Here is an 82,411-nt window from a genome sequence, read left to right as displayed (position 1 = left end):
TTTTCTCAGGTTCGGTCTATTTTTGCTAAATTAGTTGCTTAAACCACGCAACTAAACCATACACGCTCACGTTGTGCCTAATTTAAAAAAACGCCCGAACTAACTATGATGTCTAATATTTCGAAAGCGGAATTAAAGGAAATAAAGCGGAATCTTCCAGATTATAAAAAGATAATTGAACAAGAAGACTCATTCATTGAAAACGGAAAATATAAAAGGATTTTTATTAGTGTTTTTGACCATTGGCTAACAAATGAAGAGGCGAGTGAAATGATTTTTGTCGACGAAAATTTAGACGAATTAAAAGCACGCAGAAATAAATTCAAGATGGTTGCAGAGGAATTGTATAAAACAACTGATATTTATTTTTGGAAATATAAACGGAATTATCGAATGGTTTTGAAAAAACCACTGAATTATGATGACGTTTTAAGGAAATGTGATTTTGATAATTTATGGTCACAAAGCGGAAAAAGATACAGCTTGATTTTACCAGAGTTTTCCGCGATTTATAGCGAAGAATGGGATTGGACTAACATTATTTGGTATACTGACGAGAAAAAAATAGTTCCGATTTTGAAAATTGCCGAAAATGCTGGATTGAATATTCTGAAATAAAAAACTAGGCACAACAACGTGTATAATTAATTGCTTGGGAGCTGTTAAAGTTAACTCGAGGATTTCTGCTGAAATCCCTTTGCTTATCCCCTTTTTATTATCTTAGTCCGTCAAGCAACTAATCATACACGAAACCGTTGTGTGTAATTTGAGAAAACCGAATGCAAAGAACAGAAATCATAAATAAAGAGAAACTTTTTGAGCTGATTGAATTTATTCTATCGGATTCAAAAACTGAACTTTATGAATCATATTCTGAAATGGAAAACGAATTAGTTCGGATAAGTAATTTCTCAGAATTTAAAGACTATTTCGAACATTCGACTACTGAAAAGAAAAGGCAATTAGGATTTGGGATTTATAATCCTGAAAGTAAAGGCAAGTTCACTATAACAAAATTAAAACTCGACCCGAAATACTGCAACGGAAAAACCTACCGAAACCGAATTGATGGTTGGGGAATAATATACGTTCATCTGAATTTACTAAATACCGAAAACGAAATTGAATGCCGAATTTCTGTGAACTCAAGAAAAAGAGCTGAAAATTGGAAAAGCACTAATCCTGAATTTGGAAATCCTGAATTGTGGGATTGGAAAATAATAGAAAGTAACGCAAAGAAAATAATAAAACAATTAAAAAAATACACACAACACAGTATATAAAAAATTGCTGGTGTTGTGCTTAATCAAAGGTCGTTGCTTGTTTTGTTACGTCTGATTTTCCTTCGGAAAATCCTCGCACACAAAACCGCAACTTCTCATATACTAACACGTTAGCCACAATATGACGAAAACCCAAATCAGAAATATAATAACAAAGATTCATTTCTACCTTTTGGGATTTGCTTTACTGAATTTCACGCTGAAAAGCACGATTGAAATAAGTCTGAATTATAGACTTGCTTATATTATAAACCTATTAGTTTATGGAAGTGGAATTATTCTCTTTTTCTGGAATTTAAAGCCATTTAAGAAAATTGGATTTTACTTTAGTTTTTATGCAATTACGCCAATTCTGACTTTATTATTCTGGTTATTTGGTGGAATATTTTTCGGAATTATAACCTCAATAGTTCTTTATCCTATTCAACCGAATGATATCGAATATAAGAAAGATAATTTTGTGATTTATCAAGAAAATCAAGGCTTTCTTGGAATGTGTTGTCCTTATAAAATTACGGAAAAGCAATTTCTAATACTTGAAAGGAAAATTAAAGAAATAGATTTAAACAATGAAATCGAATTTTATGATAATTCAATATATACAAAAAACGGAAAAACGGAATTGAAAATTAAATTTGAGGGATATCAATTTTTAGAAAGAAATTTGCCCGAAAAAGACACAATAATTTTAATCAAAAAAGAATAAAATACTGTGGCTAACACCGTATATAATTTATTGCTAGTTCTAGCCTACTTACGAAAATCCTCGCGGATTTTCTATTCGGTTTTTATTTGCTAAATTAGGTGCTTAAACCACGCAACAAACCATATACAACAACGTTGGCAATAATTAAATCGAGGAACAGATAATATGAATCCTGCAGTAATTTTAGCAATAGTTTTAAACGGACTGATTTTTATAATCTATCTGATTTTAAAAAATAATGGAGAAAAAGGAAATCTGTTTAACGGAGCAATTTTTAATAATCCGATTAAACTTTTCCAACTTGCAAACCGAACTGAAAACAAAGGAATAAAATTCACTTATTTTTTATTAGTTTTTGCTGTTCCAGTTTTGACAATTCTGTTCGGATTTACAGCATTTAATCAAATCTCTGAATTTGGAAAACGAGATGAATGTAAATATGAAGAATACTTTGCGAATCGTGAATGGAACGGAAAAATAATTGAAAAATATCTCGACAAAGAAAATCACGCATATCCAACTTTAAAAATAAAAAATGAAAACGGAATTTATATAATTCAAGATGGAATTTTATCCGAATTTAATAATTTTGAATTAATTAAAACCGGAGATTCTATTTCGAAAATGAAAGGAGAATTAATAATTCATTTATATAAAGCAAGTGGGAAAAGTGAATTGAAAACTAAAATTAATTGTGAAAAATAAAAAACTATTGCCAACACCGTATATAATTTATTGCTGGCTTCGTGCTTACTTGCGAAAGTCCTCTCGGACTTTCTTTGTCCGTAATTATTTACTAAATTAGTTGCTTGAAACACGCAACAAACCATATACAAACACGTTAGCAATAATTACCACTCATACTATAAACAGAAATTAAAATGCCTGCATACGCAATACTAGACTTAAAAATATTTGACAAAGAGAAGTTACAAGAATATAAAAACGTAGCGCCTGAAATCATAAAAAAATATAAAGGAAAAATAATCGTTCGCGGTGGTGAAACTAATACGGTAGAAGGAAATTGGAATCCAAAAAGAGTTGTGATAATTGAATTCCCGACTTTTGAAATAGCAAATGACTGGTGGAATTCGGAAGAATATAAAAAAGCGACTGAATTGAGGAAAAAAGGAGCGGAAACAAATGTTATAATTATAGACGGAATTTAAAAAAACTATTGCTAACACAGTATATAAAAAATTGCTATTTTGTGCTTAACCAATGTGAGTTGCTTTGTTTGCTAGCTTCTGATTTTCCTTCGGAAAATCCTCGCACACAAACACGCAACATTTCATATACATAACCGTTACCCAACATTTGAAAACGTCATACGAACTAACATATAAACCATTGATTAAAATTCTTATTTGGTTAGGAATTTTTCTTGTTGTGATAATATTTTTCGGAGACTTTTTATATGAATTAAAGTATGGAAGAAGTTTGAAAAATTCAAATAGTTTATATGTTACTGGAATTCCTTTTACAATTCTTTTATTACTTCCGAGTTTTTTAATAACGACATTCTACTTAAAGGAAAACTATAAGACTAACTTCACTGTTGACAAAAAGAAAAACATTATAGAAATTAAATCTGGAAAAGATTTAAAAACTTATAGTTTAGACCAAATTGAAAGTTCTATTTATAACAGACAATCTTATCAAAAAGATTTCTTTTGGGACACTTTTTCCTGTTACGCAGATTTAGGTTATTTAGACTTGACTTTTAAAAATAACGACAGATACTTCTTAAGTTGTTTCTTAATTGATATTACGAAAGAGCCGATTTTTGAAAATAGCAAAATAAAATACTCTTTTTTGCCTTTTATAGACAGAACAGACCCAAAACTGATAAAGGAAAAAGCCGAAAAACAAACAACAAAACGAATTGAAAAACTGAAAATAAATTATAGTGCTAAAACAGCAACTGAATTGAATGAAATGCTAAATAATGAATCAAAATATCAAAAAGAAGCGATAATAGCAATTAAAGAAATTCTGAAAAATAAAAACGTCGGGTAACACCGTGTATATTTAATTGCTTTATTCTTCTCTACTTGCGAATATTCCTGCGGAATATTCACGGGTTCGTAAAAGTTTACTAATTTAGTTGCTTAACCACGCAACTAACCATACACAACAACGTTGCCAAAAACTGTTCTCACTCAATTGCTGAAAAAAGGAATTTGTGATTTAAAGTTCTAAAATTTAAGGAAAAAATAAAGAAATGCTAGAATGTGGAACACTCTCTCGCTCGTGAAAATTTGTAAAATTGGGAAAATTTAGAAATTTAAAAAAGAAAATTTTATTACTCAAACTCTAAAAACAAAAATGCGGAATTCTTACTCGAAATCTGAATTTAGCAAGTTTGCGGAATTGAGCAAAATATGAAAAATCAGAATTGCGGAATTTACTCAAACTCTGAATTAAAAATTAGCGAAAAAATCACTCAAATGGTGAATTCAGAAAAATGGAAAAATGAATAACAAGAAATTATAAAAAATAAAAAACAGCTATTTGGCAACACCGTATAAAATTAATTGCTGGTTTTAGCCTATTTACGAAAGTCCTCGCGGACTTTCTATCTGTGATTTATTTGCTAACTTTAGTGCTTAAATCACGCAACTAATCTTATACAAATACGTTACCTGCAATTTGAAGAAACCGATACACAAATCGAAATATAAGAATATTAAAAGTACACTTTTGACTTCACTTTTTTGTGTCTTAATAGTCTTTTTTGCAATATATATAATTACAAATCTGAATAAAATTACAATCGGAACTTTAAGTATAGCAATCGGAATTTTAAGTTTTGTGCTCATTGGAAGAAAAATAATTGTACGACATATAATAAGAGAGGATTTTAATATAACAGTGGAATACCTTTTACGTCCGAATTATAAACAGAACTATACAAAAACTGATATAAAAAATGTTATTTTTAAAACGATTGACTACGGACGATATGGCCTGTATGAAAAAGGAATAATAATATTCAAAAATCAAAAAAATCACCATATAGATTATTTGACTTATGATATTGAAGATGTGCCTAAATGGTTTTGGTCAAATTTTAATTATCCTAATGAATTGAATAAAAACAGCAGGTAACACCGTGTATATTTAATTGCTTCATTGAGCTTACTTGCGAAAATTCCTGCGGAATTTTCTCGGGTTCGTAAATGTTTGTTAACTTAGTTGCTTAACCACGCAACTAACCATACACAAACACGTTGTGCATAATATAAACCTACTGCTATGAAGAAAAATTTGATTTACATTTTGACCTTTTTTTCGCTTCTAATTATGAGCTGTGAAGAAGACCCAATTCCTGCTGATATTGAAACTCTAATATTTGGAAAAATTTATGATTCAACTAATGATATTCCAATAGTAAATGAGAAAGTAAAATTAGCGGAATATAGCACGCAAGGAACATTTGCTGGAACGAATTACATATTTAAAGGATTTATAGATTCAACTACGACCGACATAAATGGAGATTATAATTTACCATTTAGTACGACTGGAAATGGAAATAAATATCAAATTCAACTTGACTTTAATGAACAAGTACATATACCTAACTTGGTCGAATTTATTCAAGACGAAAGTATTGGAAACCAAGAAGAACTGAATTTTGAGGGTTTGAAACTTTATCCTGTAGACTTGAAAGTAATAATTACAGACGAAATAACTCAAGAAATAGATGTCTACAAACAATTTCCAGAAAGATTAATTGACCCAATACCACCTTCGACACAAAATTCATTAAGACGAATTTGGATTGACAAAAATGTGGTTAACGAAATTACTTTTCAAATTGGAACTTCAAGTCCTTTTTTAAGTCATATCATTGAAATTCCAATTAATGATACGACGGAACTTTATGAATATGAAATAGAGATAAATTCTGCTGACTTCCAATAAATACTATGCACAACACCGTATATAATTTATTGCTGGCTTCTTGCTTACTTGCGAAAGTCCTCACGGACTTTCTTGGTCAATAATTATTTACTAAATTAGTTGCTTGAAACACGCAACAAACCATATACAACAACGTTGTGCGTAATTTGTCCAAATCCCGAAATTCAATGTATAAACACCTAACTTTAGTCTTGTTTGCTTTAATATTATTCAGCTGTCAGAATAATTCTTTTGACTATAAAGTAATACAATATAAAGGAACTGACAGCTTAAATGCCAATGAAACGAAAGAAGTTAAATTTAACGAAATTGGATTAGTGAAATCAGAAATATATAGAGGTTATAAAACTGACGTTGCAAATGGTACTTCTGATGTTAACACAACTTACTTGTACAATGACACTCTTTTAATTGAAACTCTAAATCATTATCCAAATAACCCAAAAGGAATTTGTTGTGATAGTTCAAAAACAGAATTTTTTTACAACTCAATTAAACAATTAGAAAAAAGAAAACATTACAACTATCAAAAAAGACTTAAAAAAAATATTGAATTCAAAGATGTAATTACATCTGAGGATTATGAACCCGAACCGACTTGGAAATTAAGTGCTGAATTAGAATTTAAATACAATGACAAAGGTCAAAAAACTGAACGTCATTCACCAATAATCCATTGGGATTCACAAAATAGATTCTTGTGGGAATACTATGATGACGGAAAGATTAAACAAGAAAAATCTTTAGACCATAATAGGATTATTTGGATTAAGGATTATGAGTATAACGATAATGGGTATCATTATACATTGACATGGTATGACTATCATGGTAAACCAAAAAAAACAATGTCTGAATATTTTGGTAGATTATACGAGTTTTTAGTTGATTCAAACGGAAATGAAATAGAGGAAAAAGTCACGAATGGAAATGGAAATGTTATTTCAAGAAAAATAACAGAATATAACAAGAATGGAAAAATCAAAAAAACCGTTGTTTTAGATAAAAATAATATTCCGAGTATGACTCACATTTATCAATATAAATAAAAACTACGCACAACACCGTGTATAATTAATTGCTTTTTAAGTGCTTACTTGCGAAAATTCCTGCGGAATTTTCTCGGGTTCCTAAAAGTTTGCTAACTTAGTTACTTAATCACGCAACTAACCATACACAAACACGTTGTGCGTCATTTGAGAAAAACTGTGAGATACAAGAAAATCAGAGGTTTAAAAAGAAAGGTTTCTAATATTCAGAATTGGATAAATGGATATTCGGAATTGAATATTCAACATCTGACTGAACACAAATATGAATACGCAAAAGTATATGTTGACCCTTGGGACAATTTGACTTTGACAGACAGCCAGATTCCTGAACCAAAAGGAAAAGCGAAAAAAGATATTCTAAATGGGCTTGAAAAAATCTATGACAGTTGGAAAACTGAATTAGAAAAACGAAACAAACCGTATTATTTAAAAATATGGCTTTACGAGCCAAGGATTTCAAAATCTCAAGTGGTCTGTGCAATTGACGACAAAATTGAGTATTATGAAAACATATTTGAAAAAGCAGATTTTAAGCAAAATAGCTCATCATTTACTAATCAATTGAGTTCTGATTTTAATTGGCAACCCAAAGCTGACGAAGAGCCTTATTGGAAAAGTGATTTGCTTTGGCCAATTGACCAATACGAACGAATTGAAGACAGTTATTCGGACAGAAGACTTTTGACCAAATTGGAAAAAGGGAATTATAAAAATAAGGAAATTGACAGCCCAAACGGAAATAAAGACACGATTTATTTCTTGCCAAAAGGTAAAATTTGGGTTGGAGAAAAATAAAAACGAACGCACAACAATGTATAAAAATAATTGCGGTTTAGTGCTTAATCAAAGGTCGTTGCGTATTTGCTACGTCTGAATTTCCTTCGGAAATTCCTCGCACGCAAACCCGCAACTATTCTTATACGAGACCGTTGTAACACATTTTGAGAAACCTGTTAACTTACATATTGACTTTTGCGATTTGTTTCGGATGTTCTGAAAAAAATACAGAATGGAACTCTGAAAAAAACGCAACAATATTCTTTGGCTCAGAACCGAAAAATGAAAAATTCACTCTGACTTTTAATAAAACTGATAAATCTCTGAATTATAAGTACGTTAATCAAATTGACACATCAAAAACGATATCAATAAGAAAAAGCACAGATTCAGATTCTTTTCTTTTCGGATTTGAAAAATTTAAAAAGACTAATAAAGAACCTTTTAGAAATAAAAAATTTAACGGTTTAGAATTTGACTATTACGATTTGGAAAATCCTGTAACTGACGGAACTGGACCAATATTATTTAATTCAAAATATGGAATTCTTGCAATAAATAATGTTTTTGGACCAACTATTATATTTCTTGATAAAAAAGATAATATTCTAACGGAACAAATAATTGACAAACTGAATGAGTAATTCATAATTAAAGAAGATGACAGAATTTATAATTATATTGATTTTAATATTACTCTTTGGAGCGTTTTTGTATTGGGCATACTTACCTGATTATAAAAGAAATCCGAAAGAATTTTGGCGAACATTAATCGGAATGCCAATTGGAATGTTAATTGGCGGAATTGGATTTACAGATTTGAATGAAAAAATAAAAAATTGGGCTTTAAAAAAAAACAAAAAAAATGATACCGGAAAATAAAAACGTGTTACAACAACGTGTATAATTCATTGCTGGTTATAGCCTACTTACGAAAGTCCTCACGGACTTTCTATCTGTGATTTATTTGCTAACTTTAATGCTTAAACCACGCAACGAAATCATACACAAGACCGTTGTAAAACATTTGAGGAAAAAATGGAAAGTCTATTTAAAAAATTAAAGTTAATTGATTCCTTGGTGTTTGAATATGATATTGAACCAAAAGAATTTCAGAAAAGAATCAAACTGATTGTTGATGAAGAAACACCTATTTTATTAGACGAATTATATCGTTCAAAAAAAATATTTTGCGGAAAAGTAGGAGATAATAAATTCACTTTGAGAAAAAAAAGAAAGTTTATGAATCTGAATATTCAATCGTCTAATGCTGTTGGAATAATAAGTGTGGAAAATCAGAAAACCAAACTAAACGTGAAAATTTTCGGATATGATGAAATCTCAACACTTGCGATAATAATTGGACCAATATTCTTTTTGATATTATTTTCTGTAATCATAATAAAAGAAGCTTATCCTGCATTAATATTGTTTGTTCCAATAGCAACATTGATATTGATTTTCCCATATTACACTATGAAAAAAAATATGAAAATATTCCGAAATGAGTTAAATGAGAATTTGAAATTTAAATAAAAAACGTTTTACAACACCGTGTATATTTAATTGCTAGGTCTAGCCTACTTACGAATATTCCTGCGGAATATTCTATTCGGTTTTTATTTGCTAAATTAGTTGCTTAAACACGCAACTAAGCATACACAAACACGTTGTGCAACATAACTCAAACTCACGGAAACTGAATGAAATCTGAATTTGAAAAAGACATTTTGGGAGAATATGACAAGTTTTCTCTTTCGGAAAATCTAATTGAAAAAGAATCATTGAGAAAAAGTATTCGTGAGAAAATAATCGCTAAAACCGAATTGAATTCTTTAGATTATCAATTGCTTGGATTAATTGATACAGGAAGTGACGATTGGAGAAATAATTCGAAAAAAATAATTGAGAATTTAAAAAAAGCAGTTGAAAAAGACAAATCGAATTTTATGGCTCAATTATATTTAGCACATATTTATCACGATATCGGAAATTTAGAACTTGCACTTAAAAATTATTTAAAGGTTGACACTAAAGCTCTGAAAAAATTTCAACTTTGGAGATATGTAAAATTGATTGAACAAATTGGATTTTGTACTTATAAATTAGGAAATGAAACTGCAGGAATAGTATTCTTTGAAAAAGTATTGAATTGGTATATGAAAACACCTGAAAATGGACTAGCAAGACCTTCTGAATTACTTGAATGTCTGCCAGAAAATCATAGAATTGTAATTGAAATTAAGAAAATTGAAGATTATTTAGAATAAAAATTACGTTGCACAACACCGTGTATAATTAATTGCTTCATTCTTCCCTACTTGCGAATATTCCTGCGGAATATTCACGGGTTCGTAAAAGTTTACTAAATTAGTTTCTTACACACGCAACTAACCATACACAACAACGTTAGCTACAATATAATGACGATATCGACCTTCAACAAACTTGAGAATACAACTTCGGACTTTGAGCTATTAAAACGTGAAAGCGAAAAAAAGTGGAAAAACCTCAATCTTTATACAAAAGTTTATGGATATCAAATTCAAGAAAACTCAAAATGGAATAAAGGTTTGAATGAAAAAGAGTTATTTGATTTTCAGTCGGAACTCGGATTTGAATTTCCAGAGTGTTTAAAAGATTTTTATAGAACAATGAATGGATTGAACAAACAAGGCATCAACTTTCGAGGTGGAGAAAATATTGAGCCAAATTTTGGTTCAACATTTTATTCTTATCCGAAAGATATAGCTAAGATAAAAGAGCAAATAGACTGGGTTAGAAAAGATAACAAAATAAATCAAGAACAAAAAGCACCAAATATTTTTCCGTTTTTAGGGCATAGATTCTTAATAATAGACAATTATGAACAAGTTTTATCAATGGTTGGAAGAGATATCATATGTTGGTCTGAAAAGTTAATTAAAGGAATAGCTCTCGATATATTTGAATTTGACCATTCCAAATTACCAGAAAAAAAATATGAAACTGATGGATTTTGGAATGAAAAAATACTGTAGCTAACAATGCGTATAGTTAATCGCTGCTAAAAGCTTACTCGCGAAAATTCCGCTGGAATTTTCTCAGGTTCGGTCAATTTTTGCTAAATTAGTTGCTTAAACCACGCAACTAAACCATACACGCTCACGTTGTGCGTCATTTGAGGGAAATCGTGCTATAGTTAAAAATTATTGAGTTTTAATGAAGAAATGGATACTAATAATTGTTGGAATTATATTGATTGGAATAATCGGAATTGGAATTAAAATCAACTCGGATTTAGATGAGATTGTTGAAGCGTTAAACTCGGAGCACTCTTTAAAAGAACCGAATTTGATAATTCTTTCAGACTCAATTTCACCAAATCAAAAGCATAAATATTATGAATATCAATTTGACAAAGGCGGATTAGGATATTCGAGAATTTTTTGGTCAGTTATTAAAAACCGTAAAAACGAAAATGACCTTGGAAAAGGATTAATTCCAGAAGGATATAAAATAATTGGTTGGAATGAAAAAAACGAATTGATTTTAAGAGAGTGGAATCCAACAGCGGAATTAAAAACTGTGTCAAAATTGAAAAACGGAACAATAATTAACGGAATAAAAATAAATAAAGCGGAATAAAAACGAACGCACAACACCGTATAAAAATAATTGCGGTTTAGTGCTTAACCAAAGTTAGTTGCACGTTTGCTACGTCTGATTTTCCTTCGGAAAATCCTCGCATACAAACCCGCAACTATTCTTATACATAAACGTTGCCATTAATACCCAAAAACCCTAAAACGAATGCAGAAATTTTGGAAAATAAGTGATTCTAAATCTAATAAATTGATTTTCATAAAAGATAAAACTATTTACAAAGGAAATCCGATACAAGAAGAACTTAATAGACTAAATTCAGAATCAACCAATCTATCTTTTTTAGAAAATATTTTTAGCATTCCATATTCTTATATAAAAGAAATTCAAAATCAAAGCGGAAAAAATGAAATTAAAATATTTTTCGGAAATGATTCTGAAGAAGAATTAATAATAAAAGATAAGAATACTAAAAACGAAATATTTGAATTTATAAAACAAGATAATCCGAATTTTAAATATAGTTCCGAATTACCAAGTGTTCTAAAATATGCGAAACCACAATTTTTTGCCTTATTATTTATGACAGGGATTTTTTTATGGTCTCTTTATTTAGCAATTCAAATGGAAAGTGGAGTTGAATACTCAATTATAGGAAGTGGTCGCAGTATAACGGGTATTGTTTTGTTTTTGGCAAACTTTGGTATCGTCAAAAATATTATTGGTTATGTTATAATTCTATTAATTATAATTTTCTCTTTGACTAAAAGATTGAAATCAAGGAGTGAAATGGAAATATTAAAAAGATAAAGTACTAATGGCAACACCGTGTATAATTAATTGCTTTGTTTTTGCCTACTTGCGAAAATTCCTGCGGAATTTTCTCGGGTTAGTAAAAGTTTGCTAATTTAGTTGCTTAACCACGCAACTAACCATACACAAACACGTTGTGCACTATTTGAAAAATGACCGAACTAACCGAGAAAATATATTACGCAGACCAAAATATTCTGAAGAGAATAGAATCGGATTTTGAATTAATTGACCGAAAAGGATGGTACATACTATATCGGAATAAAACGGACAATTCTTATTGGAGACTTGACGAATGGGATAAATTGCAGGAACAGTTTTTTATTCGACTTGAATCATCAGAAAATTGGACTGAACTTATTTATGAAAAATTAAAAATGGAATTGCTTAAATCTAATCGCGGAACATCTAACCAAAAATGCTCTTGGAAAGATTGCGAAAGAAATGCTCTGACCGAAATGGCTATTTGTGAATTTCACGCCTATACGGAAATGGGAATTAGAAAATAAAAAAACAGTGCACAACACCGTATAAAAATAATTGCGGTTTAGTGCTAAAACAAAGGTAGTTGCGTGTTTGCTACATCTGATTTTCCTTCGGAAAATCCTCGCACGCAAACCCGCAACTATTCTTATACATAAACGTTAGCAACAAGATAAACCAACAATGAACAAAGAGTGGAGCCAAATATCTGAATTGATTAAAAAAACTGATTCTAAACTGACTCAAGACGGAAAATCGAAATTTGCAATTGAGTTGTTTTTAGGAAAACCGTGGATAAAAAACACGGTTGATTATATAATCCAACTCAAACCTGAATGGAATTTAGCTGTAAACTGTTTGCGGATTTTAGAATCGGAATATGCAACGGATTATGCATATCAAATCTATAAGAATTCAATCAACAAGGAAGATTGCCGATTTGCAGTGCTCATCATTAAAGATATAGCTCACCCAAAATCGATTGACTGGGTTGCGGAATTTTTGAATGACGAAAATGTTGCGGATTTTGGACTTGGAGTTCTTGACCAACTTCTTTGGACAGAAAAAATTGAGCCAAATGAATTGACTGAATCCCTTCTGAATTTAGCTACTGAAAAACGGAATGGCGGATTAGTGGAAAAAGTAGAATTTATACGAGAATATTTAATTGAAAAATCCAGTTGCTAACACCGTGTATAATTCATTGCTAGTACTCGCCTACTTACGAAAACCCTCGCGGATTTTCTATTCGGTTTGTATTTGCTAAATTAGTTGCTGTAACACGCAACGAAATCATACACAAACACGTTGTGCACAATTTGACAAAACCTACATTTAGTATATGAATAAAAACTTAATATTTTTACTTGCAATAATTTATATAATAAATCCAAATAAGATTTTTGGGCAGAATTTAACAGCAAAAGATTGCAATCTTAATGGAAATGTTAAGACTGTAACTTATGATTCTTACCAAGCAGATAAAGGCTATGTAAAAATTAAAAAAGGATGGGAAGAAACTGAAAAATTAGACAAGACAGTCGAATTTAATGAAGTTGGAAAAATAACGAAAATCTTATATAAAGATTTAAATAATAAAGTTATTAGAACCGATAAATTTGATTATTCAAAACAAGTTCTAATCAAATCTATAACCAAGTATGAGATTATTAAATACTCTTATAACAATCAAAAAAAATTAGAAACAAAAAAAATATTTGACCGAACCCCAGAAAGTATTAGTGCTTCTAATATTGATGAAATTGATAATAAAGAAAAACTTTTGGTACAGTTTGAATATGACTTAAAAGGGAGGTTAAAAAAGAAGATTGAAACTAATAAAAAGAAAAACACCAATTTTATAACATCCTATTTTTACAATGATAAGGACTTAATTCTTAAAGAGGAGACTGTTTATAATGATGGATTCAAAGAATGGTATGATTATCAATATGACTCAAATGGAAAAATGATAAATAAAAAATGGTATGACAATGAAGAAGGTTTATTAGAGAACTTGACCAATCATTATGAAAATAATAATCTTTTAACTTCTACATGGGAAAATTATGCAGATGGCGAACTTGAAGGGAAAATAATCTATCGATATGAATACGGAAATGAAATTGAGATTAGTGAATTTGATTTACTAGAAAACACTCAAATTAAATGGGTTTATAATTACGAATATGATTCTATGAAAAATTGGATAAGAAAAACAGTCCATACATATAAAAATGAGTATTTTTTAGTTGAAAGAAATATAGAATATTATTAAAAAACTGTGCACAACACCGTGTATAATTAATTGCTTGGTCACTGCCGACTTACGAACATTCCTTCGGAATATTCTATCTGTGATTTATTTGCTAAATTAGTTGCTTAACCACGCAACTAACCATACACAAACACGTTGTACAACATTTGACCAAACAATGAAAATTCGAGTTTTAACGATATTATTTTTAGCTTTATTAAGTTGCAAAAATGCGACTGAAAATAAAACTGAGCAAGCCCAAATTGTTGTTGATTCGACGGAATTGAAAGTTAAAACTACCAAGAAAGAAATCGCAAATATTAAACCTGAATTAGAATTTCGGAAAATTTCGGAAACAATAAAAATGAATTTCGGAATTGAAAATCCTGAATTTAAAGAAGTATATAAACCATTAGAAATGGAATATTACACACTTATAGATTCAAACAAAGTAAAAAGTTTTAAAAAATATTCTGAATTTCTAATCATCGAATTTGAAAACCAAAACGACTCTGACATAGAATTCAAAAAAATAAAAACTATAGCAGAAAAATCACTGAAAGACAAAAAAGAACTATTCGATTATTATGGAGTTTTCAGCAAAGGTGGAATTAGTTTTAATAAAGTTGACAAGTGGATTGTAGGACATTTTCTTCGTTGCAATATGTATCCTAAAGATTATGAAATTGACAAAAAATTTACGTCTGAATTAGAAAAATTGGATTCTGATATAGATTGGATTAGGACATATTGTGGCTGGGGAAAAATGGAAATAAAATAAAAAAACGTTGTACAACATTGTATATAAAAAATTGCTATTTTAGGCTTAACCAAAGTTTGTTGCTTTGTTTGCTAGCTTCTGATTTTCCTTCGGAAAATCCTCGCGTACAAACACGCAACTTTTCATATACGTAACCGTTACCCAACATTTGACAAACCAACAATGAGAAGGAAAAGACTTCAACATCATACAGATATTTTTTGCGATATGTTCGCAGGTTGGAAAATAGTGAACGATATGAAGTCTTTGGTTGAATTGGAAAGTGGAATTATTGAATTTGATTTCCTGAATAGAACTCAAAAACTCAACAATGCGGAATCGAAAACTGACTTTAATATGTTTTATGAAATTTCGGAATGGTTTGCGGACGATTTAAAAAAGCACAATATTGAAACGGAATTAATTAAAGAAGCAAAAGTAAAGGCTGAATTTAAAGTTGACTTTACTGCTGGGAAAAGCAAGTCTCGGACGAAAGGAATTACTGAATTATATCTGAATTTAAACTCTTGGATTTTAACAGACGAAAAAGAATATAAATCCGAAAAGGAACAAACTCAAGAATTTCACCATATTGAACGGAAAGAAAAAAACGTTGGGTAACAACGTATAAAAATAATGCTTAGTTTAGTGCTAAATCAACGAATAGTCCACTTTTGCTACTTCTGAATTTCCTGCGGAAATTCCTCGCACGCAAAACCGCACTATTCTTATACAGAAACGTTAGCACAAATTAAAAACGAACTATGGGAATATTTGATATCTTTAAGAAAAAACCAAAGTTTATTGATGATTTATTTGGAGAATTAGAATATACAACCTTCAAAGATTCCTCTAAAAATTCTTACGATGGAGAAACTAAATTCCAAGGAGAGGAAATTGGAATAAATCTTAATGCGGACGAAAACGGACCAACGATTGAGCAAAAAGATTTTTTTAAAAAGTTAGATAATGAATACTCTGAAATTAAAGAAAATATAATTCTTCCGTTTTTAAGAAAAGAATTGGAAGAAAACGTAATCAACTCTGGAATTGAAAATTTTGACGTGGAATTTGAATTTGACGGAATATCAATCGGAAAAATCAAAAATGGAAAAACTGAATGGTCGATAACATATTATTCAAATCCAATGAGACATTCTGTTTCGATAGACTTTATTGGAATGGAACCTGAATATATGACAATTGATGGATAAAAACTTGTGCTAACACCGTGTATATTTAATTGCTTCATTTCTGCCTACTTGCGAATATTCCTTCGGAATATTCACAGGTTCGTGAAAGTTTACTAATTTAGTTGCTGAACCACGCAACTAACCATACACAACAACGTTACCCAACATTAACCACTCAAACCAAAAACTGAATTAAATGCAAGAAAAAATTGAAATACCATTAAGCAAAAACAAATTACTTTTAGGAATTGGAGGTTCTATATTATTTGTAATATTGGGAGTTTGGCTATTTACAAATGCGGAGAGTTTTCAAGAACATTCATTTAGAATATTGAGAAATCCAATGGTATCAAAAGGAGTTGGAATTTTAAGTATTTTGTTTTTTGGTGCGACAGGGATTTTCGGATTTAAAAAACTGTTTGATAAAAAAGTTGGACTGACAATTGACTCAAACGGAATAACTGACAACTCAAACGCATCGAGTGTCGGACTAATTGAATGGAATGATATAACTGATATCATAACAAAGCAAGTAATGTCGACAAAATTTCTGCTGATTAACGTAACGAATCCTGAAAAATATATCGAAAAAGCAAAAAGCGGAATGAAAGCCAAACTTATGCGTTCGAATATGAAAATGTACGGAACACCACTTTCGATTACATCCAATACTCTAAAATATGATTTTGGAAAACTGGAACAATTAATACAAACTGAATTTGAACGAAATAAAAACGTTGGGTAACACCGTGTATAATTAATTGCTTGTTTTAAGCCTACTTACGAACATTCCTGCGGAATATTCTATCTGTGATTTATTTGCTAACTTAGTTCCTTAAATCACGCAACTAATCATAGACAATCACGTTGTAGGTAATTTGACCAACGAGAATGGAAAACAAGAATGAATTGAAAAAACAGGAAAGAACAATCCGAAAAAGTCTTGCATTGGTGTTTATTCCAATTTTTATTGTAATTATTTCTATCTCATTAATTCAGAACAATTCGGAGAGTTTTCTTGAAAAAGAATATAAAGATATACGAAATGACTCATACTCTGGAAAAATAACAAACTTATTATCTGACAAAGATAACGGACGAACAAGACCGATTTTAATTGACAATAAATGGGAAAAACAAATTCCTTTTTTTATACACGAAAAACTGAATATTGGAGATTCCTTGTTTAAGAAAACTGACTCTGATTTTGAATATTATGTTCGAAAATCAAAAACGGACACTATAAAAAGAGATGTGAATAAATTTTATCGGAAAAAATATTTTGACAAACTGAATGAAAAATAAAAAACTACCTACAACAACGTGTATAAAAAATTGCTACATTAGTGCTTAAACAAAGGCAGTTGCATTTTTGTTACGTCTGATTTTCCTGCGGAAAATCCTCGCACACAAAACCGCACTATTCTTATACAGAACCGTTACCTGCAAGCTAAAAAAACCTATGAACTTCGAATTAGAAGATAAACTTAACGAATATGTCAAGAGGAATGATTTAGATTCTGCAATAAAAATTGCTGAATCGGAATTAAGCAAGATTTCCCAAACGGAATTTCATCAACTAATTGGAATGAATCTTCTGCATTTAAAATCGGAATTGAGCGAATTTATTTCCAAATTCTACTCAAGTGCAAAACTAAAATACACTTTTAATTTCACGAAAAAATTGAAAGCCTTTTATTGCGAAATGAATGGATTTACCATAAATTATGACAGATGGTTTATAGATTTGTTTTCGTTTAGCGAAATCGGAGAAGAAGATTATGATTGGTTAGCAGATTTTGAATATAATACTAAAAAAGACTTGACAATAACTGGATTTGAAAACCTTCAAAACGTTTACGAAGATGTTTATAAAAATAAAAAAGACGAAATTCCCGAAATAGAACAAGCTTATGAAATTGCGGAATTATTAATCATTTTACGATTGCAAGAGCTTTTTAGGGAAACATATAAAAAAGCTAAAGAAAACGGAAAAAAATGGGGCGATTTCCCAATGTTCGTAACTGCACACGATTATGAAATGATTTATAAAATAAACTGAATTGAATAAAAGCCTGCAGGTAACACCGTGTATAATTAATTGCTTGGTTTTGCCAATTTACGAAAGTCCTCGCGGACTTTCTATCTGTGTTTTATTTGCTAACTTTAGTGCTTAAAACACGCAACTAATCATACACAACAACGTTGGCAACAAGCTGAAAAATGAACGACATTAAGAAAGTTAAAATATTTACAATACTAATCCATTCGTTCATAATAATCGGAGCTGGACACGGAATTGGAATTATGGGAATGATTGATATTGCGAGTATTCCGAATTTAATTGACAATTACGGATTTACATTAAATGGAAATTTTGATGATAATATTATGTCAATCGGACTTATATCTTTGATTGGAAAAATATTACTGATTTTGAGCCTGTTTATGAAAACAAATCGGACTAAAAACCTGACTGGATTAATCGGGCTTTTACTTTTATGGATTTCGGTTTATTTTCTAACTTCAGGAAATTGGAATTATGACTCACTTTATGAATTAGCTTTTTGGACAAGTATTCCATTTCTGATTTCATCTATAGTCCTGACTTATTTAATATTTAAGAATATCAATCAAAATAAAGAACTGAATATAAAACAAAATGTATAACGGAATAAAAAGCCAATTGCCAACACAGTATATAAAAAATTGCTAGTTTTACCTAAACCAAAGTTAGTTGCTCGTTTGCTAGCTTCTGATTTTCCTTCGGAAAATCCTCGCACACAAACACGCAACTTTCCATATACAAACACGTTGTGGTTAATTTGACAGACCAATGAAAATAAAGCTAATTTTAATATTTCTACTTACAATTATCCAAAATTCTTGGGCTCAAAATTGTGATTTTGAAATACGAAATTTGTCGGATATTCTAAATGGAAAATCGGAACTTATTGACAAATCGGAATACGAAAAAGTTGATGAAACCACAGAAAGCTTTATTGAATTTACGCCAAAGTCTGAATTGGAACTGACCGAAAAATATCCAAAAATTTTCAAACTTAAAGATTCTTGTTATACATTTTCAGCAAACCCAAATATTGGAATTGGAATAAAAATACCTGAATTAAAAGCGTGTAAATATTTATTAAAAGAAAAAGGATATTCCAATTTCGAATTTAAAGGAACTTATTGCGGAAATGCGTTAATTGAAATTACTGAATTTGAAGGTTGGGGATTTTTAACAGTTGACTTGGAAAACGGGCTGACTTGTTTTACAATGGGAAAACCTTTGACTTCTAATGGAAAAACTGCTATTTCTTATTCAAACTATTATGGAGAAGAGGAAATCGCATTAACGAATTTAAAAACTAAAGAACAGTACGTTATCGGAATTGAAGGTTGGAGTACAATAGAATCTAAAGTAAACAAGAATGTTTATTATTTAAAACTTGAATCTGAATTTCAAACAGGTTGTGAAAAGGAAATAAAATATTTGAAAGTGGAAATAAAAAACTAACCACAACACTGTATATAATTTATTGCTTGGTTCTAGCCTACTTACGAAAATATAAAGTGTGAGAATTTTAAAGACCCAGAAACAGGTCGAATTAGAGTTAGACCTTTAGATGGACAAAATTTACCTACGAATATAGTAATCGAATGTAGTAAAAGCGAAAGAGAATCACATCCAACTGGAACAAAATTTATAACGGAAAATGTAAAAGTCTGTAAAAAATCAGATGGACGAATTTACTTACGAGCGAAAGACCAATTCATTAAAAAGTTAGATTAAAGAAATGGAATATTTAAAAATCATTTCAAAAACTTTTGAGGAACATAATATTTATAAAATTCCTGAATTGAAATATGAGAAATTTACTAAATCTTTAAATTATCCATCGAGCGAAGGAATTACATTTGAAACGAATAATTTTGCTGGAGAAATATTTTATTACTCAAATGGAGAAATGGAATATTTGGAAATAGAGTTTCTTATTTTTAAATCAGAGAAATCTGAATTTAAGATTATTGAAAAAATAAAAAAATCGGAATTGAATAAAATAATTTCGGAATTTTTAACGGAAAGATTAACCAAATTAAAAAACGTTGCCTAACACCGTGTATAATTAATTGACTTTTCTTATTATTTTCTAGCTTGTTTTTTTCTCTTTGTAGTTATTCTAGAGCTGAAACTTATGAATATAATATCCCTAAAAAAACTTATAAAAATAATAAACGAGATGAAAACTGAGAATAAAGAACTTGATTCATAATCTTATTATGAAGAAGGGAAAAGATAACATTGGCATTCTTTCCATCTTTATTATAATGACAAAAATCAAAGACAAAATAAAAAAACACCAAAATTAGAAAACCCGATTCAACTGAATCGGGTTTTTTAATTTTTTAAACAAGTTACTTTCTGTAATTAGTACAAAAATCAACTCTACTGCTTTAAGAAAGAAAAACAGTAATTAAGATCAAAATCAATACAGCAACTAATAGTTTTACAAAGATTTTCATAATAGCATAGTTTAATGTAATGAAGTTATTTCACAAAAAACTTATGTGCAATGATATTGATCAGAAATGATGAAATAGTTCTAGCTTTTTTTAATAGCTAATATTCCTATCTTTTACTGTTATTACGTATACTATTCTGTTAGTGTATGGCTTAACCGCATCCTACCGGTAATATCATCAACCTTTATCTGAAATACAATAGGCATTTTATCGGTTTCGATTTTACTTGAAAACTCACTAATAAAATCTAATTTTCTAAATTCTTTATTAATTATTAAATCTTTTACACCAAGAGAAAACTGATGTAATTTGGCTTTTGCTGCACTACCTATTACTTCTTGATATGTACCATGTGCTAATACGGATTTCCAATCGTTTACAGAGTCTATATCTGTTACACTCAATGAAACATTGGTGTTTTTTCGCATTGCATTAATTTTATGACCTTCTGCAGAATAGCCAATTATAACACTATTCTCCATATCATAAAAATAAGTGATTGGCACAACAAAAGGTTTATCTCTATAAATATATGATAAATTGCCTACATAATTTAACATTAGCAGCGCAATAGATTCTCTTTCATTTAATGCTCTAAACATGGCTTTATAATTTTACGTTTACACCAAGTTACTTATTATTAGATAAATAAATAATGATATTAGTCAGTTACAGGTGAAATATAAATTTGAACAAACTATAATAGCAGACAAGTATTATAAATTACTCCCAGTGACTTTTTTGTTGAAATAAAGATAGAATTATTTAATCTATTTTATATCTCAATAATCTTAATGCATTTAAAACCACAACTATAGTAGACCCTTCGTGAAAAGCAACTGCTAAGCCAATATTGGTAAGTCCCAAAATAGTTACTGGTACTAACACAGCTACAACTCCCAAACTGATAAAAATGTTCTGTTTTATAATCCTTTTAGATTGTCTGCTCAAACCTATGAGGTATGGTAAATTTTCAATTTTATCAGACATTAAGGCAACATCTGCTGTTTCTAGTGCAACATCACTTCCTGCTGCTCCCATTGCAATACTCACTGTACTTAGTGCCATTGCAGGTGCGTCATTAACACCATCACCAACCATGGCCATTTTACCGTAATCATTAATTAATTTTTTTACTTCAGACACTTTATCTTCTGGTAACAAATTTCCTTTAGCTTCTGTTAATCCTATTTGTTTGGCAATAGCATCACCTACATTTTGATGATCGCCTGTAAGCATTACCATATGTTTTATACCAATATCTTTTAACTGCTGTAAGGTTTTTGCAGCTGTCTCTCTCGGTAAATCCATAACACTAATTAGACCAATAATTTCATTTCTGTAAGCTACAATCATTACTGTTTGGCCAACATCTAAAAGATTTTTCATCTTATTGGTAATATCTTGAACCACCTTAATTCCTTTGTCTTCCATCAGTTTTACATTACCAATAAAAACAGAATCACCATTGTATTGTGCTTGTATGCCTTTCCCTTGTATAGCATTTACATTGACTGCTTTATTTTGAGCTTCAACCTTATATTTTGTTTCAATGTCTTTGGCTATAGCCTTAGCTAGTGGATGATTACTTAAACTTTCGACTTCTAATACTATTCTTATTAATTCTTTTTCATCGAAATTATTAATCGGAATTACATTAGTCAGTTTAGGTTTACCTTCTGTTAATGTCCCTGTTTTATCAAATGCCATAGTTGTTATTTCTCCTAAGTCTTCTAAAGCTTTTCCTCCTTTTATAAGTACTCCTTTTTGTGCAGCTCTTGCAATACCACTTAATACTGCACTTGGTGTAGAAATTGCCAAAGCACATGGACTTGCAGCAACTAAAACCGTTATGGCTCTATAAAGGCTATTATTAAAACTTTCATCAATTACTAAATAAGCAAAGCATAATAAAAAAACAACTATGATGACTATTGGCACATACCATTTTTCGAACTTTTTGGTTAAACGTTGTGTTGGTGATTTCTGAGTTTCTACTTCACTAACCATTTTTATCAAACGAGATACTGAAGAATCTTTACTTAGTTTTAATACCAGAACTTCAAGATTACTATCACCATTAATAGTCCCAGTAAATACGATATGTTTTTTATCAATTTGTGTAAACTCAGGTAAATTAATAGTGCTTGTGATAAAGGTTTTGTCTACTGGTATACTTTCGCCTGTTATTGGTGCTTGATTAATACTACTGCTACCACTAATTATTACACCATCTGCAGCAATTTTTGTGTTTGGTTTAACAACTATAACATCTCCTATTTTTAATTCATTTATAGCTATTTCTTTTAGCCTTCCTTCTTTTTTAACTAATGCGATTTTAGGCGATAAATCATTTAGAGCTTCAATTGACTTTTTGGCTTTATTCATTGCGAAGTGCTCTAATGCATGTCCTAAACTAAATAGAAAAAGCAATAATGAGCCTTCTGCCCAACTACCAATATATGCAGCACCTGCAGCAGCAGCAATCATTAAAAAATCGATATCAAAACCACCTTTTATAATCTTCTTAGAAGCTTCAATAGTAATAAAATAACCACCAAAAAAATAGGACACGCAATAACCAGTTAATGAAACCCAATTGGGTAATGCACTGAATTTTTCGATTAAAAAAGCAGCGACGAGAAAAACACCACAGAGCATCGCAAAATACAGTCCTGTTTTGTTTCCTAAAATACGCTTGTGCTGATGCACATTTTCTTTCGCCTTTTCCATTAATTTAGTTTTATAGTCTAAACCTTATTATTGCTATCTAAATTAACATTTATGTCCGGAATTTTAATAAGTTCTACGGTTGCAGATGCTAAAATTATTTTACCGTTGGTTTTTTCAATTTCTACTCTTATTTTATCATTTAGAAGATGCTTTATATAACGTCGTTTTTTAAAATCGACAATGTATCTAAGATTAAACTGAATCCAATTATCGGTAAGTGATATGGCTAAAGTTGGGTCTATTTGTGCATCTTCAATGTAATACTTGTTGACGACTTTTTCCCAGTCGTGTTTTGATTCCGTTGTATATTCTGAAAGCATTTCTGAAGCTATTTTTATAATAATTGATTTGGCTAAATCGATGTCAGATCCATAACGTATAGGTAAATTAAATTCGTCCCAGATAAATGGAAAATCTTGTGAGTAATTATAAATAGGCCCTTTAAATACAAAGGCATTACTCAGCTTTACAATTCTACCAGTATAATTATCGCTACTTACCCACTCTCCTATTTCCATCATAGTTGTATAGATACTATCTACATCGATAACATCGCCTTTAATTCCGTTAATTTCTATACGATCACCAGGCTGATAAACTTTTACTAGAAATATATAAACCGAACCTGCAATACTTAGAATTAGTTCTTGCAGTGTAAACGCCATTCCTGCAGTAAAGAGACCTATAATAATGGTGAAATCTTTTATTGAGCCAGAAAAATAAATGATTGCCAAAATAACTAACAAAGTGTAACCTAGAATCTCTATTCCTTTTTGAGCTTTATAACGAATTACGGTATTAGCTATCTTCTTTTTTAAATAGCGTCTTATCAATTGAATTGCAAATAAAACAACCAACAGCACAATTACAAACTTAATAACACTCATTGCTAAAGGATTAGCACTAACCCACTCCTTTAGTAGCTCTATTTCTGTCATTATAATGGCTTTATAGCTTTTCGTAAAAATTTAATTTATTTTTAAGTGTTGTAATTTCAGCCTGAAGACTTTCAACTTGTTTTAATAAATTATAAATCGCGTCAATACCTTCAAAATTAATATCTAAATCATAATGAAGACGCATCATTTTTTCAACATCATTAAGCTGATTTGTTTGTAAATAATTATCGCTTTCTGAAATTGTTATTTCAACCAATTCATACTCTTGCAATGCATTAATAAAACTAACAGGAACATTATAATTTGTACAAAATTGAGTGATTGATATAAGTTGTGTCGTTTCCATGTTATCTTAATTTTGATAATTCTGAAAAGAGTTCTTTTTCTTTTTCCGTAAGATTTGTTGGTGTTTTTAGATTATAAGTCACATATAAATCTCCAAACTGTCCCTCTTTTTTATACTTAGGAAATCCTTTACCTTTTAATTTAACTTTTGTGCCATTTTGGGTTTCAGGTTTCACCGTTAATTTCACTTTACCATCAAAAGTATTGACGGTTATTTCACCTCCTAAAAGTGCTTTATACAAATCTAAATCTACAGAAACATAAAGGTTATCTCCATCCCTTTTAAAAGCTGTATTATTCCGTATTGAAAACTCAATATACAAGTCACCATTTGGACCATTATTAACACCTTTACCACCATGACCTTTAATTTTAATAACCTGACCATTCTCTATTCCTGCCGGAATTGTAATTCGGATATTCTTATTATTAACAGTTAGTGTACGTTTATGCGATGTGTAAACATCTTTAAGGTCTAGCTCTAATTTTGCGTTAAAATCTTGGCCTTTAAACTTTACATGCCGACCACGAGATTGCGATGATTGTCTACCACCAAACATTGACCCAAAGAAATCTGAATAATCCTCCTCTGAATAACCACCATACTGATTGCTTGTACTTCGCTGATATTGCTCTTGCTGTTTTGCTTTTTCATACTCTTCAGCATGTTTCCAATTCTCACCATATTCATCGTATTTTTTACGATTTTCTGGGTCACTCAATACCTCATTAGCTTCATTAGCTTCTTTAAACTTATGCTCAGCTTCCTTATCATTTGGATTAAGGTCTGGATGGTATTTACGTGCCAGCTTTCGATATGCTTTTTTTATATCGTTTGCTGTAGCTGACTTTGAGATACCTAATACTTTATAATAATCTATAAATGCCATTATTGTTTATTATGAGTTTTAGTGTATTGCTTTAATATTTGTTTAAGGCTTTCTAGATAATCTTCCATAATACTAACCGTCATATCTGGATGAGCATTTGTCGGAATGGTCATAGGATTTTCATCTAAGGTTGCATAAAGTTCTGGATAATTCACTTCTATGCTTGTGGTAAGCCTTATAATTTGATTTTCTATATCTTGAAGTGTTTTCATAACGTCAGTATTAATATTATTAATTACTAAAGTTAGTCATTAATAGAATCATTTAAAATGATTAATATCATCATTACTAAAAGCTTAAATTATAATCCTACCATCTTCCATTTGTATAATTCTATCTGTTTTATTGGCAAAATCCTCGTCGTGCGTTACAATCAGTAGAGATAGGTCTTCCTCAACACTTAATTGTTTAAAAATATTAAAAACATTCTCTGCATTATGGCTATCTAAATTCCCTGTAGGTTCATCACCCATTATTATGGATGGATTATTTATTAATGCTCTAGCAATGGCAACACGCTGTTTTTCACCACCCGAAACTTGAGATGCTCGTTTATGTGCCAAATGCTCTATGTTCAGAATTTTTAATTTCTCTAAAGCATCTTGTTCAATTTCTTGAAACGTTTTTTTAGCTAATTTCTTAGCAGGAAGCATTACGTTTTCTAATACTGTAAATTCTGCTAACAAATAATGAAATTGAAATACAAAACCAATGTTCTCATTCCGTAAGCGTGACAAATGATTACTATTCTTATCTGTAATGAGTTGATTATTTAGATACAACTCACCTTCATAATCGGTATCCATTGTAGATAAAATATAGAGTAAGGTCGATTTTCCACAACCCGATTTTCCCATAATCGAAACAAATTCACCTTTTTTAATTTCAAAATTGATATCCTTTAACACATGAAATAACACAGGCTTTCTAAAATACTTATTAATATGTTTTGCTTCTAATACGTTACTCATCTTATTGACCTCTTATAATTTTAACTGGATCTATTTTTTTTGCTTTTTTAGATGGTAAATAACCTGCTAAAAATGTTGAAACCATAGCAAATGAAAAACCAATAACAAAAAACATAGGGTCTATATTTATTGGATAGGTTTCAACTGTTGGCAAGGCTTCTGTTTCAAAAGGAATTGTAGAAATTAAACTCGCCAACCCATAACCTACTATTAAGCCCAAAACACCACCAACAAAACCAATAATCATGGCTTGACTCATAAAAATGAGCTGAACATCTGTACCCGAAAACCCAATAGCTTTTAATATGGCGATATCATTCATTTTTTCATAAATGAGCATATTTAATATGTTATAAATACCGAAACCTGCTACAATTAAAAGTGCTACAGAAACAGCATAGGTAATTAAGTTTCTAACAGATGTACCTGTATCAAATTGCGCATTGGCGGTTTTAATATCAACCGCTTTAAGATTAAATTGCTGCTCAATCTTTTTAGACAATGGCACAGCCAGTTCTATATCATACAACTTTACATTAATATCGGTAATATAATTATTCGCTTCACCCAAAATACGCTGCACGGTTTTTATGGTTGTAAAACTTTGCATAGCATCTACATCTGAAATACCACTTTGATAAAAACCCACAATTTTTAATGGAAATATGCCACCATTTATAGGGCTTATCTGCACACGGTCTCCGATTTTTAAAGCCATTTTCTTTGCAATACCAATCCCTAAAAGAATACTATTATCCGTATTTTGTAATGCTTCTGCAGAACCTTCAACAATATAATCACTCATATTAAAAAGCTTTGCCTCATCAATTGGGCTAATACCAGTAAGATTACCTCCCAGTTCTATAGAACCTGCTAGATAAAATATTTGTGTTTCAATCCTTGGAAGTGCGCCTCGTACATTTTCATTACGCTCTAAATAAGTTATAATTGGTAAGGCATTATGAATCTTTTTTTGACTCATTTTTGGTTTAATAGAGTGCACAATATTGAAGCTTTCACTAAACTTATCGTAAAGCGAAATGGGTTGCTCTTTTGAAGGTTCAATTTCATTATAAACATGAATATGAGGTGTTTGATTTAACATAAGGTCATCTAACATAGTGTTTAAACCTGTCATAAAACTTACCAAAGTAATGTAAGACCCAATACCAAAAGTTACACCTAAAGCAGCAATTGAAGTTGACTTTAGTTTAGTAAGCAAATGTGTTTTTGCTATATTTAGTATAACGGTCCAGTTTGCCATTATTCTGGTTTATAGATGTAAGTCTCTTTAGTAATACCAGATAGTATTTCTACATAGTCCATATTTTGTAATCCTGTTTTTACGGATACGAGTCCATCATCTGTTTTTACTTTATTATCACTAGTTAAATAAGCTATTGGTATTGTTAATACATTGGCCTTGTTAGAAATAACAATGTTGGCTTCGCCAGATAAACCTGGATACAATATTTCTGGTGGTTTATTAAATAGTGCTTCTACTAAAAATGTCTGGTTCCGTTCGTCTTTTTTAGGATATATCTTAGACACTTTCGCTTTAAAAACCACGTCTTTATAAGCATCCAAATTAATTAATACCTCTTGAGATTTTTTAATTTTTACAATATCTACTTCATTTACTAATAGCTCAATAACAAAATGTTTTTCACTACCTATAGTTGCTAAAGGTTCCATGCTAGACACCACCTCTCCTGGTTCTTTAAAAATAGCATACACCTTTCCATTAATCTTACTATTTACTGTAAAATCTTTTGTTGTAATTGCAGTAGTCTGGTAATAATTTTGTGCTTGCTGAACCGCTGTTTTAAGTTCGTTCTTTGTTCTATCTAATTTGTTTTGAAGTACCTCTAATTGATTAGAAGCTAACTCATAATTTAATTTTTGAGTATCATATTGCGCTTTAGAACCTATATTTTGGTCCCAAAGCCTTTTTTGTCTATAATAATTTATAGAATCATTTTTAAACTTCAATTTTGCCGCAGAAATCTCGCTTTCTATACTACTTAAAACTGTAGCATTACCTTTATAATTATCCTGAGCTAAATTTAATGCCAATTTTGCATTTTGAGTATTAAGTCTTGGTGTATTATTAATAATTTGAAACAAATGATCGTCCTTAGCAACCAAATCACCTTCCTCTACTAAATTAGCATCTATAAGTCCTGAAACTATAGCATAAACTTGGTATAAGCTATCTGGCTGTATCGTTGCAGAAGCATATACAGATTCCGTTAACGCACGCTCTGTTGGTAATATTTTATCTTCTTTATTTGCACAAGAAAATATTATAAACCCAACGCATATACAACACCATAATTTTAAATCTAATGTACTAACCGCATTTTTTAAAAATACCATTTAAATTCACTTTTAGAATATATTAATTTCCAGACTTACATTTTCACTTTTACAAGTGTCCATGTATTGTCTTTTTGTTTAACGGCATACAGGTCTTTTGCAATATATTTAGACATTATGTGAGGTACACCAGTTAAAAAGTCCTTATCTAAAACAACATTAACACCATCTAGAGTGAGATAATACAAGGCTTCACCTTCTGTATTTATAAGCACTTCAAAGTATCTATAATTAACCATTTCCTTGCCCAAAGCGGTATTCTCACCTATTACCTTTTTATCTACTTTTAGGGCAATAGCAATACCTTCTTTAAAATTTGTAGTATTTAAAAACTGTGGTTCTATGATGGCTTCACCAGATTTGTTTATAAATCCAAAATATGATATTCCGGCTTTAACCTCAACAATTTTACATCTGTCATTGTAAAAAATAGGGTAAGCACCATCTTCATTTTGCTCAACGACTAAATCTGTTCTATAGTCGATAATTAAATCCCCACTCTTATTCATAAAAGCCCATTTTCCATCCTTTTTAATCGCCGAAACATCATTATGAATCGGTGAAATAAAGTCAACATTTTCAATGCTTTGTGCTAATCCTAAAAGAGGAAACACAATAAAAATCAATAATAAAATGACTGTCTTTTTCATGATATTTATATTTTTTAAATTAATATAACGAAGTTAGTATGGCAATCGTTAATACAAAATGACCTTGATCAGACCACTAAAAGATAGGATAAATCAATGCTCTTTTTTGCCTTTATTTAAATCAATACTCAGTTTTGCAAGTAATATGATTTCAGATTTATTCTGACCAGAAAAACTAGCAGTAATCTCACCTACCGTTTTTAAAATAAGTGAATTTATAGCGTCTGTAAAAAATGGTTCGTTCTGTTTTTTAAAGTTGATAAAACTTTTATAACAAGCTTCTGCATTGTAGTCATTATCTTTACAAAGCCAATTAAATGTATTTAAAACGGCACCTTCAGCATCACTTTTTAATATTGGTTTTATAAACTCTTCATTTAACCAATACCGCCTTACTAATTGCCTTACTGCCTCTACCTCTTCTTCTCTCACGTTATTATCTACAGAAGCAAAAGCAAAAAACAATTTACCTAGGTTCTGAAAAAATCGATATGTGGTATGATCTTCTAAATTCAAAATGTTAAGTTTTTGAATATAAATTTATAATTATTAGGCTGTTAGGACTATGATATAAATCAGTTTTATAACATTCTAAAAACCAAAATCTATTGCACTATTAATATAGAAAAGATTAATTATCTTTAACTTCTATTAAAATCCAACATTTTTACATGTTTAAACAGAACCAAGATATTTTTAATACGCTAGCTGAAGCCTTAGCAGAGGGCGTTATATTGGTTGATAAGAGTCAAACTATTATCGCAACCAATTCATCTACCGACAATATTTTCGGTTATGAAAATGGTGAGTTAGAAGGACAAACGCTCGAAATTTTAATTCCAAAAGATTATCATGGTACACATGAAGGTCATTTTAAGGGTTATGTAAAAAATACTACTAAACGACAAATGGCTGTAGGACGTGATTTGTATGGACTTAAAAAAAGTGGTGAAACGTTTCCCGTAGAAGTAGGATTAAATCCTCTAACAATTTATGGAAACACTTATGTACTTGCTTTAGTAAAAGATATTACAGAACGTAAAAAAGCAGAACAAGAGCTATCGCATTGGGCTAATATCTTTAACGAATCTTTAAATGAGATTTATATATTTGATTGTGAAACGTATAATTTCGTCAACGTAAATCAAGGTGCGCAAAAAAATATTGGTTATGATTTAACTGAATTAAAATCACTCACACCTCTAGACATTAAGCCACACTACAACAAAGAACAATTTGTAGAAAAAGTTAAACCACTAGTTGAAGGGCTTGAAGAGAAACTAATTTTTGAAACGGTACACCAACGTAAAGATGGTACAACTTACCCAGTAGAAATCCATTTACAATTATCTATACTTGGTAACAAAAAAGTTTTTGTAGCCGTAATTTTAGATATTACAGAAAGAAAAAATTACACCGAAAAACTAGAAAGCACTGTAGAGAAACGTACAATAGAATTAAAAAAAGCACTCGCTAAAGAACAAGAGCTTAACGAATTAAAAACCAAGTTTTTATCACTAGTATCTCACGAATTTAAGACACCTCTAAGTGGTATTTTAACCTCTACAATGTTGCTTGAAAAATACAAATTAACAGAGCAACAAGATAAACGAGATAAGCACATTAAAACCATCTCTGACAAAGTTCATTATTTAAACAACATCTTAAATGATTTCCTTTCTGTTGAACGATTAGAAGAAGGAAGAATAAAATATTCACCTAGTTCTTTTAAGATAAGTAAAGTTGTAAACGAAGTTATTTATAACGCCAATATGTTATTAAAAGATGGTCAGCAAATTAATTACCCAGAGGATATTGATGGGTTTATGTTATACCAAGACGAAAAAATTATAGAATTGGCACTCTCAAATATTGTACACAATGCTATAAAGTATTCATCTGAGAATACTATAATAGATATTGATATCACACAAGACGAAACAAAAACCTTTTTTAAGGTAAAAGATAATGGAATTGGTATTCCTTTAAAAGACCAGAAAAACATTTTTAACCGTTACTTTAGAGCCGAAAATGCACTACTTACTCAAGGTACAGGTATTGGTTTAAATATTGTAAAAGACCATTTAGAAAATTTAAAAGGAAACGTTTATTTTGAAAGTAAACCAGGAGAAGGAACCCTTTTTACTATTGAATTACCAAATAAAGCTGAATAATGAAACACGTATTATTAATTGAAGACGACGTAATTTTAAGAGAAAACACTGCTGAATTATTAGAGTTGTCAGGTTATGAAGTTGAAACTGCTGCAAACGGAAAAATTGGCGTTGAGAAAGCAAAAGAAACACTACCAGATATTATAATCTGTGATATTATGATGCCAGAATTAGATGGCTATGGTGTTTTAGAAGCCATATCTAAAGACAGTGTAACAAAGTATATACCATTTATCTTTTTATCTGCAAAAACAGAAAGACAAGATGTACGTAAAGGCATGGATTTGGGAGCTGATGATTACATCACTAAACCTTTTGGAGAAGATGAATTAACTAGTGCAATAGAAAGTCGTATTGCAAAAGCAGCTATTTTAAAGGAAGAACGTGAACAAAATAACAAAGCTACTACCAATGAAAACGAAATAAGAACTTTAAACGGCTTAAAGAACTATTTTGATGATAACGGTAATATTTTTTCGTACCCAAAAAATACGATTATCTATAGAGAACAAGATCACGCAAACTATATCTATCTTATAAATAAAGGTACTGTAAAATGCCATCAAATTGATGAGCAAGGCAAAGAATTAGTAACTACAATTTATAAAGAAGATGACCTGTTTGGTTATAGCACATTTACAAGTAATAAGCCACATAAAGAAACAGCAACCTCTATTCACGATGTAGAATTGACAGGTATTTCTGCAAAACAGTTTAGTGAAATCATAAACGATAATCATAAAATAGCTATAGAGTTAATACAGCTATTATCTGATAACATTTCTACAATGAAAAATCAGTTATTAGAAATGGCCTATAGTTCTGTATCTAAGAAAACCGCAACTACTATTTTAAAATTTGCTGAAAAAATAAACCGCAAACCAGAAGATCCAATAAAAATATCTAGGAGTGATTTAGCTAGTGTTGCAGGTATTGCTACAGAAACATTAATTAGAACTCTTACGAGTTTTAAAAGGCAAGGTATTATTAAAATTGAAGGAAGAAATATTCAAATTTTAGACATCGAAGAATTAAAAAGAATAGGCTAATCACTATAGGATTAGCCTAAAGATGATATATATCATTTTCGGTGCGGCATCTAACCTATAAATTTGTGTTAGTAAAGATGTTGCTTAATGAAAAATATACTACTACCAACGGATTTTTCCGAAAACTCATGGAATGCCATAAAATACGCTATCCTTTTTTTCGAAAAAACAGAATGCAATTTTTATTTATTGCATGTTAACAGATTAGATAGTTTGGCTATTTCTGATGCTTCATTAACACTAAATGAAACTCTAATAACAGAAGTTTACACTAAAACTACTAAGCAGAAGCTGCGCAACGTTTTAAAGCAAATTTTAAAATTAACACCAAACGATAACATTCATAAATTCTTTACACTTACAGATAATGGTTCTTTTATAGAATCCATCCGAAAAAATGTAAATGAAAAACAAATAGATTGTATTGTAATGGGTACTAAAGGTGCCTCAGAACTAGAAAAAATAATTTTAGGTTCTAATACAGCAGATGTTATTACTAAAGTTAAATGTAATGTGTTGGCAATTCCTGAAAATGCAGCGTATGTAACACCAAAAGAAATTGCTTTCCCAACAGACTACTTATTATCAAACAATTTACAGGTTCTAAAACCAATGGTTGATATCATTGAGCGATTTAATTCACATTTACGAATACTTCATATCAGCAAAAGCAAAGCCGATTTAAATGATGACCAAAAGGAGAATAAAGAATTATTGGAAGATTATCTTAATCCAAATCAATTTACGTTTCATCATTTAAATAATAAAAAAGTAGAAGATGCTGTAGAATGTTTTGTAGAAAGTAGAGCGGTTAATTTGATTTGTATGATTGCAAAAAATCTTAATTATTTTCAACAAATATTATTTCACTCAAAAGTGGAAAACATAAGTTATCATGTAGATATTCCATTTTTAGTATTGCACGAAAAAAACTAACACATTATGGATAATTCAATATTCTTTGCGAAATTTTGGGGCTGGTATTTATTAATATTCTTTTTTATACTAAGTGTTAACCCTAAAAGAATCAAACAGATTTTTGACGATTTAAATGATCAAAAATTCTTGATTCTTACAGCTTTTATAGCCATTGTCATTGGGTTACTTAATATTATATTTCATAACATTTGGGAGCCTAGTTATAAACTAATCATTACACTAATAGGTTGGACATCCCTTTTTATTGGAATTGCTTTATTTGCTTTACCAAAACAAACGGTTTCATTTTTAGTTTTAACCAACATTAAATTGGTACAAGTTATTTACACATTACTATTTTTAGTCGGCATATATTTACTTAATATAGCATATAGCATCGTTTTATTTTAAACCTGACAAAAGTCATAGTTTTAATTTATTTATAGACGTATTATTATAGTACCATTTTACAATGGTTTGCTATTAATCTAAGAGAGACAGTTTTAAACGATTTAACTCTAGGTTTTTAGAGTTAGATTTATTTAACTAATGGAATTTTTTGGTTGGTTCATGGTCTAAGTCTTTTAGACTTTATTCCTAAGTTATTTAATCTTTGTTCTAAAAAACTTTTAGTTCATTTATCGTTAAAAAATTGTCTCTTTTTTTTATTTCAAAATTTTTAAAAAAAATCACCAACTATTTAGCTATCTGACTTATATCATAGTTTTTAAAAGTTTTAGTCTCTATTTTTATAATCCACACTAAAACCAGATGATTATGTTATCTATCCTTTTACCTACCGATTTTTCTGAGAATTCTAAGAATGCTATTAATTATGCATTAGAATTTTTTAAGTATCAAAAAGTGCAATTCTATTTTATGCACGCATATCGAAATGAGTTTTATGACCATGACGAATTAGTGTCTCGTGATGTTTTTGATGATGTATTAGAAAAGGTGAAAACCGATTCTAAAAACAACTTAGAAAAACTTTTTAAAGAAGTCAATGAAATAGCACCAAACCCAAGATATACGTATCACAGTATTTCGGCTAACAATTCTCTCGTAGAAGAAGCAAATGAAATAGCGGACAAACACAACATAGATTTAATTGTGATGGGTACAAAAGGAAAATCTAACGAGCGTCATATTATTTTTGGTAGTCAAACATTTCAGGTTTTAAAGTATGTTGATTGTCCCGTTTTGGCAATTCCTTCAAACTATAAAAATACACAGCCCAAACATATATTATTCCCTACAGATTACCTTATACCTTATAAACGTAGAGAATTAAAACTACTATCTGTTTTGGCAAAATCGTACAGAAGCAAAATAGATGTTATGTATGTCTCAACGAGCAATAAATTATCTATAAGACAAGAAGACAATAAAGATTTTATTAAAGATGCCTTAATAGTAAACAAAGTAGACTTTAATATTAAAAACGATAAAAATGTTGCGGATGCTATCATCTCTCATATCGAAGAAAGTGATATTGACATGATAACCATGGTAAATACCCAACACTCCTTTTTAGAAGATATGCTTTTTCCGTCTACAATAGACAAAGTGAGTTTTGGTTTAGAGATTCCGCTTTTAGCGATGCAAAACACAAATCGTGATTAGATTAATCAATGACGTTTTAAATAAAAAATATTAATACCAACTAATTACAATAGCATGTGACCATTAATAAATAAAACTACAAAATCATGAAAAATATACTTTTACCTACCGATTTTTCCGACAATTCTTGGAATGCCATAAAGTATGCTATTCAACTTTTTAAAGATGAAACTTGTACTTTTCATTTACTAAATACCTATACACCTATAATTTATAATGTAGAATATGTTTTGGGCTATCCTGCTCAATTTGGTTTAGGTGATGCCATTAGAGATACAGCAATAAAAAACCTGGATGAATTAAAATCTAGAATTGCTGAAACATTTAAGGATAACCCTAAACATACCTTTACAACACTACCTCGTTTTAATACTCTAGTTTCTGGTATTAGAGAGTTTATCTCAGAAAACAAAACACATCTTATTGTTATGGGAACTAAAGGTGCTACAGGTGCTCAAGAGGTGTTATTTGGTTCTAACACTGTACATGTATTTAAGGAAATTAAATGTCCGGTTTTGGCAATTCCTTCAGATTTTGAATACGAGAAACCTCTAGAGATTCTATTCCCTACAGATTTAGAGATAGATTATGACGCCTTTCATATAGACCTACTAAAACAAATTGCTATTGACCATAACTCTAGAGTAAATGCGCTACATGTTTCTACAGGTAAAGACCTCACTTTTAAACAAATTAATAACCAATTAAAACTAGAAACTGTATTTAAAGACACACCTTTTATATATCATGAATTTGAAAGCATGAATGTCACAGACGCTATAGACAAGTTTCAAATTAAAGCAAAAATCAATTTATTGGCCATGATAAATAATAAGCATTCATTTTTTGAAAACTTATTCTTTAGATCCGCACTTAATCAAATAGGTTTTCATTTAAAAATTCCTTTTTTAGTATTACCTGCTAAACACTAACTATATAACTATTAGCTAAAACCATGTGACCATTACACAATACTAAATATTAACACATGAAAACAAATATTCTATTACCCACAGATTTTTCAGATAACGCTTGGAGTGCTGTTGTATATACTTTAAAGCTATATAAAGATGAAGTTTGTACGTTTTACTTTTTACATTCCACAAAAATGAAAATTTCAGCCATGTCTAATTTATCAAATAAATTGATTCATTTTATGACTGAAAATGCAACAAAAGAACTTTTAGAATTAAAAGAATTAGCGGAAAATGCAGATGCAAATGCTAATCATGAATTTGAAATCATTGTAAGTACAAATGATCTATTTCACACTATGGAAACTGTTATAGAAAAAAACAACATAGACATAGTGGTTATGGGAACAAAAGGAGCAACTAAAGCAACAGAAATTGTTTTTGGAAGCAATACCGTAAATGCTATAAAAAAGGTTAAAAACTGTCCTATTCTGGCTGTTCCGGACGAATTTGATTTTGATGACCCAAAACAAATTGCTTTTCCTACAGACTTTAACCGACTTTACGGCGAAGAATTACACGCCTTAAAGCGAATAGCAGATTTATATGATTCTAAAATAAGAATAGTCCATATTAATAAAGAAACTGAGCTATCTGAAGCACAAGAATATAATTTAGATCAGTTAAAAATAGCTTTAAAAAATTATGATTACAGCTTTCATTGGATGCCAGATTATGGAAAAAAGCATGAAGCGATTAAAGATTTTATAGACGAACTAAATATTAATATACTGGTTATGATAAACTATAAGCACAGTTTTATACATAGTATTATTAAGGAACCCGTTATTAAAAAGTTAGGATTTCAACCTACCATTCCTTTTTTAGTTATTCCATCTATTAACTGACAGAAGTCATTTTATTAAAAGTTAATATGAACTAATTTTATACTATTAGTTAAATTCAATACATACCATGAAACATCATATTATACTTCCAACAGATTTTTCAGATAATGCTTTTAGTGCAGCTCTCTATGCCTTAAAACTTTACAACAACGAGCAGTGTACATTTTATCTTCTAAATACTTGGATGTTTACTAATTCTGGATCCAGAACCTATATCACTTCAACCTATTTAGATAGACTTCAAGAAGAAACAAGTCAAAAGCTAGAAGAACATAAAGTCTTATTAGAAGAAAAAAGTAATAAGGCCAACCATGAGTTTAGAACCATTTTTAGCAAAGAGCCTTTAGTGAATACAATAAAGAAAGCTATTAAAGACCAAGATATAAATCTAATAATTATGGGTACCAAAGGTGCTACTGGCGCAAAGGAGTTTCTATTTGGTAGTAATACTGTAAACATTATTAACAAAGTAAAAAATTGCCCAATATTAGTTGTACCAGATGGTTATGAATTTATTACACCAAAGAAAATAGCATTTCCTACGGATTACAATAGGTTTTATGGCGAAGAATTAGTGTATATAAAACAATTATCAAAATTATATAATTCAAAAATTACTGTTGTTCATATTAACGAAAAGAAGAACCTAACCGATAAACAAAACTACAATTTAGCAATGCTAAAAGCATATTTAGAAAACTACAAACACAGTTTTCATTGGATGACTGGTTTTGACAATAAAGAACACGCCATTAAAGAATTTATTAAGGAGCTTAACATAAACATCCTTACAATGATAAACTACAAACATAGTTTTATTGAAAATATTACTAAAGAGCCTGTAGTTAAGAATATAGGATATCATCCTACAGTTCCATTTTTAGTTATTCCATGTCATGGTGATTAAAAACCACTGAATGTCAAATGGTTAAACTGACGGATATCATTCTTTATGTTTAGTTAAGTGATTATATTTAATTCAACGGATTTAAATTAGTTAGCCATGAGACATAAAGTTTTATTACCAACAGATTTTTCTAAAAACTCAATTAGAGCTATCAATTATGCTCGAGAATTATACAAAAACGACCATTGTGATTTTTATCTTCTAAATGTGTTTTCAGCTACAGGCAATATTCTAGAGAGTCTATTAAATATGGAACCTGGAAGCGAACTCTTCGAAAATGCAAAACTACATTCAGAAAACGGATTAGCGACGGTTTTTGATATGATTACTATGAGCGACTCATATAATCCAAAGCATCATTTTGAAATTATATCAGAATTCAATAATGTTATTGATGCCGTAATTCAAATAGTTGACAAAAAAGATATTGAAATGATTGTAATGGGAACCAAAGGAGAAACCCATTCTAGAAAAACAGCTTTTGGTAGTACTGCAATATATATTATGGAAAAAGTACGGAATTGCCCAGTACTAGTTGTACCAGAAAACGCAAAAATTGAATTGCCAAAAGAAATTGTTTTTCCGTCTAGTTATAGAAATCATTTTAAACGGAGAGAACTTATTCATCTATACGATATTGCAAAAAAGAGTAATGCAAATATTGCAGTACTTCATATTAAGGAAGAAGATAAATTAGATGAAGAACAAGAAGAAAACATAAAACTACTAAAAGAAATTTTAACAGGTGTTAGTTATACATTTCACACCTTGCCACACTATTCAATACAAACTGCAGTAAACATTTTTGTAGAAAGTAGATCGAGCGACATGGTTGCTTTTATTAATAAAAAACACACTTTTTTTGGAAGCATTTTAAGTAGCCCAATGGTAAAAGAGATCTCTTTTCATCTAAATGTCCCAATATTGGCTATGCACGATTTAAGAAATTAATTATTAACAAGATTCTTTTTTTTAAGAAGAATCATAAATAAATTTTCAATGAAAAATACAGGTGTTTGGCTAGATATTGACAATGCTTATATCGTAAGCATAGAGAATGAAAATGAAACATTTAAAACTGTTTCATCTAACATTGAGCATTATAAGGCTCATGGTGGTTCTGGAACAAAATTAAAAGGTGGTCCGCAAGACGTTGTGCAAGACAGTAAATATTTAGAACGCGAAAAACAACAACTAAAACAATATTTTAAAGATATTGCTTCACAAATTAATGACACAAATGCGTTGGTGATTTTTGGACCGGCTGATACTAATGAGAAATTTAGCAAAGAGTTGCACAAAAACTATAAAAGCCTAAGCACAAAAATAAAAGGAATTGAAAAGGCTGATAGTATGACCGACAACCAAGTAAAAGCTTGGGTAAGAGATTTCTTTAAGTAAATCTAAATTATTAATCGTTCTACTAGTTATAATGATTATGGTTTAAAGTTACTAGAAGACACAGTGATTGTTGCTTTGTCCGTTTTTAAATATGCACAAATGAAAAATCAAAATTTCGATATCATTAAATCCTCTGGCGAAAAAGTAAAATTTTCAATAGATAAATTACGTGCTTCATTGTATAAAACGGGAGCGGACAAAGAAACCATTGCTCAAATTATTAATAAGGTTAGATATGAATTGTACCAAGGAATTTCTACCAAAGAAATTTATAACAGAGCTTTTGCTTTACTCAAAAAAAAGAAAAGCTATTTGGCTTCTAAATACAAACTAAAAAAAGCCATTTATGAACTAGGACCAACAGGTTTTCCCTTTGAACGTTTTGTAAGTGAACTTTTAAGATACTCAGGATACGAAACAAAAGTTGGGGAAATTTTGCAAGGTAAATGTGTAAAACATGAAATCGATGTAATTGCGCACAAAGAAAATGAAACAACTTTAATAGAATGTAAATTTCATAGTGAACAAGGCCTTAATTGTAATGTGAAAATTCCATTATATATTAATTCGCGCTACCAAGATGTAAAAACACATTGGAATGGAAATATAAAAAACGATTCTAAATTAACAAAAGGTTGGGTCATTACAAATACAAGGTTTACGGAAGATGCTTTGTTATATGGTAAATGTTGCGGTCTCTATCTATTAAGTTGGGACTATCCTAATAATGATGGGTTACGCGATCGTATTGACCGTTTAAGTCTTTACCCAATCACAGTATCTACATTATTAACCAACAGAGAAAAACAATTTTTATTAAGTAGAGATGTGGTACTCTGCAGACAACTAATGCACGATAAATTTTACCTAGACCATTTAGGTGTTTCAGAAGTAAGAAAGAAAAAAATATTGGATGAAATTGCTCAATTATGTCCAAACAAAAATCAATAAGTCATGGAAAATTTTGCTAAAATAAATTTCTTAGGCGCATCTGGTGTTGTTACTGGTTCTAAGTATTTAATTGAAACTTCAGAAAAAAACATTCTAATAGATTGTGGAATGTTTCAAGGATTAAAGGAATTACGTGAGCTAAACTGGACTAATTTACCTGTTGATGTTTCGTCAATAGATGTTGTTTTACTTACTCATGGACATCTTGACCATGTTGGTTATTTACCACGTTTAATTAAACAAGGTTTCCATGGAAAAATAATAGGTACAGCACCAACACTTGCCATAGCAGAAATAATATTAAAAGATAGCGCCAAAATCCATGAAGAAGAAGCTGAAAAAGCCAACAAAGAAAAATACAGTAAACACGAACCTGCACTACCGTTCTATACCATTAAAGATGCAGAAAAAACTATTGAATTATTTGAAGCACAATTGCAAGACAAATGGATTACTTTATCTGAACATATCTCCTATCGTTTTCAATATAATGGTCATATTATTGGTGCTACCTTTATTGAATTAAACATAAACAATAAACGTTTTGTATTTTCTGGAGACATTGGGAGAAGCCATGATTATTTGCTTTATGAACCAAAAAAGCCTGAATGGGCAGATTATCTATTTATAGAAAGCACTTATGGTAATAAGTTACACCCTAAAGAAGATGTTGAAGATATACTAACTGATATTATACTTAACACCATAGAGAAAAAAGGAAATTTAATCATTCCGAGTTTTGCTGTAGAGCGTTTACAAACCTTGATGTTTATTTTATGGCAACTTTATAAGAAAAATAAAATACCCAACATTCCTATTTTTATTGATAGTCCTATGGGAAACAATGTTCTTAGTGTTTTTAAACGCTTTCCTAAATGGCACAAATTATCTGACGAAGATTACAATGCCATGTGTAACCATGTAAACATTGTTGAATCTTATAGAGAAACTTGGGAAACTATTGATGATAAACGTTCTAAAATTGTTATTGCAGGTAGTGGAATGGTAACAGGAGGACGCGTACTCACCTATTTAAAACAACTTATAGATGAACCCTCTACTACTGTATTATTAGTAGGCTACCAAGCCGAAGGAACACGAGGTAGACAATTACAAGAAGGTACTCACGAAATTCGTTTCTTCGGAAAATATTATCCGGTTAAAGCAACGATAAAAAATATCGATAGTTTATCTGCGCATGCAGACCAAAATGATTTAATTAATTGGATGAGTGCTATTAAGAACATACCAGAAAAGGTGTATTTAGTTCATGGAGAGCCAAATGCTTTAGATGCCTTTAGAGTAAAAATTAAAGACGTTTATAATTGGAATGTCACTATTCCTAAATTATCTGACGTAGAGAAAGTAGTAATTTAAAAACATGTAACCAACTGACTTAAATCATTTTAAAACCTAATTAAACTCTCTACTTTTAGTATAGAAAATATTAAGTATAACATCTAAATTTTAAAATTATGTCACTTATTAAATCTAACAACAGAAGACGTAAGTTCCCAACTTGGAACAATGATGGATTAAAAAGTTTTTTGAGCAACGATGACTTTTTTAACAACGATTTCTTTGAAGAAGATAACTTAATGCCAGCAATGAATGTTAAGGAATCTGAGAATAGTTTTGATGTAGAGTTTGCTGCTCCTGGTTTTTCAAAAAAAGATTTTGAAGTCACTATCAGTAACAATATTCTAAATGTTTGTGGTGAAAAAAAACACGAAAAAGAGGAAAAAGAAGAAGAATTTACGCGTAAGGAATTCAGCTATAATTCTTTTAAAAGATCTTTAAGTCTTCCTAAGTCTGTTAATGTTAACCAAAACGTTAATGCTATTTACAAAGATGGTATTTTAAAACTGAATCTTCAGAAAAAAGCAGAATCAAAAGAACAACCTAAAAAAGTGATAGAAGTTCACTAAGTAAAAGAAAGCAGAAAGTAACACTTCAATTGCTTTCTGCTTTTAAATCATTAAATGTATAAACATGAAAACTACACAAACACAATCAAAATATGTAGAATGGTTAAGTGCAGAGCAAATGCATCAAGATTCTAAAGAATGGCTATCAGAGTTATTATTCATAAAAGATGAACATCTCTTTTTTGAAGATTTAATTAAGTCGTTTACTTTACAGCTTATAGAACCAGAAAAATTTTCAAATAATAAAGAAATCATAGATGCCTTAAACCGTTCTCAAAAAAAGAACAATCTATTAATAGAGGCTATTAAAGTGCATGAAAATGACCTTGAAATTATGTTAGATGGCGTAAACCAAACGAAAGAAGAAGCCGCTTATAGAAAGTCTCATCGTGGTTTAATTTTAGAATTAAGTGAATTTGACAAATATTATAAAAGTTTAAAAGCTCAAATTTTTGAAATTATAAAATCTATAAAAAAAGAAGACAAACGAAACCATTTACTAGACAAAACCTAAAAATCAAAACATCATGAAAAGGTCGCTCATTATTATTTTAACGCTTGTATTATTTAGTTGTAATTCTACCCAGCTTACAGAAAACTGGAAAAACCCAGATATAGATACGTATGAACCTACTAAAGTATTTGTTATAGGTTTAACCTCTAATATTGAGGCTAGACAACAATTTGAAAATAAACTAAAAACCCAATTAGAATTAAGAGGAATTGAAACTGTAATGAGTTTAGATTTTATAGAACCTCAATTTAGAACGGAAAAAATGACCGAAGATGAATTAGAAAGTCTAGAATCTGATTTAATTGATGCGGGCTTTGATACTATTCTTTTTTCTAAAGTAATTGGAGTAGAAGATAAGATAGAATACAAACAAAAATTTGGTAGTGACTTTAATACAAACACTAAATTTAGAGATGATTATTTAAGATACCAAGATGCCTTTTACAATCCTGAATATTATAATGAATACACTGTATATAATGCAGAAACATCCATGTCTTGTATTTGCCCTACAAAAGAAAGAGAGTTGATTTGGAAAGGCTACATAAGTATCACAGACCCAAAATCTATTGAAAAAACAGTTTCTGAATATGTAAATTTAGTCATTGCAGTTTTAGAAGATCAACAACTTATAAATCCAAATTCAGTTTATTCCGAACCACAAGTTATAAAGTAAGTGATTTCAACTATATCAAAATTTGCACTGCTTTTACTTATTAAAATTTATTTCATTAAAAATGAAACACTAACAATGGTACTCTTAATTGATTACTAATTTTAGTGGTAGAAGAACCTGTAAAAAAGCGTTCGAAAAAGCTTTCTTTTTGCACCAATAAAGCCATTAAATCTATTGGATGTGTTTGTGTATAACAACTAACAGCGAATTCCATTGGTACATCTTCAATAGCGTGATAAACATAGTTTAAAGCTTTATCAAAACCATTGATATAATTTGTATCTAAATCTCTTCTCTGAGCTAATTCAGCCTTTGGGTTTATTCTTAATAAATGTATTCTATCACTAAATGGTTTTGTGAAACTTAATAGAGCAGAAAAAGCTTTACTATGTAATGCATCATCCAAATCTAATGGCAGTAATAATTCTGTTGGTTTTTTATAAGGAAATCCTTCAGGGATAACCAATGTTGGACAATCTACATTTCTAATCACATTAATAGTATTGCTACCAAAAACAGTTTCTGAAGCACCTGTTACACCATTACTTCCCATTACAACTAACTCAATAGCTTTAGAAGCTACAACTTGATTAATAGCTTCTGATAAACCATCATAATCTACCAAACTTTGAAATTTAAAATTATCACTCTCAAATTTCTTTTCAATGCCATTAACAAGCTTAATCAGTTTGTTTTTGGATTTTTTTAAAACAGAATCATAAAGACTTTGACCGCCTCCCATTACTAAATCATCACTGATGTAAGCTTTAGAATTTTCTACATGAAGAAAATAGAAATTACACTCATAGGCTTTAAATAAATGTAAAGCATAATGAATAGCATTAATTGAATTTTTAGAAAAATCTGTAAGTAGAAGAATCTGTTTCATGATTTTTGATTTATTTAAATTTACCAAAAGTACACGAAACAAAAAATGATTTAAATCATCAATGTTCGTTTAATAAAATTAGAGCATTAAAGATTTATTAATATAATAAATTAAACAACCTATTTAGTCTTACCAGCTAATTCTTTAATTCTATCAAAGGCTAATTCTGGCTCATCCGTTGTGATATAATCAAAATCTTTTTCTAATAACCAATCGATATCTTCTTGTTTATTGGCTGTCCAAGAATTAAGTTTTAAACCTAAACTTTTAGCTTCAGTCACCCATTCTGGCTTTGATTTAAACTTGTAAATTAAATAATCTAAACCTGTAATACTATCATTCTTTAATACTTCAGGTGTTTTAGAGCCATCAAGATATAACACTTTTGCATTGGGATCAATCTTCTTAATATGCTTAATAATCTCATACCCAAAACTTATGTAATAAGCAATGTAAGCATCTGCCTTTAATTCTTTAACTAAGGCTACAGTTTTATCTGCCATCAACATATTACGACCTTCAATTTTTGAAGGTTTTATTTCACAAACCAAACCAGTAGTAGTGTTATTGGCCATTCCTGCTAAAATAAAATCTTTTAATGTTGGCAGTGTTTCACCATTTGGTAATTTATGTTTAGCTAATTCTTCATAAGTATTAGATTCTATATCTAAACCTCCAAAATCGCCATCATGAGTTACAATTAAGACTTCATCTGACGTCATTCTAACATCAAATTCAGACCCAGTACATTTTAAGTTTATTGCTTCCTTTAAGGCTGCGATAGAATTTTTTGGTAAGCCTTTAGTTTTCCATGCACCTCTGTGTGCAACAACTTGATTATCTGCAAAAATAATTTCAGACTCATTAGTAGATGTATTGCAGGATACAAATCCAATACAAAATATCAAAACAATTAAATAACGCATAAGTAATAATATTATAATTTAAATCATAGAGACAAAGTCTCTACATAAAAAGTAAAAAAATAGGACAAGCGAACTTGCCCTATTAACTAACTAAATAATAAACAACTATTCGTAACCTAAATTTTGAGGATAATCTGGTCCTAATAAATCTAAGTCTCTTTGAGCAATTGGCCAGTTAATGAAATGTGATTGCCAGTTTTCTCTAGGATCTTTAGAACCCAAATTAGCTGGGAAATATTCACCATCACCTGCATAACTAGTCATTTGTGTATCTATAACACTTTGACCCATTCTTTTTAGCGTAAACCAACGTTGACCTTCAAAAGATAACTCTCTTGCGCGCTCATCTAAAATTGTTTGTTGATCTACACTTGTAACAGGTGCTGCACCTGCTCTTTCTCTTACAGCATTAATATATGGTAATGGATCACCTGTAGATCTCATTATTGCTTCTGCCGCAATTAAATAAGTCTCTGCTAATCTGTAAACCGTAATATTACTTCTGTTTAAATATGAATCTGGATTATCATCTTCTTGCGCAAATTTTATACAAGAAGGATGCATTCTCTTATAGTAGTTTTGATAAGATGACGAAGGATTGTCTAAATCAGTAATAGGCTCATAATTGTCTAACTCCTCACCAGTTCTATCACCCGACGTATAATAGTATTTTAATCTAAAATAGGTATCATCATCTCTAGTGTCATTAGGATCTTCAGCCAATAAATTTAACAGATATAGATTTGGAAGAATTCTTGAGAATCCTCTACCTCCTTGTTCTATATTAGACTCAATACCTGAAATCTGAAAATACTGTGTTACATAATTTGCATTCATCATAGTTGTAGCTCCACCACCAAGAACATCGTCTAAGGCTTGAACTACAAATAAAGACTCTGAATTATTTCTGTCACCAGCAAATACATCTGCTGTACTACTCACCAAACTATGAGGACTATCTGGACTTTCAATAACATCTAATGCTTGAGTTTTAGCTTCTGTCCAATCACCTTGCCACATTGCAACTTTTGCTTTTACATGTTTCGCAGTTCCTTTTGTAACACGACCAAATGTGTCTGTCCAATCTAAATTCTCAATAGCGTAATCTAAATCACTGTTAATAAGTGCAAAGATTTCAGCATCAGAAGATCTATCGTTAACCACATCAAAAGCATTATCTACAGTTACTGTTTCTGTAGTCACAAAAATGTTATTATACATTCTGTATAAATAAAAATAAGAATGCGCTCTAAAATACTTAGCCTCAGCTAAAATTTTCTTTCTTGCATCTTCGTCCACACCTTCAACAACGTCAGCTGCATTAATAATAGCTGTTGCTTTATTAGTCATGTTATAAAAATGTTTCCAAAATAATGACGATGCAAAATTAGAGCCTTGATCTACTGCAGAAATACCTCTTTCGTATCTCCCCATTAAACCAGTATATCCTGTTCTTGCAAAAACCAAATCGCTTCGAGATGACATCAATACTGATCCCATAAAATCTTCTGTACTTGCATCGTAACGATCTCTTTCAAATTTATATAAACTTACTACACCTGACTTTAAACCCTCTTCAGTAGTAAACACATAACCAGAATCGATTAATGTACTCGGTTGCTCTTCTAAGTAATCTTCACAAGAAGTTACAACGAAGAATAGCGCCATAGTTAGCATTAAGCTACCTTTTAGTTTTGAATAAAAAAACTTCGTTTTCATAATATTATTCTTTTTTTTAATTAAAATTTAACTCTTACTCCGAAAGTGAATGATCTTGCATCTGGATAACCTGAATCTGCATTAGAAAACGTAGATCTAATATTTACTTCAGGACTATAACCTATGTAATCTGTACTTGTAAACACATTAGTAGCGGTCATATAAAATCTTATTTGATCTAAACTCAACTTAGATGTTACCGTTTCTGGTAATGTATAACCTAAACTTACCGTTCTTAATCTTACATAAGATGCATCTTTAACTGCTAAAGCATTTAAGTATAATGGAGCAGAATCTGCGTTTGGTCTTGGAAATGATGTTGAAGGATTTTCTGGCGTATAATAATCTACCTTAACACCATTTAACTTTCCTTCTAAAGTACCACCATTATTATAAGTGTTTAAAAATGGGTTTACTTTTGTAGCACCTTCAACAACGTAAAAGTCTAAAAATAAATCGAACCCTTTATACTCTATGTTTGTTGAGAATGAACCAAACCAGTCTGGATTTGGATCTATAAATACACGGTCTTCTTGTGTAATTTTACCATCAGGACCAGGAATAATATTTCCGTCGTCGTCTACACCATTAACATCCTTTATTCTTATATCACCAGGTCTAAGATCTGTTTGTGTTAATGCTGAATCTGGATTGGCTTGTGGTGCATTTTCAAAATCATCACCTTCTTGCCATATACCATCAAATGCATATTGATAAATAACACCAACTGGTTGACCTACATAATAATTATAAGTAGTATCCTCTGTAATATCATCTCCATTACCATCCGTATATAATTCTTTAATTTCGTTTCGGTTATTAGACCAGTTGGTAGAAACTGACCATTTAAAATCATCAGTATTGAAGATGTTAGCTGTTAAACCTAATTCGATACCAGTATTCTGCATTTCACCTGCATTAAAGTAAGTAAACTGATAACCTGTTGTTGAAGGAACACCTCTCTTCAATAACAAATCTTTAGTTCTGGCATCGTACCAGTTAATATTACCTGTTAACACTCTTTTAAATATTGAAAAATCTACACCAAGGTTGAGGGTTGTTACTCTTTCGAATTGTAAATCTAAATTCGGTAAAATTACAGAAGGTGAATAACCTGAAGCTGACTGCTCATCAAAAATATAAGGCTGAGGATCAGCAGTAAAAAGTGATGTATAAGCAATACCTAAATCATTTACTAAAGAACCATAACTCGCTCTAAATTTTAATTCTTGTACAGCATCAACATCTTCTAAAAAGCTTTCGTTGTGCAATTTCCATGCAAAAGATGCTGCAGGATTGTAACTCCATTTATTACCAACTGCATTTAAAGACGCACCATCTGCTCTCATTGTTGCAGTGAATAAATACTTATCCTTTAAATTATATCTTGCTCTAGCCATATAACCTAAATACCTTACGGCATCACCATCTCTTTCTACAGTTACATTACCAATTGCACTTGCAATACCATTGTAACCTAAATCTTCATTTGTAAATCCCTGTCCTTCAGTAAATGTTCTAGAATATTCATTTTCTTGAGCTGATTGTACTAAAGTTAAATTGAATTTATGATCCTCACCAAAGGCTTTATCATAAGTCAATATGTTTTCAATTAAATAAGATTCGCTTAACCTATTGTCAAGTCTAGCAATACCTCTCACATCATCACCTGCAGAACTTAAAGAAGATAAATATTGACCTCTGTTAGTTGTTCTGCGTGTTAAGTTAGCTTTTAATTGATATTGTAAATCTTTTGTAATTTGCCACATTGGAGTTACGTTGATTACAAAATCATTTCCTTTTTCATTATGATTTTGATTACGCAAATTCCAAATTGGATTGTATGCAGACAACTCCTCTCCACTAGGAAATTGAGTTAAGCTACCGTCTGCATTATAAGCGCTACCTAAAGGTGACGTTGTAATAACGTTAACGTTTGCTGCTCTATCTGTATCATCATTTAAAATGTTTAAATCAAAATTTACAGAGAATTTATCACTGATTTTTTGATCTACATTTAAACGCAATGTTTTTCTTGTATAACTAGATGTCGGAATTAGACCATCTTCTTTAAAGTAGTTAATACTACCAAAAACTTTAGTCATATCTGTTCCTCCACTTACACTAATAGCTTGGCTATTTACAAAACCATTTCTCATTAATTCATCTTCCCAATTAACAAAACGATTGTTAGCAATATTATCTAATTCAACATCTGAAAAAATAACATCATCTGGAGAATAAGAATCATCAGCATTTGTAGACCTTGCCGCTTCTCTTTTTAATTGTGCAAATTCTTGACCACTATAAACATCAAAATTTCTTTCGATTGATTTAGTAGATAAGAAACCATGATAGCTCACACTTATTTTTCCAGCCTTACCTCTTTTAGTTGTAATTAAAACCACACCATTAGCACCTCTAGATCCATAAATTGCTTGAGCAGAAGCATCTTTAAGAAATTCAATTGAGTCAATATCATCTGCATCAATATCCTCAATGCCACCATCTCTAATAATACCATCTACTACATAAATAGCACTTACATTACCTTCAATAGAACCTTGTCCTCTAAAAATAATCTCTGAAGTACCGCCTGGTCTTAATGTTCCACCTCCGACATCTACTTGTAAACCAGCAATTCTACCACGTAACATTTCATTAACATCTGATGTTGGTGATAACGTCGCTTTTTCTAAATCTGTAGTAGCTACTGCATTTACGATATCACTTTTCTTTTGTGTACCGTAACCAACGACTACAACTTCTGATAAAGAGGTATCATCTTCTAACGTAATTGTTAATTCGCCACCTGTTACTTTTACATCTTGAGTTTTAAAACCTACATAAGAAACTGAAATTACAGATGTTTCACTAGACACTTCTAAAGTAAATCTTCCATCAAAATCAGTTTGAGTTCCGTTAGTTGTTCCTTTCTCTATAACAGACGCACCTGGTAACGGCATATTATCTGAACTAGAAACCACCTTTCCTTTTACTGTAGTTTGAGCCATAAGCGCAAATGAACTACATAATAAAAAGAGAAATAAGAATTTTTCAATTCTTGACCTTTGAAATTTTAATTTCATAAATATTGTTTTGATTAATTAATTAGTTACCAAAATTAGATAATACCCAAATTGACTTAAGCTCCTCTAACTTTATGTTATTGTAAATTTAATCCTAAGAAATTGTTAATATGATAATTAATACCTCGATAAAAAACCAACATCGCAAAAAAATAAGTCAGTTAATCAATAAAAAGAGACTGCAATAGCCGTAAACATTAGATATTTTAAGAATAGTTTATTTTGTTAGAAATCCTTAAAATTCAACCGTTTGCAACACTTGTCGTGGTAAAGTCGTGGTAAATTAGATGATTGTCGAGGTGCTAGAATTTTAAGATATAATTAACTAAGCTATCATCATGATGTAATTGTAATCTTTTGCGTAACCTGTAACGTTTTGTTTCGACACTTTTAATAGAGATGTTCAGTAAAGGAGCCATTTCTTTAGAGGATAAATTGAGTCTTAAATAAGCACAAAACCTCAAATCATTAGGAGTTAACTCCGGATGCGCTGCTTTAATTTTATCCATAAAATCCTTATCGGCATTATTGAAAGCTTGTTTAAAGAATTTCCAATCTTTATTGTTATTAAGGTTGGTATCAATTAAACTTATTGCACTGGTTATATCTTCTTTATTTTTAGTTGCTTTTAACTCTTTCTTAATCTTTCTTAGCAACTCATTTTTCTTAATTATACTCATTGTAGAAATTGCCAACTCCCTATTTTTCCCTTCTATATCTTGATTTAGTTTTTCATTTTTAATTTGAATAAATGCTCTTTCGTTTTTTATTTGCTCATGCTTTAATATTCGCTCATAATAAAACTTGTAAGCTCTATGAATTAAGAATCCAGTAACGATAAATATTAATAAATAAACAAGAATTGCTAGATTAGAAATATACCAAGGTCTATTAATATTAAAATGGTAATTCACAGTGTTCTCTGTAAGTTGATTTCCTACTTTCGCTCTTACTTCCAAAGTGTAATCGCCAAAAGATAGATTTTCAAACTGAATACTCGATTGCTTAGACCAAGCACTCCATTTTTCCATTTTTCCGTTTAACTTGTATTGGTAGTTAACTTCTAAGAATTTATTGTATTCAGGTACAGAATATTCAAAGACCAATAAACCATGTTTATTTTCAAAATCACCTTCATCCGCTATTGGCAACTCTAAAACCTCATCGTTTAAATCACTAATCTTTGCTGAATTTAGGTAGACATGATATTTAGATTCATTTTGAATGTCAGATAAATCCATTGTTAAGTAACCATTAGACGTACCTATTACATATTTCTCTTTTTCAATATGTTGTATATTTTCAAAACCGAGAACGCCTTTTCTTAAACTAGACGGAATTGAAATCGTAGTAATTTCTGGTTTATTTGTTAGATTGTCATTAGCTATAAAACTAATATTATGTTCGGAAAACAGCCATAATTTATCAGCTTGATCTACTACCATTTTCACAGATTTATATGGTGAAACTTTTTCACTTAAATCTATGTTTTTCTTAAACTTCTCTTCATTATTTTCATAATTAAACACACCATCTTCAGATGTGTATAATATTTGACCTTTATACGTAATTAACCCAGAATTCTTACCAAGTTCTAATTCCGATTGACGTTTTATATCAATAACTTTATGCAAAGTACTGTCTAATTGTATTCTAAAAACACCTTTGTACTCGTGGTTAACTAAAATTTGATTATTGTCATTGATTTCAAAAAAACGAGACGAATTTTTAAAACCTTCAACCTTATTTCTTATTACCCAAGTGTTATTCTGTTTTTGCAAAACATATAAGCCATCATAATTTCCTTGAAGCAATAAATTATTATGATTTGGAACTCTTTTAAAATTCCAAGCACCTAAAATATCACTGATACTTTTTGCCTTATTATCTTCAATTAAAAAAGTCCCTAAATGATGACCACAAAACAAACTACCTCTATCATCTTTAAAAAGACTCCATACTTGGCCAGCTGTTCCTTTTACAAATTCAAAATCTTGATTTTTAGAATCTAAAGACCTATAAAACAATCCTTGATTTGTGCCAACATACAGGTAATTATTAAAAATTAGGGTCGTATAAACCGTACCTATATCACCATTATAATCTATAAATGTTTTTACAGACGAATTAACATTTATACAATTAATGCCATTATCTAAACCTGTCCAGACATTCTCTTTGTTATCTTCAAAAAGAGAAAGAACTGTATTATTAGCTAAACCTTTCTTTTGATTAATTTCGTAATCAATTTCACCGTTTTTGTTTATTTTAACTAAGCCATGAGAAATTGTACCTAAAACAAAACTTCCATCTTTAAGCTGAATACTACTAAAGACATTTAATTCCTTTAGTCTTTCGTTAGAATCCACTTTCCATTCTATCAATTGGTTTTCATCAAACTGAAAGAATCCCGAATTACGTGTAAGAATAATAAGCTTTTCATTATGCTGAAAAACATCTATAACCCTATCCTCTAGTACTACTGAATTCTCTATAATTAATTTAGGCTTTCCTTCTTCTAAAACATAAATACCTTCATTAGCAACATGATAATATATTTTATTATTCACATTGAATACTTTGTAAATAATGTTCTCAGAATTTATGGTTCTAAATTTTTCTGAAGCTTTATCATAGAAGTACAAGGCATGACCAGCTTGAAATAAAACCCATTCATCATAACTTATAATATCCCAAATTTGGTCATCACTTAATATTTTATCACCTAATTTAGGTATCAGAGATGTATACTCTAAGTTACCAAACTCATTACGCTCCCAATAACCAAATTCTTCATAACAACCAGAATAAATTTTATCGTCTATAACAGATACTGCTCGTAAAATTGTATTATTTGGAGACCGATAAGGCACCCAATTAGACCCATTAAATTCTAATAAACCTAAATTATTTGCAATATAGATATAGTTATTTGCATCTTGAGAAATCATCCAGTTTTGATTCTCTCCATTATAATCTGTAGTAGTAAATGTTTCTATAGGTGGCAACTCTTGTCCATGAGACAAAAAACACAAAAACAATAATAAGATGAATTGTAAAGTTTTCATTTGAGCTTTAAAATAAATACTATTCATGTAAATATAGTTTTAGAATATAAACAAACAAAATGCCAACCCAAATCGAGTTGACATTTCTAATCTTAAACAATCTGTAAATGTTTTACAACAACACAATCATTAATAATGCTGCAAGTGCGCCTCCTACTAAAGGCCCCAAAATAGGAATCCAAGCATAAGACCAATCACTATTAGCTTTATTTTTTATAGGTAAAATAGCATGCATAATTCTAGGTCCTAAATCTCTCGCTGGATTAATAGCATAGCCTGTTGTACCACCTAAAGACAAACCAATTGACCACACCAACAATGCTACTGGCAATGCTCCTAAAGAACCCAATCCTATTACGGTTTCAGTTTCATTAATACCTGCATCGGTAAAAAAGAATATTGTAAATAGCAGCACAAACGTACCAATCATTTCGCTAAAAAAGTTTGAAAATGTATTTCTAATGGCTGGAGCCGTACAGAACACTGCTTTTTTACTATCTGCATCTTCAGTTTCGTCAAAGTGATTTCTATACGTTAACCAAACCGCAGAAGACCCAATCATAGCTCCTATTAACTGAGCCAAAACATACATTGGCACATCTGACCAAGGAAATTTACCGGTAATTGCAACAGCAACCGTAACGGCAGGATTAATATGTGCTCCACTATAAGGACCTGCAATAACAACAGCGACATAAACTGCCAATGCCCAACCTGTTGTAATTACAATCCAACCACTATTATTTCCAATAGTTTTGTTTAAAACAACATTTGCAACAACGCCTCCTCCAAGTAATATTAATATGGCTGTGCCAATAATTTCTGCTATAAATGGTGTCATATTCTAAATTATTATAAGTTATTCTTAGTCCAATATTCTAAAGCATCGATTGCTCTATACCAACCTTTTATATTGGCTTCAATATCTATCCTATCTTCTTTTGGACTAAATATTCTTTCGGTCTGCCAAATATCTTGAATTTCTTCTGGACTCTCCCAATAACCAACAGCTAAACCAGCTAAAAACGCAGCTCCCATCGCTGTAGTTTCTACAACTTTCGGTCTTATAGCAACCGTATTTAAAACGTCTGACTGAAACTGCATTAACATATTATTTATGGTAGCACCACCATCTACACGCAATTCTTTAATTGATAAACCAGAATCGGCTTCCATAGCTTTTAATATGTCCATAGTTTGAAAGGCAATAGACTCTAAAGCTGCTCTTGCAATATGAGCATCTGTAGTTCCTCTTGTTAACCCAAACATGGTTCCTTTTGCATGCTGATTCCAATGAGGTGCTCCTAATCCGGCAAAAGCTGGCACAAAATAAACACCATCTGTGCTTTCTACAGAAGCCGCCAAAGCTTCCACATCAGCTGAGTTTCTAATCATTTTCATACCATCTCGCAACCATTGTACCACGGCACCTGCAATAAACACACTGCCTTCTAAAGCATAAGTAGTTTTTCCATTTATTTTCCAAGCTATTGTAGTTAATAAATTGTTTTTTGAAACAATTGGCTTTTCTCCAATATTCATTAACATAAAACAACCTGTTCCGTAAGTATTTTTCACCATTCCTGGCTTTGTGCACATCTGACCAAATAATGCTGCTTGTTGATCACCTGCAATTCCAGAAATAGGAATTTTAGTATCGTAAAACGTAGACGTTGTATGACCATAGATTTCGCTAGATGCTTTTACTTCTGGTAACATACTCTTAGGAATCGTTAACAACTCTAACATGTCATCATCCCATTCCATGGTATTGATATTAAACATTAAAGTTCTAGATGCATTAGTAACATCTGTAACATGCTGCTTTCCTTTGGTAAAATTCCAAACTAACCAACTATCTATGGTTCCTAAAATTAAATCGCCAGCTTCAGCCTTAGCTCTGGCTCCTTCTACATTGTCTAAAATCCATTTTACTTTTGTACCAGAAAAATACGAATCAATAACTAAACCTGTTTTTTGCTTAATCATATCGGCTTTGCCTTCTTTTTTAAGCTGATCACAGTAGTCTGATGTTCTTTTATCTTGCCAAACAATAGCATTGTATATTGGTTTCCCAGTGTTTCTATCCCAAACAACAACTGTTTCTCTTTGATTTGTAATACCAATAGCCGCGATATGCACCACATCTAAACCTTTTTTGGCAATAGCTTCTGTGGCAACACCAGCTTGTGACGACCATATTTCTTGAGGATCATGTTCAACCCATCCAGATTTAGGAAAGTATTGTGTAAACTCTTTCTGAGCCATTGAAACTACATTTCCTTTTTTGTCAAAAACAATAGCTCTAGAACTTGTTGTGCCTTGATCTAAAGACAAGATATATTTCCCCATAATTTGTTGTTTATATGTTACTAATCCGAAGTAGAGATTCGGGATAAATTAGTTTTATTTTAAAATATATTGATTCGCAATTTTAATAAAATTTGAAATTTGTTCTACTTTCCAATCGTCAGTTTCATTTAATTCTACTCTTAGCAATTCTCCAACCATAGGCGCAATTTCAACAGCTGCCTTAGCATCTAAAAACAACACACGAACACGTCTCGCCAAAACATCTTCAATGCTTCTTGCCATTTCATGTCTTACAGCCCAAACGACTTCTGCCTTTATAAATTCTAATCTTGGATGTAACTTTTCTCCTAATTCAGGATCCTGATTAACTAGTTTTTTAATACCTTCTTGATCAGTACCATAAATATATAAATGATTCGTATAATCAGAAGTTTCTTTTGCGCCATGAATTAATAAATTTCGAGTTTTACAATCTACTTTTGGTAGCTTTTTCATCTCAATAATTTTATTCACGGTATCTTGAGCCATTCTTCTGTAAGTTGTCCATTTTCCTCCAGTGATAGTAATCAATTCAGAACCTGAAACTATAATTTTATGACTTCTAGAAATCTCTTTAGTTTTTTCGGATTTATCCTTTGGAGCAGCTAAAGGTCTTAGTCCTGCATAAATGCTTAACACATCATTTTTATCAGCTCTTTTATTTAAATACCTATTGGCTGTCTCTAATACAAAATCAATCTCTTTATCTAATGCTTTAGGCTCTAAACTATGACTATCTAACAAAGTATCTGTTGTACCAACAACCACTCTATTATGCCATGGCACTAAGAATAACACACGACCATCGTCTGTTTTAGGAATCATTATAGCATCGTTTCCTGGTAAAAATGATTTATCAAAAACTAAATGGATACCTTGACTTGGACGAATGCTATTTTCTGCTGCAACATTATCCATTTGCAATACTTCATCAGAAAATACACCTGTAGCATTAATCACCACTTTAGAATTTAGCGCATATTCTTTATTTGACTCAGTATCTATAGCTACAACACCATTTACTATACCTTCTTTATTTTTCTGAAGATTCTTCACTTTAAAATGGTTTAAAACTGTTGCTCCATTCTCAATACAACTCTGCGCAATATTCACTGCCAATCTTGAATCATCAAATTGACCATCATGATAAACAACACCTCCTTTTAATTTATCAATTTTTAAAGTTGATAATCTCGAAATAGTTTCGTTTTTCTTTATTCTAACGGATTTCCCGAAACTCAATTTTCCTGACAAAAAATCATAAACCTTTAAACCAACTGCATAGAAAAAATTGTCCCACCAGCTATAATTAGGAATAATAAAGGATTGATTTCTCACCAAATGAGATGCATTGCTTAACATTAAACCTCTTTCATATAAAGCCTCTCTCACCAAATCAATATTTCCTTGTGCCAAATAACGTACACCTCCATGAACCAGCTTTGTACTTCTACTCGATGTTCCTTTAGCAAAATCAACTTGCTCTAAAAGTAACGTCCTATAACCTCTTGTAATACAATCTAGCGCAACACCAAGGCCTGTTGCACCACCTCCAATAATAATAACATCCCAATTTATGGTTGTATCTAATTGATCTACTAAGGTCTCTCTTTTAAACAAAATGTTTCGTATTTTTTCTATTAATAATCAAATATATAAAAAAATAACCAAAATGAAACAAAACGAAACTTAAATTTCACAAATATTAAAAATTAGCAATACAAATCAACTTCATTTACTTTCGTTTTATTATATTTGCCTTATGTCCTAATAATAAGGAATAGCATTTCGAAAAAAATAATTCTGCAGTTATACTAGTATATGAAACGACATCAAGACATTTTAGACCGACTCTCTAAAGAAAAACACCTCGAGGTTTTAGATTTATGTGAAATTCTAAATGTTTCTGCCGTTACTATTAGAAAAGATTTAAAACTTCTAGAACAAAAAGGCTTATTACATAGAACTCATGGAGGCGCATCTTTAGACAATCCTTATATAAATGAACGTACGGTTTTAGATAAAGAGAAAATTTCTGTTGAAGAAAAAAATGGCATCGCTCAAATGGCAGCAAGTCGTATTGTAGAAAACGATTCTATTTTAATAGCTTCCGGAACAACAGTACAAGCCTTATCTAAGTTCATACAAGCTAAAAACAAATTAACCGTCATCACTTCTTCTTTACATGTTGTTTTACACCTTATACATGATAAGAATATTGAAATACTTCAACTCGGTGGCTACATAAGACATAGTTCTGCTTCTGTAATTGGCAACTACGCAGAGTACATATTAAAAAACGTTTCTTGTAGTAAACTGTTCTTAGGAGTCGATGGCATTGATTTAGAATACGGACTTTCTACTACAAATTTAGAAGAAGCTGAATTGAATAAAAAAATGCTGAAAGCTGCGCAGAAAGTTATAGTGCTTGCCGACTCTTCAAAATTCGGAAAAAAGAGCTTTGCTAGAATATGCGACCTTTCTGAAGTTGATGAAATTATAACAGACAAAGGAATTTCAGACATTAAACGAAAGAAACTAGAAGAAAAAGAAATAAAAGTTACTATCGTTAACTAAAAAGAATTAATTAAAACATAAACCACTTTTCAAAATGAAAAACTTACTTTTTTTACTATTATTCTCTACATTACTTTCCTGTAATTCAGAAAATAAGAAAAGTGAAACGCCACAAGAAGAAACAACGCTAAAAAACGAAAAACCTAACATCTTATTAATTGTAGTAGATGACCAAGGTTATGCTGATTTTACACCATTTGATAATCATGATACCACTGTTGCAACACCAAATATTTCACGATTGGGAAAATCAGGTACAGTTTATTCTCAAGCTTATGTTACAGCTCCAGTTTGCAGTCCATCGAGAGCAGGAATTATTACTGGAAAAAATCAATTTCGTTGGGACAAACCTGCAAGTTGGGGACCAGGATTACCAGATGATGTAAAAACACTTCCTGAATATTTAAAGGAAGCTGGCTACCATACAGCACGCATTGGTAAAAATGATTTAGGTAGAAACTTTCACAAAAATGACGTTAGAGAATACCCTTTAAATCATGGTTACGATGAATTTTTAGGGTTTTCAGCACATGCGCATGATTATTGGGCAAATTCTAAAAGCATACAAGAAAGAACTCCAGACCCTTATGGCACAAGTGCTGCATTAGGACCTTTAATGCATAACATGGGAGAAAAAAGTTACGAAGAAGGCTATCTTACAGACATCCTTACCGATGAATCTATTGGTTATTTAAAACGAAAGCATGATAAGCCTTTCTTTTTAACCTTGTCTTACAACTCGGTTCACCATTTAATACATGAAGTACCTAAAAAATATTTAGATAAATATAATGTAAAAGAAATCCCTAATTACGACCCAGACAATAAGCTTGCTTACAGCCAACACGAACCTGGAAGTTATTCTGCTTACTATGACAAATACTCTAGAGTTGGTGCTATAAACACTAAAGACTTAAGAAATTACTATTTGGCAAATCTTAATTGTTTAGACGATAATATTGGTCGTGTTTTAGACGCACTTAAAGAAACTGAATTAGATAAAAATACTCTAATTGTATTTGTTTCAGATAATGGTGGTTCTCCACTTACAGGCGCAAATAATGCACCACTAACTGGTGGGAAATACTCGCTTTGGGAAGGCGGAATTAGAGTTCCAATGGCTGTGAGTTGGACAGGAAACGTTGATGCCGGAAAAGTTGAAAACCGTTACGTTTCTGCTGCAGATATATTACCTACACTTACTAATGCTGCTGGCATCACATTAACGGACACCTCTATTGATGGTATTAATTTATTTGAACCAAAAGATGAACGTTTATTGGTCTGGAAATGGCAAAAAACTTGGGCTGCAAGGCAAGGAAAATGGAAAATAACAAACGCGAAAGAAAACCACTGGAAAAGCGAACCATCTAATCAATACATTGCTCCTGTAAGAGATGATTTAACTATTAAGCTATTTGATATTGAAGCAGATCTAGGAGAACGTAATGATGTTTCTGCTCAACATCCTGAAATTGTAAAACAACTAGAAAAAGCTTACAACGATTGGTGTGAAGCCAATATCACCAAATAAAATAATTGATCCTTATTTGATTAATAGCAAATTTTCAAATAAAAAAGCCTGTGAATTTTATTTCACAGGCTTTTGTTTTTTTTATGGCTATAAGAATTTATTTTATCTCAACTAACTCAAGATCAAATACTAATTCTTGTCCTGCTAAAGGATGGTTTCCATCTACAATAACATGGTCCTCATTTACCTCAACGATTCTAAATTGGTGCTCATTACCTTGCTCATCTCTTGATGCCAAACCTAAACCTACAGCTGGCTCCATTTCTGGTGGTAATTGTGCTTTTGCTACTTTGTGAAATAATTCTTTTATGATATCTCCATAAGCTTCTGCCACAGGAATATCAACCGTTTTTTTATCGTTCACTTTCATATCGATAACCGCTTTTTCAAAACCAGGAATCAACATACCTTGTCCTAAAGTAAATTCTAAAGGCTCGCGCTCTAAAGAACTATCAAAGATTTGTCCGCTTTTTAATTTCCCTGTGTAATGAACTTTTACCGTATCATTCTCTTTTACTTGACTCATAAATTTGTGATTTCATTTTAAATAAGTTGCAAAACTATTATTAATAACAGAGAATAAAGAATGATACTCAAGATAATCTATGTAATTATGAAAAAGTTAACGAAAACTAGTTTACTACACCTCTATAATAATCTAAAACTCTCACTCTCAACAAATATTCATATTTAGCATTAGCCAAATTTACTTTAGCATTATCTAAATTGTTTTTACTTGAAATATAATTTAAGAAATTAGAAACACCATTTTTAAATCTAATATCATTTATACGATAAGATTCTTGGTATGCTTCAACTTGTTTTTCTAAACTTTGATGACGCTTATAAACCGCTTCCATATCAAAATGAACTTGTGCTATTGTATTTTTTATATCTAAGTGTGTACGTTCTAGTTCTAACATTGATTCTTCTACTTGAATTTTTTCTAATACCACATTATTTTTAGCTCTAAAACCATTAAATAATGGCACACTAATCGCAACACCTACAACGGTATTTAAGTTATTATCTAATTGATCTTTGTAATCAATACCTTGAGACGAAAATGAATTTTGTTCGGTCATAATTGGTAAATCTTGCCCATCTACAGTTACAAAATCCCCAGTTTCCACAATACTAGAACCAACAGACGAAAACGATTCTGCGGCGCTAGAATAATTTGTATTTACACCTCCAAAAAGCGATATTTCTGGTGTAAATTGAGACTTAGCGACATGCACACCTTTCTTTGCTGCATCAATACGTAACTCTTTAGCTTTAAAGGTTGCTAAATTTTGTAAAGCTTCCGAATAAACGTCCTCTGCTGATAAATTATATTTTTCAAAATCTAGAATAATTTGATTTGAATCAATCATTATATCCGACTCTAAATTGAGTAACTGCATTAGATTTAATTTGGCATTATTCAAACTACTTTCAGAAACCAGAAGACTAGTTTCATCACTTGCGACTTGCCCCAAAATATCTGCATAATCTGCTGGGTTCCCTGATTCACTTTCGAAGAATTCTTTTTGAATTTTTAGCTGTTGTTCCGTAGTTTCTAATCGTGCTTTGGATAAATCTAAAACGTCTTTAGCATTTAAAACTTGGAGATAAGCCAAGGTGACATTCAATATTAAATCTTGTTGTGCCGCTTCAGTTTCTAATTCTGATGCTTTTTTATTTAATCGATTTTGTTTGGCAGAATTTAATAATCTAAAACCATTAAAAATAGTCATATCTAAGCTTAATCCTAAGTTAGAAAATGTTAATTCTTGATTTATAAAATCATTTGTAAAAGGATCTATACTCCTACCATCGTTTACACCTAAATTAAAACTTCCGTTAACGCTTGGCAACATGTCAGCTTTTGATTGTTGATAATTAACCTTAGCTGTATTTGCTAATAAATTTGTCGATTTTAAATTAATATTATTTTCAAGAGCTATTGATATACAGTCTTCTAACGAGTATATTTTATTCGCTTCATTTTGAGCAAAACTTATGAAACTCATCAAAAATGTGATGGTTAATATTATGTATCTGTTTTTCATGATTACATGTTAATAAAACACCCCTAAAGTCCCCTCAAGAGGACAATTGAAGCATTTAAATTTATTTTATTCTGAAACTATTTTTCCGTCTAGTAGATTAATAACTCTAGAGCCATATGAGGCATTCTTTTCAGAATGTGTAGCTTGTATAATGGTTACGCCTTCTTTATTTAATTCAGCAAATAACTCCATAATTTCTTCACTTTGCTTAGAGTTTAAGTTTCCTGTTGGCTCATCTGCTAGGATTAATTTTGGCTTTCCAATTAATGCTCTAGCAACACCAACCAATTGTTGTTGTCCTCCACTTAACTGAACCGGAAATAAATCTTTCTTTCCAACAATATTAAATCTGTCTAACATGTCTGCCACCATGGCTTTACGCTCAGACGATTTTACATTTTTATATAGTAAAGGCGTTTCAATGTTTTCATACACATTTAATTCATCAATAAGATGATAAGCCTGAAACACAAAACCGATATACTCCTTATAGAGTTTAGACCTGTTTTTTTCTTTCATGCTATGCACTGGCTCTCCTAAGAACGTGTAACCTCCATCTGTAAAACTATCTAACATTCCAATACAATTCAATAACGTAGATTTACCAGAACCAGATGGTCCCATAAGTGAAATGAATTCGCCTTCTTTTACATCTAAATTAATATTATTTAGAAGTGTAACTTTATTACTCCCAGAATTAACTGTTCTTGTTGCTTCGTTAAGACTTAATAATGTGTTTATCATTTTAATTGGTATTTAAAATTAGTCTACTCTGGTGATTTCTGAATCTCCAAAACTTAATCCTTTATTTACTTCAGCATCACCTTTATATCTTAAAGTCGCTTCTCCATAAGCCGTAAATTTTATACTTTTTGAAGCCTGAATTTTAAAAACAGCCTCTCCATAAGCTTTTAGCTTTGAGATCTTATTATCAACTTCAATAAGATTTATACTACCAGCTCCGTATGCTGTTATATTTTGTGCATTTATAGTCCCTTTATTTATTATTAAATGACTTTCTCCATAAATATCAACATTAAACGTATCAAACTTTACGTCATTAAACGTTATTTGCGATTCGCCATAAATGTAAAGTTTAAACTTTTTTGCATCCATTAAACTCTCACAATACGTGCGTTGTTCTCCTCTTAACGACATAGTTTCAATGCTTTTATAAGTTACAAGAATCGTTAACACCTTGCCTTTATAAATTGGCACTTTCATTTTTACACCATCTTTTTCAATAGTCTCTTGCTTTGTTGTTTCTTTCGCATCTTCCAAATAAACTCGAAGTGTATTTTTATTAACTTCAATATTTACTTTATCATCGGATTCTGTATTATTTAAAATGGTAACAGATTCTTCATCGCCTTGCACAAACGTAGTTTCTATGTGCGGACTGATAATAACTTTTGTAAATGAAGCAACAGAATGCTTAGTTTGTGCTTGTGTTAATTGACCTACACAAAGCATGATAATAATTATTAGGTATTTTGAATTTTTCATGATATTATTTTTTTAATGTTTTATTCTGTTTTTAAACTATCTACCGGATTTGCAATCGCTGCTTTTACAGCCTGAAAACTAACAGTTACCATAGCAATTAATATCGCTGAGAGACCTGCAATTACAAATATCCACCAATCAATTTCAATGCGATAAGCATAATTCTGAAGCCAATTATCCATGGTATACCAAGCAATAGGAATAGCAATTAATATTGAAACACCAACTAACTTTAAAAAGTCCTTAGACAATAATTTCACAATCCCAGAAACACTTGCACCTAACACTTTCCTCACTCCTATTTCTTTACTACGTTGTTCTGCTGTGTAAGCTGCTAATCCAAAAAGCCCTAAACATGAAATAAGAATAGCGAGCAGCGCAAAAAACTGAGACAATTTACCTACAAGTTGTTCACTTTTAAATTTGGCATTAAAAGCTTCATCTACAAAATTGTATTCAAAAGGAAATGCAGGATTATGTTTCTTCATCACAGCCTCAACTTTAGCCAACATAGCATCTGTTGCTACTTGAGGATTGGTTTTTAAATACATATAGCTAGCTTCACCATGATAATTAAAAAACATTACTGGATCACTTTGTCCATACATATCACCAAATAGATAATCTTTTACGACACCAACGACAGTATAAGTAGCACCTCTATCTATTTTTTTACCAATAGCACTACCTTCTCCCATTAATTTGGCAAACGACTCTGTAATTAAAACATTGGTACTATCTTTTGCTATATTTTCGCTAAAACCCCTTCCTTCTGCAAGTTCCATTCCTGCGGTTTCAATAAAATCTGAACTTACATATCTAAAAAATATTAACACATCTTCAGTATTTGTTCCACCTGTCCATTCTAAACCAGAACCATTATTTCCGCCATTTAAAACACCCGAATTATTTAAACCAACACTGGTTACTGCTCCCGAATTAATTAAATCTTGTTTTATAACTGAAAATTTTTCAATCATTGTACCATTGACATTTAGAGACAGCAATTGATCTTTATTAAACCCTAAATCCCTATTTTTTATATGCCGAATTTGTTGATATACTATAATGGTACTGATAATAAAAACTATAGAAATTGTAAATTGACTCACCACTAATCCCTTTCTAATAAAATTAGCTGAACCTTGTGTTACTTTTAAACCTTTTAAAACCTCAACAGGCTTAAATGATGACAGATAAAATGCTGGATAAAGGCCTGCTAAAATGCCGCAAACAATTGTAATTCCAAACAAAAACAAAATATGCGAAGGCTGAGCAAGTCCCAAAACTAATTCCTTCTCGATAAGAACATTAAATTGAGGCAAAAGAATAAAAAGAAGCAAAACACTTACTAAAGTTGATATAAAAGCAAGAATCAATGCTTCGGATATAAATTGAATAATTAATCGAGAACGACCAGAACCCATTGCTTTTCTTACACCAACTTCGTTAGCACGTTTTTCGCTTCGCGCAGTAGATAAATTCATGAAATTAATACACGCAATAAGTAGAATAATTAAAGCGATGATAGTAAATAAACGTACAGATTCAATACGACCACCTATTTGTTTTGCGTTTTCAAAATTATCTCTTAAATGCCAATCTTTTATAGAATGTAAAAATGCTTTAGAATCTGCATCATCTGTTTTCTTCTCTAAGAAATTTCTAACCTGAGCATCTACTGCAGCAAAATCAGCTTCTGGTGATAATTCAACAAATGTATCTGCAAAAAAACTACCATAACCCTTAGTCCATTCCTTTCCGTCCGTAAAACGCTCAAAAGGCGCAACCCAATTAAAAGGAAATGTAACATTGCTCGGTAAATTTTCAATAACACCAGAGATAATATAATTTTCAGTATTATCAACCTTTAACGTTTTTCCGAATACCTTAACGTTTTCGCCATAGAGTAATTCTGCTGTTTCTTTGGTAATAACAATTGCTGCAGGGTTTTTAAATGCCTCGTTTGCATTACCTTCTATAAATTCTAAACTTAAAATCTTAATAAAATCTTCATCTACAAAACGACCAGAACTGTTAATCGCATTTTCTCCTACAGAAAATAAAAAGTCCCTATGTTTGGTACGCGCTGCTCTTACAACTCCAGGAATTTCCGTTTTCATAGCTTCCGCCAAAGGTCCTGGAGTAGAATTAAAAGTTCGCCATTCACCTTCATATTCTTGATGCGTTGGCACATAGTAAACTTGATCTTGTTTCGCAAAACCAGAATCAAAACTAACCTCATCTTCTACCCAAAGAAAAATTAAACTAGCACATGTTATTCCTATAGCTAATCCAAAAATATTAAGGAAACTATAGCCTTTATTTTTACGTAAAGTTCTAAATGCTATTTTTATATAATTTAAAATCATAATCGTTTATTTAACTGAATTAATAACTTATACTAATCATATAGACAAGATGATGCCAAAACACTAAACACCTAAAAGACAATACACTACATTATTAATACAAAATAAAATTGTCCGATTTTGATACACTTCTTGTTCATAATCGAACAGTTCAAAATACAGGTGATGCTTATTTATTCTGACCGTAATGACTCCACAGGGTTTGCATTAGCAGCCTGAAGTGTTTTTACACTTATTATTAGTAATGCAAAAAACAGCATTGCCAATCCACTCGCTAAAAACACCCAAAAACTAATATTGGTTTTATAAGCAAAATCTTGAAGCCAATGACTAATACCATACCAAGCAATTGGAGAAGCAATTACAAATGCAACAGCCACCAAGATTAAAAATTCTTTACACAATAGCGTATTAATTTGCAGCAGCGAAGCACCCAATACTTTACGTACTCCTATTTCTTTTACTCGTCTATTTGTGGTATAAACGACTAAACCTAAAAGACCTAAACAACTAATTAAAATAGACAAACCTGTTGCCCAATTTAAGAGTCTCGATATCTTCTGTTCTCTGTTGTAAAAGCTCTGTATTGTTTCATCTAAAAACTCAATTCTATAATCATCTGATTCTGAATAAACAGATTTATAAGCATCTTCAATCTTTACAAGTGTGGATTGGAGTCCTTCTGAAGATTCACTTTGTAATGCTATATGGATAGCTTGAAACTGACTCCAATCTGGTCGATGCCAATCGCCACGAAGTGCCATTGGTTTTACATCACTCTTTAAAGAACGCTGAAAAAAATCTGCCATAACACCAACGATAGGAATACTTTGATCACTTAACATAACTGTTTTACCAATAGCATCCTCAGGATTTTTAAAACCAAGTTTTCGCATGCAAGTTTCATTAATAACTAATTCTTTTACGGTATCATTTCTTATGGTTCTTCCTGCAAGAATATCTAACTCAAATACTTTTGAATAATTAATATCTCCAAAAATAAATTGCAAGTCTGAATTAATCTCGTTTACACCATCATTGTAAGTTACCGTTGTACTATTTGTTGAAATAGATGCAGGAGGTGTACCACCAACACTAATTTCTTTAATTTCAGGAATTGCACGCAGCTTCTCCGCATAAATCTCTTTTTTAGAAATTTCGCGTTCGGCTCTAGGACTAAAAACTGAAACAATAGCATCCGTTTTAAATCCCATATCTGTTTCTAAAAGAAAGGTAATTTGTCTGCCAACTAGTAATGTTGCAATTATGAATACCTGAGCAATAGAGAACTGAAATACAGTTAAGAATTTTCTAAGCTTCACCTTGTTTTCTCCAATAGCAGTATGATTTTTCAATACAGATACTGTATTATATCTAGATAGAATTAATGCAGGATAAAAGCCTGATAAGAATGTAACCAACAAGAGTAAAATGATGATTCCAAAAATAATTACAGGTGTTTTAAAAAGCTCGAAACTTAAACCTTCTGGGACAAAATCTGAAAACACATTGATTAACGATTTAGAAAGTAAAATTGACAATAATGCCGAAACAATTACCAACAAAAACGTTTCTCCCATAAACTGAATAATAAGCTGCTTTCTAGTACTTCCTAACGTTTTTCGAATACCAATTTCTTTAGCACGTTGAGATGCTTGTGCTGTATTAAGATTCACAAAGTTTATACACCCTAAAACCAATAAAAACAAAGCGACTAACGAAAGATTTATTAATAGTGATTTATTAGCCTGGCCTTTACTCCAATCGTAAATTCCATACCGTTGATTAAAATGAATATCTGATAATGGTTGTAAAGAAAACACTTGTTCCTCTCCATATTTTTTTGAATCTTCATCTTGATGCTCTTTGGCTAAATCATCAAAACGTTTTTGAATACTTGACAAGTTTGCATTTGAAGCCACTTTTACAAAAAGCTGAGAAGAATCATTAGTATTGTTCCAGTCTTTACTAATAATATTTTCACGTAAACGCGTATTTAAAAGCGTAGGATGTGATATAAATTCTTCAAAAAAAAAATCCGATCGTTCTTTAAAATTTTCTACAATTCCTGTCACAGTTACATTAAGGGAATCATTATACACCAAAGTTTTCCCAATGATATCCGATGGTGACGTATTAGGAAAATAATCTGAAGCTCTATTTTTAGTAAGAATTACGTTATTAGGATTTGATAATAGATCAGTTGTATCACCAGCCAAAAATTTATAATTGAAAATTTTAAAATAATTAGCATCCGTAAAAATGACAAAATTAGGCCATTTAAACTCTGAACCATTTTCACGATTTTCTACTTTAGAAGGTCGTTCTATATAAAAACCACTTACAGTTTCAAAATTAGAATTATCTTTTATTGCATCCTCTAAAGCCAAGGTTACACCAGGTACAGAAAACTCACCATCTGGACTATAAAAATCCGAGACCACTCTATAAATCTGTTCCTTGTCTTTATGAAATGTATCAAAAGAAGCATCATAATAAATAATTAATCCTATCACAAACGAAGCACTTAACCCAATGGTTAAACCTATAACATTGATTAGAGAAAACACCTTGTGCTTCATTAAGTTCCTCCATGCTATTTTGAAATAATTTTTAATCATGATGTATATGATTTAATTGATTTGTTATTCCGTTCTCAATGACTCTACAGGATTGGATGTTGCTGCTTTTATCGTTTTCACGGCTATAGTCATCATGGCAATTAATACTGCTATTCCTCCAGCTGCAAGAAACACCCAAATATTAAGATCTATACGGTATGCATAATTTTGCAACCATTTACTCATTGCCCACCACGCAATTGGTGTTGCAATAAGAAAAGCAATAACCACTAGTTTTAAAAAATCCTTAGTTAGTAATACTGTAATGGCAGAAACGCTTGCACCAACAATTTTACGAACACCAATTTCTTTTCTTCGTTGTGCTACAATAAGCAATGACATAGCAAATAAACCAATACAACTTAAAATAATGGCTAATACAGAACCACTACCAATCATGGTAATCATGGTGCGCTCGCTACGAAGTGTGCGATCAATATTTTCATTTAAAAATGACCCTTGAAATTCTGCATTAGGCTCAATAATATTCCAAACTGCTTTTACATCGCTATAAGCTTGTTCCAAATTTTGAGGTGCAACTTTGACGTAAGCGTTGCGCAAATTCCAATTAGGAAGTGCAAATAAAGTCATTGGTGCAATATTTTGATCAAGCTCTTGAAAATTGAAATCCTTTATAACGCCTACAACATTATAAGAACCTTCATCTAACTCTATTTTAGATGTGAGTATATCTTCTTCACTCAATTGTTTTGCCATGGATTCATTTATAATAACAGATAAACTATCTGTTGCCAGATTTTTCCGAAAAGAACGACCTTCAATAATATTTAAATCTAATGTTTCAATATAATCAGCATCAACAACGACCATATGTGTTTCTACGCCTCTTCCTTTATGTTCAAAACCCAAAACACTTGTAGAGCGTGATCCATCTTTACCAAGTCCCAAAATATTATTAGATGCTGTAACACTTATAATATGTGTTTTATCGCTGAGATTGTTACGCAGTAATTCTATAGCTTGTTGGTCGTTACGCTTTCCGTTAAGAGGGAAAGCAATCACTTGATTCTTGTTGAAACCTAAATCTTTAGTTCGCATAAACTCTACTTGATCCCAAAGCACAAGCGTTCCGCTAATTAATAAAATTGCAATACTAAATTGCACCACCATTAAACTATTACGTAAATAGTTTTTACCATTGCTATCAAGTTTTCCTTTTAGGCTTTGCAAAGTTCCCAAACGACTCATTAACATTGCAGGATAACCACCTGCAATTAATGTAATAACCACCACACTCAGAATAATCACTAACAATAAAGATGGGCTCAGTAAAACGGATAATGAAGCTTTGGTGCTAAATAATTTTTGAAATGAAGGCTTCAAAAACACAGCTAAAACAATCCCTAAACTTATTGAGATTAAAAACACCAAAACACTTTCTCCCCAAAACTGAAAAAACAACTGCTTTTTATTCGCACCAAGGGTTTTACGCATGCCTATTTCTCGCAATCTTTGTGAGCTTTTAGCAACACTCATATTTATGAAATTCACACAAGCGATAAACAAAATTAAAATAGCAATACCTAATATTAAATAGGGCATTGTACGATTTACAGTTACAGCGCCTTGATTAAAATTCGCAAATCTTATATCTCCAAATTCTAATAATTTTATTTGCTTATAGTTCCCTTCTGCATTTGGTTGAATCCCGTCGCGTTTAGCATTATCAATTTCACTTTTATGATGTAATGCTGTAAAATCTACTGTGCTTTTTTCAAACTGATAAACCTCAACGTTTTTAGAGAGCTGCATATACACCTCATGGTTCTCCATATCCCAACGTCCTATGGTTCTTTCATATGCATGTTGATTTTGACTTTTAAAGTTGAGCACCACATCAAAACCTATTGAACTCGTAATGGGAAAATCTTTAACTATAGCAGAAACCGTAAACGGAACCTCTTCGCCATCTCTAAGAATAGTAATAGTTTGTCCTATTGGGTTTTCATCCCCAAACATTCGTTTTGAAGCCATTTCTGTCATTGCAACAGAAGATTCAGATGTTATGGGATTTTCTTTATCTCCATTTATTATTGGAAAACTAAACATTTCGAAAAAATCTGGATCTACATAAGCAACACCCATTCCCAGTTGCTTATCCTTATTTGTCAATAATACACTTGAATTATTATAACGTGTAATTTTTTCTACTCCAGATACTTCATCCCTAAGCGCAGCTGCAAAAGGTTCGGATTTAGATATATTTGCTTCTAATCCATATGGTGTACTATCTTCTGAATAAACCTGATAAATTGAATCGCCATTATCATGAAAACCATCAAAAGATAGCTGAAACACAGCATACATCGCTAACAATATGGCCACACCAAAAGCAGCTGTTAACCCTACAACATTAAGAGCTGTAAACGTTCTATTCTTCCAGAGATTTCTAAGTGCTATTTTTATATAATTCTTAAACATAATTGCTCGATTTTTGATTGATTGAATATTTTACTCTGTACGCAATGACTTTACAGGATTTGATGTTGCAGCTTTAATGGCTTGAAAACTGACCGTGATTAAAGCTATAACCATTGATCCTAATCCTGCCACAACAAACATCCACCATTTAATGTCAATTTTATAAGCAAAATCTTCCAACCAACCATGCATTAAATACCAAGCTATTGGTGACGATATTACAAATGCAATGACGACAAGTTTTATAAACTCTTTAGAAAGAAGATTAATAATACTACTTACAGATGCTCCAACAATTTTACGAATACCAATTTCTCTTTTTCTCTGAATAGTACTGTATGCTGCAAGACCAAGAAGTCCTAGGCAGGAAATAAAAATGGCTAATAGTGCAAAACTTAGAAACAAATCTTCGAATTGCTCTTCTGATTCATATTGATTATTAAAAAGTTCATCTAAAAAATAGTACTCAAATGGATCAGCTGGCAGTATGGATTGCCATACACTTTCAACAGAAGCTAAAGTTTGAGCTGTATTATTTCCTTTAATTTTAACGGTAATAATATTCGTTTCTGTTGGATCTAGTCGCATAGTCAAAGGAGAAATTTCTTCCTGTAATGAATTAAAGTTAAAATCCTTAACAACACCTATAACTTCACCATTACTTCCCCATTGTTGATAATTAGCACCAATGGCATCTTGTGCATTTGCATAGCCTAGAAGTGACACCGCTTTTTCATTAATAATCATTGCTTTGCTTGAATCTGAAGCAAAATCTCTAGAAAACCCTCTACCTGCGATAATTTCCATTCCTAATTGTTCAATGTAATCTTCATTGATGAAGTACAGATCTAAATTTGCAATCTGTAAATCCCCTTGTTCGTTTTCTATTTCCGAATATGCAGCAGAATTGCCAGTTCCTGGAACACTAGAAGTTAATGAAGTTCCTGTTACTCCTGGTATCTTAGAAAAGCTATTTACCAATGCATTTTGGCTACTTCCAATTTCAGTAGGAATGACTATGGTATGCTCTTTATTAAACCCTAAATCTTGATTTTGCATAAATCGCATCTGATTATAGATAACGATAGTTCCGATTATTAAGGCAATGGAGATTGTAAATTGCACGACGACTAAACTTTTTCGTAACAAAACACCTTTAGTACCTGTTGAGAAACCTCCTTTAAGTACACTAATAGGTTTAAATGAAGACAATACTATTGCTGGATAAATACCAGCTATAGTGCCAATTGCCAAGGCTAATAAAAACAAATAAAGGATATTGATAGATTCTGCAAAAATGCCAGCACTTACAGCTTTACCAGCCAATTCATTAAAATAAGGTAAGCCTAAAGCTGTTAGACCTACAGCAACAAAAAATGCCATTAGACAAATGATAACAGATTCGCCAATAAATTGAAACGCCAATTGATTTTTATCTGCTCCAATAACCTTTCTAATCCCAACTTCTTTTGCTCTTTCGACTGAACGCGCTGTTGCTAGATTGATAAAGTTAATACTTGCAATTAATAATATAAAAATACCGATAATTGAAAAAACATATACATTATTGATACTACCTGAGACTGAACTGCCTCTATCAGATTTTAAGTACACATCCTTAAATGGCTCCAAAAATAAGGTCACAAACATTTTAGATTCACGCATCTCATCTCCATTTCGCTCCTCAAGAAAGTTCGGAAATTTTGCCTCTAAACTTTTAGAATTTGTTCCTTCTGTTGTTAATACGTAAATAGATGGATCATAATTACTCCATTGTTCGTCTCTATTGCTCGGCGGAGCAGTATAAGTAATCATTGATACTATAATATCTGCTTGAATATGTGAATTTTTAGGAATATCCTTCATCACTCCAGTTACTGTAGCAGGATTATCAAAACCTTCAACTACCATATTTTGTCCTATCGGGTTATTGGAATCAAAATATTTAGTCGCCATAGTCTCAGAAATCACTAAACTATTTGGACGGTTTAGCACTTGACTTTTATCTCCTTTAATCAATTCAAAATCAAAAATTTCGAAAAAAGCAGAGTCAACTGCAATAACATGCTCTTCTACAAACTTAGTTCCCTCTTTAACAATAGTAAAATCTTCACTTAAGACTCTTGTAAATTTCAGAATTTCCGGATACTCTTTCTCTATGTTTGGACCAACTGCCCAAGCTGCAATACCAGCTTCAATTTTTTCTGAAGGCGTATCAATATCGGCAACTACTCTATATATAGAATCACCTTTACTATGCATGTTATCGTAGCTCATTTCAAAATTCACATAGAGTAAAACTAGAAATCCTGCTGTCATACCAATAGCAAGTCCACTAATATTTAATAGAGTAAAACCCTTGTGTCTATATAAGTTTCTAAATGCTATTTTTATATAATTCTTAAACATAATTGCTCGATTTTTGATTGATTGAATGATTTACTCTGTACGTAATGATTTTACCGGATTTGATGTTGCGGCTTTAATGGCTTGAAAACTGACCGTGATTAACGTGATAATTAATGCTCCAAAACATGCAATCGCAAAAACATCCCATGTTACAGAGGTTCGGTAACTAAATTTCTGTAACCATTCTCCCATTATGTAATACGCTAAAGGCGATGCAATCAATAATGCAATTACCACAAGAGTGATGAAATCTTTTGATAGTAATAACCACAACTGACTGATTGATGCTCCCAAAACTTTACGAACACCTATTTCTTTTGTGCGTTGCTCAGCAACAAAAGATGCCAATCCAAATAGACCTAAACAACTAATAAAAATTGCTAATGCTGTAAACACTCTAGCTAAACTAGCAACGCGTTCTTCAGATTTAAATTTTGCTCCATATTCTTCATCTAAAAACTGATAATCGAAAGGCGTATCAGGAAAGTTTTTCTTAAAAACACCTTCAATAAGCGCTAAGTTTTCACTCGTACTTTTTTCAGGGTTAAGCCTTACATTATAAAATGCCGTATTATCATCGCTATCAAAAACATACATGGCTTGTTTAACTGGACTATAAGGCGATTGAATAATCATATCCTCAACAACACCAACAATTTTTAAAGGAGCATCTTGATCTTCAGTATCAGAATCTCTGATATATTTCCCTATTGGGTTTTTAATTCCCATATATTTCACAGCCGTTTCATTAAGAATTACAGCATTAGAATCTGTAGCAAATTCTCTCGAAAATCCGCGACCAGCTGTAACCTTTAATCCTAACGCTTCAACAAATTCATAGGACACTGAGGTATGTGCTAAATCTTCTTGAAATCCTGGAGGTTTACCATCCCAAGTATAACCAGATCTATTAGACCATACATTAGTCATTGGCCCACTTGTAGTAGCCATTTCGATAGCTCCACCAGATGCCAAAAATTGATTTCGAATTAAATCCCTTGTTCCGCGAAACTCAGTGCTCATAACAGGTATTTGAATAAGTCCCTCTTTATTATAACCTACTGGTCTATCTTTAGAAAACTGAATCTGATTCATAACCACTAGCGTCCCAATTATTAATGCTACAGAAACTGTAAATTGAGTTACGACTAATACTTTTCTAGGTAATGAGGAAAAACGACCAGATTTAAAAGTACCTTTCAAAACTGCTACAGGATTAAATGAGGATAAATATATTGCTGGATAACTACCTGCTAAAAATGCAGTAACAATAACAAATATTATTGAAATTAACCAAAATTGAATGTTCGTCCAAGGAAAAACAATGGCTTTGCTTGCCAAATTATTGAATCCATTTAGAAAGAGTAAAACAATTCCGAGGGCAACTACAAACGATAAGGCAACGATTAAAAAAGACTCGCTTAAAAATTGAAAAATAAGCTGACTACGTTTAGAGCCAATAGATTTTCTAATACCAACTTCTGTAGCTCTTTTTTCGGAACGCGCTGTACTTAAATTCACAAAATTGATACAAGCTAATAATAAAATGAATAAACCAATAACCCCAAACAACCAAACGTTTTCTATACGTCCACCAGATTGAACACCATTTTTAAAATCACTTCTCAAATACCAATCTTGCATAGGTAGTAGAAATAATTGTGGATTAAATTGTGCCGTTGATTTAGATGCATTTTTCTTTACATCAACCATTTTATCACTTACCACTTGCATTGTGGTATTATCACTAATCTGAACAAATAATTGAAACGAATTATTGTCCCAAGCATCTTTTGACCATTCTAACCATGGTTGTGTAGTCACATAATGTTTCCACGGAATGATATATTCCATATCGCTAAATGAATTATTAGCTGGTATATCTTTATAAATGGCAGTGACAACTAAATCGTTTTCATTATTGACTTTTATTATTTTACCAAGAGCAGATTCATTACCAAATAAAGATTTAGCCGCAGATTCAGACAGCATGATTGAGTTCTTTTCTTTAAGTCCATTTTTTTCGCCAGCAATAATATTTAAATTCAGCATATCTGGAGCACCTTCTTGCATGGCATTACCAGTTCTGTAAATATTAGTTTCACCATATTTTAAGTATCTCGGTTGCTCCCAAGATGACATAATAATATGTTTAAAATTATCTACATAATCTTGACGCAATGCAAACTCCAATGGTCTAGGAATAGCAGGACCTGTGTTAACATTATTATTCATGGTTTGGCTTTGAAACACCTGAGCAATGGTCGCTCTATTTTCAAAATGATTGTTAAAATTTAACTCGTCGGCAATCCATAAGCCTATTAATATGGTGGCTGCCATCCCAATTGCTAAACCAGAAATATTAATGAAAGAATACACCTTATTTTTAATAAGATTTCTAAACGCTATTTTAAAATAATTTTTTAGCATGGTTTCTATGAATTACTGTTCGTTTCTTGATTTGGTTTCAACACTTCAGTACAAGTTGATTGGTTGGTTGATGATGTACTGAAGTATTTCCACCTGATTGATTGATTGATTGATTGATTGATGAAAGTCGATTTATGCCAAAATATTTTCTGTTACTTTTTGTCCGTCTAACATTCTTATAATTCTGTGACTATATTTAGCATCGTGTTCACTGTGTGTCACCATAATAATAGTTGTACCTGCTTCGTTAAGGTCTATTAATAAATCCATAACCTCATTACCGTTTGTACTATCTAAATTTCCTGTTGGCTCATCAGCAAGGATTAATTTTGGTTTGTTTACAACAGCTCTAGCAACGGCAACACGTTGTTGTTGCCCACCAGATAATTGCTGTGGAAAGTGATTACGACGATGCATTATTTGCATTTTCTCTAACACCGCTTCCACTTGTATTTTACGTTCTGCTGGCTTTACACCTGTGTAAATTAATGGTAACTCTACATTTTCAAAAACTGTAAGCTCATCGATGAGATTAAAACTCTGAAATACAAAACCGATGTTATGCTTTCTTAAGTCTGAACGTTTACGCTCATTATAACCTGCTACTTCTGTTCCGTTAAACACAAAACTGCCACCATCTGGATCATCCAATAAACCTAAAATATTTAATAAGGTAGATTTACCACAACCCGATGGTCCCATAATGGCAACAAATTCACCTTCCTTTACATCAAAAGACAATTTATTTAATGCAATAGTCTGCACTTCTTCTGTTTTATAAAATTTCTCTAAGTCCGTTATCTGTATCATTATATTCGTATTTTAATTGATTGTATTTTTAAATTTACTCTCTGCCACATTGGGCGCAGTCAAAATGCTATAGGAACTGCAACTCACGAAGGGCTTCGACTGCGCTCAGCCTGACGTTATTATTTCAAAATCAGCTCTTCGACATCACCAAAGGAATCATAACTCGATGTCACAACTTTATCACCAGGATTTAAACCTTCTAACACTTCGTAATATTCAGTATTCTGACTTCCTAATCTAATATTCACTTTGTAAGCTGTATTACCATCCTCACTGACTTTAAAAACCCAATTACCTCCTGTCTTCTGAAAAAATCCTCCTTTTGCAATTAATAATGCTTGTTTTTCAGCACTCAGAGCCACTCGGATTTGAAGGTTCTGACCACGTCTTATCCCTTCTGGCACTTCGTCCTTAAATTTCATATCTACCTGAAAACGACCATTATTAACTTGGGTAAAAACCTTTTTAATTTCTAAAGTGTAGGTTTTATTATTTAATGTGAATGTTCCTGTTTGACCATTATAAATTCTAGAAATATAGTGTTCATCAATATCTACTCTTACTTTGTAACCGCTTGTTACATCAACTTGCCCTAAACGTGTTCCTTTTGTAATAGATTGACCAATCTCTGCATCTAACGATGTTAATTGTCCATCAATTGGTGCTCTTACCACTAAATCTCCCACTTTTTTTCGCATTAACTCTAAAGCACTTTGCGTTCTTGAGTATGAACTTCTTGCCTGTCCTACTTCAAGTTTTGTAGAAATTGAATCTTCTGACAAAACTTGTTCAGCTAATTTCATACGTTGTTTTTGGTATTCATAATTATTCTCAGAAGACTCGTAATCCATTCTTCCAATAGCACCTTTATCATACAAACGTTTATTTAAATCATAAACTCGTTTGGCTTCAATTAAATTATTCTCAACATCAGTAAATTGATTTTGTCTATTAATAGTATTTTGTCGTGCAGCATTCTGAGAAATCTGCATTTGCGTTAACAAGTTGTAAACTGATGTTTCCTGATTGACTAAGCTTAATTCTAAATCTGTATTAGATAATCTTAAAATAGGTTCTCCTTTCTTTAACATCGCTCCATCTTCTACAAACTTCTCTTCTACACGTCCACCTTCTAAAGCATCTAAATAAATTGTAGTAATAGGAAGCACGATACCGTTAACAGGAATGTTTTCTTGAAACACATCCTTAGAAACTGTATTTATAGAAATACGCTCCTTATCTACATTTAATTTTGAACCTCCTGAGGTTTGAAAAACAACATATACAATTATTGCTACTATAGCTAACAAACCTAGTATAAGACCTATCTTTTGATTTGAAAATTTTTTCTTTTGAATTGGAACGTCCATGTTTATTTTTTGTTTTATACTAGTTATATAGTGAAGATGATGCCAAAACAATAAGTAATTAAAAACCAGCACATTAAGAATTAAACCTAAAATAAAAGTGTCCGATTTTGATACACTTTATGTTCGGAAATGCACACTTTTAATCACACTAAAAATTTTACTTTTTGATTTTTTATAAGCTGAGTTTAATATCGTAATATTGTAGAGATGGTTTTAAAAAACGCTACAATATTAGTAATTGATGATGATGTTGATGTTTTAACAGCATTACGATTGCTATTAAAACCAATGGTCAAGGAAGTTGTTACTGAAAAAAATCCGAGTAATATCACTGCGCAAATAGAGCGTGCTAATTACGACATTATAATTCTAGACATGAATTTTAATGGCTTGGTAAATACAGGTAATGAAGGCATTTTTTGGTTGAATAAAATAAAACAACTAAAACCAGAAACCTCAGTTATTTTAATGACGGCTTATGCTGATATTGATTTGGCAATACGTGGTTTAAAGGAAGGTGCTTCAGACTTTTTGATGAAACCATGGAAGAATGAAAAAATCCTAGAAACTATCACAACCATTTTAGGAAATAAGAAATCTAAAACCTCAAACAAAGAACACCTCAATTCTAATAGTATTGAAATTATTGGCAATAGCGATGCTATGGATAATGTTTTTGTTAAACTGAAAAAAGTAGCTCCAACAGACGCTAATGTTTTGGTATTAGGTGAAAATGGAACAGGGAAAGATTTAATTGCAAGAGCACTTCATGATAATTCTAATAGACGTCATCAGCCTTTTATTAAAGTAGATGTTGGTGCATTAACCGAATCACTATTTGAAAGTGAATTATTCGGTTATAAAAAAGGCGCTTTTACAGATGCCAGAGAAGATAGAAAAGGACGCTTTGAAGCTGCAAATGGAGGTACTTTATTTCTAGATGAAATTGGCAATATTAGTTTAAGTCAACAAGTAAGGTTATTGACTGTTCTACAAAACAGACAAGTGACGCCTTTAGGTTCTAATGAGCCTATTTCGGTTGACATAAGATTAATTTGCGCTACCAATATTGACCCAAAAGAATTGGCAGACGAAAAAAAATTCAGAAAAGATTTAATTTACAGAATTAATACGGTTGATATAATTGTACCACCTTTAAGAAATCGAGGAACAGACATTACAGAATTAGCGCATCATTTTGTGTCATTATATGCTGAAAAATATAATAAAAACACGTTTTCTTTTGATTCAGGATTTATTTCAAAATTAAAAAAACACGATTTCCCAGGTAATGTTAGAGAACTTCAATATGTTTTAGAGCGTGCTGTAATTATGACTGATGGTTCTGTTTTAAAACCAGAAGATTTGGTATTCTCTTCTATTGAACGCTCAACGACAACAACTAATTTTGAATCCAAAAGTTTAAACTTAGATGATTTAGAGAAAAATGCCATTCTAACTGTATTAGAAAAAAACAAAGGCAATGTTTCTAAGTCTGCTAAAGAACTCGGTATTACAAGAGCCGCTCTATACAGAAGATTAGAAAAGTATGAGCTATAAAACATACATCTTTAATCTATTTTTTAGAATTCTACTTATTGTAGGTTTAATACTCGCATTCATCTATTTTATAGATAATGATAAAACTGCTTATTCTACCATAATTGGCATTGCTACACTTTATGTCCTCATTAATACCTACACGTTTGTAAAAAGACGATTTGTAGCCATGGATGATTTTTTTGAAGCCGTAAAATATCGTGATTTTTCCAGATGGTTCCCAGAAGACAGAGGACCAAAAGACATTAGATTTCTCTACACTGGTTTTAACGAAATTAATAGAACAATAAAAGAAATAAATTCTCAAAACCAAGCCCAATATGTTTATCTACAAAAGATTTTAGAAATGGTAGATATTGGAATCATTGCCTATAATTTAGAATCTGGAGACGTCCTTTGGAGCAATGAATCTTTTGGTGAAATTTTAGATGTACCTTCTTTTAAAAATATTCGGTTTGTAGAAAACAGAAAACCAGAATTATTCAATACAATTTTTGAAACTTACCATAGAGAACCCGATTCTATCTCAATTGCACTTCAAAATGAAAGTATAAAAATCTTAATTTCGGATACTGTTTTTCAGGTTGAGGAAGATGCTTTTAAGTTAATTGTCATTCAGAATATAGATGACACACTAAATAAAAACGAATCAGAATCTTGGAAGAAATTATTGAGTGTAATGACTCATGAAATCATGAATTCCATTACACCTATTTCATCATTGGCAGACACGCTTCAAAAGAATTTACAATTAGCCATTGAAAAACCTAACGAAACTCAATTAGAATTAGAAGATCTAAATGCTGGTGTAAAAACAATTAAAAACAGAAGCGAAGGCCTTTTAAAATTTGCTAAAACTTATAGAAGTTTGAGTAAAGTGACACATTTAAATTTACAACGTGTTAAAATTGTTGACTTATTTAATAATATTCAGCGACTTATGGAACCGTCTATAAAAGCTAAAAATATTGATATAGAATTCAATATAACCTCTCCAAAATTAGAACTTGATATTGATGCGCATCTTATTGAGCAAGTATTAATAAACCTTATTCTTAATGCAGTAGATGCCTGTAAGACAAAGGACAATGCTGTAATTAAAGTTTTAGCAACTCAAAATCCAAATAGAGATATCGTTATTAAAGTATTTGATAATGGCTCTGGAATTCCGAAAGATATTTTAGAGAATATATTTGTACCCTTCTTTACAAGTAAAGCCACAGGAAGTGGTATTGGACTAAGCCTATGTAAACAAATAATGTTATTACACAAAGGAAGAATTATCGTTAAAAGTGTAGAAGAAGAGGGTTCTGTTTTTAGTTTGGTATTTTAAAGAAACTTAATTAATTCACAGCTAAAACTCTAACTCTTTAATTAAATTTCTAAAGCTTTCAATCTTCTAGCTTAAGTTAAAATAATACTAAAAAAACACTTTTCACTATTCCCTATGCTTTTATAGAGCCACTCAAACAATTATTAGACAACAACATACAATAAGTATTCATTAGTAATCCATATTTAAAATTTTAAGCTATCTACTCGATTGACCTAGGTCATTTTAGACATCTTCTAGCACCTCTAATTTTGTAGAAGAAAATTGATAACTATAAAAACAAAAAATATGTCAAGTAAAAATTTAAAAGCCTATTGTTTAGGTGGTGGACTAGGTTCACTTTCGGCAGCAGCATTTATGATCAGAGATGGAGGAATTTTGGGTTCTCAAATTACTATTTTCGAAAAACTCCCAACACTAGGAGGATGTTTAGATGGTGCACGTCTTGATGACGGTAGCTATTCACTTCGTGGTGGTAGAATGCTAACCACAGATGCTTATGAATGTTTTTGGGGTTTATTTAAAGATATCCCTTCCATCAATAATAAAGGGATGTCTGTAAAAGACGAAACAATTGCTTTTAACAAAAAGCATATTGCTCACTCCCAAGCGCGTTTAATAGATAAAAATCGTCATATTGTAGACACGTCTACAATGGGTTTTGACATATATGATAGAATAGAATTCCTTAAACTTCTAGAAGCTTCTGAAGAAAAACTAGGCACATCAAAAATCACCGATTGGTTATCTACAGATTTTTTTAAAACAAATTTCTGGTATATGTGGCAGACTACGTTTGCTTTTGAGCCATGGCATAGCGCAGTAGAATTTAAACGCTACTTACACCGTTTTATGAATGAGTTTCCAAGAATTAACACACTAGGCGGTGTAAAAAGAACCATTTATAATCAATATGATTCTTTAGTTCTCCCTTTAATAGCATGGCTTAAAGACAAAGGTGTTAATTTTGAATTAGCAACAACAGTGGATGACCTTGATGTTAAAGATATAAATGGCAAAGTAACAGTAACTTCAATAACTATAATCAACCAAGAAGGTACCAAACAAGTCGATGTACACCCAGATGATATTGTTATTTTTCAAAACGGTTCTATGGTTGATGCCTCAAGTATTGGCTCTATGGAACATCCTCCTATTAAAAAAACAAAAGCAGACAGTAAAGGATGGGAAATTTGGGAAAAACTAGCTAAAGGAAGACCCGATTTTGGTAATCCGGCTCCATTTAATAGTAGCATACCAGAATCCTTTTGGGAATCATTTACTATAACATTTAAAACACCCGACTTTTTTAATAAACTAGAAAAACTATCTGGTAACAAAGCTGGTACTGGTGGTTTAGTTACTTTTAAAGACTCTAACTGGTTAATGTCTATAGTTCTTTACAACCAACCACATTTTATTGGTCAATCAGACGATGTTTACATACTTTGGGGCTACGCTTTATATGGCAACCGAGTTGGTGATTTTGTACCAAAAACGATGGTAGAATGTAATGGAAAAGAGATAATGACAGAATTAGCCGCACATTTAAATTTCGATGATGCTATTTTTGACCAAGCTATATGTGTTCCTTGTAGAATGCCATACATTACCTCTATGTTTATGCCTCGTGCTTATAGCGACAGACCAAA

79 protein-coding genes (1 of these 79 running past the window's edge) are annotated in these 82,411 nt (G+C 31.1%); 49 read left to right on the top strand and 30 right to left on the bottom strand.

The features are described from left to right. The first annotated feature begins 105 nt into the window (after positions 1-105). The 29 genes from Q0807_RS17350 to Q0807_RS17210 all read left to right on the top strand — a co-directional run bounded on the left by Q0807_RS17350 (position 106) and on the right by Q0807_RS17210 (position 20,456). Positions 106-618, top strand: a complete 513-nt coding sequence (locus Q0807_RS17350) for a hypothetical protein (protein WP_299112210.1) — start codon at positions 106-108, stop codon at positions 616-618. 161 nt (positions 619-779) lie between these two features. Beyond that, positions 780-1,283, top strand: coding sequence for a hypothetical protein (locus Q0807_RS17345; RefSeq protein ID WP_299112209.1), 504 nt, complete (start codon positions 780-782; stop codon positions 1,281-1,283). Between the two features lie 121 nt (positions 1,284-1,404). Beyond that, on the top strand, positions 1,405-1,989 hold the full coding sequence (locus Q0807_RS17340; RefSeq protein WP_299112206.1) for a hypothetical protein: 585 nt from the start codon (positions 1,405-1,407) through the stop codon (positions 1,987-1,989). 165 nt (positions 1,990-2,154) lie between these two features. Beyond that, positions 2,155-2,694, top strand: coding sequence for a hypothetical protein (locus Q0807_RS17335; RefSeq protein ID WP_299112204.1), 540 nt, complete (start codon positions 2,155-2,157; stop codon positions 2,692-2,694). Between the two features lie 176 nt (positions 2,695-2,870). Next, positions 2,871-3,158 carry a DUF1330 domain-containing protein gene (locus tag Q0807_RS17330; protein ID WP_298236722.1) on the top strand — a complete coding sequence of 96 codons (288 nt, stop codon included), beginning with the start codon at positions 2,871-2,873 and terminating at the stop codon, positions 3,156-3,158. A gap of 271 nt (positions 3,159-3,429) precedes the next feature. After that, on the top strand, positions 3,430-4,008 hold the full coding sequence (locus Q0807_RS17325) for a hypothetical protein (RefSeq protein WP_299112202.1): 579 nt from the start codon (positions 3,430-3,432) through the stop codon (positions 4,006-4,008). Between the two features lie 684 nt (positions 4,009-4,692). Then, positions 4,693-5,100 carry a hypothetical protein gene (locus Q0807_RS17320; protein WP_299112200.1) on the top strand — a complete coding sequence of 136 codons (408 nt, stop codon included), beginning with the start codon at positions 4,693-4,695 and terminating at the stop codon, positions 5,098-5,100. A 195-nt stretch (positions 5,101-5,295) separates the two neighbouring features. Then, a complete protein-coding gene (locus tag Q0807_RS17315) occupies positions 5,296-5,919 on the top strand; it encodes a hypothetical protein (RefSeq protein ID WP_299112198.1) in 624 nt (207 codons plus the stop codon). Positions 5,920-6,086: 167 nt separating this feature from the next. Continuing rightward, a complete protein-coding gene (locus tag Q0807_RS17310) occupies positions 6,087-6,968 on the top strand; it encodes a hypothetical protein (RefSeq protein ID WP_299112196.1) in 882 nt (293 codons plus the stop codon). A 159-nt stretch (positions 6,969-7,127) separates the two neighbouring features. Continuing rightward, positions 7,128-7,766 carry a hypothetical protein gene (locus Q0807_RS17305; protein WP_299112194.1) on the top strand — a complete coding sequence of 213 codons (639 nt, stop codon included), beginning with the start codon at positions 7,128-7,130 and terminating at the stop codon, positions 7,764-7,766. Between the two features lie 146 nt (positions 7,767-7,912). Then, complete coding sequence (locus tag Q0807_RS17300) at positions 7,913-8,392, top strand: hypothetical protein (RefSeq protein WP_299112192.1); 480 nt, start codon at positions 7,913-7,915, stop codon at positions 8,390-8,392. Between the two features lie 16 nt (positions 8,393-8,408). Then, positions 8,409-8,630 carry a hypothetical protein gene (locus Q0807_RS17295; RefSeq protein ID WP_299112190.1) on the top strand — a complete coding sequence of 74 codons (222 nt, stop codon included), beginning with the start codon at positions 8,409-8,411 and terminating at the stop codon, positions 8,628-8,630. A 156-nt stretch (positions 8,631-8,786) separates the two neighbouring features. Continuing rightward, on the top strand, positions 8,787-9,284 hold the full coding sequence (locus Q0807_RS17290) for a hypothetical protein (RefSeq protein ID WP_147376113.1): 498 nt from the start codon (positions 8,787-8,789) through the stop codon (positions 9,282-9,284). A gap of 167 nt (positions 9,285-9,451) precedes the next feature. After that, positions 9,452-10,018 (top strand): lipopolysaccharide assembly protein LapB, encoded by a 567-nt coding sequence (locus tag Q0807_RS17285; protein ID WP_299112185.1) that lies wholly within the window; start codon positions 9,452-9,454, stop codon positions 10,016-10,018. 153 nt (positions 10,019-10,171) lie between these two features. Next, a complete protein-coding gene (locus tag Q0807_RS17280) occupies positions 10,172-10,768 on the top strand; it encodes an SMI1/KNR4 family protein (protein WP_299112183.1) in 597 nt (198 codons plus the stop codon). Between the two features lie 181 nt (positions 10,769-10,949). Beyond that, on the top strand, positions 10,950-11,375 hold the full coding sequence (locus tag Q0807_RS17275; protein WP_299112181.1) for a hypothetical protein: 426 nt from the start codon (positions 10,950-10,952) through the stop codon (positions 11,373-11,375). A 207-nt stretch (positions 11,376-11,582) separates the two neighbouring features. After that, positions 11,583-12,143, top strand: a complete 561-nt coding sequence (locus Q0807_RS17270; protein ID WP_299112178.1) for a hypothetical protein — start codon at positions 11,583-11,585, stop codon at positions 12,141-12,143. A 155-nt stretch (positions 12,144-12,298) separates the two neighbouring features. Next, positions 12,299-12,655 (top strand): hypothetical protein, encoded by a 357-nt coding sequence (locus Q0807_RS17265; RefSeq protein WP_299112175.1) that lies wholly within the window; start codon positions 12,299-12,301, stop codon positions 12,653-12,655. A gap of 157 nt (positions 12,656-12,812) precedes the next feature. Beyond that, entirely contained in the window at positions 12,813-13,316 is a 504-nt protein-coding gene (locus Q0807_RS17260; protein WP_299112174.1) for a hypothetical protein, read from the top strand. A 154-nt stretch (positions 13,317-13,470) separates the two neighbouring features. Then, a complete protein-coding gene (locus Q0807_RS17255; RefSeq protein WP_299112171.1) occupies positions 13,471-14,406 on the top strand; it encodes a hypothetical protein in 936 nt (311 codons plus the stop codon). Between the two features lie 157 nt (positions 14,407-14,563). Continuing rightward, positions 14,564-15,166: a hypothetical protein gene (locus Q0807_RS17250; protein ID WP_299112168.1), complete on the top strand. Its 603-nt coding sequence runs from the start codon at positions 14,564-14,566 to the stop codon at positions 15,164-15,166. 162 nt (positions 15,167-15,328) lie between these two features. Then, a complete protein-coding gene (locus Q0807_RS17245; RefSeq protein ID WP_191858546.1) occupies positions 15,329-15,766 on the top strand; it encodes a hypothetical protein in 438 nt (145 codons plus the stop codon). Positions 15,767-15,909: 143 nt separating this feature from the next. Beyond that, positions 15,910-16,359, top strand: coding sequence for a hypothetical protein (locus Q0807_RS17240; RefSeq protein WP_173302545.1), 450 nt, complete (start codon positions 15,910-15,912; stop codon positions 16,357-16,359). A 175-nt stretch (positions 16,360-16,534) separates the two neighbouring features. Next, positions 16,535-17,083, top strand: a complete 549-nt coding sequence (locus Q0807_RS17235; RefSeq protein WP_299112162.1) for an STM3941 family protein — start codon at positions 16,535-16,537, stop codon at positions 17,081-17,083. Between the two features lie 146 nt (positions 17,084-17,229). Then, positions 17,230-17,643, top strand: a complete 414-nt coding sequence (locus Q0807_RS17230) for a hypothetical protein (protein WP_299112160.1) — start codon at positions 17,230-17,232, stop codon at positions 17,641-17,643. Positions 17,644-17,800: 157 nt separating this feature from the next. Next, positions 17,801-18,400 carry a hypothetical protein gene (locus tag Q0807_RS17225; RefSeq protein ID WP_299112158.1) on the top strand — a complete coding sequence of 200 codons (600 nt, stop codon included), beginning with the start codon at positions 17,801-17,803 and terminating at the stop codon, positions 18,398-18,400. 161 nt (positions 18,401-18,561) lie between these two features. Beyond that, a complete protein-coding gene (locus Q0807_RS17220) occupies positions 18,562-19,008 on the top strand; it encodes a hypothetical protein (protein WP_299112156.1) in 447 nt (148 codons plus the stop codon). 166 nt (positions 19,009-19,174) lie between these two features. Continuing rightward, positions 19,175-19,858 (top strand): hypothetical protein, encoded by a 684-nt coding sequence (locus tag Q0807_RS17215; protein ID WP_299112154.1) that lies wholly within the window; start codon positions 19,175-19,177, stop codon positions 19,856-19,858. A gap of 280 nt (positions 19,859-20,138) precedes the next feature. Next, positions 20,139-20,456: a hypothetical protein gene (locus tag Q0807_RS17210; RefSeq protein ID WP_299112151.1), complete on the top strand. Its 318-nt coding sequence runs from the start codon at positions 20,139-20,141 to the stop codon at positions 20,454-20,456. Between the two features lie 540 nt (positions 20,457-20,996). Here the strand turns inward: Q0807_RS17210 and Q0807_RS17205 are convergent. The 11 genes from Q0807_RS17205 to Q0807_RS17155 form a co-directional block, all read right to left on the bottom strand. Beyond that, entirely contained in the window at positions 20,997-21,467 is a 471-nt protein-coding gene (locus tag Q0807_RS17205) for a pyridoxamine 5'-phosphate oxidase family protein (RefSeq protein WP_299112149.1), read from the bottom strand. A gap of 163 nt (positions 21,468-21,630) precedes the next feature. Beyond that, on the bottom strand, positions 21,631-23,598 hold the full coding sequence (locus tag Q0807_RS17200) for a heavy metal translocating P-type ATPase (RefSeq protein WP_299112147.1): 1,968 nt from the start codon (positions 23,596-23,598) through the stop codon (positions 21,631-21,633). Between the two features lie 17 nt (positions 23,599-23,615). Then, positions 23,616-24,536, bottom strand: a complete 921-nt coding sequence (locus Q0807_RS17195) for a mechanosensitive ion channel family protein (RefSeq protein ID WP_299112145.1) — start codon at positions 24,534-24,536, stop codon at positions 23,616-23,618. 10 nt (positions 24,537-24,546) lie between these two features. After that, the gene (locus tag Q0807_RS17190; RefSeq protein ID WP_282031379.1) at positions 24,547-24,843 is read right to left on the bottom strand and encodes a chaperone modulator CbpM; all 297 of its coding nucleotides are present in this window, start codon (positions 24,841-24,843) and stop codon (positions 24,547-24,549) included. 1 nt (position 24,844) lies between these two features. Further along, positions 24,845-25,732: a J domain-containing protein gene (locus Q0807_RS17185; RefSeq protein ID WP_299112142.1), complete on the bottom strand. Its 888-nt coding sequence runs from the start codon at positions 25,730-25,732 to the stop codon at positions 24,845-24,847. Then, positions 25,732-25,944 (bottom strand): hypothetical protein, encoded by a 213-nt coding sequence (locus tag Q0807_RS17180; protein WP_282031377.1) that lies wholly within the window; start codon positions 25,942-25,944, stop codon positions 25,732-25,734. The genes Q0807_RS17185 and Q0807_RS17180 overlap by 1 nt, the downstream gene beginning before the upstream one ends. 84 nt (positions 25,945-26,028) lie before the next feature. After that, entirely contained in the window at positions 26,029-26,703 is a 675-nt protein-coding gene (locus Q0807_RS17175) for an ABC transporter ATP-binding protein (RefSeq protein WP_299112137.1), read from the bottom strand. 1 nt (position 26,704) lies between these two features. After that, positions 26,705-27,967 (bottom strand): FtsX-like permease family protein, encoded by a 1,263-nt coding sequence (locus Q0807_RS17170; RefSeq protein WP_299112135.1) that lies wholly within the window; start codon positions 27,965-27,967, stop codon positions 26,705-26,707. Beyond that, entirely contained in the window at positions 27,967-29,082 is a 1,116-nt protein-coding gene (locus Q0807_RS17165; RefSeq protein ID WP_299112132.1) for an HlyD family efflux transporter periplasmic adaptor subunit, read from the bottom strand. Before Q0807_RS17165 ends, Q0807_RS17170 begins: the two co-directional genes overlap by 1 nt. 35 nt (positions 29,083-29,117) lie before the next feature. Beyond that, positions 29,118-29,732, bottom strand: coding sequence for a WG repeat-containing protein (locus tag Q0807_RS17160; RefSeq protein ID WP_299112130.1), 615 nt, complete (start codon positions 29,730-29,732; stop codon positions 29,118-29,120). A 93-nt stretch (positions 29,733-29,825) separates the two neighbouring features. Then, positions 29,826-30,248, bottom strand: coding sequence for a hypothetical protein (locus Q0807_RS17155; protein WP_299112127.1), 423 nt, complete (start codon positions 30,246-30,248; stop codon positions 29,826-29,828). Between the two features lie 155 nt (positions 30,249-30,403). On the opposite strand from Q0807_RS17155, the gene Q0807_RS17150 reads away from it, so the two are divergent. The 15 genes from Q0807_RS17150 to Q0807_RS17080 all read left to right on the top strand — a co-directional run bounded on the left by Q0807_RS17150 (position 30,404) and on the right by Q0807_RS17080 (position 43,698). Beyond that, positions 30,404-31,906: a PAS domain-containing sensor histidine kinase gene (locus Q0807_RS17150; protein ID WP_299112125.1), complete on the top strand. Its 1,503-nt coding sequence runs from the start codon at positions 30,404-30,406 to the stop codon at positions 31,904-31,906. Beyond that, positions 31,906-32,955: a response regulator gene (locus Q0807_RS17145; protein WP_299112123.1), complete on the top strand. Its 1,050-nt coding sequence runs from the start codon at positions 31,906-31,908 to the stop codon at positions 32,953-32,955. The genes Q0807_RS17150 and Q0807_RS17145 overlap by 1 nt, the downstream gene beginning before the upstream one ends. A gap of 87 nt (positions 32,956-33,042) precedes the next feature. Continuing rightward, the gene (locus tag Q0807_RS17140) at positions 33,043-33,891 is read left to right on the top strand and encodes a universal stress protein (RefSeq protein ID WP_299112121.1); all 849 of its coding nucleotides are present in this window, start codon (positions 33,043-33,045) and stop codon (positions 33,889-33,891) included. A 6-nt stretch (positions 33,892-33,897) separates the two neighbouring features. Next, positions 33,898-34,284, top strand: a complete 387-nt coding sequence (locus tag Q0807_RS17135) for a hypothetical protein (RefSeq protein ID WP_299112119.1) — start codon at positions 33,898-33,900, stop codon at positions 34,282-34,284. A 366-nt stretch (positions 34,285-34,650) separates the two neighbouring features. Then, positions 34,651-35,499 (top strand): universal stress protein, encoded by an 849-nt coding sequence (locus tag Q0807_RS17130; RefSeq protein ID WP_299112117.1) that lies wholly within the window; start codon positions 34,651-34,653, stop codon positions 35,497-35,499. 86 nt (positions 35,500-35,585) lie between these two features. Next, entirely contained in the window at positions 35,586-36,431 is an 846-nt protein-coding gene (locus Q0807_RS17125) for a universal stress protein (protein ID WP_299112115.1), read from the top strand. A gap of 56 nt (positions 36,432-36,487) precedes the next feature. Further along, entirely contained in the window at positions 36,488-37,321 is an 834-nt protein-coding gene (locus Q0807_RS17120; RefSeq protein ID WP_299112113.1) for a universal stress protein, read from the top strand. 67 nt (positions 37,322-37,388) lie between these two features. Then, positions 37,389-38,228: a universal stress protein gene (locus Q0807_RS17115; protein ID WP_299112111.1), complete on the top strand. Its 840-nt coding sequence runs from the start codon at positions 37,389-37,391 to the stop codon at positions 38,226-38,228. A gap of 96 nt (positions 38,229-38,324) precedes the next feature. Next, positions 38,325-39,179 carry a universal stress protein gene (locus Q0807_RS17110; protein ID WP_299112108.1) on the top strand — a complete coding sequence of 285 codons (855 nt, stop codon included), beginning with the start codon at positions 38,325-38,327 and terminating at the stop codon, positions 39,177-39,179. 48 nt (positions 39,180-39,227) lie between these two features. After that, entirely contained in the window at positions 39,228-39,629 is a 402-nt protein-coding gene (locus Q0807_RS17105) for a hypothetical protein (RefSeq protein ID WP_299112106.1), read from the top strand. 99 nt (positions 39,630-39,728) lie between these two features. Next, a complete protein-coding gene (locus tag Q0807_RS17100; RefSeq protein WP_299112104.1) occupies positions 39,729-40,580 on the top strand; it encodes an ATP cone domain-containing protein in 852 nt (283 codons plus the stop codon). Between the two features lie 3 nt (positions 40,581-40,583). Next, positions 40,584-41,957 (top strand): MBL fold metallo-hydrolase RNA specificity domain-containing protein, encoded by a 1,374-nt coding sequence (locus Q0807_RS17095; RefSeq protein ID WP_299112102.1) that lies wholly within the window; start codon positions 40,584-40,586, stop codon positions 41,955-41,957. Between the two features lie 98 nt (positions 41,958-42,055). Next, positions 42,056-42,508 (top strand): Hsp20/alpha crystallin family protein, encoded by a 453-nt coding sequence (locus tag Q0807_RS17090; RefSeq protein WP_299112101.1) that lies wholly within the window; start codon positions 42,056-42,058, stop codon positions 42,506-42,508. Positions 42,509-42,572: 64 nt separating this feature from the next. Then, on the top strand, positions 42,573-43,022 hold the full coding sequence (locus Q0807_RS17085) for a hypothetical protein (protein ID WP_299112100.1): 450 nt from the start codon (positions 42,573-42,575) through the stop codon (positions 43,020-43,022). A 13-nt stretch (positions 43,023-43,035) separates the two neighbouring features. After that, positions 43,036-43,698, top strand: coding sequence for a hypothetical protein (locus tag Q0807_RS17080; protein WP_299112097.1), 663 nt, complete (start codon positions 43,036-43,038; stop codon positions 43,696-43,698). Between the two features lie 55 nt (positions 43,699-43,753). Here the strand turns inward: Q0807_RS17080 and Q0807_RS17075 are convergent, their stop codons facing one another. The 8 genes from Q0807_RS17075 to Q0807_RS17040 all read right to left on the bottom strand — a co-directional run bounded on the left by Q0807_RS17075 (position 43,754) and on the right by Q0807_RS17040 (position 57,361). Next, complete coding sequence (locus Q0807_RS17075; RefSeq protein WP_299112095.1) at positions 43,754-44,587, bottom strand: universal stress protein; 834 nt, start codon at positions 44,585-44,587, stop codon at positions 43,754-43,756. Positions 44,588-44,706: 119 nt separating this feature from the next. Then, positions 44,707-45,513 (bottom strand): glycerophosphodiester phosphodiesterase family protein, encoded by an 807-nt coding sequence (locus Q0807_RS17070; protein WP_299112092.1) that lies wholly within the window; start codon positions 45,511-45,513, stop codon positions 44,707-44,709. Between the two features lie 105 nt (positions 45,514-45,618). Beyond that, a complete protein-coding gene (locus tag Q0807_RS17065; protein ID WP_299112090.1) occupies positions 45,619-47,232 on the bottom strand; it encodes a RagB/SusD family nutrient uptake outer membrane protein in 1,614 nt (537 codons plus the stop codon). Positions 47,233-47,252: 20 nt separating this feature from the next. After that, positions 47,253-50,321 carry a TonB-dependent receptor gene (locus Q0807_RS17060; RefSeq protein WP_299112088.1) on the bottom strand — a complete coding sequence of 1,023 codons (3,069 nt, stop codon included), beginning with the start codon at positions 50,319-50,321 and terminating at the stop codon, positions 47,253-47,255. A 302-nt stretch (positions 50,322-50,623) separates the two neighbouring features. Continuing rightward, the gene (locus Q0807_RS17055) at positions 50,624-53,416 is read right to left on the bottom strand and encodes a triple tyrosine motif-containing protein (protein WP_299112086.1); all 2,793 of its coding nucleotides are present in this window, start codon (positions 53,414-53,416) and stop codon (positions 50,624-50,626) included. Between the two features lie 85 nt (positions 53,417-53,501). Further along, the gene (locus Q0807_RS17050; RefSeq protein ID WP_299112084.1) at positions 53,502-54,230 is read right to left on the bottom strand and encodes an MIP/aquaporin family protein; all 729 of its coding nucleotides are present in this window, start codon (positions 54,228-54,230) and stop codon (positions 53,502-53,504) included. A gap of 11 nt (positions 54,231-54,241) precedes the next feature. Continuing rightward, positions 54,242-55,741: a glycerol kinase GlpK gene (gene glpK / locus Q0807_RS17045; RefSeq protein WP_299112082.1), complete on the bottom strand. Its 1,500-nt coding sequence runs from the start codon at positions 55,739-55,741 to the stop codon at positions 54,242-54,244. Between the two features lie 54 nt (positions 55,742-55,795). Beyond that, positions 55,796-57,361 carry a glycerol-3-phosphate dehydrogenase/oxidase gene (locus Q0807_RS17040; RefSeq protein ID WP_299112080.1) on the bottom strand — a complete coding sequence of 522 codons (1,566 nt, stop codon included), beginning with the start codon at positions 57,359-57,361 and terminating at the stop codon, positions 55,796-55,798. A gap of 201 nt (positions 57,362-57,562) precedes the next feature. Between Q0807_RS17040 and Q0807_RS17035 the strand changes: the two genes are divergently transcribed. Together Q0807_RS17035 and Q0807_RS17030 are read left to right on the top strand one after the other, a co-directional pair. Further along, entirely contained in the window at positions 57,563-58,318 is a 756-nt protein-coding gene (locus Q0807_RS17035; protein ID WP_299112078.1) for a DeoR/GlpR family DNA-binding transcription regulator, read from the top strand. Positions 58,319-58,352: 34 nt separating this feature from the next. After that, a complete protein-coding gene (locus tag Q0807_RS17030) occupies positions 58,353-59,852 on the top strand; it encodes a sulfatase (protein ID WP_299112075.1) in 1,500 nt (499 codons plus the stop codon). Positions 59,853-59,949: 97 nt separating this feature from the next. On the opposite strand, the gene Q0807_RS17025 is transcribed toward Q0807_RS17030, so the two are convergent. The 11 genes from Q0807_RS17025 to Q0807_RS16975 form a co-directional block, all read right to left on the bottom strand. Further along, positions 59,950-60,378 (bottom strand): peptidylprolyl isomerase, encoded by a 429-nt coding sequence (locus tag Q0807_RS17025; RefSeq protein ID WP_299112072.1) that lies wholly within the window; start codon positions 60,376-60,378, stop codon positions 59,950-59,952. A gap of 106 nt (positions 60,379-60,484) precedes the next feature. Continuing rightward, entirely contained in the window at positions 60,485-61,906 is a 1,422-nt protein-coding gene (locus tag Q0807_RS17020) for a TolC family protein (RefSeq protein ID WP_299112069.1), read from the bottom strand. A gap of 66 nt (positions 61,907-61,972) precedes the next feature. Next, positions 61,973-62,650, bottom strand: coding sequence for an ABC transporter ATP-binding protein (locus Q0807_RS17015; RefSeq protein ID WP_299112066.1), 678 nt, complete (start codon positions 62,648-62,650; stop codon positions 61,973-61,975). A gap of 18 nt (positions 62,651-62,668) precedes the next feature. Beyond that, complete coding sequence (locus tag Q0807_RS17010; protein WP_299112063.1) at positions 62,669-63,412, bottom strand: head GIN domain-containing protein; 744 nt, start codon at positions 63,410-63,412, stop codon at positions 62,669-62,671. A 20-nt stretch (positions 63,413-63,432) separates the two neighbouring features. After that, entirely contained in the window at positions 63,433-65,784 is a 2,352-nt protein-coding gene (locus Q0807_RS17005) for an ABC transporter permease (RefSeq protein ID WP_299112061.1), read from the bottom strand. 173 nt (positions 65,785-65,957) lie between these two features. After that, entirely contained in the window at positions 65,958-68,405 is a 2,448-nt protein-coding gene (locus Q0807_RS17000) for an ABC transporter permease (protein WP_299112060.1), read from the bottom strand. 24 nt (positions 68,406-68,429) lie between these two features. Then, entirely contained in the window at positions 68,430-70,847 is a 2,418-nt protein-coding gene (locus Q0807_RS16995) for an FtsX-like permease family protein (RefSeq protein ID WP_299112058.1), read from the bottom strand. A gap of 30 nt (positions 70,848-70,877) precedes the next feature. Then, positions 70,878-73,256, bottom strand: coding sequence for an ABC transporter permease (locus Q0807_RS16990; RefSeq protein WP_299112055.1), 2,379 nt, complete (start codon positions 73,254-73,256; stop codon positions 70,878-70,880). Between the two features lie 30 nt (positions 73,257-73,286). Then, positions 73,287-75,686, bottom strand: a complete 2,400-nt coding sequence (locus Q0807_RS16985) for an ABC transporter permease (RefSeq protein WP_299112053.1) — start codon at positions 75,684-75,686, stop codon at positions 73,287-73,289. 132 nt (positions 75,687-75,818) lie between these two features. Continuing rightward, complete coding sequence (locus Q0807_RS16980) at positions 75,819-76,496, bottom strand: ABC transporter ATP-binding protein (protein ID WP_299112050.1); 678 nt, start codon at positions 76,494-76,496, stop codon at positions 75,819-75,821. Positions 76,497-76,615: 119 nt separating this feature from the next. Continuing rightward, entirely contained in the window at positions 76,616-77,866 is a 1,251-nt protein-coding gene (locus Q0807_RS16975; RefSeq protein WP_299112047.1) for an efflux RND transporter periplasmic adaptor subunit, read from the bottom strand. Between the two features lie 207 nt (positions 77,867-78,073). Here Q0807_RS16975 and Q0807_RS16970 point away from each other — a divergent pair, with 207 nt between their 5' ends. The 3 genes from Q0807_RS16970 to Q0807_RS16960 all read left to right on the top strand — a co-directional run. Further along, positions 78,074-79,426: a sigma-54 dependent transcriptional regulator gene (locus Q0807_RS16970; protein WP_299112045.1), complete on the top strand. Its 1,353-nt coding sequence runs from the start codon at positions 78,074-78,076 to the stop codon at positions 79,424-79,426. Continuing rightward, positions 79,416-80,759 carry a PAS domain-containing sensor histidine kinase gene (locus tag Q0807_RS16965; RefSeq protein ID WP_299112043.1) on the top strand — a complete coding sequence of 448 codons (1,344 nt, stop codon included), beginning with the start codon at positions 79,416-79,418 and terminating at the stop codon, positions 80,757-80,759. Before Q0807_RS16970 ends, Q0807_RS16965 begins: the two co-directional genes overlap by 11 nt. Positions 80,760-81,047: 288 nt before the next feature. After that, on the top strand, positions 81,048-82,411 hold the 5' portion of the coding sequence (locus Q0807_RS16960; RefSeq protein WP_299112040.1) for an oleate hydratase. The gene runs 211 nt beyond the window's last position; the window shows 1,364 of its 1,575 coding nt (coding positions 1-1,364); its start codon is at positions 81,048-81,050; its stop codon lies beyond the right edge, outside the window.

Origin of the sequence: uncultured Winogradskyella sp. (assembly GCF_947495255.1) — a bacterium.
Classification (GTDB): domain Bacteria; phylum Bacteroidota; class Bacteroidia; order Flavobacteriales; family Flavobacteriaceae; genus Winogradskyella.
Note: the sequence above shows the minus strand (reverse complement) of the source record. Positions and strands in the feature narration are given on the sequence as shown.

Bases quoted from the DNA above. Each gene is read 5' to 3' on its own strand.
- Q0807_RS17130 (WP_299112117.1), top strand. From the start codon at position 34,651: ATGTTATCTATCCTTTTACCTACCGATTTTTCTGAGAATTCTAAGAAT.
- Q0807_RS17025 (WP_299112072.1), bottom strand. From the start codon at position 60,378: ATGAGTCAAGTAAAAGAGAATGATACGGTAAAAGTTCATTACACAGGG.
- Q0807_RS17100 (WP_299112104.1), top strand. From the start codon at position 39,729: ATGAAAAATCAAAATTTCGATATCATTAAATCCTCTGGCGAAAAAGTA.
- Q0807_RS16975 (WP_299112047.1), bottom strand. From the start codon at position 77,866: ATGGACGTTCCAATTCAAAAGAAAAAATTTTCAAATCAAAAGATAGGT.
- Q0807_RS17340 (WP_299112206.1), top strand. From the start codon at position 1,405: ATGACGAAAACCCAAATCAGAAATATAATAACAAAGATTCATTTCTAC.
- Q0807_RS17010 (WP_299112063.1), bottom strand. From the start codon at position 63,412: ATGAAAAATTCAAAATACCTAATAATTATTATCATGCTTTGTGTAGGT.
- Q0807_RS17200 (WP_299112147.1), bottom strand. From the start codon at position 23,598: ATGGAAAAGGCGAAAGAAAATGTGCATCAGCACAAGCGTATTTTAGGA.
- Q0807_RS17000 (WP_299112060.1), bottom strand. From the start codon at position 68,405: ATGATTAAAAATTATTTCAAAATAGCATGGAGGAACTTAATGAAGCAC.
- Q0807_RS17115 (WP_299112111.1), top strand. From the start codon at position 37,389: ATGAAACATCATATTATACTTCCAACAGATTTTTCAGATAATGCTTTT.
- Q0807_RS17015 (WP_299112066.1), bottom strand. From the start codon at position 62,650: ATGATAAACACATTATTAAGTCTTAACGAAGCAACAAGAACAGTTAAT.
- Q0807_RS17180 (WP_282031377.1), bottom strand. From the start codon at position 25,944: ATGAAAACACTTCAAGATATAGAAAATCAAATTATAAGGCTTACCACA.
- Q0807_RS17190 (WP_282031379.1), bottom strand. From the start codon at position 24,843: ATGGAAACGACACAACTTATATCAATCACTCAATTTTGTACAAATTAT.
- Q0807_RS17205 (WP_299112149.1), bottom strand. From the start codon at position 21,467: ATGTTTAGAGCATTAAATGAAAGAGAATCTATTGCGCTGCTAATGTTA.
- Q0807_RS17335 (WP_299112204.1), top strand. From the start codon at position 2,155: ATGAATCCTGCAGTAATTTTAGCAATAGTTTTAAACGGACTGATTTTT.
- Q0807_RS17150 (WP_299112125.1), top strand. From the start codon at position 30,404: ATGTTTAAACAGAACCAAGATATTTTTAATACGCTAGCTGAAGCCTTA.
- Q0807_RS17070 (WP_299112092.1), bottom strand. From the start codon at position 45,513: ATGCGTTATTTAATTGTTTTGATATTTTGTATTGGATTTGTATCCTGC.
- Q0807_RS17245 (WP_191858546.1), top strand. From the start codon at position 15,329: ATGAGAAGGAAAAGACTTCAACATCATACAGATATTTTTTGCGATATG.
- Q0807_RS17240 (WP_173302545.1), top strand. From the start codon at position 15,910: ATGGGAATATTTGATATCTTTAAGAAAAAACCAAAGTTTATTGATGAT.
- Q0807_RS17050 (WP_299112084.1), bottom strand. From the start codon at position 54,230: ATGACACCATTTATAGCAGAAATTATTGGCACAGCCATATTAATATTA.
- Q0807_RS16970 (WP_299112045.1), top strand. From the start codon at position 78,074: ATGGTTTTAAAAAACGCTACAATATTAGTAATTGATGATGATGTTGAT.
- Q0807_RS17280 (WP_299112183.1), top strand. From the start codon at position 10,172: ATGACGATATCGACCTTCAACAAACTTGAGAATACAACTTCGGACTTT.
- Q0807_RS16980 (WP_299112050.1), bottom strand. From the start codon at position 76,496: ATGATACAGATAACGGACTTAGAGAAATTTTATAAAACAGAAGAAGTG.
- Q0807_RS17250 (WP_299112168.1), top strand. From the start codon at position 14,564: ATGAAAATTCGAGTTTTAACGATATTATTTTTAGCTTTATTAAGTTGC.
- Q0807_RS17145 (WP_299112123.1), top strand. From the start codon at position 31,906: ATGAAACACGTATTATTAATTGAAGACGACGTAATTTTAAGAGAAAAC.
- Q0807_RS17210 (WP_299112151.1), top strand. From the start codon at position 20,139: ATGGAATATTTAAAAATCATTTCAAAAACTTTTGAGGAACATAATATT.
- Q0807_RS17225 (WP_299112158.1), top strand. From the start codon at position 17,801: ATGAACTTCGAATTAGAAGATAAACTTAACGAATATGTCAAGAGGAAT.
- Q0807_RS17020 (WP_299112069.1), bottom strand. From the start codon at position 61,906: ATGAAAAACAGATACATAATATTAACCATCACATTTTTGATGAGTTTC.
- Q0807_RS17295 (WP_299112190.1), top strand. From the start codon at position 8,409: ATGACAGAATTTATAATTATATTGATTTTAATATTACTCTTTGGAGCG.
- Q0807_RS17350 (WP_299112210.1), top strand. From the start codon at position 106: ATGATGTCTAATATTTCGAAAGCGGAATTAAAGGAAATAAAGCGGAAT.
- Q0807_RS17230 (WP_299112160.1), top strand. From the start codon at position 17,230: ATGGAAAACAAGAATGAATTGAAAAAACAGGAAAGAACAATCCGAAAA.
- Q0807_RS17285 (WP_299112185.1), top strand. From the start codon at position 9,452: ATGAAATCTGAATTTGAAAAAGACATTTTGGGAGAATATGACAAGTTT.
- Q0807_RS17090 (WP_299112101.1), top strand. From the start codon at position 42,056: ATGTCACTTATTAAATCTAACAACAGAAGACGTAAGTTCCCAACTTGG.
- Q0807_RS17185 (WP_299112142.1), bottom strand. From the start codon at position 25,732: ATGGCATTTATAGATTATTATAAAGTATTAGGTATCTCAAAGTCAGCT.
- Q0807_RS17125 (WP_299112115.1), top strand. From the start codon at position 35,586: ATGAAAAATATACTTTTACCTACCGATTTTTCCGACAATTCTTGGAAT.
- Q0807_RS17275 (WP_299112181.1), top strand. From the start codon at position 10,950: ATGAAGAAATGGATACTAATAATTGTTGGAATTATATTGATTGGAATA.
- Q0807_RS16995 (WP_299112058.1), bottom strand. From the start codon at position 70,847: ATGTTTAAGAATTATATAAAAATAGCACTTAGAAATCTCTGGAAGAAT.
- Q0807_RS17165 (WP_299112132.1), bottom strand. From the start codon at position 29,082: ATGGTATTTTTAAAAAATGCGGTTAGTACATTAGATTTAAAATTATGG.
- Q0807_RS17080 (WP_299112097.1), top strand. From the start codon at position 43,036: ATGAAAAGGTCGCTCATTATTATTTTAACGCTTGTATTATTTAGTTGT.
- Q0807_RS17055 (WP_299112086.1), bottom strand. From the start codon at position 53,416: ATGAATAGTATTTATTTTAAAGCTCAAATGAAAACTTTACAATTCATC.
- Q0807_RS17140 (WP_299112121.1), top strand. From the start codon at position 33,043: ATGAAAAATATACTACTACCAACGGATTTTTCCGAAAACTCATGGAAT.
- Q0807_RS17215 (WP_299112154.1), top strand. From the start codon at position 19,175: ATGAAAATAAAGCTAATTTTAATATTTCTACTTACAATTATCCAAAAT.
- Q0807_RS17160 (WP_299112130.1), bottom strand. From the start codon at position 29,732: ATGAAAAAGACAGTCATTTTATTATTGATTTTTATTGTGTTTCCTCTT.
- Q0807_RS17105 (WP_299112106.1), top strand. From the start codon at position 39,228: ATGAAAAATACAGGTGTTTGGCTAGATATTGACAATGCTTATATCGTA.
- Q0807_RS17290 (WP_147376113.1), top strand. From the start codon at position 8,787: ATGGAAAGTCTATTTAAAAAATTAAAGTTAATTGATTCCTTGGTGTTT.
- Q0807_RS17195 (WP_299112145.1), bottom strand. From the start codon at position 24,536: ATGACAGAAATAGAGCTACTAAAGGAGTGGGTTAGTGCTAATCCTTTA.
- Q0807_RS17310 (WP_299112196.1), top strand. From the start codon at position 6,087: ATGTATAAACACCTAACTTTAGTCTTGTTTGCTTTAATATTATTCAGC.
- Q0807_RS16990 (WP_299112055.1), bottom strand. From the start codon at position 73,256: ATGTTTAAGAATTATATAAAAATAGCATTTAGAAACTTATATAGACAC.
- Q0807_RS17315 (WP_299112198.1), top strand. From the start codon at position 5,296: ATGAGCTGTGAAGAAGACCCAATTCCTGCTGATATTGAAACTCTAATA.
- Q0807_RS16965 (WP_299112043.1), top strand. From the start codon at position 79,416: ATGAGCTATAAAACATACATCTTTAATCTATTTTTTAGAATTCTACTT.
- Q0807_RS17135 (WP_299112119.1), top strand. From the start codon at position 33,898: ATGGATAATTCAATATTCTTTGCGAAATTTTGGGGCTGGTATTTATTA.
- Q0807_RS17345 (WP_299112209.1), top strand. From the start codon at position 780: ATGCAAAGAACAGAAATCATAAATAAAGAGAAACTTTTTGAGCTGATT.
- Q0807_RS17170 (WP_299112135.1), bottom strand. From the start codon at position 27,967: ATGGCAAACTGGACCGTTATACTAAATATAGCAAAAACACATTTGCTT.
- Q0807_RS17235 (WP_299112162.1), top strand. From the start codon at position 16,535: ATGCAAGAAAAAATTGAAATACCATTAAGCAAAAACAAATTACTTTTA.
- Q0807_RS17110 (WP_299112108.1), top strand. From the start codon at position 38,325: ATGAGACATAAAGTTTTATTACCAACAGATTTTTCTAAAAACTCAATT.
- Q0807_RS17060 (WP_299112088.1), bottom strand. From the start codon at position 50,321: ATGAAATTAAAATTTCAAAGGTCAAGAATTGAAAAATTCTTATTTCTC.
- Q0807_RS17085 (WP_299112100.1), top strand. From the start codon at position 42,573: ATGAAAACTACACAAACACAATCAAAATATGTAGAATGGTTAAGTGCA.
- Q0807_RS17260 (WP_299112174.1), top strand. From the start codon at position 12,813: ATGAACAAAGAGTGGAGCCAAATATCTGAATTGATTAAAAAAACTGAT.
- Q0807_RS17035 (WP_299112078.1), top strand. From the start codon at position 57,563: ATGAAACGACATCAAGACATTTTAGACCGACTCTCTAAAGAAAAACAC.
- Q0807_RS17075 (WP_299112095.1), bottom strand. From the start codon at position 44,587: ATGAAACAGATTCTTCTACTTACAGATTTTTCTAAAAATTCAATTAAT.
- Q0807_RS17030 (WP_299112075.1), top strand. From the start codon at position 58,353: ATGAAAAACTTACTTTTTTTACTATTATTCTCTACATTACTTTCCTGT.
- Q0807_RS17175 (WP_299112137.1), bottom strand. From the start codon at position 26,703: ATGAGTAACGTATTAGAAGCAAAACATATTAATAAGTATTTTAGAAAG.
- Q0807_RS17255 (WP_299112171.1), top strand. From the start codon at position 13,471: ATGAATAAAAACTTAATATTTTTACTTGCAATAATTTATATAATAAAT.
- Q0807_RS17330 (WP_298236722.1), top strand. From the start codon at position 2,871: ATGCCTGCATACGCAATACTAGACTTAAAAATATTTGACAAAGAGAAG.
- Q0807_RS17220 (WP_299112156.1), top strand. From the start codon at position 18,562: ATGAACGACATTAAGAAAGTTAAAATATTTACAATACTAATCCATTCG.
- Q0807_RS16985 (WP_299112053.1), bottom strand. From the start codon at position 75,686: ATGCTAAAAAATTATTTTAAAATAGCGTTTAGAAATCTTATTAAAAAT.
- Q0807_RS17065 (WP_299112090.1), bottom strand. From the start codon at position 47,232: ATGAAAACGAAGTTTTTTTATTCAAAACTAAAAGGTAGCTTAATGCTA.
- Q0807_RS17005 (WP_299112061.1), bottom strand. From the start codon at position 65,784: ATGATTTTAAATTATATAAAAATAGCATTTAGAACTTTACGTAAAAAT.
- Q0807_RS17265 (WP_299112175.1), top strand. From the start codon at position 12,299: ATGACCGAACTAACCGAGAAAATATATTACGCAGACCAAAATATTCTG.
- Q0807_RS17120 (WP_299112113.1), top strand. From the start codon at position 36,488: ATGAAAACAAATATTCTATTACCCACAGATTTTTCAGATAACGCTTGG.
- Q0807_RS17095 (WP_299112102.1), top strand. From the start codon at position 40,584: ATGGAAAATTTTGCTAAAATAAATTTCTTAGGCGCATCTGGTGTTGTT.
- glpK (WP_299112082.1), bottom strand. From the start codon at position 55,741: ATGGGGAAATATATCTTGTCTTTAGATCAAGGCACAACAAGTTCTAGA.